Consider the following 115,343-nt stretch of genomic DNA (forward strand, 5'->3'; position numbering starts at 1 on the left):
GGTATTACATCGTCTATTGCATCGGCCGGTACATCGCCAGATTCTGCAATTGTGAAGGGGAATGGTGAGGAAAAGTTTTCGGGTGGAATTGTGAGGTAGTAATCCAGGAATACTAAGCAATGATAGGCGTTATAAAAAAACTTTTTGCTGGAATTCCATTGCTCATCCGGCCATAGTAGTATCGCATTTTTAAGCATGTCGATACTTGCTCCGAATTGTTTCCACAAACTTTCTTTTAAGTCATTAATCATATTGTTAAATTATGGGTTGGAATTTATGTTCTTTGCATACTTAATGAATATTTAATGTGGTTAAGAAAGTAACCTACACCATCACAATTCGAAACCTTCAATTAAAATTATCTTTTCCACCGAATTATTTTTCATTTCGATAAAATCCAGGCGTTTAGGATCATTTTTATAACCCTCAAAATCAGCTTTGCTGCCAAAAGTTACTAAATGGATCTCGTAGGGCAATTCGCGGCTGCTTTCAATAAATGCGCTTTTACCAGGTCTGACGCGATAAACAAGGTCTCCGTTATGCCCTTTCAACAGGGGTAAAACTTTTTCCTCGAAAGCATGGAATTCCTGCTCGCATCCGGGCTTGATAAAAATAAGTTGCGTGTAATAGATCATTTTGATGATAATAAAGTGGGTTGAATAGTAATTAACTTATATGCAATTGTTTAGGGTGTAATATTAAAAAGAAAATGAGCGCTTTTATTGAAGTGGTCAAACTACAACAATTGCATCGGGCTTCAGGAACGAACACAAATTTATTGAAAATCTTAGCAAGATTGGATGATTTATATAAAGAATTCAGCCCCACCCGGTTAAGCGTCAAAGCTTAACCGCAAAATAATTGCGAGTGTTCAAACTAGAGTAAAAGCCGGGGGCGAGAAACAAAAAAGCCTCAAATCTTTCCATTCAAGGCTTTCAAATTTAATGCGTTATCAGTTTTTTTGACTAGCCGGTGCCGATGCCGGCGGGATAAATTTAGCAGTTCCGTTTATAAATGGCGACTTAGCATCACAGATGGCCAATTCGCCAACATAGCCGTCCTTCTTTATTTTTTCGCTAACAACCGGGCGGTACTTGTTTTCAGCCACACAAAATAATACGGCTATACTATGCTTGCCCGCATTGTCATTAATGGCAGACTTATAAGATTGTAAGGCGCTTACTGCAGCCTCATCAAAACCATTGCCTGCGCTTTGTGCAACAATTATATCGCTTATCATCCCGTTATTATCCAGGTTAAAGTTCAAAACAACAGCACCGCCGCTAAGTGCTCTTTGGGCTTGTTTGGGAAACTCGGTGTTATTAAGCATATAGTTATAAAATTGATCGGCATACGGTGCATCTAAATAGGATGTGACATCAAAAATATAGGCCAAACGCTTGTTTTTGACATCTTTTGGATGCATGAATTGTATGATAGAGGAGGCTCCTGACGGGAAGGTATATCCGTATTTGTCTTGCAGGAGTTTCAGATCGTCCGGTGTACATTTATTTTTATAATACCAGTTGGCTTCACCGTTTTTATCATAAATTAAAACTTTAGCATGGGCCATGTTATTATTGTCGCCCGGAAAACCCACGCCACTCTCATCATACTCGTATCCTTTACTTGTACGGTTTACAGGATATTTATAATTAGTTATGATCAGTTCTCCAGCAAATTCAGGATCATTGCCGAGCGAATCGGTTTTAAATATGGAATAATCATCGGTGAAAAAGTAGACGCCTATTTTGTAATTTTTACCCGGAGCATCGGTAACAATTCCTTTATAGGCGTTAAACCCGTTTAGCGCCAGGGCATCCAGTTTGGCGCCCCCGCTTTTAACAATTCTGGCATTGGTAATCCGGCGGTCCTTATCCAGCGCGAAGCCTACTTCTACCAGTCCGCCCTTATCGCCTTTGGCAGTGGTGTAAAGTACATTATTATGTAAAAAATGATCCATGAGGTAATAACCGTCAACATTGATAACCGGTAAAATTAATCGCCCGTCTTTGGTTGTAAACCGGGTGCTGTCCACAACCACCTCAACCTTAATATTGTGGTTTTTGAGTAATAACAAGCTGTCGGCCCTGGTAATTGTTGCTGCGGTATAAGCTACTTTTTTGTTTTGCTGGTCAAGGGAAAGCTGGTTGGCTATGGTGGTTACTCCGTTTTCGGTAATTTTTAAAAGCTTGCGCTTTTGGGTAAGTTTTGCATTCAGCATGGCATATTTGCCGGGCGATTTTACGCCGGCAGGGGCAAGGTCGACCCAGCCATAGGTTTTACTGAACAAAAGGGTAGAGGTGCATAATAACGCCACGCAGATTGGAATAGTCACCAGGTACTTTAGCTTAGCCAAATTACCCGAGCGCTGTTGATTTAACATAACAATTCTCTTTTTTAACAGGTTATAATTGAAAAATGAATGCGTAATTGATGAACCGCCAACGCCGTAAGCGTTGTTTAATAAAAACGAAGCGTAGGTTAGGGCATCACTTTCGTGAGCTGCGGTTTGCTCGTCGGCAATATATTCATGTATGGTTCGTAAACTGTTTTGTACCAGGTACACAAAAGGATTAAACCAGTTGATGATCTTTAACAGTTCAAGCAATATAATATCGGCTGAGTGTTTTTGCCTGATGTGCACCAGCTCATGCCTGATAATGGTGTTGGCTCCGGCTGCGTTGTCGCCAATGAAAAGATAGTTAAAAAACGAAAAGACTACATCTGTTTCGTTTAAATAAATCACCCTGTATTTACCTTCATTAACCGTTTGTTCATTACGTGTCATTTTAAATAAGGCATACAGCTTAATAAAAAGTATGACAAGCAGAACCGTTGCACCAATAAGGTAGGCATACAACAAAGCATCCTGCCATGTAAAATGCCGTTCAATTACCGCAGGGGCTGCATGTACAACAGGCGACTGATGCCGTTCAGCAACTTTAACCATTGGGCGTATAACAGGTGTAACACCACCAACTGTGCTAACCGGTTCAGCGGGCTTTATCGGCCTTAACGTGTACACAGGTTCGGCTGCCTTAACAGGCCGTAGCGCGCTTACCTGCACAAACGGTAGTATAAAGGCAACTATACAGCTAAATATCAGGTAGGCACGGCTTAGCTGGTAATGGGTATTGCGGTTTAAAAATAAGCAGTAGGCTAAATAAAATACACCGAGGTATAAATTAGCTTCTGCAAGGTAATACAGCCCATTCATTTCTTTTTGCGTTTAAGGTCATCAATCAGTTGGGTTAATTCATCCAGTTGCTGTATGTCCAGCTTTTTTTCGTTAGCGATAAAGGATACTAAACTTTGGTAAGAGTTGCTGAAGTAGCCACTCATCATCTTGTCGAATGTAAATTTCTTATACTGCGCCTCACTGATTAACGGAAAATACATATGTGAACTTCCGTAAGGCTTATGGTCGATAAAACCTTTACTTTCTAAAACCCGCACAACGGTTGATACCGTGTTATAAGCCGGCTTGGGTTCGGGCATCTGCTCTATAATGTCTTTTACCATGGCTTCTTTTAATTGCCATAATAGCTGCATTACGGTTTCTTCTGCTTTGGTGAGTTCTTTGATAGGCATAGTAACTATTTTTATAGTTAACCAAATGTAAAAACTAATTTTATAGTTTACAACTATTTTTATAGTTTTTTTGAGAAAAGTGGGCAGGAGCAGATTATGAGTTTTTATCATTAAACGGTAATGGTTTTCAATTGGAATTTAAAAAGCCTTGAATCGCCCAATTCAAAACCTGTAATATCCAAAAAAAGGTATATACCGAACATTTTTATAGAAAGTTCGGAGTTAACCGCTACGCGGGGAACTGTATCCCTTATTAATATAAACTATAAACCGGTGGTTTTGCCGTATTCCTTTTAATCAGCTTCCGGGCTTCCAGGTCTAATTTTACCGTTTCGCCATACCAATGTGCATTACCCGAAAAATAGGTGTTTACGCTATCATGAATAGTTTGCATAAGTTCGGTATGGGTAAGGCTGTTTTTTTGCAAAATTTCTAATATTGCCGATTTTATGATTTCATATTTTTCCAGTGAAATAACTTTATTTTGCTTGCCACTTTCAGGATGCAGCGTTTGAATTTTGATTTCTTTCATTGGGATCTTGTGGATATGCGTTGAAGTGTCTATCCCCTCTATATGGATGAGATAATTAAATAGCTAATTTACAAAAACAGCCAATAATTTAGCTTATTCTTTGTTAGCGGGCAAATTATCCAAATCAAATTCTTTCTGTCGCTTATAGGCGATCAGTTTGATCTTTATGGTAGCTGTAACAGGAGCAGGGCTAAATTCAAACCATTTATTGATGATTTAAAGTGGTTAACTGCTATAATTAGTTGAAAAACAATGGGTGGAAAATTACTTGCGATAGCATAAGTTTTGCATTGTTATTGCTGTATATTTGAAATAGCTCCCTGGTAATGCAGGAAGCGCTATATTAAACATGTACGAAGTTATCACTAAATCATTACGTAAGCTGGTTGATTTTACGGACGAAGAGCTTTTTTTGTTTATGCAGAGACTTAAGCCGCAAAGCTTAAAAAAATATGGTTTTTATTTGAAAGAAGGCCAGGTTTGTAAAGGCATGGCCCTGGTATATAAAGGCGGCTTAAGGTATTTTTCGCGGGGCGAAAAGGGTGATTATACTATCGGGTTTGCTTTTGAGGGCGAATGGATCGGTGATTATGAGAGCTTCCTGTTACAGGTACCATCGCCTGATTTTATAGAAGCTCTTGAAGATTGCGAGCTCTTTACCCTAAGTTATCCTGATATGCAGGAGCTGTACCAGCACAGTCAGCGTTTTGAAAAATTCGGCCGCCTTATTGCCGAAAGACTTTTTATTGATGCCGTCAAAAGCAAACGCAATTTGATGACTCAATCAGCCGAAGAGAGGTACCTCGAATTACTGAGCAACCAGCCTCATATCTTTGAAAGATTGCCCCAGCATTTGATCGCATCCTACCTGGGCATCCAGCCCCAAAGCCTGAGCCGTATCCGGGCTAAGATCTCAAACACCAAATTAACTTAGGTTAATAAAACACTATCCGTTTTTAACCTGGTATCATTTTTTGGCGCTGCCAATTACCCCAGTTTTGTGCTGCGCATTTACACGCGCCATAAAACAAAAAATGATATGAATCCGGCACAGCTATTTTCTGTTGTTAGCGCTATCGCTGCTTTGCAATGGTTATTGTTAATTATATTGCCTAAATGGAAGGTAACACAATGGCTTATCAACTATCCGATTGTTCCTTTACTGCTTTCGGGGATTTACTGCGTATACATCACGGGCTTTTTTGGCTTTCAGGGTGGCGGGTTTAATTCGATCCGGGAGGTCCGCAAGTTGTTTACCGATGACCGGCTGTTACTGGCGGGTTGGGTGCATTACCTGGCTTTCGATCTGCTCATAGGTTTCTCGATCATTAAATCTGCGCAAGTGAAAGCCATTTCACACTGGTTGGTTATTCCTTGCCTGGCGCTAACCTTTATGTTTGGCCCCTGTGGTTTCCTGCTTTATCAAATCATCCAAAAAATCAAAGCCAATATATGAAAACCTTATTCACCCGCATCAGGGCTATCAGCCCGTCCTTGTATTATTGCGGCCTGGCGCACCTGGCCCTATTCGCGCTAATGACCATTATAGCGCAGTTCGATCACCGGCAACTGATGGGAATTAACCTTTGGACAAAACCCATTAAATTTGCCATATCCATAGCTATATATTGCTTAACCTGGCCGTTGCTGTTGCAATACCTCCCATTTGAGCGGCTAAAACAACGGTTTGTAAATTTTACCGTTTTTGCCATGGCTTTCGAAATGCTGGCCATTGCCTCACAGGCAGCAAGGGGGCAACTATCACATTATAATACTTTAGGCGCTTACAATGCGCTTGTTTTCAGTTCGATGGGTATTGTGATTGTTTCTCAAACCTTGTTTGCATTGTATATAGGCATCCGGTTTTTTAAAGTGAGAGCAGTGCAAATAACGTCGGCTTTATTGTGGGCCATCCGGCTGGGGATAATTATGGCCGGCTTTTTTGCTATGGAAGGTGGCATAATGGCCTCCCGCCTGGCACATACCGTTGGCGCCGCTGATGGTGGCCCGGGCCTCCCATTCTTTAACTGGAGCCGCATTGCCGGCGATTTACGCATAGCGCATTTTATGGGCATGCACGCTCTGCAAATAGTACCCTTGTTTGTGATCTTCTCCGGCGTTAAAACCGCAAGACCGGCCATTATTTTTGCATCGGCTTATTTTGTGATGATATCCCTGTTGTTTGCTAACGCGATGTTGGGCAGGCCGCTATTTTAAAATGATAGGTTAAAGATTAGCGTTTGCAGTAATTAAGGTTTTATTTTCAAGATCCTGTTTGTCCGGATGTTTCAACCAGGACTAAATAGCAGCAGATTTGCAATCTATAGCGTAAGTAGCGATACTGTTACAGTTTGGTTTGCAAGCAGTTGCCGTGAATTATTATATTTGAATAAAACCTTTAAAATGAGCCAGATCAACAAAGAAGACATTAAACAGGAAGTGTTTGACCTGTATGATGACTATGCACACAACCGGCTTGACCGGCGTGCATTTGTGCAAAAGCTATCTCTTTACGCAGTTGGCGGGTTAACTGTACCCGCACTCATGAGTTTCCTGATGCCCGATTACAAGGGGAACGTGCAGATCAGGCCGGATGATCCCCGCTTAAAATCGGAATATATCAACTATTCCTCACCAAAAGGCGGTGGAACCATCAAAGGATTGCTCTCAAAACCTATAGATGCTAAAACGAAACTTGGAGGCATAGTTGTAGTTCATGAAAACCGGGGCTTGAACCCTTATATTGAAGATGTGGCCAGGAGAGCCGCACTTGCAGGATTTATTTCGCTTGCGCCCGATGCCCTTACACCCCTGGGCGGTTACCCGGGCAATGATGACGCAGGACGTGACCTGCAAAGTAAACGGGACAAAGGCGAAATGGAGGAAGATTTTATAGATGCATTCAATTACCTTAAAAACCACCCGGACTGTAATGGCAAGGTAGGCGTTGTGGGTTTTTGTTTTGGCGGTGGCATAGCCAACATGATGGCCGTCCGCATACCGGAGCTGGCTGCAGCCGTACCTTTTTATGGCGCTCAGCCAGCTGCCAGCGACGTGCCTAAAATTAAAGCTCCCTTAATGCTGCACTATGCATCGCTTGATACCAGGATCACCGGTGGCTGGCCGGCCTACGAAGCGGCTTTAAAAGAGAATGGCAAAAAATACCAGGCGTTTATTTACGAAAACGTAAACCATGGCTTCCACAACGATACAACACCCCGTTATGACAAGGCCGCCGCAGAACTTGCCTGGAAACGCACTATTGATTTTTTTAAGGAGAATTTGAAATAGGGTGCTCACATACAGTCTACTACGGTTCTGGTTGCAAAATAAAGTTCGTCGGTTCCTGTCCCCGCAGGGTCTCGCATCGCGGACCCTGCGAGGACGGAAGGGACAGGCGGGAGTGATGGCTGGTCATTGGACGGCGAGTTATTACACACTATTGGCGCGATACATCGCAGGGTCCGCGATGCGAGACCCTGCGGGGACGGTAATGTTAACATTAAACTATGTTAACCATATAAACCCACTTTTTTTGTTATTTGTTTCACAAATATCCCATCTTCCTGAGGTATGCCACCCAAATATCATAAGCCGGTGGTTTAATATGCAGCCCTTCGTAGGTGTATTCGCTGTTCAGCCGACCGTCAGTATCGGCAAACAGGTGAAAGATGTCTATATAAGTATAGTTGCCTGCTGCTGCATTGGCCTGCAGCAACTTATTGAGGGCCAGTACATGTTCTTCCTTATCATAATGCTGCGGGAAGTTTTTTATGGTTGAATTAACAGGCAGTACGCTTTGGACATAAATATGAGTTTGCGGGCATTTGGCATGTATTTCCTTTACTATTTTGAGATCATTGTCCGCGATCACTGCATCCGGGATGTCCTTGCCAATGTCGTTAATACCAATCAGCAGGAAAACCTTTGAGGGCTGTCGGTCGGTAATATCCTTAAGGCGTTTTAAAACCCCGTAAGTAATGTCGCCCCCTATGCCCCGGTTGATAACGGTTGTGTCGCCTGTGGCCTTTTTCCAGTCGCCCATTTCGGTAATGCTGTTGCCCAGAAAAATGATCCTGCCCGTTACTATCGGCTCTTTTGCAAATTGGGCCAAACGCTGCGGGGTGTGTTCGGGGATAAAGGGTATGGTGTCATACACCCGTTGATTGGTAACAATTTGCGCCTGTACAGCCAGCGGGAACAACAGGACAAAGAGGAGGTACTTCATAATTTTAATTTAATAAATAAATATAGCGAGCCTGGCATAAAAATGACGGCGAATAATAAAATAATTGTACTGCTAGATCTAGACCCGAACCGCTTAATGCATAACTTGCAAATATTCGCTAACATTTATGAGTTGGTTCAACCGGCGAGTTGGCTGCCATTTTGTGAAAATGTTATGTTTACTTTATCACCTCACTCACCAAAATGACAGGACTGATATTGGTATAATTTGAAAAATCCGCACGAATGGCGTCTCTATTCGGTCCGATAGCCGTTTGATAGTCGCTTAGGCTTTTTACATAAAATGTGCCAATGGCCATAAAAGGCAGTGGTTGGTTAGGAATACCACTGGCAAGCCCTTTTTCAATGGTGTATTTAATCAAATTTGATCCTAAAAACGCTGCTACCATAGGCATGTGCTTACTTTCATAATACTCCATATTAAAGGTTTTACCTTCGGCATAAGGGTACATGATGGATACTTTAATTAAGCCTTTTTCAACAACAGCCATGTTCTGCTTTTCTTGACTAAACGCGGTAAAACAAGCAGATAAAAGTAAAAACGATACAATTAGTTTAAATTTCATAATTAAGTTTTTTAACTGATAAAATGTTCAATTTGAGTATTATTACGCAAATATTAAAATATTGCCTTTATTCGCAAAACGTTATTTTCTATGAAAACAATCGAAAAAACCGATTTAGAAATATGGAATTAAGACAACTCAAATATTTTTTGAAAGCCAAAGAGCTATTAAATTTTACGGAAGCTGCAAGAGCTTTGAATATCAGCCAAAGTACTTTATCACAGCAAATTAAGCAACTGGAAGATGAATTAAATGTTCCCGCTGTCCGAAGTTTCTAACTTCAGACCACTATGTCTGTAACTCTGACTACCTCAAACGCAAAAAAGCCTCTAACTTTCGTTAAAGGCTTTCTTTTCTCTTTGTAGCGGGAGCAGGACTCGAACCTACGACCTTCGGGTTATGAGCCCGACGAGCTACCAACTGCTCCATCCCGCACTATTTTTTGTTGGGGCTGCAAATGTATGATAAGTTTTGGCATGTGTTGCCTAAAAAGAAAACCTGGTTATTGCTTTAATAATAATTAATATCCGCTATAGCTTTCTCCATATAATGCTTGATGAACCATTTAAGCGCTGGATTTTGGTTTGCTTGTTTATAAGCCAATACCACTTCGGTGTTAACTGGTATATTTTCTAATTCTATAAATGATACATTTAAGTAACTATATTGTTGCCTGAGCGAATAAGGCAAAATAGATACACCTAGGCCGGCTTCAATCAATTGTAGTATCGAATGCACATTGTTAGCTTCGTGTACAATCTCGGGGTTAAAACCCATCCTTCCGCATATTTCAACGAGTTTGTCGTTATAATGAGGTGCGAAATCCTTGCTAAAAAATATAAACGGACTATTTTTAATATAGGCGGCGAGTTCTTCCTGCTGCTTAAACCTGGTTTTAACTAAAGGGATAACCACCATGAAAGGATCAAAGAAAAGTGTTTGCACTTTTAATTGGGTTGAATGTACAGGTGCACGCAGGATCCCCACATCTAGGCTGCCCTGTTCAAGCGCTTTTATCTGCATCAGCGTCGGGATCTCAAACAAATTTGTTTTAATATAGGGAAACACATCGCGCATAGCTATTAAAACATCGGCAAGGTGCGATTGATATACAGAACTAATGTAGCCGATCTTTAATTCGCTGCTTTCGCTTTTATGAATTTGTTTAACAATGCTTTTACTTTCTTCAAGGCGCGCAAAAATGGCATCCACTTCGGCTGCAAAATATTTGCCTGCGTCGGTAAGGTTTACCCGCTTATTTTTTCGTGTAAATAACAGTACGCCCAATTCATTCTCCAGCTCTTTTATTTGCCGGCTTAAGGGCGGTTGAGAAATAAAAAGCTTTAATGCGGCGTTTCGGAAATGTAATTGCTCGGCAACTGTTTTAAAGTATAAAAGATGTCTTAGTTCCATACCTATAAAGTATCAATAGTTGATAAAATTGATATTTTTCAAATATGAATAAACCAGGTAACTTCGACAAATCAAAATTTAAGTATGACAACGGATTATTCAAAAAAGGCAACAAATCAACAGATCAGGGAGAGATTTGACAACGACACTGAACGGTTTTCCAACCTCGAAACCGGCCAGCAAACCACTATTGATGCGCCGTTAACCATGGAGTTATGCACTGAAGCTGCAAAGTATACTAACCCGTATGCCACGCAGCTGCTTGACATAGGCTGCGGCGCAGGTAATTACACCTTGAAAATGTTGAGTAAGATTCCGAACCTAAACTGCGTTCTGAATGATTTGAGCATGCCGATGTTGCAAAAAGCCCAGGAAAGGATTGTGCCACAAACAGAGGGTACTATAACTTTAATTCAGGACGATATGCGAAACTTGAACTTGGCTGACAATCATTTTGATATTATTCTTGCTGCAGCCACCCTGCATCATTTGCGCGATGACGACGACTGGGAATTAATGTTTAATAAAATTTATAAAGCGCTAAAACCGGGAGGAAGCTTTTGGGTGTCAGACCTTATATCACATGACTCTGAAATGATCAAAAGGCTATTTGAAGATAAATACGGTAATTATTTAGAGAGTCTCGGGGGCCGCGAATATCGTCAGAAAGTATTTGACTATGTAAATTATGAGGACACCCCACGCTCACTCAATTACCAGCTTGAGTTGCTTGCAAAAGTTGGATTTAGGAGCATAGAGGTATTACATAAAAACTCGTGCTTTGCTGCATTTGGAGCAATAAAATAGAGCGCCAGCCCCGGTTTATAATCCAGGACTACTGCAGATTTTCAATGCGGCCTTTATTTTCTTGAAATAAAGGCCGCTATAACAGCACATCTTAATCTATATGCCTATGGGCTTGAGCCTAAAATTCCCCGAAAAAACAAGACAGTTTTCAACCAGGGTATCGTTAATTCTTTATCAATTTTCCTGATTAATGTCTCGTTATCAGTTTCCCTTGTTCTCTTTTACCTGGTGGAAAGGATTGACTTATTTTTTATTTCGATCCATGCAAGTTTGTGTATCGTCTGATATAGTTATTTCACATGAATACGCTTTATTGAACGGCATCTTTATTGTATTTGCTTCTGTACTCCAGGGGTGAAATGCCCGTGATTTTGCGGAAAACCTCGCGGAATGCCTTTACATCAGAATAACCTACCTCATACATTACTTCGTTAACGGTTTTGCGGCTGGTCTCTAATGCTTTTTTTGCAGATTCAATTTTTACCCTTTGCGCATATTCAATAGGGGTATTGCCGGTAGCTTTAATAAACCTCCTGTCAAAATTCCGCCTGCCGATGGAAAATTTAGCAGACAACTCATCCACTGATATTTTTTCGTTTAACTGGCTTTCTATATAAATCTGTGCCTGCTCTACCATTGTATCCCCATGGAGTTTTTGCCCGGTGAAAATGGCAAATGCGGACTGCCTGTTCCTGTCCAACTCAATCTGGAAAATTTTGGAGCAATAGATGGCCGTTTGCCGGTCGTAATATTTCTCCACTAAAAAAACCATCAGATTGAGAAAGGAATAAGCCCCGCCGTTAGTATAAATACCTTTTTCGTCGGTAATCAGTTGGTCCTCTTTTAAATTCACCTTCGGGAACTGCTGCCGGAAAGCATCCGCATGGGCCCAATGGGTGGAACAGTTGCGGCCATCCAGTAAACCCGAGGAAGCCAGCATAAATGCACCGGAACAGATACTGGCTACTTCCGCACCGTCTTTGTATTGTTTTTTGATCCAATCAATCAACACTGCGTTTTCCTGTCCGGCTTTTTGATAAAAAGGAACTGACGAAGGAATAACAATGAGGTCGGTTTTCGCTATCGACGAAATATCAACCTGGGGTTTCACGGTGAACATGCCGCCATACATTTCTTTTTTTTCAACGCTTCCGGCTAGTTGAACCGTGAACAGGTCTTTTTTACCGGTGCTGCGGCGGTAACTATTAGCGGCTGCAATTATTTCAAAGGTACCGGCTATACAGGCCACCGTGCTGAAGTTACTTTGTTCACCCGGGAATATAATCGTGAGATGCTTCATCTGGTTTAATTTTATCAAAGATAGTAGTTATCGGTGTCCAAATCAACCCACTATAAAGTCTATTTAGCACCCTTACAAAAACGATTTTAGACAATACTTTTGATAATATGAAGCGACTAGAAAATAAAGTTGCCGTTGTTTATGGAGACGGCGCGATAGGAGGGGCTATCGCGAAGGCCTTTGCCCGGGAAGGTGCACAGGTTTTTTTAACGGGGCGTACCGCTTCTAAGCGTGATGCCATAGCTGATGAAATTAGAAATCTTGGAGGGGTTGTTACCACAACTCAACTCGACGCATTGGATGAGGAGGCAGTAAATGCACACATGGTAATGTTGATGAAGCAAGCCGGCAAAATCGATATTTCGTTCAACGCAATAGGGATACCGCAAAAAGGTATTCAAGGTATCCCGCTGACAGAGCTTGTTACCGATGCTTTTTTTCTTCCCATCAGCATTTACACACGGTCTCATTTTATAACAGCGAAGGCTGCGGCCCGTGTAATGAGTAAGCAGGGTAATGGTGTAATACTTATGCATACGCCAAATGCCAGCCGGATCAGCCCACCCTTTGTGGGCGGGATGGTGCCCGCCTGGTCGGCATTAGAAGCACTTTGCCGGTCACTCTCTGTAGAATGCGGACCTCAAGGAGTTAGAGCAGCCTGCATGCAGACAACAGGCATTCCCGAAACGCCATTAATCGGTGAGGTATGGGAAATACAAGGGAAATCACACGGGATAACTTACGAGCAATTCCACAGTGTTATGGAGGGCATGACCCATCGCGGGCGTTTGACTTCCCTGGCAGAACTTACCAACGCTGCTGTGTTTGTAGCTTCGGACGAAGGAAGCGCAATGACCGGTACAATTGTCAACTTAACGGCGGGAATGATCATATGAAACTTTTAATCATTTGTCTAACTACGATAGTAAACCTATCAAATTTAAAAACTATGTCAAAGCAAGATTACACCACTACATTCCAGGTAGACCAGAGCCCGGAGCAAGTATTTGAAGCCATCAACAATGTTAGGGGCTGGTGGTCGGAGCAAATAGAGGGCCCGACTGATAAGTTGAACGCCGAGTTCAATTATCACTATAAAGATGTGCACCGCTGCAAATTGAAAATTATCGAATTTATTCCCGGCAAGAAGGTTGTTTGGCTGGTTTTGGAGAATAAATTTGATTTTACCAAAGACAAAGCAGAGTGGACGGGCACAAAAATTAGTTTCGATATCTCTCAAAAGGACGGCAGAACGCAATTAGTGTTTACACATATCGGTTTAGTGCCTGCTTATGAATGTTATCAGATATGCTCAGATGCCTGGGGCAACTATATTACCGGCAGCCTGAAAAGCCTTATTGAAACCGGCAAAGGCCAACCGAACCCTTATATCCCAGCCATCAATAGTGCAGAAGCATTGAAAGGAGGGCAGCATGAATAAGCAGGATTTCACAACCGGCTTCCTGGTTGATCAAACCCCAAAAGAAGTTTTTGAAGCGATTAACGACGTTCGCGGCTGGTGGACGGAAGGTGTAGAAGGCAACACCGAAAAGCTGAACGACGAATTTTTTGTACAGTTCTGGAATGTGCACTATAGTAAACAAAGGCTCATTGAAGTGGTGCCCTACAGCAAAATCGTTTGGCTAATCACAGAGAGTAAGCTCACTTTTATTGATGACGAAAGTGAATGGACCGGCACGCAGATAGTTTTCGATATCACTAAAAAAGGCGAGCAGACAGAGGTGCGTTTTACGCACATAGGCTTAGTGCCGCAAGGCGAGTGTTATAACGATTGTTCCAATGCCTGGACCGGTTATATCAATAACAGCCTGAAAAACCTGATAACCACAGGAAAAGGAAATCCGACAACCAAAGAAGAATTAACTAAATAAATCATGAACATTACAAATAAAACGATATTAATCACCGGCACAAACCGTGGTATTGGCCAGGCACTGGTAACAGAAGCCCTTAACAGGGGCGCAAAACGAGTATATGCCGGAACGCGGGTTCTGCTAAAGCATCCGGATGCCCGGGTTATACCATTAATGCTGGATATCACCAACCCGGAGCAGATTCGACAAGCTGTTCAAGAGATTGCTTCACTGGATATGCTGATTAATAATGCAGGTATCGCATCGTTTGACAATCTCAGCGACCGAGAAGCGATTACGAAACATTTGGACGTTAACCTTTTCGGAACGTATGACCTGACGCAGGCATTTTTACCTTTGCTGATCGGCTCAGGCGGGGCCATTGTCAACATATTATCTATAGTGTCTCTTGCCCCTTTACCGCCAATTGCTTCTTACTCCATCTCCAAGGCGGCTTTGTTCTCCATGACCCAATCCCTGCGCGCTTATATGAGCGGGAAAGGCGTAAATGTACATGCCGTTTTAACAGGACCTGTTGATACCGATATGAACCGCGGGTTTGATATTCCAAAGGCTTCGCGCGAATCGGCTGCGGAGGCCATTTTTGATGGTGTGGAACGGGGAGAAGAGGAAATCTTTCCTGAACCGATGTCGGCATCTATGGCGGAGAGCTGGCGCAATGGCTCGGTAAAAGCGATGGAACGCCAGAATGCCGCCTTTGTACATGGATAAAAAAAAGAACACCTAAATAGTAGTATTTTCTTAGGTAAACCGCATTATTCCAACCCAAGTTTGCCAGTCGGGGATATGATTCAACCTTCTATAAACAAAAAAGCCTCAAATCTTTCGACTTGAGGCTTTTGATTTGCTTTGTAGACGGAACGGGACAAATCTCGAACTTTTTGAAGGATTTAAAACTAATTGATGACCTGGCTATCAATGTAGACACAGTCTACAAGCATAGTCATACGAAGTTGCAAACGGACAGCTGGCGTGGAAATTAGTTATTAAAAGTTAATTGCTTGTTTCGGGAATGTGGTAGTTCAACTGGTTAGAATACATGTCTGTCACGCATGGGGGTCAAGGGTGTCGAGTCGCGTCCATTCCGCTAATGAAATCTGAAGGTTCTGTAAATGAGGATTTTACAAGGTTTTTTTGTTTTCAAGGGACAGATAATCCTTTTTCTTAAGAATTTATTTTGAATACTTAAGATATTTCCTGAAATAGACTGACCGTTTCAGTAATCCTGATCGATAAATTGTTAAGCAGGCGTAGCAACACCGGTCATCAAATCAACTATGTAGGCCGCTCCTGGGATAAAGGTAACCTTTGCCTTGTGATTGCCTAAATATTGGATAGTGCCATAATAGGTTGTAACCTGGTACGGAACCCTTGCTTGCGCGACATACACCGTTGTAGTAGTTTTAAAACTTGTGGTACCGGCAGTAATATCAGCCGGGCCTGAAGCAAAGTTTACTCTAAGGCCAACTAAATAATAAATAGATGCGGTTGAATTAAAAGAGGGCGCTTCACCGTTCGCACTTTTTACCAGCGAGCTTAGTGAGCCGTCCATAGAAACATACTTATAGGTTTGATCAAGCGCCTTAACAGCATAATTTTGCGTGATTGCGTAGGTGTCAGTAATCAACACACCACCATGGATTGCCACATTTACCAGGCTGTCGCGAACGAGATAACCGTTAACCTGACCAGCATCGCAGGTGTAGGTAAAATGGAAGTTCTCAAAATGCGTTTTAATGGTATCTATGGGGTTTGTTCCGGTTATCGTATTATACGTTGTGTCGATAACGGTACCACATAAAGAAACTACGCTGTTAAGTGAAAACTTTTTGTTCGCGGCAAAAGCAGCTTCATGAGGTGAGGTTATGCCTTTGTTTACATCTGTTCCACCGTATCGTCCGGTAATTGACTTGTAAAATTGCGTACCAATCTGGCTGCTTAGCGTCTTGAAATCAACAGCTTTTGTAGTGTTACTTACTGAAGGAACATTTGCCTTTTTACACGACGCATAGAAGAACACGACGGCTAACAGTACAAACAACAGGTGCGTAAAATTTAGTTTCATATTAAGCGTTTTACGGGGTTCGTTTCAATATAGATACAATAGTAGCTCATTTATAGGACATTAAAGCATACTAAGACGGAAAAATGGAAAGAGCCCGCGAAAAATTATAGCAGGTCTGGATGCAACGATTGAAAGCCCCGCTGTCCGAAGTTTAAAAACTCGGATGGCTATGCCGGTAGTCTGAAGACTAAACCAAATGAAAAAAGTCCTCAGACTTGCGACTAAAGACTTTTAACTTACCTTGTAGCGGGAGCAGGACTCGAACCTACGACCTTCGGGTTATGAGCCCGACGAGCTACCAACTGCTCCATCCCGCACTGTTTTTATTGGTTACGATCCGCTTCATTACTTCGAAAAGGGCCTCTTTTATTTGATTTACGTCCGGTGTTGCCTCACCGCATTATTACTGTTATTAAATAAAAAACCTTTAGTAAATTTACTAAAGGTTTTTCGGTAGCGGGAGCAGGACTCGAACCTACGACCTTCGGGTTATGAGCCCGACGAGCTACCAACTGCTCCATCCCGCACTGTATTTTATATGTTGCGATCCGATCATAACTTCGGAAAGTTGCTTCCAATTAGCTAAAAATGCATTTTGCACTCCGTTTTAATTGGACTGCAAAGATATAATTCGTTTCTTTGCAGTCCAAATATTATTTTAATTATTTTTCTATGGCGCATAAGGCAGGTTTCGTGAGTATAATTGGTAAGCCCAACGCAGGCAAATCAACCCTTATGAATGCCCTTGTTGGTGAAAAAATGTCAATCATCACCCCCAAGGCACAAACAACAAGGCATCGTATATTGGGTATTGTCAATGATGAGGACTACCAGATTGTATTTTCAGACACCCCCGGTGTTATTAAACCACACTATGCCCTGCACGAAAGTATGATGCACCAGGTAGACGGCTCCATAGTTGATGCCGACCTGATTTTGCTGGTAACCGATATTTATGAGGAATATGATGAGGCCGATGTGCTGAAAAAACTGGAGGGCACACAGGCGCCGGTTGCTGTGTTGATTAATAAAGTTGACCAGAGTGACGAGGAAACTGTAAAAGCCAAGGTTGAATTTTGGGAAGAGAAGCTGAAGCCTAAAGCAATTTTTGCCATATCAGCTTTAAAGGATTATAATGTGCTTGCTGTTATGAACTTTGTAATTGAGCACCTGCCCGAGCATGCCGCCTATTACGAAAAGGATGCGCTGACTGACCGTAACGACCGGTTTTTTGCATCGGAAATGATAAGGGCGCAGATCTTTAAACAGTACAAAAAAGAGATCCCTTATAGTACCGAGGTTATAGTTACTGCTTTTGTTGAAGGTGAAAAGCTGCACCGCATCAGCGCTGAAATTATAGTAGAGCGCGATTCGCAGAAAAATATAATTATAGGCAAAGGCGGCGAAATGCTTAAAATAGTGGGTACCTATGCCCGCAGGGATATGGAAGATTTTTTCCAGAAAAAGGTCTTTTTAGAGATGTTTGTAAAAGTTATCCCCGATTGGCGCAGCAAGAAAAATTACCTGAAAAAATTTGGGTACGAATAAGAGAGAGTCAGGAATCAAGAGAACAAGAATCAAGATTTAAGACTGGTAAGAAAGAGTCGGGAATCAAGAGAACAAGAATCTGGATTTAAGACAAAAATTTAATAAATACATATTAGGGTTAAGTAAAAAGTGCAGGAAAGCTAATTGCAGCTATCTTTATTCTTGTTTTCTTGACTCTTGAATCTAATAATAAAATGAGCAATATAGTAGCCATAGTGGGCAGGCCCAACGTAGGCAAATCAACTTTATATAACCGTTTAACCGAAACCCGCAAGGCTATTGTTGATGACTTTAGCGGCGTAACCCGCGACAGGCATTATGGTGTTTCTGAGTGGATCGGTCGCCAGTTTACCGTAATTGATACGGGTGGTTATGTTGCCAATTCTGTTGATGTGTTTGAAGCCGCGATCCGCGAGCAGGTAATAATTGCCATTGAAGAGGCAACCGTAATTTTATTTATGGTTGATGTAACTACCGGCATTACCGACCTTGATGATGAAATAGCCAACATACTTCGCAAAGGCAAAAAGCCTGTGTTTGTAGTGGTAAACAAGCTGGATAACAACCAGCAGCTGGCTGATTCAATGGTATTTTACAGCCTGGGACTTGGTGAGCTTTACAATATTTCATCAATGACCGGTTCTGGTACTGGCGAATTACTGGATGAGGTAGTTAAGCATTTTGATGATGAGCCGCTTGAAGAAAATCAACTGCCTAAATATGCCATTATAGGCCGGCCTAATGTAGGTAAATCATCTATCATTAATTCACTGATAGGGACTGACCGTAATATTGTTACACCCATTGCAGGTACCACCCGCGATTCTATCCACATCCATTACAACCAGTATGGGCATGATTTTATGCTGATCGATACTGCCGGGATGCGGAAAAAAACAAAAGTTAAAGAGAACATCGAATTTTACTCGGTAATGCGTACCATAAAGGCGCTGGAAGAAGCTGATGTAGTGATATTAATGATTGATGCTGTTGAAGGGATCGAATCGCAAGATATCAATATCTTCCACCTTGCCGAGAAGAATAAAAAGGGTGTGGTGATAGTAGTGAACAAGTGGGACCTTATTGAAAAAAACAACAAAACCATTAAAGTTTTTGAAGAGCAGATAAAAGATAAAATAGCACCGTTTACCGATGTGCCTATTGTATTTACATCTGTTACTGAAAAGCAAAGGGTTTTAAAAGTAATTGAAACAGCAAACACCGTTTATCAAAACAAGATCAGGAAGATCCCAACCTCTAAGCTTAACGAAATTATGCTTCCTATTATTGAAGCTTATCCACCGCCATCAATAAAAGGTAAATACGTTAAGATAAAATACATTACACAAATAGCAGGTACATCACCCATGTTTGCGTTCTTCTGTAATTTACCTCAATACGTAAAAGAGCCTTATTACCGCTTTATAGAAAATAAGATCAGGGAAAACTTTGATTTTAACGGCGCGCCGGTACAGGTGTGGTTTAGGCAGAAGTAGGGGGGGATTTCGGATGTGCAAATGTGCGGATGATGTTAAGATGCTTTAGTGATGGGAGTTATTTTACATCCTGATTTAAATCCGTTAGGTATTAATTCTTTCATCCGCACATCCGAAATTTGCACATCTGACTTCATTCGCACATCTGCACATCCGAAATCCGCACATCTACTTCACCGCTTCAATCGCTTTCACCAGCGTATTATCATCACTGTTGATAGCTTCAAAATAAGCATTGTCGCCCCATTTAAAGCGGGCAGCGCTGGCCTTAAGCATTGATTTTATGGTTGGTTTAGAGATTAGCAGTTCCTGCGAATTTATTTCCTTAATGGTTTGAGAGGCATACATGATAAATTTATCAAGATCATCATCGTTAACACTATATTGTTTTATAAAAGCTTCAGCCGAATTAAATTTGTTTAGTTGCGGTTGCAGCTTATCAATGGTATATGCTGTAAATAACTGCTGATCGCTCAATTGCTGCAAAAGGTAAGTGTTCTGGGTGGTATCAGCCGGTACAAAAATATCGGGCATTATGCCACCGCCGCTAAAAACTTTGCGACCGCTTAAGGTATGATAGGGCGATGGCTTTTTAAAAATGCTGTCGTTAAGGTTGCTTTGGGCTGAGAATAGTTCCCCTTTTCGCATCCTTTCGGTAATTTCATTGTGATAGCTGTCGATCCCTGCTTTGTACGATTTCTGGATAGACCGGCCCGAAGGTGTATAATACCTCGCAATGGTTAAGTTAACGGCCGACCCATCGTTAAAAGCAAATTGCTGCTGAACCAGGCCCTTGCCAAATGAGCGGCGGCCAACAATAACAGCCCTGTCAAGATCCTGCAGGGCGCCTGCCAGGATCTCGCTGGCGGATGCGGAATACTCATCAATTAGCACCGCTAGTTTACCATCCTGGAAAGTACCGGAATCAGTAGCAAAATAATCCCGGCGTTCTTCATGAATACCCTGGGTATAAACAATAAGCTTACCTTTTTTCAAAAATTCGTCTGCAAGCGCTGTTGCTGTATTCAGGTAGCCACCGCCATTTTCGCGCAGGTCAAGCACCAGTTTTTGCATGCCCTTTGTTTTGAGTTTACTTAAAGCTTCACGAAAATCAGCATCAGTAGTTAAAGCAAATTTGCTGATCTTAATATAACCAACATCCGGCGCAGCCATGTACGATGCATCAAGGCTGCTTGTACTAACATAGCCTCTTTTTAAGGTGTATTGCTTTATGGTTGCTGAATTTGGATTGAGAACGGCAACAAGTAATGCCGAATTTTTTTCGCCCCTTAAAGTTTTGTTTACGCGCTGAACCGTAAGATGAGTGCCCGAAAACCTTTTATTGTTTACATTAATGATCTTATCGCCGGTAATTAAACCTGCGTTTGCAGCTGGTCCGCCGGGATAAATTTGGGTGATCACAAGTGTATCACGGAGTAACTGGTATTCCAGGCCTATCCCTGTAAAGCCACCGGCAAGGCCTTCATTTATGGTTGTTGCCTTTTGTTCAGGCAAATAAAGGGAATGCGGATCAAGGTTTTGCAGCATAGTATTAACGGTAGCACCTTCAACACTGTCGACATTTACAGAATCGACATAATTTTGCTTTACAAGAGAAAGAACCTTGGAGATCTTATCGTTTTCTTCTAATGAAAAACCTAAACTTTGGTTCATCAGGCTGCGGTTACTGATAAATATGCCGATAGTTATACCCAGCAACACCAATACCATCGTCCTGAAAATTATACCAGCAGCTCTCTTCATACCTTTCTTAATTATTGCAAAGTTAGTTAAATACAAGGAGATATGAGACTTGGGATATGAGATTTGAGACTATAGTTTTATTTTTTTATCTCACATCTCACATCTTAAATCTCACATCTTTACCTCACATCTTTCAATATTTTTCCCCAATTTTGTTAAATGGAAACCACAACCGAAAAGGAGTCGCGTTATAATAACCTGGAGCAAATGCCGGTATTGGAGATCCTTGAAAATATAAACAAGGAAGATCAAACTGTTCCGTTGGCTGTGGCAAAGGCCTTACCACAAATTGAAAAGCTGGCTACAATAACGGCCACTAAAATGAAGGAAGGTGGCCGGTTGTTCTACATAGGCGCCGGAACAAGCGGCAGGTTAGGGGTAGTTGATGCTTCGGAATGTCCGCCTACATTTGGTGTGCCGTTTGATGAAGTAGTAGGAATAATAGCGGGAGGGGACTTCGCCATTCGCAAAGCTGTTGAATATGCCGAGGATGATGCCGAACAGGCATGGGTTGACCTGGCAACATATAACATTAATGAAAAAGATGTGCTGGTAGGCATAGCGGCATCAGGCACTACACCTTATGTTATTGGCGGCTTAAAAAAGGCAAATGAACATAATATTGTTACAGGCTGTATTGTTTGTAATGCGGGCAGCCCGGTTGCAGCTGAAGCAAAATACCCTGTTGAAGTAGTTACCGGCCCTGAATTTTTAACAGGATCAACCCGGATGAAGGCAGGGACAGCACAGAAGCTGGTTTTAAATATGTTAAGCACCTGCGTAATGATCAGGATTGGCAAAGTAAAGGGCAATAAAATGGTTGATATGCAATTAACCAATAATAAGCTTGTTGACCGCGGCACCAGGATGGTGATGAACGAAACGGGTTTAGACGAAAAAACAGCAGGCGATCTGCTGAAAAAATACGGAAGCGTTAGGAAAGCTGTGGAGAGCATTAAGAATTGATGTGCGGATGCGTGAATATGCAGATGTGCGGATTAAAAAAGATGTGCAGATGTGCGAATATGCAAATGTGCGGATGATTAATTTGACTGCTTAAAATAGAGAATGATTGTTTATGGATAGGGATAAGCAAATGTTGCCGGATGCGAAGCTGAATTCGCACATCCGCACATCTGCACATTGGAAATTAGAAAGAACATGCACGAGATAGAACCATATTATAAATGGCGGGATGATTATGTTGCAGCAGAGGATGAATATTCTCCTTTTTATGCAACGCAGTATAATGAGTTTGAGTTTGATAAACAGATCTATAATTACCTGTTACACCCGCAATGGGACTCATTCGGCTCAAATACTTTATACATGAAGGTGTTATTTGCCGACTATGAAAAAGGGTATTCCATTATTGAATTTATAGGCGAGTGGAATGATGCCATCAACAATGATATTATGCTGATGAAGCGCGAGATCATTGAGCTGATGATAGACAACGGTATTAACCATTTTATTTTGATAGGCGAGAATGTGCTGAACTTTCACTCATCTGACGACTGCTATTATGAAGAATGGTTCCAGGATGTAGAGGATGGCTGGATAGCCGGAATAAATTTCAGGGATCATGTGATAGAGGAATTTAAACGGAATAACATTGACTACTATATCAACTTCGGCGGCGCCTTGGATGACCTTGGCTGGCGATCATTAAAACCTATCCAGGTGTTTAAAAAAGTTGAAGAACAACTGACGAAGAGGCTGAGTTGAGAAAAGTCGGGAAAGTCCGGAAGTCAGTAAAGTCCGAAAGAAGGAAAATAGGAAGCTAGACTTACGAAGTTTTCAAAACTTCGTAAGTCTCTTGCCATAACTAAAATTTCTGTGCTTTAGCCGCATTTTCAATCTCCGGGAGGTCCTTTTTATAAGCCTCAACATCCCAGGCCAGGTTGAACAATTTAGCATAATCGGCAATGGGTTGCAGGCCCATGGTTTTGCGCCTTTCATCTACGTGGTCGGGGTCAGCAATAGGGTAGAAGCACATTTTTCCGGTTGATTTATTTCTGAATACCTGGCTGCCGTAGATTTGATTTTTGCCTTCGCGCATATTTACACGGTCTTCCAACAATGCCAAATTGCTTGACAAGGTTTTGCCATCTTTTACCGCTGTTCTTATCATTGGCAAATATTTTTGCTGAGTGGCAAGGTTGGCATGCTGGATCACTAAAAACAATGCCTGGCTACCGTTCATGCCCACATCCTGCGGTCCAAGCCAGCCATATTTGTCAATAATTTGCGTTACTTTAATTATATTCAGGCTATCAGCAATATGGGCTGCTTTTATAGCTGAATCAACCTTGGCTGCTGTGGCTTTGGCTTTTGAAAGGTCCTGTGCCCTATACCTGCTGCCCTGGTCAGCTTTGTAAATAGTATCAAGTACGAGCATTAAAGGGTTATTTAATTTGCTGCTGTCAATCGTGAAAGTATTTACCTGTGCAAATGCTGTTGTGGCTAAAAATGTCAGGGAAAGCGCTAAAAAGGTGTGTCTCATTAGTGTTTAGGATGATTTATTTGTTTTAGATCAAATAAAACGATTGATGTTACCGTTAATTGTTAAACTAAACTATTTCTTAAAATACTCGTCTAAATCCCGAATCTATATTTAAATTTGAATAATAAATTTTTTAATAAAAAAATGGAAAATAACAATCCTGACTACGTTTATAAAAACGTAATACAATTAAATGAAACCGATGCATCACGTAAATATTTAGCTAAAGTATTTGCATGGATGTTTGCTGCCCTTGGCATATCTGCTTTTGTTGCCTTTGAGTTTTTTGGTAACCAGGGTTTAATGAGCCTTATAATCAATCCTGTAGCAGGTGGGTTTACAGGCTTGGGTTATGCCGCAGTATTTGCACCGCTTGCCTTCTCAATGGCTTTAAGCTTTGGTTTTAACCGCATGTCGTATCCTGTTACGTTGGTGCTGTTTATTACTTATGCAGCAACAATGGGAATAAGCTTAAGCGTTTTGGGTCTTATTTATACCGCAAGCTCAATGTTTGGCGTGTTTTTAAGTGCATCTGCTGTTTTTGCTATTATGGCAATTGCAGGTTATACCACGCAAATGGACCTGTCAAAATTTGGTTCAATATTAATGATAATATTTTTTGGGGTATTTGCAGTAAGCATCATAAACTTCTTTTTGGGCAGCTCGCAGATTCAATATATCGTGAGCTTTGCATTTATGGTGATCATGATTGGCCTTACAGCATATTATATCCAAATGCTTAAACGCATTGGGGCAGGTATTGAATACGGCACCGCCGAATCAAAAAAACTGGTTATTATGGGTGCTTTTATGCTTTACACAACCTTTATTAACCTGTTTATGTCAATGCTGCGCATCTTTGGTGGTAGAAGGTAAGAAAAATAAGTGCTATTAACGTGCCGGTGAAAAGTTGTATCAATTTAGCTTTCAACTTTTTACCGGCATTTTTATTTGCTTTCAGTGTTAAAGCTTCCGTTCCCCGGATCGATACCAGCCGCACCAGGCAAAAAGCCAAACAGGCCTTAACATTTTGCCGGCAAAAAGGTTACGATACCCAATATTGTATTTTGATTGACATGAGCCTGCCTTCGGGCGTTAAACGGTTTATGGTATGGGATTTTGGTAAAAACGATATTTTGGTTTCCGGCCTTGTGAGCCATGGTTGTGGTAAAATGCCTTGGTCTGGTGTTTGGTCAAAAGACAAGCCTGTGTTTAGCAATGCCGATGGCAGTCATTGTACCCCGCTTGGCAAATACAAAATAAATAACCGGGCCTACAGCGCCTGGGGGATCCACGTAAAATATTATTTAGACGGACTGGAAAGCACTAACAGTAATGCTTTGGCAAGGCAAATTGTATTTCACTCCTGGGAAGAGGTGGCAGAAAACGAAATCTATCCATTCGGAACACCCGAAGGCTGGGGTTGCCCTGCCATTTCAAACAATACCATGAAAACGGTGGACGCATTATTACGCAAGCAAAAAAAGCATTGGCTGATGTGGATCTATAATTGAATTAGCTGGTCTTTTTAATTATTGCCCTGTTTTAATGTATTTCATAATCTCGTTTTTAAAGCTTAAGCCAATAGGAATATTCCTGTAATCTGTTTCAATCAAATTTCCATTAATGGCATTAATGGTAGCTAAAGGTACAATGTATGAGCGATGCACCCTTAAAAAGCGGTTCGCCGGCAACAGATCTTCCAATGCCTTCATTGTGTACGTTGCAACTATTACTTTATTTTTCAGGTGTAGCTTAACATAATTCTGCATTCCTTCTATCAGTAATACTTCGGTAAGTACTATCCTAACTAATTTATTTTCAACCTTAATAAAAAGGTGATCGATGGCATCATGTGCAGCTTCTTTGGCAGGCTTTTGCAATCTGTCCTGTACTTTTTCCAAGGCCTGCAATAACCTTGGGAGGGCAATGGGTTTTAATAAATAATCTATCACGTTCAACTCGTAACCTTCAATGGCATATTTGTTATAGGCGGTAGTAAAAACTACCATAGGCGGATTTTTAAGCGAACGAAGAAAGTCGGTACCTGAAACGACCGGCATTTTTATATCAAGAAACACAAGGTCTATTTTTGAAATATGTAGTGCCTCATAAGCTTCCATTGCATTAGCACAAAGCTTAACCAGGTTATAATTGCTTAGGCCCGTCATGTAAGCCTGCAACAGCTTCCGGGCCTGGGGTTCATCGTCTACGATCAGGTAGTTAACGGTTTGCATATTTCAAGTATTACACTGTAAAAATCGCCGGTTTTATCAATGTTTAAAGTAAAATTTTCCGGGAAATAATACACCAGTCTCTTTTTAATATTTTGCAGCCCTATACCTCCTTTGCTGTGGTCGTTATGATAGCTGTTCTTTGTTTTTAAAGTTATCTTTTCAGTCGTGTTCTGCAGGCTGATCTCAATAAATATTTGGTCTGTTGCCAGGGAGCCGCCATGCTTAAATGCATTTTCAACAAAGGGCAAAAAAATAAAAGGCGGGATTTTATAATCAGGGTCCTTATCAGTTAATTGTATACTGATGTTTGCCTGTTCATCAAACCTTATCCGTTCAATAGCTATGTAATTATTTAATAAGGTAATTTCCTGCATCATGCTGATCTGCTCGGCTTCGCAGTCATAAAGTGACGAGCGCATAAAGTCTGCCAGGCGGTTTAAGAGGTCGACAGATTTTTCTTTCTCATTTTGGACGATGAATGATTGCAGATTGTTTAGTGTATTAAAAAAGAAATGTGGATTGATTTGCGCTTTTAATGTTGAGAGCTGCAATTGTGTATTTTCTTTTGCCAGCCATGCCTGTTTTATATTAAATTGATAGGCATATCGTATAAATTTGATAGCCAAAGGAATGTAAATAACTTCAAACAAGCTGGTAATACTGCTAAAAAAGACCTTTGATAAGCCTATGGGACTAAAATGAGCGCCATACACCCGTTTCCAAAAATCGTTACCCACTACCCAGGTTTGTTTGAGATTATACCAGTTAACAATAAGAGTAACTTCATAGGTGCGCAAAACGATTGCTATAACGTAATAGATTAAAAAAAGTAAGAATGCATACAGCCATTCGTGTTTTTGCAGCAATGGAACAATCACATATACAAAGGGGTAAAATAAAAATAGCGAATACCCTATACCTACTAAAGTAACGGAGTAATGCTGTTGTAAGGTGATGCGAAGTGTTACGCTCTCCTCCATCCAGAAAAAGAATAGAAAAAACCAAAACCCTGCGTGTAGTAGCACACGGTAACGCCAATCGGTAAATGATCTGTCCCAAAAAGTTTTCAGCAGGTTCATTTTTTGAATCTATATAATTCCTGCCATATTGTATAATTTTAATGACTAATCCATAAATTCTGCTGATCAACAATGGTTTTATCCATATAAATTAAATCATCTGACTGACAAAATTCATTTACATCTTTTTAAAGCATATTCAATGTGTGATACCGGACGCTGGTCAATTATATTTTAATCTGATCATCGCCATCATTTTCTTTAATCAAAATTTTAAAGAAATGAAAAGATCTATGTTTATAAGCGCTGCATTGTTTTTTAGCATTTTGGCAGCATCGGCCCAGGTTAGTACAATCAGGCCTGAAAAACCATCTGCAACTGATACCATCAGTTTAACCTACAATTGTTCAGACACTGCGGCTGAACTGAATGGTAAGGAAACCATATATGCCCGTATAACTACCTTTTTGCGTGATGGCTCAATCGAAAAGTTTCATCTGGCAATGACCGGTGCAGGAAATAAGCTTACACAGCAATTTAAATTACCGGAGAATGCCGCATCATTTAAAGTTGAGTTTTATACCTTAAATAAGGATGATGATAAGGCTGGCTTTAACCGGTTAGTATATGATGCAGGTCATCAAAAGGAAGTAGAAGGCGCTTATTTGGGTGCGATGTTTGATGACAATCCCGACAGTGTATTTCAAAAGGAAATGGCAAACTATCCGGATAATTACTTAGCCTATGCTAAATTCATTAACATAGTTTCGATGATAAAAGAGCATGATGCGGCTCAAATCCAAATCAATGGATTGTTAAAGAAGCTGGATGCTTCAGCAAAATTAATTAATGAACCAGGTGCGGGGCTCCTCGCTGCTTTGTGTATAGGTAACGCTAAAACTGGAAATTTGATTGAAGGGAAGAAATATTTGCATGAGCTTTTTAACAGATTTCCTATAAATGAGGAAACATCATTTGCCTTTAGCATTTATAATTATGAATACTATAAGCTGAGCAGGAAAGATGTAGAAGATGATGTAAGGGCAAAGCTAAAGGAGCTTTTTATTGCATATCCAACAGCGCCCGTTTCACAGGATGCCAATGTTTTTCAGTTTATTAAGGATGATAAAAGCATCTCTGTTGGTGTGTTTGAAAAGGTTTTAAAACCCTTGTATAATAATGATAAAGTTGGTTATCACGCATTAACCAACTTACCCGAATTGTATATTGAGCGCAATCAAAAGCTTGATTCAGCCAAAATAATACTTGATAAAGCTATCGGACTTTTCCAGGATGGCGCTATTAATCATCAATACAGGCTTAATAACAATCATTACCAGCAGTATGTACCAATTATGTACCTTGATTTGGCAAAGCTTAATATGCTGCGGAAAAATTACCAGGCAGCAATCACAAACAGTTCTGCTGCTATAAACATACTATCCGGCGGAGGCGCCGAAGGGAATTTTATGCCATTATTATTACAGTTGCGGGCCAATGCTTACAGGAATGCAGGGAACCTGAACCTGGCAATGGAAGACTATAAAAAGCTGTATAAAACTGGTGATACTACTGCTCTTGATTCAATGAAAACGCTTTTCCCTATGTGTAACCTAAAACAGAAAATTTTTGCGGAATTCGTAGCTTCGTTAAAATCAAGCGGTGCTAAGTCGGCCCCTAATGCTGATCTGGCGCCTGATTTTGCGGCAACTGATCTGAAAGGAAACACAGTGCACATGTCAGATTTTAAAGGCAAGCTGGTGGTTATGAATATATGGGGAATTGGGTGCGGGCCTTGTATTGCGGAAATGCCGGAACTGAATAAGCTGGTTAAGCAATATACTAATCATCCTAACGTGGTATTTATAGCCTTATCTGCGGATAAAACAGAAAGCCTGCTTAAGTTTTTTAAAAGCAGGCAATTTGAATACAGGGTTTTGAATAATGCAAATAATATAGGCGACAAATTTAATACCAATGCGTTGCCTGTACACATAGTGATCGGTAAAAATGGAGAGATCATCAGCCGGTCGATAGGAGCAAGGGCGAACATAAAAGATTATTTGCAGCAGGTAATAAACGCCAATCTTTAGTTTTAAAATTCCCGGGGTTCATTTCAAAAACCTTTAGCTTAAACAGCTAAAGGTTTTTTATTTGTCATAAAAATCAAAACCTCATTCAAAGACGTGATCCTGGCGATAACTCTCTTGCAAATTAATTGTTTATTATGCATCTTTGTGGCGCTTATGGAGAAAGACGGAGGGATTAGACCCTGCGATGTCTTAGCAACCTGTACTTACAAGGTGCTACATTCTACTCGGCAGCCAAACGGCCCCGGGAAAGATAAGCGAAAGTCAACATTATACCCGACTTTTCGATATAAGCAATTTTTTAGTTTACAGTTTTCACTTGGCAGTTTGCAGTTATTTTTTCTGTGAAGTTTTTCTGCAAATTTTAAACTGCTTACTGCAAACTGGCAACTGCCAACCGGATTAATATGGATATTAGAAAAGAATTAGAGAAACGCATCCTGGTAATTGACGGGGCTATGGGTACCATGATACAGCGGTACCAGCTTACCGAAGCTGATTTCCGTGGAGAACGTTTCCGTGAGCATGCAAGCGACCTGCAGGGGAACAATGACCTGCTGAATATAACGCGCCCTGATATTATTAAGACCATTCATGCCGAATACCTTGATGCCGGGGCAGATATTATTGAAACCAATACATTCAGTACACAACGGATCTCATTGGCAGATTATAACCTGGAAGAACTTGCTTACGAGCTAAGTTATGAAGGTGCCCGCATTGCCCGTGAAGTTGCTGACGAATACAATGAAAAAACACCCGGTAAACCCCGCTTTGTGGCTGGTGCAATTGGTCCAACTAACCGCACGGCCTCACTTTCGCCGGATGTTAATGATCCCGGTTACCGTGCCGTAACATTTGATGACCTTGCCGAAGCTTATTATGACCAGGTTAGGGGTTTGGTTGATGGGGGATCGGACTTGTTAATTGTTGAAACTATTTTTGATACCCTAAACGCCAAGGCAGCTTTGTTTGCTATAGACAGGTACAAAAAGGAATGTGCTATAGCTGGCAAAGATTACCCGCCCTTTAGGGGGTTGGGGGGCCTTATGATCTCGGGAACTATTACCGATGCATCCGGCCGTACTTTATCAGGGCAAACGGTTGAGGCCTTTTGGGATTCTGTTAGCCATGCAAACCTGCTTTCGGTAGGTTTAAATTGTGCCCTGGGAGCAAAGGAAATGCGCCCGCATCTTGCTGAGTTATCTGAAAAGGCTAACGTATATATTTCAGCCTATCCAAACGCCGGTTTACCAAACGAGTTTGGCCAGTATGACGAAACAGCCCACGAAACAGCCCATCAAATTGATGACTTTATAAAGAACGGACTGGTTAATATTGTGGGTGGCTGTTGCGGCACAACACCTGAGCATATTAAATGCATTGCCGAAAAAGCAGCAAAATACCAGCCGCGCCATATCCCGCAGATTGAACCTTACATGAGGCTTAGCGGATTGGAAGCGGTTACCATAACGCCCGAAAGCATTTTTGTGAATGTGGGTGAGCGTACAAATATTACCGGTTCGCCAAAGTTTTCGAAGCTTATTTTGGCCGAAGATTATGAAGCGGCTTTAACGGTTGCCCGTCAGCAGGTGGAAGGTGGCGCCCAGGTTATTGATATTAACATGGACGAGGGCATGATTGACTCGGAAGCGGTGATGGTTAAATTTTTGAACCTCGTAGCTTCTGAACCTGATATTGCCAAACTACCGATCATGATCGATTCATCAAAATGGACGGTTATTGAAGCGGGTTTAAAATGCATCCAGGGTAAGGGAATAGTTAACTCTATCTCCCTAAAAGAAGGCGAAGAGAAATTTAAGGAACAGGCTCATAAGATCTTGAGTTATGGCGCTGCCACTGTTGTAATGGCGTTTGATGAAAGCGGCCAGGCAGACTCCTTACAGCGCAGGATAGAAATCTGTAAACGCTCATATGATATTTTGGTTAATGAAGTTGGTTTCCCACCTGAGGATATCATCTTCGACCCTAATATTTTAACTGTTGCTACGGGCCTTGAAGAGCATAACAACTACGCGGTTGATTTTATTGATGCTACGCGCTGGATAAAACAAAACCTGCCGTATGCAAAAGTAAGTGGTGGGGTAAGTAATATTTCGTTCTCGTTCCGCGGTAATAATACCGTGCGTGAGGCCATGCACTCTGCTTTCCTTTATCATGCTATAAAAGCAGGTATGGATATGGGCATTGTAAATGCCGGGATGCTGGAAGTTTATGAAGAGATCCCTAAAAACCTATTGGAACTGGTAGAAGACGTATTACTTAACCGCAGGCCTGATGCTACCGAACGCCTGGTTGAATTTGCCGATACCATAAAAAGTAAGGGAAAAGAAATTGTAAGAGACGAGGAATGGCGCAAGGATCCGGTTGCTAAACGCTTGTCGCATGCACTTGTAAAGGGTATTATTGAGTACCTTGATGATGATGTGGAAGAAGCAAGGCAGCAATATGCCAAACCGTTGGAAGTAATTGAAGGCCCGTTAATGGACGGCATGAATATAGTTGGCGACCTTTTCGGCGCAGGTAAAATGTTTTTGCCACAGGTTGTAAAATCTGCCCGTGTAATGAAAAAGGCGGTTGCTTACCTGCTGCCATTCATCGAACTTGAAAAACAAAGAGTTATTGACGCAGGTGAAGACAGTAGCGGGAGCAGGGCTAATGCAGGTAAGATCTTAATGGCTACTGTGAAAGGCGATGTGCACGATATTGGTAAAAATATTGTGGGCGTAGTTTTAGCCTGTAACAACTTTGAGGTGATTGACCTTGGGGTGATGGTGCCTGCCCAAAGAATTATTGAAGAAGCTAAAAAACAAAATGTAGATATCATTGGCCTTAGCGGATTAATTACCCCATCGCTTGATGAAATGGTGCATTTTGCGAAGGAGATGGAACGCGAAGGCTTTACTATTCCGCTGATAATTGGCGGGGCAACAACCTCACGCATTCACGCTGCTGTGAAAGTAGCGCCTAACTATTCGGGAGCTGCTATCCACGTGCTTGACGCTTCGAGAAGTGTAACGGTTTGCAGCAGTTTGATGAGCAAGGATAACCGGGATGCTTATATCCAGGGGATAAAAGATGAATATGAAAAAGCGCGCGAGGCGCATTTAAACAAAAAGTCTGATAAGCGTTTTGTAAGCATTGATGAGGCCAGGACGTCAAAATTCCAAATCAGCCTGGATGGTGATGTGGCTCCAAAACCAACATTTACAGGTACTAAAGTATTTGAAAATTACCCGCTGGAAGAATTGGTGCCTTATATAGACTGGACCCCATTTTTTCATACCTGGGAGCTGCGTGGCAGCTATCCGAAGATCTTTGCCGACAAGTTTGTGGGCGATGAAGCCAAAAAGCTTTATGATGACGCACAGGCATTGTTAAAAAAGATAGTAGACGAAAAGTTGTTACAGGCCAATGGCGTAATTGGCTTTTGGCCGGCAAATAGCGTTGGTGATGATATTGAGCTGTATGCTGATGAAAGCCGCAAAACCCTGCTAACCCGTATTCACACTTTACGCCAGCAGGCGGAGAAGGTTAAAGGTGATCCGTATTACGCGCTATCAGATTTTATCGCCACAAAAGAAAGCGGCGTACCTGATTATTTTGGAGGCTTTGCAGTAACAACCGGTTTAGGTTGCGATGAACTGGTAGCCAAATTTGAAAAGGATTATGACGATTACAACAGCATAATGGCCAAAGCGCTTGCTGATCGTTTGGCGGAAGCCTTTGCCGAAAAAATGCATGAGCTGGTACGTAAAGAATACTGGGGCTATTCAAAAGGCGAGCAGTTGAGCACTGATGACCTGATAAAAGAAGAGTACCAGGGCATCCGCCCGGCGCCGGGTTATCCTGCATGTCCGGATCATACGGAGAAAACTACTTTGTTTGAACTGCTAAAAGCAGAAGACAACGCCCATATGCACCTTACCGAAAGCCTGGCAATGACACCGGCGGCATCAGTAAGTGGGTTTTACTTTGCACATCCGCAGGCCAGGTATTTTGGTTTAGGAAAAATTAGCAAAGATCAGGTAGAGGATTACGCGGTGCGAAAAGGTATGGATTTGGAAGATGTTGAACGCTGGTTAGGGCCCAACATAAATTATTAAAAGATTTGTCATTGCGAGGAACGAAGCAACCTCGTAGCTATGCATAAACGCCCTGTATAGTTCGCGATTGCTTCGTTCCTCGCAATGACAAGATTATAAATGCTACTAAATATTTGACCCGAATAGGATCACAATGAAAATAACTGAACACATACAAAACGCAAAAGGCAAAACGCTTTTTTCTTTCGAATTAATACCGCCTTTAAAGGGACATAGTATCCAGGGGATCTATGATGCCATTGACCCTTTGATGGAATTTAAACCGCCATTTATTGATGTAACATCGTTGCGCGAGGATTTTATATACAAGCAGCATGAAAATGGTTTGCTGGAGAAATTAAGCTACCGCAAACGCCCGGGCACTATAGCCATCTGTGCAGCTATAATGAATAAGTATAAGGTGGATACTGTGCCGCATTTATTATGTGGTGGATTTACTAAAGACGAAACTGAAAATGGCCTTATTGATTTGCAGTTTTTAGGCATTGAGAACGTTTTGGTTTTGCGTGGTGATGCCCGTTTAGGTGATGCATCATTTGTACCAAACCCCAACGGACATTGTTATGCTACTGACCTGCTGAAACAGGTGGTGAACATGAACAATGGCGTTTACCTGCATGAAAACCTGGGTGAGAACCTGAAGACTGATTTCTGCATCGGCGTTGCAGGTTATCCCGAAAAGCATTTCGAAGCGCCAAACCTAAAATCGGACTTTAAATACCTGAAACAAAAAGTTGACATGGGCGCTGGGTTTATTGTTACCCAGATGTTTTTTGATAATCAGAAATATTTCGACTTTGTGAACAACTGCCGGGCCAATGGGATAAATGTGCCTATCATCCCCGGGCTAAAACCCATCACCACATCAAAACAACTGGTTAACCTGTCAAAAACTTTTCATATTGATATGCCTGATGATCTCTGCGACCTGATCCATGGCTGCAAATCAGAAAAAGATGTAAAAGAAGCAGGCATTGAGTGGATGATCAATCAGTGTAAGGAACTAATGGCTTTTGGCGTTCCGGTACTGCATTTCTACACAATGAGCAACGCCGGGCCAACAAAGAAGATTGCGGAAGCGATATTTTAGGGAAGTCCGAAAGTCCGAAAGTCCGAAAGTCCGAAAGTCCGAAAGTCCGAAAGTCCGAAAGTCCGAAAGTCCGAAAGTCCGAAAGTCCGAAAGTCCGAAAGTCCGAAACACATTATGTTAAGTCCGGACAAATAATTATCGAAAGATTTACGAAGTTTTAGAAACTTCGTAAATCTAATCCTTTCCCCGTGGCTGTGCCCCCACAGCCACTATCAGAATGTTATTGTGAGGACAACGCTAACTGCTAAGCATCCTAAAATCTTTCATCCCATAAATCATAGTTCAAACCATAAGCACTAACCGGCTGTGAGGACACAGCCGGCGGGGTGGGTGTAACAAAAAAGCTCGCTTTTCAGCAGGCTTCATCTATGGTCTATCGTCCATGGACAATGGACTCAAAAAACTACCAAACCTTCGTTCTATCCTCCGGTTTCTTATACATTTTGTCACCGGGCTTCACACCGAAAGCTTTATACCATGCATCTATGTTTGTTAGAGGTGCGTCGGTACGGTATTGCTCAGGCGAGTGCGGATCGGTTAAGATCCGTTGTGCCGCAGCTTCAGGACGCTGCGAACTCCTCCACACCTGCGCCCATGAAAGGAAGAAACGCTGATCAGGTGTAAACCCGTCAATTTTTGTGTTGGATTTGCCTTCTTTAGTTTTCTTAAAAGCTGCATATGCTACATTTAATCCGCCCAAATCTGCAAGGTTTTCACCAAGGGTGAGTTTGCCATTCACGTGGATGGTATCAACAACCGTGAATTGGTTGTACTGGTTTACCACTTGGTCGGCACGGAGTTTAAATTTATCGGCATCATCCTTTGTCCACCAGTCGCGTAATGTTCCATCCGCATCATACTGGCGGCCCTGATCGTCAAAACCGTGGGTCATTTCATGGCCAATCACAGCGCCAATACCGCCATAGTTAACCGCGTCATCGGCTCCAAAATCAAAGAACGGAAATTGCAGGATCCCGGCAGGGAAAACAATCTCATTATTGGTTGGGCTGTAATAAGCGTTAACAGTTGGCGGGCTCATGCCCCAACGGGTTTTGTCAACAGGCTTGCCCAACTGGCTTACGTTATAATTATATCTCCATTGAGCTATCCTGCGCAGGTTACCGGCATAATCACCCCGTTCTATCTCTAAACCAGCATATTGCTGCCATTTATCGGGATAGCCAATTTTAACAGTAAATGCAGCTAGTTTTTTCAAAGCACGTGCCTTTGTTACGGCGCTCATCCATGTTAAGTTTTGAATGCGTTCCCCAAGGGTAACTTTAAGGTTATTCACCAGGTTTGCCATATATTGCTTGGCCGCAGGCGTAAAATATTTTTCTACATATATTTGTCCCAGTAATTCACCAAGACTGCCGTCAACCAATCCTGAAATACGCTCAGTGCGTGGCGCCTCTACTTTTTGCCCGCTCAGTGCGCTGCTAAAATCGAAGCTTGCTTTTACAAACGGAGAGCTCATTGCCGATGCAGAACCTTTTAAAATGTTCCATTGCAAGTAAACCCTCCAGTCGGTAATCGGGGTTGCAGCTAACTGCGCGTCCAATGCTTTATAATAGTCGGGAGCGGAAACAATAACAGTGTCCTGTCCATTAATTTTCATCAGCGGCATCAGCTGTGCCCAGTTAAGATGAGGCGTGATCTTACTAAAATCAGTTACAGCCAATTTATTATAGGTTTTATTAGGGTCGCGCATGGCAACGCGGCTTAACTGTGCTTTGGCAATGGCAGTTTCAATAGTAAATATTGTTTCTGCATTTTTTGCCGCCTCCGCATCGCTTGTACCGGTAAGTTTAAATAATGTGATAATATACTGTTTATAAGCAGCCTGGATCTTTTTGGTACGCGCATCATCTTTTAAATAGTTATCGCGGTCTGGCAGGCTGGTGCCGCCTTGTCCAAAGCTTAATATATTTACAGTTGGGTGTTTTGAGTCCTGGCCAACGCCAAAACCAAATAACGGACTGCCCACGCCATTTGTACGTTCATAAACAGCTTCTTTTATTACACCATCCAGGTCAGTTACTTTCGCAACACGCTCCAGGTCGGGTTTTATTGGGTCGTATCCACGTTTTTCAACGGCAACGCTATCCATTCCGCTCGCATATAAATCGCCAACACGTTGTTTCAGGCTGCCTTTTGGCTGTCCCTGAGTTTTACTTACATCGTTTAATATTCCCAGCAGCCTGTCTGTGTTTTCCTGGTGAAGGATGCTGAAACTGCCCCAGCGGGTTTCTTTCGCCGGTATGGCATTATTTTTTACCCAATTGCCATCGGCATATTCAAAAAAATCGTCGCCCGGTTTAACCGATTGGTCCATATTAGCCGGATCAATATATTTTTTGAGATCTAAGGAGATAGCCGGTGATCTTGGCTTATCCTTTGTTTTTACGCCATCCTGGGCGAAGGCATTTACCGACAGGCATAATAATCCCATCAGCATAAAATTCTTTACGTTTTGTTTCATACAGTCAGTTACTTGAAAAATAAAGTTAAGAAATTAAGGATGAAGGCCGCAAACAGGCTGGGCCGGATCTTAGCGGTTAAACCACTTTACCAGGAAAGAGGACTTTGCTTTTTTTAGCATTTCGAGTAAAAAGCGGTGCAGCGGCAATGTTTTCATAGCCATTGAGGATGTTTTTAGATTAAACTTTTTAATTGTAAAAATATTGTGATGAAGAGGTTCATAGTTGATGGTTTATAGTTCATAGTAAAAAAGTGGCAGTAGTAGTGGTGAGTAGCAGTGATGTTGGAGGTTAGGCGAAATAATATCACTACCCCCCCCCATAAACCTAACTTCGGCCATGAACCATGAACTGTCAACTATGAACCAATGACAAAGCAGCCAAAAAAACCATGAACCATGAACTATGAACCATGAACTATTATTAAATTTGCGCCTTATGAGTATTTCTAAAACATACCTGCCCCAAGAAGCCGAAGAAAAATGGTACAGTTACTGGTTAAAGCACGATTTTTTTAAATCGGTGCCTGATGAACGCGAGCCATATACGATTGTAATTCCGCCGCCAAACGTCACCGGTGTGCTGCACATGGGGCATATGTTGAACAATACCATACAGGATGTGCTGATCCGCCGTGCGCGGATGAAAGGAAAAAATGCCTGCTGGGTACCCGGTACCGATCATGCAAGTATTGCAACAGAAGCAAAAGTTGTTGCTATGCTTAAAGAACGCGGCATCAGCAAAAAAGACCTTACCCGTGCCGAGTTTTTAGCTTACGCTTTGGAATGGAAGGAAAAATATGGAGGTATTATTCTCGACCAGCTAAAAAAATTGGGTGCGTCCTGCGATTGGGACCGTACGCGGTTTACTATGGAGGATGATTTATCAGAAGCCGTAATTGATACCTTTATCCACTTTTATAAAAAAGGCCTTATATATCGCGGTGTACGCATGGTAAACTGGGATCCGCAGGGAAAAACTGCGGTGTCTGACGAGGAGGTTATCCGTAAAGAAGTAAATCAGAAACTTTATTATATACGCTACGCTGTTAAGTCCGAAAGTAAGAGCAATGAAGAAAATAATCCTTCGGACTTTCTTACTATAGCAACAACCCGCCCGGAAACTATCATGGCTGATGCAGCTATTTGTATCAATCCAAATGATGAGCGGTATTTGCATTTGCACGGTAAAAGAGTATTGATTCCGCTTATTAACAGGGAGATCCCGGTTATATTGGATGAGTACGTAACCATGGATTTTGGTACCGGCTGTTTGAAGGTAACGCCTGCGCATGATTTGAATGACTATGAGCTTGGCCAGAAACATAACTTGCCAGTTATTGATATTTTAAATGATGACGGAACGCTTAACGAAAAGGCGGAGATCCTGGTGGGTGAAGATCGTTTTATCGCCCGTAAAAAAATAGCTGCATTGCTGGAAGCTGACGGATCACTGGATAAGGTTGAAGATTATAAATCGCAGATAGGTTTTTCAGAACGTACTGACGCAGTTATTGAGCCAAAGCTATCTATGCAATGGTTTTGCAAGATGGAAGAAATGGCGAAACCTGCACTTGATTATGTATTGAAGGGCGAGATAAAATTGATCCCCGATAAATTCATAAACACGTACCGCCACTGGATGGAGAACGTACGTGATTGGAATATCAGCCGCCAGTTATGGTGGGGACAACAGATCCCTGCATGGTATTTGCCAAACGGCCAGTTTGTTATTGCAAAAACCCGTGAAGAGGCGTTTAAAGAAGCAATTAAGCTGAAAGGCGAAAGCTTAAAGCTTAAAGCTGAAGACTTAGTACAGGATGAGGATGTACTTGATACCTGGTTTTCTTCATGGCTTTGGCCTATTTCTGTATTTGACGGATTTAAAGATCCAAACAATGCAGACATAAACTATTATTACCCGACAAATGATTTGGTTACAGCGCCCGAGATCTTGTTCTTTTGGGTTGCCAGGATGATAATGGCCGGGCATGAGTTTAGGGGCGAGGCGCCGTTTAAAAACGTTTACCTAACCGGGATAGTTAGGGACAAGCTTGGTCGTAAAATGTCAAAATCATTAGGCAACTCGCCTGATCCGCTTAGCCTGATTGAAAAGTTTGGCGCTGATGGCGTTAGGGTAGGGATGCTGTTGTGCTCGCCTGCCGGTAACGATTTAATGTTTGACGAGAGCTACTGTGAGCAGGGCCGTAACTTTGCCAACAAGATCTGGAATGCCTTTAAGCTGATCAAGGGCTGGGAAGTTGACGAAAGTTTAAAAAATGATAACCAGGTAGCTATTGATTGGTTTGAGAGCAGGTTTAACCAGGCCTTAACAGAAATTGAAAGCAACTTTGAGCAATTCCGCCTTTCAGAAGCTTTAATGACCACTTATAAACTGGTATGGGACGACTTTTGCGCCTGGTACCTGGAAATGATCAAGCCGGTTTACCAGCACCCTATTGACAGGGAAACCTATGATAAAACAATTGCATTTTTCGAAGATATTTTAAAGATCCTGCATCCGTTTATGCCATTTATTACGGAAGAGCTGTGGCATGATGAACTGTTTGGCGAGCGATCAGAACTGGATTGTTGCATCGTTGCCCAATTACCGAAATATGGGCAAATTAATACACGTCTGCTTGACGATGTTGAAATTGTAAAACAAATTATAACACAGGTTAGAAATATCCGCAACGCAAAACAAATATCACCAAAAGAAAAACTGGAACTTTCGGTTAAAGCAAATTCGGGTGTTGCCTATAAAAATTACGAATTAATTATTACCAAACTTGGCAATATCAGCGCGTTTGATTTTGTGGCTGATAAAGTGCCTCAGGCTGCGGGCTTTATGGTTTCAACCGATGAGTTTTACGTGCCTTTAAATGAAAGTATAGACCCTGTTGCCGAGTGTGCAAAACTGCAAAAAGAGAAGGAATATTTAATTGGGTTTTTAAAAGGAGTTAACTCAAAGTTAGGGAACGAACGATTTATGAGTAACGCAAAACCCGATATTATTGAGGTTGAGTTAAAGAAAAAGGCCGATGCTGAAGCTAAACTGAAAATACTGGAGGAGAACTTATCGGCTTTGGCTTGTTAATTGCATATATGCTTGCGATAAATTATTGAGAGCAGGGGGTTCTAAATTTTCTTCCCCCTTGATATTATTGATTTTTATAATCAACTTTAACAGTTAAGTGCCTACATTTAATGAGCAAGGACGCAGGTTTTTTTAATTTTTCCATCAACAAAATAATTTCAAACGACCAGTCCATTCTTGATCAGGCGCGTATTCGATTGTTATACTATGGCTTCTATATAGTATTTGTTGCGGTTGCAGGATTATTTCTTAGTGTTTACCTTCAGCACCTTCCTTTGCTTACAGCAATGGCAGGCATTGTACTGCTGTGTGTGGTTGTTTTATTTAAATACCTTACCTATAAACCACAGTGGCGCCATATCTCGCACGCTTTGCTTGCTATAGCTACCCTTATTAATTTAAGTAATGTTTTTGTGGTTATACAAAAGGTTGATATTATAACCATACAGGTGATACTGCTGGTAGTAATATTTAGTTATTATATGCTGGGGAATGGCTGGGGGCTATTTTATTCGCTGTTAAATATTCTGCCTGTGATGGTGTTTTATGTGCTGGAGTATAATGAAAGTTATTTTATCCCGCTAAGGCCCGAAAGTATTGATCAGTCAACAATTATCATTAGCATGTTTGCTAATTTTATAATTATTGTTTTTATCCATAGTCATTTTTACGGCGCATTTTTTAAAAATATAAACCAGCTTGAAGAAACAAGCAGGGAGCAGGCTGTCCTTAACAATAAATTGGAGCTTGCAATTGACAAAGCCGAGAAATCGTCGCAAATAAAATCGGAGTTTTTGGCAACGATGTCGCACGAGATCCGCACGCCTTTGAATGCCATAGTGGGGATGAGTAATTTGATGATAATGGCTAACCCAAGGCCCGACCAAAATGAAAATCTTAACGTATTAAAATCCTCTGCAAATAACCTGCAATCAATAGTAAATGATGTGCTTGATTTTAATAAGATAGAAGCAGGCAAAGTAATATTTGAACACTCAAAATTTAGCATAGTTGACCTGTTACAAAATATTTGCGGGGCCCAACAGCTAAAAGCTGAAGAAAAAGGGCTTGCTTTTACACTTAAAATAGACCCAACGCTTAATAACAGGGTGCTTTTAGGCGATTCGACCCGGTTAACCCAAATATTGTTTAACCTGGTAAGCAATGCTATAAAATTTACCAGGGAAGGTAATATTTATGTTAAGGCTTTTTGTTATGAAGACAGGGATAATAAAGTACGTGTAACCTTTACCGTTAAAGATACAGGCATTGGTATTGATAAAGACAACCTGCAAAGTATTTTTGAGCCTTTTACCCAGGAATCAATAACTACTACGCGGCAATATGGCGGTACCGGCATGGGGCTTGCTATAGTAAAACGTTTGCTTGAATTGCAGGGTTTACAAATGCATGTTTCCAGTAAGCTGGGTGAAGGCTCTGAGTTTTCATTTAATATGGAGTTTGCCGTATCATCGGCAAGTATAAATGAGGTTGGTGAAAAACACCCGTTATTACAAAATCCGGGAGTTTTAAGCAACCTTAAAATGCTTATTGCCGAGGATAACCCGGTGAATGTACTCCTGATGAAAAAGTTGCTTTCAAAATGGAAAATAATACCTACCATAGCTGAAAATGGAAAGGTGGCAATTGATATTTTTAAAACAGGTAACTTCGATATTATTTTGATGGACCTGCAAATGCCTGTAATGAACGGCTTTGACGCTGCCATGGAAATAAGAAAATTACCTATCGCCAAAAAAGCAAATGTCCCTATTATTGCCTTAACCGCAGCTGCTTTGTTAGACATTGAAGAACAAGTTTTAAACGCTGGTATGAATGATTATGTATCTAAACCGTTTAAACCCGAAGAACTGATGGAAAAGATCCAAAACCTGGTTTTTGCTGTTTCCGCTCACAACTCATTATAAAAAGGCAATTCCTCAATAAACTTATAATCCTGTTTATCAAAATCAATGCGGCAGTAGTAATGTTGTAACCCGTTGGTAACCACAAGCAGCTTTACTTTATGAACCATGTTATACCTGGCTATTTGGTCGAAGGTTTTTTGATCTATGGTTACTGAAGGCGCTTTACATTCAACCAATAATATTTTCTCGCCTAACGAATTGTAAACCACAATATCAGTCCGTTTGGCCATTCCATGCAGTTTGTGGCCACCCTCAAGTTTTATCAATGTTTTCGGATATTTTTTTTGATTGATGAGGTATTGTACAAAGTGCTGTCGCACCCACTCTTCAGGGGTAATTATAATATTCCTTTTCCTGATAATATCAAACAGCGTTAACTGGCCGTTAACATCATTTATTTTAAAAGGATACGGTGGAAGGTTGAGCGGCAGCAGCAGATCCATATTGCGAAAATGGAAATTTTATAAGGGGAATCCTAATGATGTTGATACAATTCAGGAGTTATGGCGCAGGTAGCAGCTATACAGCAATTGATATTTGTTATTCACCAATGACAAATGACCACTGCCCACTGACTAAAATTCCTTATTTTGCACACTGAAATGACGGCGACCGATATTATAAAAGATCTGAAGAATAAAAAGTATAAACCCCTGTATTTACTGCATGGGGAGGAACCTTATTTTATTGATTTGGTGAGTGAATATGTAGAGCGTAAGCTGTTGCCTGAAGCTGAAAAAGGATTTAACCAAACCGTTTTATACGGTAAGGATACCGATATAATGACCGTGCTAAATGCTTCCAAACGCTACCCCATGATGGCCGATTACCAGGTAGTTTTGGTAAAAGAGGCGCAGGATATGAAATGGGGAAGTGACGATGCCGATAAAAAAGGAATAAACCCCTTATTAAGTTACCTGGAGAACCCGCTGCCAAGCACCATTCTTGTTTTTTGCTACAAGTACGGCAAGTTTGATAAACGTAAAAAGACTTATAAGGCCATAGAAAAAAACGGACTCATTTTTGAATCAGCTGCTTTATATGATAGTAAGATCCCTGCGTGGATTGAAGGCTTTATAGCCGAAAAGGGTTATAAGATCAATCAGCAGGCCTCCCTTATGCTGGCTGAATATTTGGGTAACGATCTTTCAAAGATCAGTAATGAGCTTGAAAAGCTGATGCTGAATGTACAGGCCGGGCAGGAGATCACCCTGAAGCATATTCACGATAATATAGGCATCAGCAAAGAATATAATGTATTTGAGCTGCAGGCCGCGCTTGGTAAAAAAGATGCATTAAAGGCTAACCAGATCATTAATTATTTTGAGGCCAACCCCAAAGCTAACCCAATAGTATTGGTTTTAGGTAATCTGAATAACTTTTTCAGCAAGGTGCTAACTTATCATTATGTAAAGGATAAGTCGCCGCAAAACCTGGCGCGGGAGCTGGGCATCAGTCCGTATTTTATAAAAGATTATGAGCAGGCCGCCCGCAGCTATAACTATGGCAAAACCATGCAGATCATCAGCTACCTGCGCGAGTATGATTTGAAAAGCAAAGGCGTTGATTCAAACACCGATAATGGCGGGCTGATGAAGGAATTGGTGTTTAAGATTTTGCATTAGGATTTAAATCATTTTTTTCTTGAATTGGCCCGTAGAGACGCGATGCTTCGCGTCTCCCGCCTGCTAATTATACTTAAGAAATTTGAAATGCAAAATTCGGGATGCAAAGTTTCAGACGCGAAGCATCGCGTCTCTACGAATTTTCATTACAGCATCTTTTTAAGGTTGATAAATTTTGCCGATGTTCTATTCAGCCTTATCATAAAGTTCAAACCCTTTCTTTATCATATCCTTCACATCACCAATCAGGCTATCATCCGGTTTCTTAAAGTTGAAGCACGATTTTCCTTTTAGTAGCTTTGGCTAATAAAAAGATCACACATTCCATGGAAAACTTAGCAAAACAGGTTAAAATATTAAAGATCTACGCTATTGTATTAACGCTGGTTGTGCTGGCATTAATAGTGTATACTTTAAATTTAAATACCGGCCACTACAAAGAAATAACAGCCGAACGCATAAACATTGTCGAAAAAACAGGCAAACTAAGGATGGTAATCAGCAACAAGGAAAGGCAGCATCCCGGCAGGATGGACGATAAAGATCTGCCTACCCGTGAGCGTCCTGCCGGCATGATCTTTTTTAATGATGAAGGTGATGAGGATGGCGGCCTGGTTTATGACGGTGATAAAAACAGCGCCAGCATGACCTATTCATTTGATCAGTATAAAAACGACCAGATAATGCAGCTGCAATATGAGCAGGATAAAGATCACGGCAATATTGTAAGAAGCTACGGGCTAAACATGTGGGACAGGAAAGATGAGTTTACCCTAGCCAAACAGCTGGCTTATTACGATTCATTAAAAAAACTAAATGATACCAGTGCAATGAATAACGGTATTAAAAAGCTTAAAGCAGCGGGGAATACCCGGCAAAGGCTTTTTGTAGGTAAAAACACAAAAGGGGAGGTCGGCTTGTTTTTAAATGATGCAAACGGAAAGCCACGTCTAAACATCTATGTAAACAAACAAAACCAACCCGTTATTGAAACTTTGAATGAAAAGGGAGAGGTGATTGGTACAAAGTAAATATCCAAATTGTCATTGCAGAAAATAACGCGCAGCAAACTCACCGCTATGCAGGTCAATGAGCTTGTGGTGTTACACCTGCAATGACAAGATGTTTAATTAAGCTTTTTCGGCAAACTTATCCGGAGTTATTCTTACTCTGTCGTCAAGCGCCTCGTCCATTTGAAACAATAAGGTAACTTTTCCATCTTTGCCTTCAATAGTAAGGGTAACCGGCATGTCTTTGCCATCGCGTTGCGCAACACCATGGATAACGGTTTTCCCATCTTTAAAAGGTACTTTCCAGTTACAGGTATTTGATTTTATAATGGCTTTTATTTTGGGATCACCATTAACAAGAACGTTAACTTCTGTTTTGTTAATTTCAATAGACACAGCTTCATCTTCCGATCGCAGCAAAGTACCGGCGGCATCTATATGGTTGGTTTTTGATGAAGTAAGCACAACAGTTTTATCGCATTGTGCAAAGCAGGCAACGCTTAAGGCTGCCAGTAAGGTGATGGTTAATAATATTTTTTTCATTGTATTTTATGGTAAATCTATTTTGTTATTTGCTTATTAAACTAAGACTTACGAAGTTTTAAAAACTTCGTAAGTCTGAAAATAGCAAGGAAATTTAGGTTTATGCCTTCTCAACAAACTTGTCAATTCCAACGCGTACCCTGTCGCCTCCCTCGCCTTCCATTTCAAATAAAAGGGTAACCTTACCATCTTTACCTTCAATGGTTATGGTTACTTTTTTCTCTTCGCCATTATCATTACTCATTTTTACATGGATCACGCTTTTTCCTTCTTTAAAAGGCACTGTCCAGTTACAGGTATTATCGGTAATGGTGCCATTCATTTTATGATCATCATTTACGCTGATGTCGACCGTAGTTTTGGTGATGTCAATCTCGGCTGTTTCATCATTTGTGCGGGTTACAGCGCCAGCTGCATCCAAATGATCTGTTTTTGATGATGTAAGCACAAGCTTTTTATCGCATTGTGCAAAGCTTACCGCGCTTATACCTATCAGCAGGGAAAGGGTTAGGATGATTTTTTTCATGGGGGATATAATTAATGATTTAGTGAATTAGTGATTTAATGAATTATTACATGTACTTGAGCATTTTCTCTTTCGGACTTTCCCGACTTTCGGACCTTTTTCCCAACTAATCTCTAACCTCTGGTCTCTAATCTCTATCCTACTTTCCTTTCAAAACGTTGCTAATCCCATCGCACATTTTCTTAATGCGGAAGTATGATGCGGTTGAGTTTTTCTTTTTATTTATTTCTATTTTCAGGTTGCCAGGAGATTCCTTTACATAAAAACCTGTCCCGTCTTTAAGGGTGGTAGTAACATCAAAATAGTCGTGTGTTGATCTGAAAAGGCCATTGGGCTTAATACTATGGTTAATATATCCCTGTACCTTGTCTGTATAATCTTCATCAAATGATGCGATATAAGTGTAAGCCTCATCGGTATCAGATACAGAGATAGCTACATCGCCATTGTTTTTTTGAAGTTTTACCCAGCCTATGAAAATGCTCAAAGACACGAGACATAAAGCGGCTATAAAAAAGCTTGTTTTCATTTTATTGTTGTTTAGGGTTAATGATCCTGTTTGTTGGTTTAGAGGTTTTATTTCTTATAAGACTACTTAATTTGCTAATATGTTACAAAGATATATGTTTAATACAGTAATATGCAATACATAGTTCTATCTATTTTTTATAAATTGATTTAACGTATTGAAAATGAGATAGATAAATTTAGTAAAAAAATCAGGCCTTGTTAAATAATGGAATGAACAAGCTTTGAAAGGTTGATTTTGGAGATGTATTAAGGAGAGAAGGAATGGGCTTTTATCGTATTTTTTCCAAAATAAGCCCAGGCATAAAAAAACCGCTCACATTAATATGGAGCGGTTTTTTTATGTAAATTAAAGATTGACGATTATTTCACGTCCCAAAATATTTTGGTAGTACGGGTATCTTTTGCTTGTACAGCACTATAATGGCTATTGTAAGCAGTTTCAATACTTGGGTACACTAAACGTGTTGGCGGCAACTGATAGCCATTTTGAGTTTGGGTAACAAATGTAAGCTGTGGAAACTTGGTTCTGCGGTATTCAGACCATGCTTCATCTGATTGCAATACACCAAAATGTACCCATTTTTGCAACCATATTTTAGCAAGTTTCTGATCTGTAGTACCAGCATAAGCTACATTGGTGTTATTTAAAAATGCTGCCAATGTTGGTGCGTCAGGAGCAGCAACTTTACCGCCACCTAAGTTATTTAAGTAGTAATAAAACGCTACTGATTGGCTTACTGCTGTATTATAAGCTGTTTCTGCCGCACTTGAACTACCCCAACGCTCTAAAGCTTCGGCTTTTAAAAAGTTAACCTCAGAGGCAGTAATAACAACCCCGGGAAGTTTTAGATTATTTAAAAACGTAGCCGAATCTATAGTAGAATAGCTGGTATAGTTGTTTGATTGCTGATCTGACGTAAAAGTTATAGGCATGGCTTTGTAGGTAGCATTCGGAACAAAAACACCATTTACAGTTTTTCCGAATTTATCAAACACTACTGGAATCCTTGGGTCATTTGCAGGTAACATCGCTGTATTGAGCATATAGTCAGGTGCATAAAAACTGCTGCCTTCTGTAAATGCATTCAATAGTGTATTTTGATTGGTAGTAAGCGGCTGTAAAAGCACGTCAGACGAGGCCGGGCTGTAATTAGCAACACTGCCACCATCAATAAGCGGGTAGGCTGCGGTATTTGACAACATTGCATTTACTGCTGTTTTAGCTGTAGCCTCATCTAAAAACGACATACGCATCAGCATCCGCAAACGGATAGAGTTTGCATACCTGCGCCACATATCCAAACTGCCCTGTAACAAAATGTCCTGTTTTTTAAAGCCGGCTGTAGATGCAGTTGTTGAAGCGCCGAAAAATGTTGCAGCCTCATCAAGTCCGCTTATACAAGTAGTGTATATTGATTTTGCATCATCAAAAGCAGCATCTTTAATTGCACTATTTGTTTCCAGGTTTCCTGCCTGGCTAAAAGGTATATCACCCCATGCATCAACCATTTTCGAAGTCTGGTCATATAATACAACTTTCGCAGCTTCTAAAAACACCTTTTGTGTAGCCTGATCGGCTGCTGAAAGGCCATTGTATGTTTTTTCAATAGAGCGGTATAAAGCCATTACTCCGCTGCCATTACCGCTGGCGTAGTAAAAATCGGTCCAGTAATTACCGGTATACCCATCATTTTGCTGATACACACCACTCGCGTTATCAAAAGCGGCTGTTTGTGAATATACTCCTGGTTGCAACAATAAATAAGTACGAAGATTCCAGTAGGCTGGCCTTACCCTGTCATTATTAAGCATTGCAGTAAAAAAGTTGGGAATACTGGGCTTGGTTGAAAGCTCCGGGTTATTAAATTCATCAGCCAGTTTCTTTTTGCATGAACTGAATGTTATAACCAGCGAAAGCAAAAGGCTGATATTTATAAATATTTTTTTCATCATCAGATTGTTAAATGTTTAAAATTTAGAAGCTTGCATTTAATGATAAACCAAAGCTGCGGGTGGCCGGCATTGAACCATTATCAACACCCTGGTTATACCACTGGCTTCCAATTGCTGTTTCAGGATCAAGATTTTTCAATGTGCGGTAGAAATACAACAGGTTTCTGCCAAACACTGAAAACCTCAGGTTATACAAATGAAGTCTTTCTGTTAACTTATTGGGAAGTTTGTATCCCAAAGTAACTTCACGTAATTTAACATAGCTGTTGTTATAAACAGCACCATCCAGATTGTCGGCATTGTTACCCCATTGGAAAGTGTTAAAATAGTAGGTGGCCGCCTGTATTATAGTTGAATTAGGTTGCCCATTGGCAGTTGCTCCAGGCAATATAACACCGTCATGATAAACCTTTTCTCCTGCTGGGCCTGCGGCGGCATTTGAAGGTAACTGCACATAAGTACCGGCAGTATTAACATAATAAGTTAAACCACCATGTGCTGCATCACGGTATTTTAAAGTGCTCTTATACATACCTGCGCCTAAAGCATATTTCTGAGGGGTTGAAACCATCTGCCCTCCTAAACGGTAATCAACCAAAACATCTAATGAGAAGTTTTTGTAGTTGAAAGTATTAGCAATACCGCCAGATACTTTTGGAAGTATATTACCGGCTTTAACATACCTGGTATTGTCAATTATGTATAAACCTGTAGCATCAACTTGTTTATTGCCTTTGGCATCGGTTGCTATTGGGTTAACATAAATATTGCCCAGATCTTCACCTGGTTTTGCAGAAATCACAATTGCATTTTGTTCGCTTTGTGAAAAAATCAGCTGAGGAACGTTAGATGGTAAGCTGTATAATTTTGAACGGTTAAATGCAAAATTCAGCCTGGTTTGCCATTTGAAATCACCACTGATAACAGGTGTTGCATTTAACGCAACTTCCCATCCATGGCTTCCAATTTCGCCGGCATTAACTAATTGGCTACCGCCGCCATTACTTGGTGCTATCTGTAATTGTATGATCTGATTTTTTACCCTGTTGGTGTAGTAGGTAACATCTAAGCCTAATCTGTCATTAAAAAACTTGGTTTCCAAACCAATTTCTTTTTCATATTTCTTTTCAGGCATCAGGTTTAAGTTTCCATAGCTGCCAGGTAAGCTTAACGAAGTTACTGAACCATTAATAGTTTGTAATGAGGTTTGAGCGTACAATACATTTGATTTATATATCGGAGCTGGGTTACCAACCACGCCATAAGAGGCCCTTAACTTGCCATAGCTTAAAAACGACGGCATTGAACTCTTAAATGCATCGGTAAAAACAAAACCACCGTTTACCGATGGGTAAAAATAGGTGTTGTTTTGAGGCGGCAATGTTGAAGATGACTCCTGGCGCATAGTTCCTTCAAGGAACAGGTAGTTTTTATAAGCGAAGTTTAATAAACCGAAATATCCGTATTTAATAAGCGCCTGCCTGTTTGATGAAGTTGATAATATACCATAAGAGTTGTTTAAAGAAAAGAAGTTTTCTGCAACCAAACCATTTGAAGTACCTGAAGACTGGTCTCTGTAATGTTCAGTTCTATAAGTAAAACCACCACTTGCCGAATAGGTGAAATCTTTACCTATGTTATTTGAATAGGCTAATAATCCATCTCCATAAACAATAGAGTAAATACCGTTTGAAACCTGGTAACCACCTGTACTTGAGTTATCCGGGTTAAACGCTACCGCATATTGATTGTACTGTTTATCCTCTTCGCTATGTGAAGTAAAATCGTTACCGATCCTTCCCCTAAATTTAAGGTGTTTCATAACATCCCAATTTAAGGTTGCGCTTGTGTATAAACGGTTGTCGTTTTCGTCAGCTGTATTCTTTAATGTATTCCAGAAATAATTATAAAGGTTAGGCCTTACGTTAAACACAAACGCCTCAGAAGGGTTACGCTGTGTTTGGTTGTAAGGTACCCAGGCATATCCCTGTGAGGTTTGGAATTTCTGTAAAACAAGGTTCATATCCTCTTCGCGTCCGAAAAAGCCATCATATGATGCTGCAAGCTGATTGGTTTGATAAGGCCTGTTATGGGTAAGGGTATTAACATAGTTAGCAATCAGGTCAACACTTACACTTTTGCTTAGCTTAACACCGCTGTTTAAGCTGAAAGTGTTTTTTTGCTGGCCTGATTCACGTTGAATACCATTATAATCCAACCTGGAAGCAGATAGGCGATAGTTGTAATTATCAGTTTGGTTAGATATAGAAACGTTGGCAGATGAACTGTAGCCTGTTCTGAAAATATCTTTATAGTTATTAGGTTGCGGAGAGTATGAACGGATTGAACCATCCCACCATCTTACTTTTTGTCCTTCCATTTTAGGTCCAAACTCAGCATAGGGCCTAAAGTTAGGGCGAAAACCGCCTGGTGATTTTGAATCGGCTATCCAGCCATCTTCATTGGCGCCTACAGCCAGGTTTGTAGCACGGTCATATCCCTGTCCGTATACATTTTGAAACTGAGGCAAAAATGCAGCCTGCTCAACTGATCCGTAATAGTTAAGATCAACAGTTGGGCCTTTGCCTTTTGCGCCTTTTTTGGTTGTTATAATAATCACACCAGAGCCTGCATCTGAGCCATAAAGCGCGGTTGCACTTGCGCCTTTCAATACACTCAGGCTTTCAATATCCTGCGGGTTGATATCTAATATACCATTACCGCGGATCCGCTGATCATCATAATAGCCACCATTATTACGGCCATTTGCTCCGTACTGGCCCTCGTTGCGAAGAATTACGCCGTCCACAACATACAATGGCTGTCCGTTAAAATTAAGGGAATTGATACCGCGGATCTGTACGTTTACCGCACTGCTTGAACCACCCGGGGCAGTACTGATCTGTACACCGGCAGCTTTACCATACATTGCCGAAGCAAAATTGGTGTTACCTGCCTCTGTTAGTTCTTTTGCAGTTACGGTATTAGTTGAATATCCCAGTGACCTTTCCTGTCTTTTAATACCAAAAGAGGTAACTACAACATCCTTTAATTCATTACTACTTTGAACAAGCTGAACGTTCAATACGGTTTGGCTGGTAATGCTAATTTCTTTTGTAGCATAACCCATTAGCGAGAATTTTACAACATCGCCATTTTTTACTTTAAGCGAGAATTTACCGGCAACATCGGTTTGGGTTCCTGTGCTGGTGCCTTTAATTGTTACACTTACGCCTGGCAATGGGCCGATTTCGTCAGTAACTTTTCCTGTTACTGTAGTTTGAGCAAAAGCACTGTGCGATAGGATAATCAACAGCAGTACCAATGATCTTTTACAAACTTCGTAGAGTTTTTGCATAAAAATTTAGTGATTTGATGTATTTGTTTATTTGTTGGTGAATTTGGAATTGAACTTTAGAAAGTGATACTTTCAATGTTTTCTATAACTAAGGCGGCACTTCCTATAAGCTGGGCGTTACTTCCGAGGGTGGATAGTACTACTTCGCTATCATTTAATAATACGGGTATGCATAGCTCATTAAGAGCCTGCTGTATTGGGGCAAGCCATAATTTGCCGGCTTCGCTGCCTTTGCCACTCAGAACAATGGTTTGGGGGTTCATAATATGTATTAATACTGCCAAAGCCCGGCCAATCTGATATCCTGCATTTGATATCAATTTTATGGCCAGTTCGTCGCCATTTTTTGCTTCGGTTATAACTGAATTGATGGATGTATGGCCTTTTCTATCAGGGATTATAGTCGTTGACTGGCCGTTTTTAATCGCCTCATCGGCCTGTTGTTCTATAAGAATAAGAGATGCCTCTGTTTCAAGACAGCCTCTTTTACCACAATTGCATATTTTTTCGTTTTTAAAAAGAGGGATATGGCTAAACTCACCTGCAAATCCGCTAAAGCCCCTGAAAATTTCTCCTTTTACTATCATGCCCAGGCCAATTCCCCAGCCAATATTAAGCACCATTATTTCTTTCTTTGTTCTGCCGATCCCAAACTTAAGTTCAGCAAGCGCTATTGCGCTCGAGTCATTATCCATAAAGGTAGGGTACCCGGTGTTTTCGGCTATGTAATCGCGTAAGCTTTTGCCGGTATCTTTCAGAAAGTTTTTGTTTATTCCCTTTTCAACATCTACAAAACCCGGAACGGATACTCCTATAGCGCAAATTTTAGTGGTATCGATAGTCAATTTGGTAATAAAACCATTTATCTTTCTGATCAGGCTATCGGTAGTTGCAGCTTTATCATACAGGTTAAATTTAAAGTGTTCAACCTCGCCAATAAATTCGTTATCCAGGTTAACCAGGCCAATTTTTGTAATAAATTGATCGACAGCTACTGATAGGATATAAAATTTACCAGGTACCAGGGCATAAAGTATAGGCTTACGGCCCCCTTTTGATGATGCAAGGCCTTTTTCAATTACAATTCCTTCTTCTATAAGTTCGGTTAAGTTTTTTTGAGCATTGGGAATACTGAACCCTGTGATTTTACTGACCTCAGAACAACCGATCGATCCGTTAAAATACAATGCCTTAATTACAGATAAGTGATTTGAATTATCCAATAACAATTTGATGTTAAATTTATGTGAGGCAAATATAAATTTTTATTTAACTTTTTAAAATATTTAATAAGTTTTTAATTTTAATAAAAAGACTGTAACTCAATGAGAAATTTCAGTTACAAGCCATTTACTTAACTTTAATTTTTATACCGGCGTTAACAACAACGCCATCTAAAGGCGCGTACAGATCTCTGAAAACAGGATTGGTTATTGTGCCGGTATAAATGCTTCCCCATCGGGTTTGCCGTTGATCGGTAAGATTTTCGGCATTGATAAATACGTCAAAGTGTTTCCACATTTTTTGAACAAGCAGTCCGAATGTATAAAACCCACGGCCGGTTGTTCCGTCGCTTAATAATTGTTTACTGTTATAAAATCCTTCAATTCCAACCCTTAAACTGTTTTCAATTTCATAGGTAACATCTGCGCTGATCCTGTTTTTTGGCGTAAGCGGCTGCGTAGATGTTATGCCGTTAAAATGTTGTTTGGTATCGGTGTAGGTATAGCCTAAATAAATCCCTAAATCATCTATAAATATTTTAATGTTAGTTTCTGAACCTTTGCTTGCCAGGTTTCCTGGTGCATTAGCATAAATGTTGTCTTGCAATAATAGCGGCTGGTTTACCCTGGTATAAAAAAACAGCTGATTAATATTTACAACCGCATCGCCAATAGTATTGCGATAATTAACATCACCGTTTAAGCCGTATGATTGCTCGGCTTTTAAATTAGTAATTGATACCGGCTGAATATCTTTATATCCCTGTTCTTCTGTTTGATCGCTAAATATAGTGGGCATTTTATAGCCCAGGCCGCCACCTAATCTGCTGGTTAAATGTTTATCCGGCTTAAACAAAGCGTTTATCCGCGGCAATATAAAAACACCATTGGCCTTATTTGCAGGTGCTGGTGTATTATAATCAGCCCTTAAGCCGGTTTCCAACGAAAACCAGTTGGTTGCTTTATAGGTATTTTGAACAAACCCGCCCCAGGTATTAATGCTGTAATTTAAATAGGCCATAGGGTAGGGTACCAGCAGCTTATCGGTCCATAAGTTACCGCCCAATACCCAGTTGAATTTTTTATTGTGGTACACATAATTTATTTCGCTGTATGACGATGTTTGCTTGCCTGCGAAGCGGTATCCCGGCTCAGATAATGTGCGGTTAAAATAACCGGTAGTATTCTTAAAATTAAGTTGACTTGCCGTATCAATTTGATGTGTAAATGAGAGTTGGGCAGAAAACCGGTACGATTTATTTTGTTCATAGTATTGATGCACATTGTCAGGCTTACCATTAACCACCTGTACATCCCCGCCAAGCCTGTTTTCATAGGTGCCGTTTAACCCTATCCAGCCGGAATCCGTATCATTTGGATAAAAAAACAACTTAGGATTTAGGGTGAATCTGTTTGTTTTTGGGATGGCGGTAAAGTCGGTACCACCAGGGGCGTAAGCGTCGTTATGGTTATAAGATCCAAATAGGGTTGTGCCGATATGCTTCCATTTTTGCGAGTAATAGCCGTTAGCGTCGGTACCTTTGGCGGTAGTGCCGTTTAATAAAAAAGTTAGCTCCGGCTTATCCTGTGGGGTTTTACTGATCAAATTCACCAATCCGGCTATTGCGCCGCCACCATACAAAGTTGAGGCCGATCCTTTTATAAATTCAACCTGTTTTAAATCCAGCGGAGATACCTGTAATAAACTTAATCCCCCTGAAAAACCCTGGTAAAGCGGCATCCCATCCTTTAGCAATTGTGTGTACCTGCTGCTAAGTCCCTGGATCCTGAAGTTAGCCGTGCTGCTAACCGCAGATGTTTGCTGAACCTGGATGCCTGTTGTTTCGCCTAAAAGCATTTTAATATCGCCGGGGCGCATGGTGCCCTTTTCGTCAAGTTCTTCCTGTGGCAGGGCTTCAATCCGGGTGGGAATATCTTTCAGGTTCTGGTTAGTCCTGGTGGTTTGGATAGTTACTTCTGCCAGCTCACCTGCTAAGGGTTCAAGGTAAATTTCTAATACTTCGCCGCTGTTTTTTGCAGGCAGGGTTAAGGTTTTGTCCTGTGAGATGTAACCTACAAAGCTGAATGTAATTACTACTTTCCCATCCGGGATCTGCTCAATAATGAGCATTCCGGCGGTATCAGCAGTTCCGCCTTTTTTTAAAGCGGAAATGGTAGCTGTGGCCCCTGGTAATGGTTGTTTTGTTTTATCGTCCCTGATTACGGCCTTAATTATATTTTGAGCAGATACAGCGCTGCAAGCCAACAGCGCCACAAGGGTAAAAAGTTTTTTCATGAAATAACAGGTAAGTACGCCGTTAAAAAAACGACTATAAAAGCGTTTAGCCTCTTTATAAAAGAAGCCGGTATTTAATAAAAAGCAGGAGAAAGGTTATGCTAATGGGGGACGGAACAATTCTGAATAAAACGCTGTTACTTCGGTTGGGTTTTTTAAAGGGGTATGAAGTATTTTAAAATCCTTAATAAAAAGGTAGGGCAATTTAAGATCGCAATAAAAGAAGCTTGAAACAGTAGGTGAATGCTGAAATTGAACCGATAGGGCTGAACTTTCGGGTTTGTCGCTTTTATTATGACCTAACAGGGTTTTACCGGCAAACAGGTAATCTCCAATAAAATCAACAATGCCATTTTCTTCAGGCGTTGCCAGTTTTTGGTATGAATGGTACATTTTTGGGATATCATTCATCAAAGAAAAATCGCAAAGCGGTAAGAAAGCACTCCCTAACAAAAAGAGGCACGCAAAAAAATAAGCGGTGATTTTTCTTAGCATTGAGTACAAAAATAGGGATTTATTTGGGAGGAGGTGGAATTTGGCTCATTACTTTTCTTTAATGTCGAAATGGGCAATTATTTCGTTCAAAGTAAAGCTTTCTGTTTCGCCAGCTTCGTATTGCCTGTCCCGTTCTAATACTTCCAATTGCTGTTCTTTTGATAGAACGGAATCTTCGTCACGTGCATATTCGTATTTCCTACGATCAAGAAAGGCCAATAGTGCCAGTTCTTCCTGTTTATTATGCGGATTAACTACGATACTCATGTAACAAATTCACAAAAAATTTAATTGTTAAAAATAAGAAGGCAATTGAAATAAATTGCAACTGATTTGTTTTCCATTTTTGCAATGCTAATCTATCCTTTGATTTACGTGTGTTCAAATAGCTTTAAGTCTGGAAGTATGAACAGGCGGAAAACGATCATCTGTATGCAGAGACGCCATACTTTGCGTCTTTGCATACAGATGATTACGAATCTCCCCTATATTTCACTTCAAATAATTTATTTGGCTTTAAATAAATGTAATCATTTTTAAGATCGAGGATCATATTGAAGCGCTTCAGGGCGCCGTTGCCGAAGAAGTTGAGCGTATTTTCTACGCGGATTTTGCTGCTTAACACAATGGTTGGGATATTGGTGAGCGCGAAGCCATTGAGTTTTAGCACCGGGGCAATAACCGTATTGGTTTCGTATTTATGGCCGTCAGCATCACGAATGGAGGCGGTTTTGATCACTTTTAAATTGGTGGGGAAGTTTTGTTTGGCGGCCCATTCGCCGTTTAAAATAACGGCTTCAGCTGAGCCGTTGTCCATGATGAAGCCGCCGGTGTATTGTTTGCCTGCTATCTCGAAGGTGGCATTAATGTAGGGGTCGTACCGGGTGAAGCCTAATTTTGCTTTGGTGTAGCCTTTTAAATCCTTTGGCAATTTAGAGTGAATGATCATCAGGCTTTTGTCGTAATCAAGCTCAATAATTTTATTATTGAACACCGTCCAGCCGATGCGGCCGTCCATATCGTCGGCGGCTAAGCTGGTGGCCGAAACAGGGGGATCATTCCAGGTCATATTGCCTACCTGCAGCTTAAATACCTTTGCCAGCTTGCTGTAGTTTGGTTCAGCCTTGCCTGCCAAAGCATCGGGCTGGTTAGCCAGCAACTTTTTTTTAAGGATGGCGGCCTTCGTGATATGAAAATCGAAGGAACTGATATCAAAATGCATGTTCAGCGTATCGGTATTGTTGATAACGGCCTTTACATGGATGGCGTTAGCCGCAGTAAGCGTAAAGGGGATGGTGTCGTTGGTAACCAGGTTTCTTTTAAGCGGATCTTCCGGTGGGAAGGAGCTGGCAATTTGTGTATAGCAGGAATCCTTGCCGTTCAGCAGGATCACGAAATCAAACCGCGTGCCTGGCTTTACCTTTACTTTGATGGAATCGAGATCGGTATAAAAGGTTACCCATTTTGTTTTGCGGGTCCTGCCGGCGGTGTAAACATCCGGCCTGGCAGTTGGTGAAAGCGACCATGCATTTTTATCCAGGATGCCACCATCGTTAATGGCTACCTTTTTGGAGGTTGCTTTGATAACCGGCAGGCTTGTTTGGGCGAAAATGGGTTGGGTTAGGAGCAGGGGGAAGAGGAGGTGGAGGTATTTCATGGGTGTTTGTTGCGTGGTTTGTTGGCTTTGAAGATACGGAAGAAAAATTATTAGGCAAATCCTGCATGTTCAAACGTCAGATATTTTGATAGACTGAGCAAATTCAGCATTTCAATTAGAGGCGGAAAGTATCGTCAACCCAAACCAGGAACCCATATAAATTATAAATACTATAAAATCTGTTGAGCTCACTTTTTTATTGTCAAATAAATCCGGACCTCCGCCTTTGGGCGGAGCAACAAATTCGCGCCCCTGCATTTTTAAACTTAAATATCTCAATAATTGAAAAAGAGCTAGCAGCACAATTGTATTGGCCAATCCAAACGCTGGATTTCCACGGCGCATTTGCAATGTTGAATCGTCCTTAAAAATCAGGAAAAGCATAACGTGTATAACGCCAAAGCCAAACCATATTAAATATGATTTGAAATTTCTTAATGATGTATACAAACCAAAGTATAGTGACAGCTGGGATAATAAGGCATACATTACTACAATAACTTGCTTATTGTGAGGATTGCCCAAAATGGCTAATAGAATGACTCCAATAGTAACAAAAGCATAGATTATCATGGAAACTATTTCCCATGATTTAAGGTTTTCATAATAAATAAATGGTTTTTTATCTTTGATTTTTTTCATTGTGATAATTGGTGCGATTACAAATCTATTAATTGAGTAAACAATCCTGTTAAATATTATTACTCAAATTAATTACCCTGCCCGTATCCATGCTTGAACAGGCAGGATTCTAGATTCAGTTTAAAATGTCTTCAATTGACACGAAAATACAACGTGTTTAAATTATAAAATACGGATGTAGCATATTTTCAGTCCCCGCAGGGTCTCGCATCGCGGACCCTGCGCTGGTTTGCAATCATTCATGCGCATGGATAATGCCAGCCGCATACTGAGCACGCGGGCGCAGGGGCCCTTTCAGGAGACCCTGCGAAAACAAAAAATTGGCATGCCTGATTATCAATATGTTAGCTGGTATTTACCATTGCTTAAAAGTAAAATAGCTGATAATCAGTATGTTCCGCTACGTTCCGGGTGTTCCGCGTGTAAAAATGGAACGCTGGAACACTTGCAGTCCTTCAGTATCGAATGCTTTTAACTCAAAACCGCAAGCCTCGATGCCCGCTTTCGTTTCAGTCAATAACAAATCATCCCCCCTACATCTCCACCCAAAATCCTCAAACTCGCTCTCCATTTTCCCTAAATTAATTACATTTGGCAAAAACCTTAATATGCAATATTGGCTTGTAAAATCGGAACCGGTAAAATACAGTTGGGAAAAGTTTAATAAAGAGGGTCGTACCTTTTGGGATGGCGTTCGCAATTACCAGGCACGTAACAATTTACGCGAAATGAAAGAAGGCGACCTGGTGCTGTTTTACCACAGCAACGATGGTAAAGAAGTAGTAGGCATTGCCAAAGTTGCCAAAGAATTTTACCAGGACCCCACCACCAGCGACCCGAACTGGGTGGTGATAGACCTTGTGCCTGTTGAATCTTTAAAAACCCCGGTAACACTGGAAGAAATAAAGGCTGATGAACGGCTGAAAGAGGTAGGCCTGGTACGCCAGGGGCGCTTGTCTGTAATGGGCCTTAAACGCGAGGAGTTTGACCGTATTGTTGAACTTGGCAGCCGGTAAGCAGATGAAAAAAGGATCACAGGTTTGTTATTCGAAAATAATTATTGCTGCGCTTGTTCTTTTTAGCACAACAGCAGCTACGGCACAACAGCAATTTAAAGGGCTGGAGAATTTATTTACCACCCCCAAAAGTTACGTTGCAGGCTATACAAAAAATGCCCCGTTAATTGATGGTGATATAAACGATGCTGCATGGCAGCAGGCAAAATGGAGCGATGATTTTGTAGATATTGAGGGCAACCTTAAACCCAATCCGCCGCTGAAAACAAACATCAAAATGCTTTGGGACGATACCTGCCTGTACATGGCGGTAAAGGTTATGGATCCGAATGTGTGGGCCACCCTGAAAAAACGTGATGACATCATTTTTATGGATAATGATGTGGAGGTTTTTATCGACCCGGGCAACACAACCCACGAGTATTTTGAAATAGAATGGAACGCTATAAACAGCATTTTCGATTTGTTTTTGAACAAACCTTACCGCAACCAGGGCAGGCCCATAAGCAGCTGGGACGTTAAAGGGATGCGGTCGGCTGTTAAGATCCAGGGTACGTTGAATGACCCTTCGGATACGGATAAAGGGTGGACGGTTGAAATAGCAATCCCTTTTAAAGCCCTGAGCCTTGGTAACAGAAGGTCGGCACCCGGAGAAGGTACTTTTTGGCGCTTTAACTTTTCGAGGGTGGAGTGGGACACCAAAGTAGTTAACGGTAAATATGAAAAGCTAAAAGATAATAACGGTCGCAACCTGCCTGAACATAATTGGGTATGGAGCCCGCAGGGTGTTATAAACATGCATTTCCCCGAACGCTTTGGCTACCTGCAGTTCACAAAAAAGGATAATGCCCCCGCATTTGTTTTGCCCTATTCCGAACTGCAGAAGCAGTACTTATGGCTGGTTTATTACCGGCAAACTGCATGGTTTAGGGAACATGGCGTTTATGCACAATCGTTAAAGGAACTTGACGTTGATGATAAGGTGACCATAAACGGAAATGTGAGCGATTTGAAACTGGAAGCCACCCCGCACCAGTTTATGGCGCTGATCACCGATAAAAAAGACAATATTACCTGGAGGATAAACCAGGAAGGTTTAGTTGGTAAATTAAGTAATAATCCCAATGAATAAACGCGAGTTTTTAAAAGCCAGCCTGGTAGTTGGTGCAGCATCTGCTTTGCCCTATAAAGGCTCGGCAACTATAATTACTTCCGCTAAAAAGCAAAAAAAGCTTAAAAACTGGGTGTGGACCAACCCCAACCAAAAAGATACTGACGATGAGCTTAATACCCGTTACTCTGCTTTTAAGGCCGGTGGCATAACCGGGATCTTCTTTGAAGCAGATAGCGAAAGGCATTTCCGTGCGGCTAAGGCTCATGGCCTTGAAGCGCATCGCTGGATCTGGACGTTTAACCGTGCCGAGCTGGTAAGTATCCACCCTGACTGGTACAGCAAAAACCGCAATGGAGACTCTTGTGCCGATAAGCCACCCTATGTAAATTATTACCGCTGGCTTTGCCCGTCGCGCCCGGAAGTGCAGCAATATTTGGAGCAGCAGGTTACCGATATTTTAGCTAAAGATTATGTTGATGGCATCCACCTGGATTATGTGCGGTACTGCGATGTGGTATTACCCGTGAACCTGTGGGATAAATACAAAATTGAACAAACCAAAGAGCTGCCCGAATATGATTACTGCTATTGCGAAGTCTGCCGTGCGAAATTTAAAGAGCAATACGGAACTGATCTGTCTGACATTCAATTCCCTGAAGCAAGCTTATCATGGCGGTTATTCAGGTACAATAACATCATCAGGGTCGTAAATAGCATCTCTGCTATTGCGCATCAGCATAAAAAATTAATTACAGCCGCTGTGTTCCCAACGCCCGAAGTTGCTCGTCGTAACGTAAGACAGGATTGGACCAACTTTAAGCTGGATGGTGTTTGTCCGATGATCTATCACGGTTTTTATAAAGAAAAGGTAGGCTGGATAGGTGATGCCGTTGCCGAAGGGATCCACTTTTTAGCAGGCGCGTTCCCGCTTTATGCAGGTTTATATTTATCCGATTTTAATAATGATGATGAAGTAAGGCAGGGGATCCAGGTAGCATTAAAAAACGGTGCATCAGGTGTATCGTTTTTTGGGAATGTAACACCACAGGTACTGGATATTTTGAAGAGTGAGCTTGGGGTAGTGCATACGTAATTATCCGTTTGTCATTGCGAGGAACGAAGCAACCGCGAACTATACAGAGCGAATAGAAAGGTGTAGAACTTGCATAGCCGCTTAGCATGCGTGCGGTTGCCACGCTGCGCTCGCAATGACAAATTTCTTATTTCTCCTCCTCCCCAAAAAACAAAGCCTTCAGCTCAGTAGCCTCGTCGGGTTTCATTTTGCCGGCAAGGATAAGGCGCAATTGCCTGCGGCGAAGTGCGCCTTCAAATAACACCATATCTTCAATAGTTTCGGGGATCAGTTCAGGTACAGGGATGGTGCGGTTGTTTTGATCAAGGGCCACAAAGGTGTAATAGGCCTCGTTGCTTTTAACCCGGGTGCCCGATGGGATATTTTCGGCCCATACGTCAAGTCTTACTTCAACCGAGCTATTGAATGCTCTGGAAACCTTGGCTTCAATGGTTACCACATCGCCCAGCTTAATAGAATGCTTAAAGGAAACATTATCAACCGAAGCGGTTACCACTATGCGGTTGCAATGTTTTTGACCGGCAATAGCCGCCGCGATATCCATCCAGTGTAATAAACGCCCGCCCATTAAATTATTCAGAGTATTGGTGTCATTGGGCAGTACCAGCTCATTCATTATGGTGTGCGATTCTTTGGGCGTTTTTCCTTTCATAGCGCAAAGATAGTTATTGAAGGAGAGATTAGAGGTCAGAGACTAGAGATTAGGAGGGAAAACGTTTGAAAATTAGTTAGAATTAATCAAGACCTAACCTCTGATCTCTAATCTCTGGCCTCTATTGCCAAATTCCCCCAATTCAATTAGCTTTAGCCATTTGAAAAAATCAATTCCATTTTTATGAAATATACATCTCTGCCTGTTCATTTAATTTGCTTGCTAGCATTGTGCTGCCTGCTGCCTTTTGGGGTTATGGCGCAAACTAAACCGGGTTACAGCAGTTTGGAAGATGCTTTACAATCTGCAGGTAAGCTGTATGGTAACCCTGGTCCGCAAAGTGTAAACTGGACGGACGGCGGCAATAAATATTCATTTATCAATAATGATGAGATCCGCTCAATGGATGCTAAAACGCAAAAAGACGAGCTGGTATTTACAAATAAGGGACTAAAATTTCCGGGCACGGACAGCACCTTCAATTACGAATCGTTCCAGTGGTCGCATGATTCAAAGCACCTGGTGTTTAAAACAAACTTCAGGCCCATTTATCGCCGCTCCGGCATCTCAGATTATTATATTTATGATTTGGCCGGTAAGCAATTAAAGCAGGCTGCTAAGGACGCGCGGTCTGCTGAGCTTTCCCCTGATGGTTCAAAGGTGGGCATTGAACGAGGCGGTAATATGTATGTTTACAACTTCGCGACAGCAAAAGAAACGCAGCTAACTAACGACCAAACCGATGAGCACGGCACCTTTAACGGCCATTATGATTGGGTTTATGAAGAGGAATTTGGCCAGGCACAGGCATGGAACTGGTCGCCGGATAATAAGTATATGGCCTTTTGGCAGTTTGACGAGCGCAAGGTGCCCGATTTCCAGATGACCAACTTTGAAGGAAATCACCCTGATCACATCCATATTTCTATCCCGCAGGTTGGCGATGCCAATCCATCGGTTAAAATTGGTGTAGTTGATGTGGAATCGGGAAAGAAGGTTTGGCTTACTCCGGATGAAACAGGCGATTTTTATATCCCCCGTATTTACTGGACAAGCACCCCCGATGTTATTGCCCTGATGACCTTGAATCGTGCACAAAACCACATGAAACTATACTTCTTCAACGTAAAGACAGGCGAACACCATGTAGTGCTGGAAGAGCAGAACAAAACCTGGGTGGCCATATTTAACTTTTACACCAATGTGAATGATATGATCTACTTCCCTGAGAAATCGAAAGAGTTTTTCTGGGTGTCTGACCGTTCAGGATATTATCATATTTACCGCTATGGGTATGATGGTAAACTGTTAAACCAGGTAACCAAAGGTAATTGGGATATGATAAAGGTAGCTGGCATTGATGCGGATGCTAAGAAGATCTGGTACTTGTCGGCAGAAGATTCCGGCCTCGACCAGCAATTTTATACTATTAAATTTGATGGAAGCGGCAAAACCAAATTGTCCACAGTGACGGGTTTTCATGACATCAACATGTCGCCCAATACCAAATATTATCTTGATTCCTACAGCAATGTAAACACGCCATTGCATGTTACGCTGAATGATGATAAGGGCAGGGTTTTAAAAACATTGGAAGATAACCAGGCCGTGAGTGAGTACACAAAAGCACATGCTTACTCGGCACCGGAATTTTTTAAGTTTAAAACAGCAGATGGCGCTACGCTAGATGGCTATTATATCAAGCCTTTCAATTTCGATCCTAATAAAAAATATCCGCTGGTAATGACCGTTTATGGTGGACCAGAATCGCACGACATATTTAATAATTTCTCGTCGGATGCGTGGCAGCAATGGCTGGCGCAAAACGGTTATGTTGTGGCAAATGTAAACAATCACGGAGTAGCCAATTATGGCAGCGCCTTTATGAAATCGGTTTATAAGCAATTGGGTAAGCTGGAAAGCAGCGACTTTGCGGAAACTGCCCAATACCTGGCAAAATTGCCTTTTGTTGATGGCAGCAACATGGCAATAATGGGTACCAGCTATGGCGGTTTCAGTACTACCTACACTTTATTAACCCATCCGGGCGTATTTAAAGTGGGGATAGCTAACTCCCCGGTTACCGACTGGCGTTTGTATGATGATATTTATACGGAGCGTTACATGGCGCCTTTGCCTGAAAATGAAGAAGGCTATAAATCCAGCTCAAACATGCCATATGCTAAAAACCTGAAAGATCATTTATTGCTCATCCACTCAATGAGTGACGATAACGTGCATCCGGCTAATACTATGCAGCTGCTAACTGCCTTAACCAATGCAGGTAAAGATGCAGAACTGCGCATTTACCCACCCGGAGCGCATGGTGCAGCTTACAATTGGGAAAGTTACCGGCTGATCCAGAATGTAAGCTTCCAGTTTTTGGAGAAGAATTTGAAAGGAAAGAGTGATTTGGTGAATTTGAATAATAAATAATTAACCACTTATGTCATTGCGAGGTACGAAGCAATCGCGAACTATGCATTTCCGGCTTTTCAGGTTTTATACCGTTCTTGCTGCTCTGTAAAGTTCGCGATTGCTTCGTACCTCGCAATGACAAATTGTTAATATTTAAACTCGGTGTTAAGAAAAAAATAGGTTCATCATCTATCATCACCCCTCCAAAATTCTTTAACTTTGGTATCTTCATTAAAGGAACAGAATAGACGATGCCCGATTTTTCACACTTACACGTTCATACCCAATTTTCACTGCTTGACGGTGCTGCCGATATCTCCAAATTATACAAAAAAGCAGCTGCCGATGGCATGAAAGCCCTGGCTATTACCGATCATGGTAACATGTTTGGCGTGTTTAAGTTTGTGGCCGAAGCGGGTAAGCATAACGTGAAACCTATTGTAGGCTGCGAGTTTTATGTGGTTGATGACCGGCATAAAAAGCAGTTCACCAAAGAGAAAAAAGATAAAAGGTACCACCAGCTGATGCTGGCTAAAAATCCCGAAGGTTATAAAAACCTGGTTAAACTTTGCTCATTAGGCTACATGGAAGGCCTTTACAGCAAATGGCCCCGGATTGATAAAGAACTTATACTAAAACATCATAAAGGCTTAATAGCAACTACCTGTTGCCTGGGCGCATCAGTACCCCAGGCTATTTTAAGGGGTACAGAAGAAGAAGCCGAGATCGAGTTTAAATGGTGGCTCGACCTTTTTGGGGAAGATTACTACATTGAGATGCAGCGCCATGACATCCCTGAGCAAAATACGGTGAACGCAGTACTGGCAAAATTTGCTAAGAAATATAATGTTAAGGTAATCTGCTCCAATGATTCTCACTATGTAGATCAGCAGGACTCAAATGCGCATGATATTTTGCTTTGCGTAAACACCGGCGATATGCAGAGTACGCCTATAGCCACGGATGAAGAAGGTGGCAAGGGCTATCGATTCGGTTTCCCTAACGACCAGTTTTACTTTAAAACGCAGGCCGAAATGGGCAAGCTGTTTAATGATATCCCTGAATCGTTGGATAACACCAACGAGATTGTCGACAAGGTAGAGGTGCTCAAATTAAAAAGAGACATTCTACTTCCAAACTATGTCATCCCGCCTGAATTTAAGATCCACAGTGACAGCACGCCCGACTTTGATACCCTGAACCAATGGGAATACCTGAAGCATTTAACATTTACGGGCGCAAAAGAGCGTTACATAGACATTTCGCCGGAGGTTGAAGAACGGATCAATTTTGAGCTGTTCACTATCCGTACTATGGGCTTTGCCGGATACTTCCTGATTGTTGCCGACTTTATAAGAGCCGGGCGTGATATGGGCGTGTTTATCGGTCCGGGTCGTGGTTCGGCTGCCGGTTCGGTGGTTGCTTATTGTACCGGGATCACCAATATCGACCCGATGAAGTACAACCTCCTGTTCGAGAGGTTCCTTAACCCGGATCGTAAATCGATGCCCGATATTGATACGGACTTTGATGATGCCGGCCGCCAAAAAGTAATTGACTATGTAGTTGATAAATATGGCAAGAACCAGGTGGCGCAGATCATTACTTATGGTTCCATGGCTGCCCGTACCAGCATTCAGGATGTGGGCCGTGTGTTGGATATGCCGCTGTCTGAAATGAACGCTATCAAAAAGCTGGTTCCTGATACTTTGGGCATCACCCTGAAAGAGGCTATTGAACAGGTACCCGAGCTTAAAGAGATCTTAAAAGGAAACGACCTGCGTGCACAAGTACTGCGCGAAGCTGAAAAGTTGGAAGGCTCGGTACGTAATACCGGTGTACACGCTGCGGGGATCATCATTGCACCTTATGATTTAACAGATATTGTTCCTGTAGCGGTAGCAAAAGACTCCGACCTGCTGGTTACTCAGTATGATGGTCGTGTTATTGAAGATGCCGGCGTAATTAAGATGGACTTTTTGGGTTTAAAAACCCTTACCATTTTAAAGGATGCGTTAAGGCTGATCAAACAAAATCATGGGGTATCCATCGATATAGATTATATCCCACTTGACGATAAGGAAACTTTTGAACTTTACCAGCGTGGCGATACCAACGGTACGTTCCAGTTTGAAAGTGACGGGATGCAGATGTACCTGCGCGAGCTTAAGCCGGATAAGTTTGAGGATTTGATAGCCATGAACGCGCTATACCGTCCGGGCCCGATAGAGTATATCCCCAACTTTATCAGTCGTAAGCATGGCCGTGAACCTATCACCTTTGACGTTCCGGATATGGAGGAATACCTGGGCGAAACCTACGGGATCACCGTGTACCAGGAACAGGTGATGCTTTTATCGCAAAAGCTGGCTGGCTTTAGTAAAGGCGATGCCGACGTTTTGCGTAAGGCGATGGGTAAAAAACAGATTGAGATTTTGAACAAGATGGAGGCCCAGTTTATGGATGGCGCAGCAGCTAAAGGTCATCCTAAAGATAAGCTTACAAAGATCTGGAACGACTGGAAAGCATTTGCACAGTACGCCTTCAACAAATCACACTCTACCTGCTATGCATTTGTGGCTTATCAAACGGCCTATCTGAAAGCACATTACCCATCTGAATACATGGCAGCGGTTTTAAACAACCAGAACAACATGGAAAAGATCACCTTTTTTATGGAGGAATGCCGGAGAATGGGTGTACAGGTTTTAGGGCCGGATATTAATGAAAGTGATATGGCTTTTGCAGTTAACAGCAAAGGCCAGGTACGTTTTGGGCTTACCGGGGTTAAAGGTGTGGGCGATAAAGCCGTTGAAAGTATTATTGAAGAGCGGTTGGAACGTGGTCCTTATAAATCGGTTTATGATTTTGCACAGCGGAGCAACACCCGGAGTGTAAATCGTAAATCGTACGAGAACCTGGTTTATGGCGGCGCTTTTGATGAGTTTGGATTGAACCGTGCGCAGTTTTTCGCTAAAACAGAAAACGGGGTACTAACAGGGGTGGAGCGGCTGATAAAATATGCCAACGATTACCAGAATACGCAGAATAGCTCGCAATCGTCGCTGTTTGGTGGGTCGGTAGCATCATATATTCCTGAGCCCGCTATGCCGGAAGCTGAAGAGTTTCCACTGATTGAAAAATTGAAATACGAAAAGGATGTGATCGGGATCTATCTTACCGGGCACCCTTTGGATAACTATAAAGTTGAGCTGGAAAGGTTTTGCAATAGCAATATCAGCGATTTAAAGATGATGCAAAAAGCCCGCTCAGGCGAGGGGGGCGAAGATATAATGACAGCATTTGCCAACCTGCGTAAAAAAGGCGAGATCTGCATAGGCGGCCTGGTAGGCAACGTACAGCATAAAATGACCAAAACGGGTAAGCCATTCGGCACGTTTGTATTGGAGGATTATAATGAATCGTACGAGTTTGCTTTGTTTGGTGATGATTACGTGAAATTCCGGAACATGATGATGGATGGTTATTTTCTGCACCTGCGGGGGATCATTGAAGAGAAATTCCGTCAGAAAGATAATTGGGATATGAAGATAACGGTAATGAGCCTGCTCTCTGAAATGCGGGATAAGCTTACCAAATCATTAACCGTATGCCTGGAACTGAATGCCCTGAACAGCCGCCTGTTGGAAGACCTGCAAGGGTTGATCACCACCAATAATCAGAAATACCCGGTTAAAAACTGTACCCTTAAGTTTATGATAAAAGACAGGGATGATAATATGCTGGTTGAGCTGCCCTCAAAAAACTTTAAAGTAAACCCAAGCGATGACCTGATGGCTGACATTTTTAATTTGACGAATGTGCAGCCGGTGTTGAATTAGACTCTTTCTTGTCATTGCGAGGTACGAAGCAATCGCGGACTATACAGAGCGAAAAGAAAGGCGTAGATTTGCATAGCGGTTGTGCACGGCGTGCGGTTGCCACGCTGCGCTCGCAATGACATAGTTTTAGAATCTGTGAGATAGAATGCTCTATTTCAACCTAAAAACGACAGTATCCTTTTCACGCCTTTGTTGGTGTTGTCACCAACAAAACGCAAGGCTATGGTGTGGCATCTGCTGTACTTAGCATGCTGCTTATTCCTAAATGCAAAAGCTTTATCCAACTTGTTGGTGACAACACCAACAAGTGCATCAAAAATCAAATATGTAATATCACACGCCCTCCTTGCAATTGCAAAATTCTCCCATTTTAGTTAATTTCATTTTTTGAAATTTGTTTCATATTGTAAAATATCGCCTTATATTTGATTAATGGTAATCCTTATCAAAAAAACGCTTTCAGCATTTGCCGAAAAACATCCTGTGTGTGCTGCTCCATTAAACAATTGGTATAACATTACAAAGGCAGCGGATTGGACTAAATTATCAGACATAAAGAAAGTGTTTAATAATGTAGATTATGTAGGGAATGACAGGTATGAGTTTAACATTAAAGGAAATGATTTCAGGCTTGTAGCCATGATATTTTTTGACAGGCGTACTTTATTTATACGCTTTATTGGTACACACAGCGAATATGACAAAATTGATTGTTCAACTATTTAAGATAAACAGATGATTGACAAAATAAGGAATGAAGTACAGTACAACCAGGTAATGGCTTTGATAGAAAAGTTTATAGAAAAAGCAACAGAAAAAGGCGGCTTTAGTTTTTTATCGGGGCCTGAACAAGAAGAGTTAAGCCATCTTAGTGTTTTAGCAGAGCAATATGAAGATAATGTTTTAAAGATAACGCCTTTGCCGGTAACCATCAGTTCTGTTGTTCAGCATAAAATTAAGGAGATGAATCTTACACAAGCCAAGCTTGCCGTCCTTTTAGGATTGGGTACTTCCAAACTCTCCCAGATATTAAGCGGCAAACGCGAGCCGGATGTTATGTTTCTTAAAGCAGTACACAGCAAACTGGGTATTAGCGGCGATTTTTTGTTGGAGAATGTTTAGGTTCATTTTGTTAATTTTCAATTCAATTCAACCTGCACAGAGTCTTTTTTTGAATCGATAAACAATTCTCCCCCCTTCAATCCATCCTTCAAAAACTTCTTATAACAATCCTTAATATAAAGCTCCATCTCATAATCGGTGACTTTATGGGCGAATGTATAGGTAGGTCTGTATTGCATCATAAATGCCGATAGCGTATCGCCTTTTAGCCTGGTTATTTTTGATACTATGCCGTGGTTAAACTTCTGGTTTACATATTCAACCTGCTCATCGCGCAGCAATAATTTATTGAACTTATACTCGCGGGTGCTTTTTTTAGTTAGCGCTCTTATTAATGTGCCTACGTCAATACTGATCAGCTCACCCGGGTTTTTGATCGGATTACCTATAAAAGCATCCATAACTGTCGGGCCTTTATAATTAAACTGTTTGGCATAAAGCAGGCGGTTCTCTGCTGAATCTTTTTTAAATTCCCGTTCCCGGTTTGAGTGGACTATAACTTCATTTAACACTATTTTGGCAGGTTCCAGCTCAACGTGAATAGGAGCCATCACATTACTGATTACCGTTCTATAGGTATTATAACCAAACCGCGCTATCTTAAGGCTATCATTACCCGATGCCGCAATACTGAATTCGCCAAAGGAATTGGTGAATACCTGCTTTTTTCCCATACTTACTATAGCGCTGTTAATAGGTAGTTTGGTGTCTTTATCAAACACACTGCCTTTTATTTGCTGTGCGTAACAACAGGATGCCAGGATAAGAAATACAAATAGCAGCAGGTATCTCATCAGGCAATAAAATTGGTGGGCAGGTTTATCATCTACCCAAAAATAACCAACAGGAAATGGTTAAGTAATTGTTTAACATCATTTAACAGATGGGTGTTCGTTTGTTTTTTTAACCTTGGTCCAGTGGACGGACGGACACCTATACAAGTATCAGCCTAAGCATTTCTTCTGATAAAAACAGCAGTATCAATATCCCGTTTCCGCAGGGTCTCTCGCAGAGGACCCTGCGTTGGATTAGCTAATAAGTAGGAATTAGCCGCCTGCCGATTTCATAGCAATTACTTTTTACAATCCACAAACATTGCGCAGGGTCCTCTATGAGAGACCCTGCGGGGACAAAAAGGAAATGGTTAACTAATTGTTTAACATCATTTAACAGATGGGTGTCCGTTCGTTTTTTTACCCCCGGTCCCCCGAACGGACGGACGCTTTATCCCGGTTGTCAGCCTAAGCTTTCTCTCTGAGAAAAACAGCAGTACCAATATTGATAAGAATAATAAGTTACCAGGTAAAAATGTGCAAATCAATAACAACTTCTGCTTTTCAACTGGAAATTTTATACTGATAATTAATATAAGTATCCGTTTGCTCTGCAAATCTGCACCAACTCCAGCTATTCTTTTTTCACTGGAACTCTTCTACTGATAATTAATATAAATATTAATTAAAATACCTTCCCCTTACCCAATTACCAGTAAGATAAAGGATGGCTGTGCATTAAAAGGAAAAGAGGGGGGAGGATGTTACTTACTAACAAATTTAGCAAAATTATTCCAGTTATGCAAATAATATATTGTCTTTTTTTATGCTTATTTAAGGGGTGTCCGTCCGTTCGCCGGGCCCTTACTAACAAAACGAACGGACGCTTTTTAGTACCTCTGGATAAAATCTGTAACCTATTGTCTTTTTTTGATGCTTATTTAAGGGGTGTCCGTCCGTTCGCCAGGCCCCTACTAACAAAACGAACGGACGCTTTTTAGCGCCTCGGGATAAAATCTGTAACTCTTTTTCCTCTTTCGGACTTTATTGACTTCCGGATTTCCCCAAAATCCTCAATCAAAAAAAATCCGAAATCGAAATTCCGACATCCGAAATCAAAACATATCTTTGCGCTATTATGAGCAAATCAACCGACGAACTTTTTAAAAACGTTATATCGCACGCTAAAGAATATGGCTTTGTTTTCCAATCCAGTGAAATTTATGATGGCCTGAGCGCTGTTTATGATTACGGGCAATTTGGCTCGGAGTTAAAGAACAACATCAAAACCTATTGGTGGAAAGCCATGGTACAAATGCACGAGAACATTGTCGGGATTGATTCTGCCATATTTATGCACCCGAAGATCTGGGAAGCAAGCGGGCATGTTGCAGGTTTCAGCGACCCGATGATTGATAATAAGGATTCCAACAAGCGCTACCGTGCCGATCAACTATTAGAAGATAAGATTGAACGTTATAAAAAAGACGGTAAAACTGATAAAGCTGAATTGCTGCAGGAAGAGTTGGATGAAGCTTTAAAAATGGAAAACCTGGTCGGCTTAAAGGATTTAATTTTAGCACACGAAATAGCCGACCCGGTAAGCGGTACCCGCAACTGGACGGATGTGCGCCAGTTTAACCTGATGTTTAGTACCCAAATGGGCGCCGTGGCTGATGATGCCGACGTGGTATATCTTCGCCCGGAAACTGCACAGGGGATTTTTGTAAACTATTTGAACGTGCAAAAATCAGGCAGGATGAAAATTCCTTTCGGGATAGCACAAATTGGTAAGGCATTCCGTAACGAGGTAATCGCCCGCCAGTTCATCATCCGGATGCGCGAGTTTGAGCAGATGGAGATGCAGTTCTTCGTTCGCCCTGGCACACAAAAGGAGTGGTTTGAAAAATGGAAAAAAACACGTTTGGAATGGCACCTGGCTTTAGGCACTGCTCCTAAGAAATACCGTTACCACGAGCACACCAAACTTGCTCACTATGCCGATGCTGCTTATGATATCGAGTTTGATTTCCCTTTTGGCTTTAAAGAAGTTGAAGGCATCCATAGCCGTACCGATTTTGATTTAAGCCAGCACCAGAAGTTCAGCAACAAAAAGATGCAGTACTTTGACCCGGAGATTGACCCGGCTACAGAGAAGCCTTACGGTAACTACATTCCATACGTTATTGAAACCTCTATAGGTTTAGACCGCATGTTTTTATTAACGATGATAAACGCCTTTGAAGAAGAGGACCTGAGCACCGAAGAAAAGCAAGACAGCCGTACCGTATTGCGCCTGCACCCTTGCTTAGCGCCGGTTAAAGCTGCCATTTTCCCGTTAATAAAAAAAGACGGTTTGCCTGAAAAGGCCCGCGAAATAATGGATAAGCTAAAGCTTGACTTTAACCTGCAATACGAAGAGAAAGATGCCATAGGTAAACGTTACAGGAGGCAGGATGCCATAGGTACACCAATTTGTATCACTGTAGATCATCAGACATTGGAAGATAACACCGTAACCATCCGCTACCGCGATACCATGAAGCAGGAACGTGTTGATGCGCGCGAGCTTGAAAAGATCTTAGGGGATATGGTGAGCTGGAAGAATTTGTTGGCGTAGGTTTTGAACCATGATTAAAGGATTAAATGATTTCCCTGATTTATTAAAGGCGGACAGCATCCTTTAATCTATAAATCAGGCGAATCATGGTTCAGACAAAAAAATCGTAAATTACAACCGTGAATACTTACGACACCAAGATCGGTATAAAAGCATGGGCGGAGGAAGATCGCCCACGTGAAAAGCTGGGCACACAGGGCAGGCGTGCCTTAACCGATGCCGAGCTGATAGCTATACTGATAGGATCTGGTAGTCGTAATGAAACTGCGGTGGAGCTGAGCAAGCGCATCCTTCACCATTATGGTAATGATCTGAACAAGCTGGGCAAAGCCTCCATTGCCGAACTCTCCAACTTTAAGGGCATCGGCGAAGCCAAAGCAATTTCTATAATAGCTGCGCTTGAAATTGGCAGGCGCAGAAGCGATACAGAAAGTAAGCTTCCTGAACACATCGGCACCAGCAGGGATACCTACAACATAATGAAACGTCATCTCATGGACCTTAATCATGAGGAGTTTTGGATAGTGCTTACAAGCCGTTCATCAAAGTTAATTGCCAAAGAGCTGATCAGCAAAGGCGGCTTATCGGCCACAATTGTTGATCCTAAGATCATTTTCGGTTTGGCATTACAGCACAAGGCCAGCCATATCTTCCTGGTACATAACCACCCATCGGGCAATTTAAGTCCAAGTCACGAGGATCTTCATTTAACCAAAAAATTAGTGGATGCAGGGCAGATGCTGGATATTAAGATACTTGACCACCTGATCATCACCAATGAGGGTTTTTATAGTTTTGCTGATCATGGGTTGTTTTGAAGAAGTCCGAAAGTCCGGAAGTCGGGAAGTCCGAAAGTGAGAAAGTAGTGAGGGAGATCGAAACATCTACCGAAAGATGATTTTTAAAGTACATCAGGTGGAAACAACATACCAACTATAGCGTTATCTTTAAACAATTAAACTAACAGCCATGATAATTCCAGATAATCAAATCCCGATTGACGATGCAGACAATAATGAGTCTGACGACCAGCAAAGCCAGAAAGATGTACATTCAAATGGCTTAGATGATTTACCAGAATCAGGCGATACCGTTGATTATGCAGATCAGGATAAGCTAAAGCGCGCTTACGATGCCTCAGAAGCCTCATATACCCTTAACCTGGGTGATGATGGCGATGCGGATACAGGCGATGACGATTAAGGTTAAAGGTAAAAGGCGAAAGGTAAAAGGTTTTTGAATATCGAATAATGAATATTGAATTTTAAATAAAGAAGTACCAATATTCCGCAATCGGCATTCCGAATTCCGCATTAACTTTCGCCTTCACCATTTTTAAAAGCCTTTCGCCCTTAACCTTTTACCTTTCTGCTTTTCCCCCCTTCCATCTTTTTCTCACTTTCGGACTTTCCGACTTCCGGTCTTTCGGACTAAATCCTATCTTTGCCGATTATCATTTCGCTATAATGAAGATATCGTATAATTGGCTTAAAGAATTTATTGATACAGATAAAACTCCCGAAGAGATCTCGACCATTTTAACCGGTACGGGTTTGGAGGTGGAAAGCCTTGAAAAAGTGCAGCCTATCCCCGGCGGGCTTGAAGGTTTGGTGATCGGCTACGTAAAGGAGCGTGCCCAGCATCCCAATGCCGACAGGCTGAGCATTACCAAAGTTGATGTAGGTACAGGTGAAGACCTGCAAATTGTTTGCGGAGCACATAACGTAGCCGCAGGGCAAAAGGTAGTGGTTGCCACCGTTGGCACTACCGTTTACCCGACTGTTGGCGAGCCGTTTAAAATAAATAAATCAAAAATAAGGGGCGAGGCATCCGAAGGGATGATCTGTGCTGAGGATGAAATAGGCCTGGGAACCGATCACGCAGGTATTATGGTGCTTGATGCTGATGCCGAAATTGGCGCATTAGCTAAAGACTATTTTAAATTAAACGACGATTACCTTTACGAGATTGGATTAACCCCCAACCGTGCCGATGCAACATCGCATTTAGGTACGGCAAGGGATATTGCCGCATTTTTAAAAATAGCAACCAAGAGGCCTGATGTTTCGGCATTTAAGGTGGAGAACACCAGCAGGACTATTAAAGTTGTGGTGGAGAATGAGGCTGCAAGTCCAAGATACTCCGGTGTAACCATTTCGGGTGTTGAAGTTAAAGATTCACCAAAATGGCTAAAGGAAAGGCTGGCGGTTATAGGCATCCGCGCTATCAATAACATTGTTGATGCTACCAATTATGTGCTGCATGACCTTGGTCAGCCGCTGCATGCTTTTGATGCGGATGCTATTAAAGGCGATACGGTGATTGTTAAAAATTATCCCGAAGGAACGCTATTCAAAACTTTGGACGATGTGGAGCGCAAACTGAGTGCCGATGATTTAATGATTGGCAATGCCGAAGTACCAATGTGTATAGCAGGTGTTTTTGGCGGAGCAGATTCTGGCGTTAAATCAACAACAAAAAACATCTTTTTAGAAAGTGCTTATTTCAACGCAGTATCGGTTCGTAAAACATCAAAACGCCATGGCTTAAAAACGGATGCCTCGTTCAGATTTGAGCGCGGTACCGATCCGGATATGACGGTGTTTGCCCTTAAACGTGCTGCATTGCTGATAAAGGAAGTAGCTGGAGGAAGTATCTCGTCCGAAATTTCTGATCATTACCCAAATCCTGTTGCGCCATTTGCAATAGAGGTTACTTATAAAAATATCCACAGGCTCATAGGCAAAGAAATTCCTCATGGCGAAATTAAAGGCATCCTTACCGCATTGGATATTGCCATAGTTGGCGAAACAGGTGAGGGGCTTTCTTTAAAAGTGCCTCCTTACCGCGTGGATATTACCCGCGAGGTGGACATTGTAGAAGAGATCTTGCGCATTTATGGTTATAACAACATCGAAATCCCAACGCAGATCAGGGCATCATTAAATACATCCATCAGGCCTGAGAAAGACACAGTTCAGAATTTGATCTCTGATATGTTGAGTGCTAATGGCTTTAACGAGATTATGTCGAACTCGCTAACCAAATCGGCCTATTCATCAAATTTAGATAAAGCGGTTAAGATCCTGAACCCGCTAAGCAGCGACCTGGATGTAATGCGCCAAACACTGGTTTATTCTGGCCTGGAAGCCATCGCTTATAACACTAATCGCAGAAATGCCGATTTGAAGCTATACGAGTTTGGCAAGGTGTACGAGGTTAACGAAGATAAATACACCGAAACGCAACGGTTTGCGCTATTTATATCTGGCATTGATAAACCTGAGCAGTGGAACCAAAAAGCAAAGCCTGTATCGTTTTATAACCTGAAAGCTATTGTTGATGGCATCATTACCAAACTAAATATCACCGGCCTTACTTTGGAGGAATCAACCTGTAAAAAGCTAAGCTGGGGCATGCAATACAATCGCAATGGCAAGCAACTGGTTAAGTTTGGCAAGGTATCGGCAGAAGCGCTGAAAAAGGTTGATGTGGATAAGGAAGTTTTTTGTGCCGATTTTAACTTCGATATGATATTGGCTGCGGTGCGTAAAAACAAGATTGTGTTCCAGGACGTATCGAAGTTCCCGGCAGTAAGGCGCGACCTTTCTATGCTGATCGATAAATCGGTAACGTTCGGACAGTTGAAGCAGATAGCCGAACGAACAGAACGCAAGCTATTGCAGGATGTTAGCGTATTTGACGTTTACGAAGGCGATAAGCTGCCGGCTGGTAAAAAATCATATGCGTTAAGCTTCATCATCCAGGACAGTGAAAAAACTCTTACTGATAAAGCGATTGACAGCATTATGCAAAAGCTAATTTACAACCTGGGAAAAGAAGCAGGAGCGGAAATTAGAAAGTAGTTGATTAGGTTGGATTAAGTTGAATGGGTTGATTGAGTTTTTAAATATTAATTAATATATTCACCCTTTAAAACATTAACCAACTTAATCTAACTTAGTCAACTTAATCCAACTCAATCAACTAAAAAACAATGGCCCTAGCAGAGCAATTAAATACAATTGTAGAAAGAACGGAGCGCTTAATTGAGCTTTGTGCTGCTTTGCAGGAGGAAAATGACTTATTGAAACTGGAGAGCGAGGCGCTTTCAGTAGCCCTTGATGCCAGTAAAAATAAGACAAAAGAGCTTGATGAAAAGCTCCGAGCATTGAAGATGGCGAAGTCATTTTCAGAAACAAATGAAAAAAGTCTTGACATAAAGCAAAAAATTAACGAATTTGTGCAAGAAATAGATAAGTGTATTGTATTATTGAAGAAATAATACAAAAAGTGAAGCTCAAATGGGAGAAATCTCAATAAAAATAAACATTGCTGACAGAGTTTACCCCTTAAAGGTGAACATGGAAGAGGAAGAAATAATACGTAGGGCAGCCAAACTGATTAATGACCGGATAAAAGAATATCAGGAAAATTACGCAGTGCGGGATAAACAGGATTTGCTTTCGATGTGCGTGTTGCATTATGCAACATCATCGTTAAAGGCAGATATGAAGGTTACCGTAGAGGATACAGAAGTAACGGATAAGGTTTACCAGTTGGATTATTTGTTATCAGAATTTTTTTCAAAGCAATAACGTTCTTTACATATAAACAGAGCAATTAAGATTTAACCGCAGTTAAATTTTAAGTTTCACTATTAAAAACTTAACGCTTCTATATGGGTGGATCTAAGTGGCATACGTTAACCGTTTTGGTTTGCGGTACCCGGGATTCCGTATCCGAAATGAAGTTTTTAAATACATGATCCTTAAATATTAGTTGCGGTTTTTTTATTTATACCAATTATAGACATGAGTACAACCATATTATACCTTATCATCGGAGTGTTGATAGGGGGCCTTCCGGGATTTATCCTCGGACGCTTTTTGCTGAAGAAACTGTTCAAAGACCAGGAAGTCGCAGCCCAGCATAAAGTAAAGAAGATCTTGAAAGATGCTGAAAATGATGCCGAGATCCTGAAAAAGAACAGGCTGCTTGAAGCGAAAGAGAAGTTTTTACAGATGAAAGCCGAGCATGAGCAGGAAATAAATGCTAAGAACAATAACATTAACCAACGCGAGAACGGCATTAAACAAAAGGAGCAGTCCTTAAATCAACGCCTGGAGAACCAGAACCGCAAGGATACAGAACTGGATAATCTTCGCAAAAACCTTGAAAAGCAAACCGAGCTTGTTGTTAAAAAACAGGAAGATGTTGAAGTGCTGAAAAACTCGCACGTTCAGCAACTGGAAACTATCGCAGGCTTGTCTGCCGAGGATGCCAAAAACCAGCTGATTGATAACCTGCGTGAAGAAGCCCGAAGCAAGGCTATGGCGCAAATAAAAGACATTGTTGACGAAGCCAAGCTTACTGCAACCAAAGAAGCTAAAAAGATAGTTATCCAAACTATTCAGCGTACAGCTACTGAGGCAGCTATTGAAAATACAGTTTCTATTTTCAATATTGAGAATGATGAGATAAAGGGCCGCATTATTGGCCGTGAAGGTAGAAATATCCGGGCACTGGAAGCAGCTACCGGTATTGAGATCATTGTTGATGATACACCGGAAGCTATTATACTTTCGGGCTTCGATCCTGTCCGCAGGGAGATTGCCCGTTTGGCCATGCACCGCCTGGTAACGGACGGACGCATCCACCCGGCACGTATTGAAGAGGTGGTTGCCAAAACTAAAAAGCAGATTGAAGAAGAAATAGTTGAAATAGGCGAGCGTACCGTAATTGATCTTGGGATCAATGGTCTGCACCCCGAGCTGATCCGTATGGTAGGCAGGATGCGTTACCGTTCATCATACGGGCAAAACCTGTTACAGCACTCGCGCGAGGTAGCTAACTTCTGCGCTACTATGGCAGCCGAGCTTGGTTTAAATGTTAAACTAGCCAAACGTGCCGGTTTACTGCATGATATTGGTAAAGTACCTGATGATAACCCTGAATTGCCACATGCTATTTTAGGGATGCAGCTTGCTGAAAAATATAAGGAACACCCTGAAGTTTGCAACGCTATAGGCGCTCACCATGACGAGGTGGAAATGACTTCTATGCTATCGCCAATAATCCAGGTTTGTGACGCTATATCAGGCGCAAGGCCGGGCGCACGCCGCGAGGTGGTTGAAAGCTACATCAAACGTTTAAAAGAGCTTGAAGAGCTCGCATTGTCATATCCTGGTGTCGAAAAAACATTCGCTATCCAGGCTGGTCGAGAATTACGTGTAGTGGTTGAAAGCGAAAAGATAAGTGATGCGCAATCAGAAATATTAGCCGCTGATATTTCAAACCGCATCCAAACAGAAATGACCTATCCAGGCCAGATCAAAGTTACCGTGATAAGGGAAACAAGGTCTGTAGCATTTGCAAAATAAATTAACTACAAACCCTCTCCTTACAAGGCGGGGGTTTTTATTTATAAGCTGTGGCAACTAATAACTCGGGTAAAGGCACAAAAGTTTACGCTGGTAGTTCTGCATTAGCGGATAAACGGCCGGTTGATATTTATTTTGATAAATATGCCGAAAGTCATCAAAACAAAACCAATAAACTCATTCATTGGATCTGTGTCCCGCTTATCGTTTTTAGCTTGCTCGGCCTTGTTTGGGCAATCCCATTCCCTTATATTAAATTTTTAGGCAAGTATAATCTCTTCTTAAACTGGGCATCTTTTTTAATAGCTTTCAGTATTTATTACTATTACAAGCTTTCGCCGGTGCTTTCATACCTGATGCTGCTTATATTATTTGGCTTTAGCTACGGAATTATGGAACTGGATACCTGGCAAAAAGCAGGTGGTCCGGCTATATGGCAGGTATGCCTGGCTATTTTTGTACTTTCATGGGTGGGGCAATTCATAGGCCATAAAATAGAGGGTAAAAAACCTTCGTTTTTAGACGATCTTAAATTTCTGCTGATCGGGCCAATATGGCTGCTTCATTTTATACTGAAGAAGTTTTCCATGCGGTATTAATTCTCCTGGGGCAGGTTACTTATAAATTTATCAACATTTAATTTAAGGTTTTGTAGCACAAGTATCATGCTCATCGTAATATGAGTATGAAAAATATAGCAATAATACTTTTCCTCGGTGTTTTCCTGCTTGGCTGTAGCAAAAGCAAAGACAATAATATATCGCTTAGCGGCACCCTGACAGATTGCCCCGCAAATACAGTTTGTACCTATAATTATTTTGACAATGCCGATATTTCAGGAACCAACCAGCTGGCAGCTGGTGGCAGCAGGGTGTTTTGGTATAAAAATATCAACAATAGTTCATGTGATATTACGAGCCAGCTCAATTTTAAAGCCTCATTAAGTAGTAATAGTTTTGTTATAAATTCAAGTCAGATAGCAGCAGGCCTTGCAACCTATAATCAGAGTTGCGTGTGCTGCGATCTTATATTTCTAAAAACAATTGGAGGCGAGATAAAAGGAAAAAGAACCGATATGAATCACTGGTTAATAAATGCCACTATAATACGGGCCGACATCAATAATAAACCATTTGATACCCTGAAAGTAAATCAATACTTTACACTTAAAGCACTGTAAAATTAAAACGGTCTTTTATTTACCAAGCTTCTCCAACATATCGTGTGGCACTTTTTCAAGATCGAGCACTAAGAAACCATCAAGACAATCGGCAAATTTAGGGTCGATATTAAAGCAGATAATTTTAGCATTCATAGCTATATACTGCCGCAGAAGTACCGGTACTTTCATGTTTCGGCTTTCAACTTCGCCAATCAAATTATCAAGTCCTTTAAAGTTGTCTTCACCAGCCATTAGCAGGTCTGTATCAATGCTTTCGAGGTTGACTTTGAATTTTTTGCGTGGTTTTACAAATTGTGCCATTTCATGATCAAAATGGTTCCGATTAATATAATCAACGATAAGTGATTTGGAGAAATTTGAAAAAGCATTACTAATACTTACAGGGCCAATAAGATAACGATAGCGTGGGTTATCCATTAAATATTTTATAATTCCTTTCCACAGCAAAAATAATGGCAATGGTTTTAGCTGGTATTCTTTACGGATCCATGAGCGGCCTAGCTCAATGCTCTTCTTTAATATCGGTGTAAACTGTGTCTTGATTTTAAATAATTCGGATATATAAAATCCTTTTTTTCCAATGCTGTAAAATATTTCATCGCCAAGGCCAAGGCGGTATGCGCCGACAATCATTTTAGTCTCAGTATCCCATATAAAAAGATGATGGTAATAAATATCAAACTCATCCAGGTCTGAAGGTTTATTAGTGCCTTCGCCTACTTCTCTGAAAGTTATTTCCCTTAAACGGCCAATTTCACGAATAACATTCGGGATCACTGATGTTGGCGTTATAAATATCTCATAATTCTTCTCTACCCAGATCCTGTAATTTTCGCGTAAAGGTTCTATCTCTTTTTCAAGTATTGCGGTATCAATTGCTGGCACAATAGCCTCAGGTAATTTTTTTATTTTAAATAAATTACGGGGATTGAAGATCTTTTTTTCATTCTCAAGTCCTGTTCCCAGTGCATAGGTCCGTGCCCGTAAGTAGTTAAGCAGTTTGGTGCTGTTGGTATAATCAGGAATATCCACCACGTTTATAGGCTTACCAATCCGCAATTTTATAGTATGGCCATGTTTGTTAAATAATTCTGACGGTAGTTTGGCGGTACGCAGCGCAGGGTGGATCAAACTAAGCAAGTTGAAAAGTAAACCATTGTTGCCGTGGAAATATATCGGCACAACAGGCACCTTTGCTTTGGCTATTATTTTACCAACAACCGGGTGCCACATCCTATCGGTAACTTCTTGTTTATCTACCTTGTAGGTTGATACCTCACCTGCCGGGAATATGCCAATTGGCGTTCCGTTAGCCAATAGCTCCAGCGTGTTTTTTAAACCGCTTATGCTTGATGAATGATCAACGTTTTCAAAAGGGTTTACCGCAATAAAATAATCGGCTAAATTGGGGATCTTTTTAAGCAGGAAGTTTGCCATCAGTTTGGCATCGGGCCTAACCATGCACAGCATCTTTAATAATACCATGCCCTCAATACCTCCGTAAGGGTGATTGGCAATGGCAATAAAGCTGCCTGTTTTTGGGATGTGCCTTAAATCCCGTTCATCAAACTCAACATCAATTCCGCAACCTTCCAAAATAGCATCAACAAATTCTGGTCCTACTTTGGGCTGTGCCTGGGCAAACAGTTCGTTCACCTGGTTAATTTTCATTAATTCCATCAATAAAGCTGCAAGGCCGGGCATCTTCAACTTATCCAGTTTTGTGGCTTTGGCAAACTCCTCTGTGGTAATTACTTTCATACTTATAAAATAAACCCTATTGCAAGGGAGATAAATATCCTGAAAAATTATTTAATTTAACCCTGATAAACCATTTAATGAAAACGCGGATAAAAAACTACCTGTCAATAACCAAAAAAGAATGGAACGGTATGGTAGTTCTTGTTGTTTTAATTGCATTGGTACTGGCTGCGCCCTATGGTTATCAGTTAATCCGCAAAGATAATACAATAAATTTTAAAGATTTTGATAAAGCAGTTGCGCAGCTAAACAAGGCCGGGAATAAAGCAGGCTATACGGCTGACAATGAAAATGCTGAACCAGATAAAAAGATCTCACAACCGGTTATGTTTCCTTTTAATCCCAATAACCTTACCATAATGCAATGGGAACAGCTTGGCCTCAGTGCCCGGCAAGCCGGTGTTATAAAGCATTATGAAGATAAAGGTGGCAGATTTTATACAAAGGAGGATTTAAAAAAGATCTATGCCATTACAACCGCCGATTACCAACGACTGGAACCTTATATCAAGATCCCCGAAGCAGTATACATTTCTAAAAAAGCTAAACCGGGTGAAATTATCGAGCTTAATACTGCCGATTCTGCTAAACTTACAGAATTAAAAGGGATAGGCCCGGGTTTCGCTGTGCAGATAATCAGGTACAGGGGCAGGCTTGGCGGCTTTTATCATAAAGAGCAGTTAAAGGAAGTTTATGGGATTGATTCTTTAAAATATGATGAGATCAGAAACCAGGTATCAGTAAATGCTCAAAGGATCAAAAAAGTAGATCTAAACACCATCTCTTTCAACCAGTTGCGGATTTTTCCCTATCTCAGCTATAAACAGGTGAATGCAATTATTGAGTATCGCAAACAGCATGGTAATTATACTTCCATGAATGATCTGAAAAACATTGTGCTGCTTGATGAAGGAATTTTACGTAAAATTGAACCATATTTAAGTTTTAAATGATAGCGCAGCAAATAAAATCGGCCATTCGTGATATACCTGATTTCCCAAAACCGGGGATCATCTTCAAAGATATTACCCCCATATTAAAAGATCCGAAACTGTGCGAAAACATAGTTAATGCCTTTGTGGAGCAATTGCAGGGGATCCGCATTGATGCAATTGCCGGGATAGAAAGTCGTGGGTTTTTATTTGGTTTAACCCTTGCCACAAAATTAGGTGTTCCGTTTATCCCGGTGCGCAAAGCCGGCAAGCTGCCCTTTACCATTAAACAAAAGGCTTACAAGCTAGAGTATGGCACCGCAACAATAGAACTGCATACCGATGCTTTTGAACCTGGGCAGCATATTTTAATTCATGATGATTTATTAGCAACCGGAGGTACAGCCCTTGCAGCCAGTGAATTGATTCAGGAAATGGGGGGCATAGTTGCCGGGTTTTCTTTTGTTGTAGGATTGGGGTTTTTGAATGGATTGGAGAGAATAACGCCCGTTTGTGATAAGGTGGTGGTGCTGGCGGAGTATTGAAGTGACAGAATTATTTAAAGATAAATACAGAATCCCACCGGCACGATTACAGACCTGGAATTATGCTGATAATGGCATGTATTTCATAACCATTTGTACTGCAAATCGGGAATGTTATTTTGGAGAAATCGTAGAGACGCGATGCTTCGCGTCTTTAACCGACATGCCTGAATATGAAATGCAATTAAATGATCTTGGAAGAACTGTGGAGGCCGAATGGCTGAAAACGGCAAAATTAAGGTCGGATATGAATTTGGAACTGGCTGAATACATTGTAATGCCCAATCATTTTCATGGAATTGCAATAATTGGAGAGAATAAATATAATACATCGGTGTATAATACTGATCGTGAATTAGAACCATCATATTTAGGCCTGGCGCAGTTAGACGCGAAGCATCGCGTCTCTACGGATCTAAATATTAATGATAATTCAAAAAATAAATTCGGTAGCCAATCTAAAAATTTAGCATCCATCCTTCGGGGTTTTAAATCGGCGGTAACAACTTACGCAAGGATAAACGATATCCCATTTAATTGGCAGCCTCGCTTTCATGATCATATTATTACCACAAATGCAGAATACCTTCGTATTGCAGATTATATTATAAATAACCCCAATAATTGGCAAAAGGATAAATTTTACAGGTAATATCGTAGAGACGCGATGCTTCGCGTCTAAAACCATTAAAGTAGCCATCATAATTAAAAGAAAATTTGTTTGGCTTGTGAAACATGTTGACAGCCTGTCCGCATTCAGACGCGAAGCATCGCGTCTCTACGCGATATTAAAAAAAATATTTTTTCATAAATGTTCTGTGCTAAAACACCCCTGTAATAACTAAACCTACTATTCATACCATATACCAAATCGTTCTCTTTTCGCGCAGTTTTTTAATGGAACTAATACATGATTTATTGTGTTACTTTGCTGTAAACCAATAATAAATACATGGATTCTTTATTAACTGACACATCTGCAGGATACGATTTTTCTATCAACGATAATCAAAAAATGATAGGCCAGATGGCCAAAGATTTTGCCGAAAAACACATCAAACCACACGTAATGGAATGGGACGAGGCGCAACATTTCCCGGTTGAGCTTTTTAAACAATTGGGCGAGCTGGGGATGATGAGCGTATTTGTGCCGGAAGAATACGGCGGCTCGGGATTTGGGTATTTTGAATATGTAACGGTTATTGTTGAAATTGCTAAGGTGTGCGGATCTATCGGTTTATCAGTAGCGGCACATAATTCTTTATGTACAGGCCACATCCTTGCATTTGGTAACGAGGAACAAAAGCACCGCTGGCTGCCAAAGCTGGCAACTGCCGAATGGATAGGGGCATGGGGGTTAACCGAAGCAAATACCGGTTCAGACGCGATGGGGATGAACACCACCGCTGTTTTAGATGGTGATCATTATATTGTAAATGGGTCAAAAAACTGGATCACACACGGTAAATCTGGTAACGTGGCGGTAGTGATGGTTCGTACAGGAAAAAAAGGCGATTCAAAAGGAATCTCGGCCCTGGTTATTGAAAAAGGAACCAAAGGGTTTACACATGGTAAAAAAGAAAACAAACTGGGCATGCGTGCATCAGAAACTACCGAACTGATATTTGATAACTGCCGGGTGCCAAAAGAAAATCTTTTAGGTAATGAAGGCGACGGCTTTAAACAGGCAATGAAGGTGCTGGATGGCGGCAGGATCTCTATTGCTGCTTTATCATTAGGCATTGCCAAAGGCGCTTTTGAAGCAGCATTAGCTTATTCAAAGGAAAGAAAGCAATTTGGACAGTCAATAAGTAATTTCCAGGGCATAGCCTTTAAACTGGCAGATATGGCTACAGAAATAGAAGCTGCGGAGCTATTAATTATGCAAGCTGCCGATCTAAAGAACAGGCATTTGCCGGTAACAAAACAATCGGCTATGGCGAAATACTATGCATCAGAAGTTGCCGTGCGTACAGCAACAGAAGCCGTACAGATCTTCGGCGGCTATGGCTATACCAAGGATTTTCCGGTTGAAAAGTACTATCGTGATGCAAAACTGTGTACAATAGGAGAGGGAACTTCAGAGATCCAAAAGATTGTTATCAGTAGGGAGATATTGAAGTAGATGAATGAGCTGAATAAGATTAATTAGGTTTAAGTTATCGAATGAAGATTTGCTTTAATTATAAAATCCTTAACTTTAGGTGTACGACTTAATACCCAACAACCGATCAATTAGTTATCCCACCATGAAAGAAACTCAACACAACCCAAGCCAACGCCGTGGTTTTCTAAAACAATTTTTAACCGGAGCAGCTGCATTAGGCGCCGGCATGTTGGCAAAACCGGCCGTTGTCGCTGCCGCTGAAAGATTAGCTTCTCCAGATATATCAGAGGCAGACGAATGGTTTAAACGCGTAAAGGGTAAGCACAAAATAATGTTCGACGTAACGGAGCCTCATGCCATATTTCCGTTTGCCTGGCCGCGTATATTTTTAATAACCAATGGCAAAACCGGCACGCCGCCCGAAGAATGTGGCGTTGTAGTGGTCTTACGTCATAGCGCCGCGGCCTATGCAATGGGAGACAAACTTTGGGAAAAGTATAAGTTTGGAGAGTTTTTTAAGATAAACGATGCGGATGGTAAAGCGCCTGCCACACATAATCCTTTCTGGCAACCCAAGCCCGGCACATATAAAGCCCCTGGGATCGGCGAAATTCAGATTGGTATTAACGAATTACAGGCAAGCGGTGTTATGTTCTGCGTTTGCGATGCAGCCCTGACAAGCCTTAGCGCAACTATCGCAGAAAAAACAAACCAGGATGCCGCGATTGTAAAAAAAGAATGGCTGGACGGACTTCTGCCGGGCGTTCAACTTGTACCATCAGGTGTTTGGGCAGTTGGGCGCGCACAGGAACGTGGATGTGCTTATTGTTTTGCCAGTTGAGATTGGTATATGGTTCTGAGAAACATACTTATTGTAGCTGCAATTTTAATTGCATGCCAGGCAGCTAATGCGTAGCAACTGCTTGCTGTAAACTCATTTCGGAGAGGGAGGATGGTTGACAAACCGGGTTGTTGTTTAAGCGTAAATCAAGACGATGTCAAATGGAGTGACAGTGAAGATATTATCTGGAGTAAAGCGGTAACGGTACGGTAATCAACAAGGCGAATCCTATTAACTTAATCAACTCAATCTAACCCAATCAACTATTTCAACAATCCCCTTTCATATTCAAAACTAAATGCTTACCTTTGCCCTCCCACGAAAGGAGGTATTTCAGGAATTATGATCATTATTAACGTAAAAGACGGCGAATCATTAGATAAAGCATTAAAACGCTTTAAGAAGAAATTTGAGAAGACAGGAGTTTTAAGAGAACTTCGTAGTCGCCAGGCATTTGAAAAGAAATCTGTGACCCGCCGTCACGTGGTTAAACATGCCATCTACAAGCAAAATATGAACTTAGAAGCAACCGTTTAATTCTTGAAAAAGAATTTTCGATTTTTCTAATCAATATAAAAAACTATTTGTACATTCATCATTCGGATGTACAAGTAGTTTTTATGTTTATAGCCCGTTTTATCCGTTATATTGAATTCGAAAAGCGGTATTCTCCGCATACGGTATCGGCCTATCAATCAGACCTTGACCAGTTTATTGCCTTTTTAAATAATCCCGATAAACTCATTCCGGCCCCGGCTCCCGAAATAACACATCCTTCACAAATTACGCATTATCATATCCGTAACTGGATGGTTGAGCTGATGAACCATCAAATTATAGCACGTTCCATCAACCGTAAAATTGCTACGCTCCGCAAATACTTTAAATTTTTGCTGCAGGAGGGTGTTATTGAAATTAACCCTTCGTCGAAAATAAATACACCCAAAGTCCCTAAAAACTTACCGGTTATAGTTGAGGATGTCAAACTAACGCAGATGCTTGATGAAAATGAGGTATTCAGTCATGATTTTAAGGGCCTGCGCGATAAGTTGGTGATCGAGATGCTGTTTGGTACTGGTATGCGGCTTTCGGAGCTTCTGGGCGTTAAGGACAGCGATATAAATACTTACGAGGGAACAATAAAAGTTTTAGGGAAGCGCAACAAGGAGCGTATTATCCCGGTAAATAATGAATTGAAATTATTAATAGCTGAATACCAGCAGTTAAAGAAAAAACAGGATTTTTCCGGTAACAATTCCTTAACCTTAGTCGTTACAGATAAAGGAGCAAATGCTTATTCAAAGCTCATTTATTTAATAGTGCAGAAATATCTATCATATATATCAACTCAAAATAAAAAGAGCCCGCATGTGTTGCGTCACACTTTTGCAACCAGCCTGTTAAACCGCGGTGCCGATTTAAATGCAATTAAAGAACTTTTGGGTCATGCCAATTTGAGTGCTACTCAAATATACACGCATAACTCAGTTGAACGGTTAAAGTCTATTTACAAACAAGCCCATCCAAAGGCGTAAAAAGGAGGAATCATGAAAATTACAGTGCAATCTATTCGTTTCAATGCAGACAAAAAATTATTGGATTTTATCCAGAAGAAGGCTGATAAGCTTGATACCTTTTATGATCACATTATTAGCGGTGAAGTTTATTTAAAGCTGGAGAATGTAGAAGACGAAGCCAATAAGATAACGGAGATTAAACTGATGCTGCCGGGAAGCCAAATGTTTGCCAAGGAGCAGTGCAAAACATTTGAAGAGGCCACAGATCTGGCGATCGAGAGCCTTAGAAAACAGATTGAAAAGCACAAACAGAAAAAAATTGCTACTGCCGAAGCTGCAAAAAAAGCAGTTTTACTGACGGTAACAGACGAATTTTGAACTTAATAAAGGTTATTTTTAAACGTAAATCGGTGGGTTTCAGCCTGCCGATTTTTTTTTAGAAAATAAATTTTGTTCAGCACTAAAAATGTGTAAATTTGCAATCCCTTTCGGAGAGGTATGTAAATGTTCTCTCGCTGTTGAAAGGGTTGGTTCTTTAAAATAAAAAATACAGCCTTATTAATTAGCCGGTACAATCCCGTAGATCAATAACGATCGGCGGAGGTAAGAAGGGTAATGATTTAAGCCTCCTTAGCTCAGCTGGTAGAGCGACTGACTTGTAATCAGTAGGTCATTGGTTCGATCCCGATAGGAGGCTCTGTTAATTTCGGATGAAGAATGTTTAGCTTCAACTTTGGACATTATGAGTCCGGAATCAACAAATGGGGGGATACCAGAGCGGTCAAATGGGGCGGACTGTAAATCCGCTGCTTCGGCTACGAAGGTTCGAATCCTTCTCCCCCCACTTTTTTAAGTTGGCAGTTTATAGTTGGCAGTTGACAGTAAGTTGATTGAAGACCATAGGCTGCTAACTTGATTAAAAAGGTTTTCGGAAAAGCAAATCAGGCTGGCACACTGCCAACTGAAAACTGCCAACCGCAAACTGAATTAAGCGGAAGTAGCTCAGTTGGTAGAGCGATAGCCTTCCAAGCTATAGGTCGCGAGTTCGAACCTCGTCTTCCGCTCAGCTGGTTTATTGGTTAGTTAGTTTATTTGTTCATTAGTAACTAAGCGGACAATACCAATGAACTACTGAACAAATGAACCAATGAGCTAAAACAATAGCCGACGTAGCTCAGGGGTAGAGCACTTCCTTGGTAAGGAAGAGGTCATGGGTTCAAATCCCATTGTTGGCTCAATATTATAGTGAATAAATAATAGAATACAATTTTAAGTATAAAATTAACCTACAAATAATTAAATATAATCATGGCAAAAGAAAAGTTTGACCGCAGTAAACCGCACTTAAACATCGGTACAATCGGTCACGTTGACCACGGTAAAACAACCCTTACCGCAGCTATTACTAAAGTATTGGCTGATAAAGGTTTCTCAGAAGCCCGTTCATTCGATTCAATCGACTCGGCTCCTGAAGAAAAAGAGCGTGGTATTACTATTAATACAGCGCACGTTGAGTATTCAACTGCAACCCGTCACTATGCTCACGTTGACTGTCCTGGTCACGCTGACTATGTGAAGAACATGGTTACAGGTGCGGCTCAAATGGACGGTGCTATCATCGTTGTTGCTGCTACTGATGGTCCAATGCCTCAAACTCGTGAGCACATCTTGTTAGCCCGCCAGGTTGGTGTGCCTTCATTAGTTGTGTTTATGAACAAAGTTGACATGGTTGATGATCCTGAATTATTAGAGTTAGTTGAAATGGAAATCCGTGAATTATTATCATTCTACGAATATCCTGGAGACGATATCCCAGTAATCCAAGGTTCAGCTCTTGGTGGCTTAAACGCTGATCCAAAATGGGTTGACAAAATTATGGAATTAATGGATGCAGTTGATGCACACATTCCAATTCCTCCGCGTTTAACTGATCTTCCATTCTTAATGCCTGTTGAAGACGTGTTCTCGATCACTGGTCGTGGTACTGTTGCAACTGGTCGTATTGAGCGTGGTGTTATCAACTCAGGTGAGCAGGTTGACATCCTTGGTATGGGTGCTGAAAACTTGAAATCAACTGTAACTGGTGTTGAGATGTTCCGCAAGATACTTGACAGAGGTGAAGCTGGTGACAACGTTGGTTTATTGTTACGTGGTATTGAAAAAACTGATATCCGTCGTGGTATGGTTATTTGCAAACCAGGTTCAGTAACTCCGCACACTGATTTCAAAGCAGAAGTTTACGTATTATCAAAAGCAGAAGGTGGCCGTCACACTCCATTCTTCAATAAATACCGTCCGCAATTCTATTTCCGTACAACAGACGTTACAGGTGAAATCACCTTAGCTGAAGGTGTAGAAATGGTTATGCCAGGTGATAACGTTACCATCACTGTAAAGCTGATCAACGCTATCGCAATGGAAAAAGGCTTACGTTTCGCTATCCGTGAAGGTGGCAGAACAGTAGGAGCTGGTCAGGTAACTGAAATTTTGAAATAATAAATTTCAAAAAGGTTAATTGGAAACATAAGTCTGCTACGCAAAATGCGGACTTATGTTTTCTTAGTTATAACATACGGGAATAGTTCAATGGTAGAATAGAGGTCTCCAAAACCTTTGATCAGGGTTCGAATCCTTGTTCCCGTGCATAACACAGAAAAGAAATGTCTAACGTATCTGAGTATATTAAAGAGTCCTACGTAGAGCTAACGGAAAAAGTAACCTGGCCAACCTGGAGAGAACTGCAAAGCAGCTCGATCTTAGTATTGATAGCAGCGCTTATTATTGCGTTAATTATATTATTTATGGATCAGAGCATACACTTTTTGCTTACACAGTTTTATTCTTCACTAACCTAATTTATATTATAAACAGATGAGTGATCAGTTAAAATGGTATGTGGTACGGGCTATAAGCGGTAAAGAGAAAAAGGTAAAAACATATATTGATGCCGAGATCAATCGTTTAGGTATTACGCACCTGGTTCCGCAGGTATTGATCCCAACAGAAAAATACTACCAGATGCGCGACGGAAAGAAAATTGCAAAAGAGCGCAATTTTTTCCCGGGTTATGTGTTAATTGAAGCTCAGCTTGATGCCGAAATAGAGCACATAATAAAAAATATAAATAGTGTTATAGGATTTTTGGGCGATAAAGCCGGAACTGCTATCCCTTTACGCCAGGCTGAAGTTAACCGTATTTTAGGTAAGGTTGATGAAATGAGCGCACAGGGCGAAACAATGAACGTACCTTATTATATAGGCGAGGGTGTAAAAGTGATGGACGGACCTTTCAACGGATTTAGCGGGGTGATTGAAGAGGTTAACGAGGAAAAGAAAAAATTAAAAGTAATGGTAAAGATTTTCGGGCGCCGTACGCCGCTTGAATTGAATTACATGCAGGTAGAGAAAGAATAAAGGAATTTCGGATTTCGGAATTGCGATTTCGGATTTGGAAATTAAAAATATACGATTTTGTTTTGAAGGTGTTAAATCCGAAATGGAACACCCGAAATCCGAAATCATCAAAATCTTAAATGTTACTTAGCTTCCACTTACTAACATTGAGTTATAATTTAAATAAATAAAAATGGCAAAAGAAGTCGGTGCGATGGTGAAGCTGCAGGTAAAGGGCGGCGCTGCAAATCCATCACCTCCAATTGGCCCAGCATTGGGTGCAAAAGGGGTGAACATTATGGAATTTTGCAAGCAGTTCAATGCGCGTACCCAGGATAAACCTGGTAAAGTGCTACCGGTAGTTATTACTGTCTATGTTGACAAATCTTTCGAATTTATTATCAAAACTCCTCCCGTTGCAATCCAGTTATTGGAAGCAACAGGTTTAAAGAGTGGTTCGGCAGAACCCAACCGTAAAAAGGTAGCCAGTGTAAACTGGGGCCAGGTTGAGACAATTGCCAAAGATAAAATGACTGATTTGAATGCATTCACAGTAGAATCAGCCATGAAAATGGTGGCAGGAACTGCCCGCAGTATGGGGATAACCGTATCAGGTACGGCACCCTGGAATTAATTAATTTATACAAATCAGTTTAAGACAGTGGCTAGATTAACAAAAAATCAAAAAGTGGCACTCTCCAAAATTGAGGTGAACAAAGCGTATTCTTTACAGGATGCATCATCTTTGGTAAAAGATATAACTATTGCCAAGTTTGATTCATCAGTTGATATTGATGTTCGTTTAGGTGTTGACCCGCGTAAAGCCAATCAAATGGTGCGTGGTATAGCAACATTACCTCATGGAACCGGTAAAACTGTACGTGTATTAGTTCTTTGTACTCCTGATAAGGAACAAGAAGCTAAAGACGCAGGTGCAGATTACGTAGGTTTGGATGATTATATTGCCAAAATTGAAGGTGGATGGACTGATGTTGATATCATTATCACTATGCCAAGCGTTATGGCGAAGGTAGGTCGTTTAGGTCGTATATTAGGCCCGCGTAACCTTATGCCAAACCCTAAATCAGGTACGGTAACTCCCGAAGTTGGGAAAGCTGTAACTGAGGTTAAAGGTGGTAAGATCGACTTCAAGGTTGATAAAACCGGTATTATCCATGCCTCAATAGGAAAAGTATCTTTCCCTGCTGATAAAATTTATGAAAATGCTTTGGAAGTATTGCAAACCATTTCAAAATTAAAACCTTCAGCAGCAAAAGGAACATATTTTAAGAGTATTCATATCTCTTCAACCATGTCGCCTGGAATTGAAATTGAAACTAAAACAGTAGCGGGGATCTAAATCATGACTAAAGAAGAAAAACACGAATTAGTAATCGCCCTTACTGAGCAAATGAAAGAGTATGGTAATTTTTATATTACCGATACTTCAAATTTGACAGTTGCAAAAATCAATAACATCCGTCGTAAATGTTTCGAAAGCGACATTGAGATGAAAGTAGCAAAAAACAGCCTGATTAAAAAGGCTATGGAAGCTGCCGGCGGCGATTTTACTCCAATGTATGACATATTAAAAGGGTCATCATCTATTCTTTTCTCAAAATCAGCAACTGCTCCGGCAAAGTTGATCAAACAGTTAAGAAAACAAGGTGATAAACCGGTTTTAAAAGCTGCCTACATTGATTCAGCAATATTTGTTGGAGATAATCAGATTGATACTTTGATTGCATTGAAATCAAAAGAACAACTGATAGGAGAGATCATCGGATTATTGCAATCACCAGCGAAGAACGTTATTTCGGCACTGCAATCAGGCGGAAATATACTTGCAGGCGTTGTAAAAACATTACAGGAAAGAGGTTAACCGGACGCCTTAAAGTTCGATATTAAAAAACAAAAAGCATTAAAAGTAAAATTTAAAATAAAATGGCGGATTTAAAAGCGTTTGCTGAACAGTTGGTAAACTTAACAGTAAAAGAAGTAAACGAATTAGCTCAGATCTTAAAAGATGAGTATGGTATTGAGCCTGCTGCTGCAGCTGTTGCTGTTGCTGCTGCTCCTGCTGGTGGCGATGATGCCCCTGCTGCTGAAGCTGTTCAAACAGCATTTGACGTTATCCTGAAAGAAGCAGGCGGCGCTAAATTAGCAGTTGTGAAATTAGTAAAAGACTTAACCGGCCTTGGTTTGAAAGAAGCTAAAGACTTAGTTGATGGTGCACCTAAAGAAGTAAAAACTGGTGTTACTAAAGAAGAAGCTGAATCTCTGAAAAAACAATTAGAAGAAGCCGGAGCAGTAGTTGAGGTTAAATAAGTTAACCCAATACAATATAGCATCAGACTCCGACCTTTTTGGTCGGGGTCTATTGCTGTTTATAATGATGAGATTTTAAGATGTGAGATATGAGATTTGAGATGTTTGCTTTGCCAGTCAGGTAAAATGCTTATTATCAGTTTTATACATCTCAAATCTCATGTCTCAAATCTCACATCTACCAACAAAACATCTACATCAGTTTATTAATAAACTAAAATTTTATTCCCTTGGCAAACAAAATCAATCAAAGAGTAAATTTTGCAACCAGCAGGAAAGTATTGGATTATCCAGATTTTCTTGATGTTCAGTTGCAATCTTTCCAGGAATTTTTTCAATTGGAAACTACCTCAGACAACCGTTATAAAGAAGGTTTGTTTAAAGTGTTTGCTGAAAATTTTCCTATCTCCGATTCAAGAAACATCTTCGTTTTAGAGTTTCTTGATTACTTTATTGATCCGCCACGTTATGATATACAGGAATGTATTGAACGCGGATTAACTTACAGTGTGCCTTTAAAAGCCAAGCTTCGCCTGTCATGTAATGATGAGGAGCACGAAGACTTTGAAACTATTGTACAGGATGTGTACCTGGGAACTATTCCCTACATGACACCTAAAGGTACCTTTGTTATCAACGGTGCTGAGCGTGTAATTGTATCTCAGCTGCACCGTTCACCAGGTGTGTTTTTTGGACAAAGCCGCCATACTAACGGTACTAAATTATACTCGGCCCGTGTAATTCCTTTTAAAGGATCATGGATTGAGTTTGCTACTGACGTTAATAACGTGATGTATGCATATATCGACCGTAAAAAGAAATTCCCGGTTACTACTTTATTGCGTGCAATTGGTTATGATTCTGATAAAGATATATTAGAGTTATTTGAATTGGCTGATGAGGTTAAAGTAAGCAAAAGTGGCTTAAAGAAATTTATCGGCCGCAAGCTTGCTGCAAGGGTATTGAAAAAATGGGTTGAAGACTTTGTGGATGAAGATACCGGCGAAGTTGTTTCTATTGACCGTAATGAGATCATCCTGGAGCGTGAAACTGTATTGGAAGACGATCACATCGATCAGATCATTGATGCAGGCGTAAAAACCATCATCCTTAACAAGGAAGATGCGGCTACCAGCGGTGACTATACTATTATATATAATACGTTACAAAAAGATACTTCAAACTCAGAAAAAGAAGCGGTTGAGCATATCTACCGTCAATTACGTAACGCTGAACCACCTGATGAGGAAACTGCACGTGGTATCATCGATCGTTTGTTCTTTTCTGATAAAAGATATGACCTGGGCGATGTGGGCCGTTACCGCATCAACCGTAAATTAAAACTGTCAACCTCTGATGAGACTAAGGTTTTAACCAAACAGGATATTATCGCGATTGTGAAATACCTGATCAAATTAATCAACTCAAAAGCTGAGGTGGATGATATTGATCACTTGTCAAACCGTCGTGTTCGTACTGTTGGTGAGCAGTTATATGCACAATTTGGTGTTGGTTTAGCACGTATGGCACGTACTATCCGTGAGCGTATGAACATTCGTGACAACGAGGTGTTCACACCAACCGACCTGATCAACGCACGTACACTATCATCGGTAATTAACTCGTTCTTCGGAACAAACCAGCTTTCACAGTTCATGGACCAAACCAACCCACTGGCAGAGATCACGCACAAGCGTCGTCTGTCAGCCCTGGGGCCCGGTGGTCTGTCACGTGAGCGTGCAGGTTTCGAGGTTCGTGACGTACACTATACCCACTACGGTAGGTTGTGTACCATTGAAACTCCGGAAGGACCGAACATTGGTTTGATCTCTTCACTTTGCGTACATGCCAAAATCAATAACTTAGGCTTTATTGAAACACCATACAAACGTGTGGTTGACGGTAAAGTACAGGTTCAGGAAGATGTTATCTATTTATCTGCAGAAGATGAAGACGGTAAAACTATCGGCCAGGCAAACGCGCATTATGATGATAAAGGTGTTTTTGCATTACCTAAGGTTAAAGCACGTTTCGAAGGTGACTTCCCGATCATTGATCCGGAAAAACTTGATTTAATGGATATTGCTCCAAACCAGATCACATCTATCGCGGCTTCATTAATTCCGTTTTTGGAACATGATGATGCTAACCGTGCATTGATGGGATCGAACATGCAGCGCCAGGCAGTGCCTTTATTGCGCCCTGAAGCGCCGATTGTTGGTACAGGTTTGGAAGGCCGTGTGGCAAAAGATTCACGTACGCTTATCAATGCTGAAGGCAACGGTGTTGTTGAATATGTTGATGCAACCGAAATAAGGATCCGTTATGACCGTAATGACCTTGATCGTTTGATCTCTTTTGATGGCGATACCAGGAGCTACCGTTTAACTAAGTTCAAGAAAACTAACCAGAGCACTACCATGAACCTTAAGCCTATTGTTAGAAAAGGCCAGAGGGTTGAAAAAGGAGAAGTGCTTTGCGAAGGATATGCAACACAGGCTGGGGAATTGGCATTAGGCCGTAACCTTAAGGTAGCGTTCATGCCTTGGCAGGGATATAACTTTGAGGATGCGATTGTTATCTCTGAACGTGTTGTATCACAGGATATATTCACTTCACTTCACGTTGAAGAATTTGAGCTTGAAGTGCGTGATACTAAACGTGGTGAGGAAGAATTAACCCCGGATATCCCTAACGTTTCAGAAGAAGCTACCAAAGACCTTGACGAAGACGGAATTATCCGTGTAGGCGCCGAGGTTAAAGAAGGCGATATCCTGATAGGTAAGATCACTCCAAAAGGTGAATCTGATCCTTCACCGGAAGAAAAACTGTTGCGTGCTATATTTGGTGATAAAGCAGGTGATGTTAAAGATGCATCGTTGAAAACGCCACCATCTATCGCAGGTGTTGTAATTGATACTAAATTATTCTCCCGTGCTAAAAAGACTTCAAAAGCTGAAGAAAAAGCACAATTGGAGAAATTAGATACCAAACATGACAAAGCAGTAAAAGATCTTAAAAATACTTTGATCGAGAAGTTATTTGAGATAGTGAACGGAAAAACATCACAAGGTGTTTACAACGTTTACAAAGAACTGCATGTACCTAAAGGTGTTAAATTTACTCAGAAAATTTTAGTTGAGCTTAGCTACGAAAATATCAACCCAACTAAATGGACAACTGATGATGATAAAAACGATCAGATAAAAACCTTGCTTCATAATTACAACATTAAAGTTAATGAAGAGCTGGGTGCTTACCGTCGTGATAAATTTGCTATCAGTGTGGGTGATGAGTTGCCATCAGGTATAGTTCAAATGGCTAAAGTTTACATCGCTAAAAAGCGTAAGCTTAAAGTGGGTGATAAAATGGCGGGCCGTCACGGTAATAAGGGTATTGTTGCGCGTATTGTACGTGACGAGGACATGCCTTTCCTTGAAGACGGAACACCGGTTGATATTGTGTTGAACCCGCTGGGTGTACCTTCACGTATGAACTTAGGCCAGATCTATGAAACTGTATTAGGCTGGGCCGGTAAAGAGCTTGGAATTAAATTTGCTACTCCTATTTTCGATGGTGCAAGCCATGAAGAAGTGGAAGAATGGGTTAAAAAGGCAAACTTACCTGAATCAGGCCGTACCTATTTATACAATGGTTTAACAGGTGACCGTTTCGACCAGCAAACAACTGTAGGTATAATCTACATGCTGAAACTGGGCCACATGGTTGATGACAAGATGCACGCACGTTCAATTGGGCCATATTCATTAATTACACAACAGCCATTGGGTGGTAAAGCCCAGTTTGGTGGTCAGCGTTTTGGTGAGATGGAGGTTTGGGCACTGGAAGCATTTGGTGCATCAAACATTCTGCAGGAAATATTGACTGTAAAATCTGATGATGTTATTGGCCGTGCCAAAACATACGAAGCTATTGTTAAAGGCGAAAACCTGCCAACACCATCGGTTCCTGAATCATTCAACGTATTGGTTCATGAATTAAGAGGTTTAGGTTTGGATATCACATTAGAATAAGGTAAAAGGATAAAGGTAAAAGGTGAAAGGCAGAAATGTCAATACCTTTTACCTTTCACCTTTCGCCCTTCACCTTCAAAAAAAAGAAAGAATTTATGTCTTACAAAAAGGATAATAAAATCAAGAGTAATTTCACCACTATTACCATCAGTTTAGCTTCTCCGGAATCTATCCTGGAGCGTTCGAGCGGTGAAGTTTTAAAACCTGAAACCATTAACTACAGGACCTACAAGCCTGAGCGTGATGGTTTGTTCTGCGAGCGTATTTTTGGTCCGGTTAAAGATTATGAGTGCCATTGCGGTAAATACAAACGTATCCGTTACAAGGGTATAGTTTGTGATCGTTGCGGTGTTGAAGTAACTGAGAAAAAAGTACGTCGTGAGCGTATGGGGCACATCAATTTGGTGGTTCCTGTTGCGCACATCTGGTATTTCCGTTCGTTACCAAATAAAATTGGTTACTTATTGGGCCTACCAACAAAAAGATTGGATCTGATCATTTACTACGAACGTTATGTAGTAATCCAACCTGGTATTAAAGAAGCTGACGGAATCAACAAAATGGATTTCCTTACAGAAGAAGAATACCTTGACGTATTGGATACCCTTCCAAAAGAAAACCAATACCTGGACGATAAAGATCCGCAAAAATTTGTGGCTAAAATGGGCGCCGAGGCATTAGAGGAGTTATTAAAACGCCTTGACCTTGACGAATTATCATTTAGCTTACGTCACCAGGCTGCCAATGAAACCTCACAACAACGTAAAAACGAAGCTTTAAAACGTTTACAGGTTGTTGAAGCTTTCCGCGATGCAAAAACCAGAATTGAGAATAACCCTGAGTGGATGATCGTTAAGATCGTTCCGGTTATCCCGCCTGAATTGCGTCCGTTAGTACCATTGGAAGGTGGCCGTTTTGCAACCTCAGATTTAAATGACCTTTACCGTCGTGTAATTATCCGTAACAATCGTTTAAAGCGTTTGATCGAGATAAAAGCGCCGGAAGTTATATTACGTAACGAAAAACGTATGTTACAGGAAGCTGTTGACTCGTTGTTCGATAACTCACGTAAAGTAAACGCGGTTAAAACCGAAGGTAACCGTGCATTGAAATCACTTTCAGACATCCTGAAAGGTAAGCAAGGCCGTTTCCGTCAAAACTTATTAGGTAAACGTGTTGATTATTCAGCCCGTTCTGTAATTGTTGTAGGTCCAAACCTTAAATTACACGAGTGCGGTTTACCAAAAGATATGGCTGCCGAGTTGTTTAAACCATTTATCATCCGCAAAATGATTGAGCGTGGTGTGGTTAAAACAGTAAAATCTGCCAAAAAGATTGTTGACCGTAAAGACCCATTAGTTTGGGACATTTTGGAAAACGTATTAAAAGGCCACCCTGTATTATTAAACCGTGCGCCTACGCTGCACCGTTTAGGGATCCAGGCATTTCAGCCAAAACTGGTTGAAGGTAAGGCTATCCAATTGCACCCGTTAACCTGTACCGCCTTTAACGCGGATTTTGACGGTGACCAGATGGCTGTGCACGTACCACTAGGTAACGCAGCAATTTTGGAAGCCCAGGTTTTAATGCTTGCATCACACAACATCCTTAACCCTGCCAACGGAACACCTATTACAGTTCCATCGCAGGACATGGTGCTTGGTTTGTACTACATAACCAAAGGCCGTAAAACTGATGCTGAACGTGTTGTAAAAGGTGAAGGTTTAACTTTCTATTCTTCTGAAGAAGTAATTATAGCTTACAACGAACGTAAGATTGACCTGCATGCCTTTATTAAGGTTAAAGGAATGATCAAAGAACGTGACGGACATATTGTAAGCAAAATTATTGATACAACTGTTGGCCGTGTGTTATTTAATGAGCATGTTCCGGTTGAGGTAGGTTATATTAATGAGCTGCTTACCAAAAAATCATTACGTGATATTATTGGCGAGGTAGTAAAAATTACCGGTATGGCGCGCGCTGCCCAGTTCCTTGATGATATTAAGGAATTAGGTTTCAGAATGGCATTCCAGGGTGGTTTATCATTTAACCTGAAGGATATTAACATCCCTGATGAAAAAGTTACGCTGATAGCACAGGCTTCAAAACAAGTTGAAGAGGTGATGGGTAACTACAACATGGGCTTTATTACCAATAACGAACGTTATAACCAGATCATCGATATTTGGACCCGTATCAACAACCGCTTAACTGCGAATGTGATGGAAATCCTGTCGTCTGATAATCAAGGTTTCAACTCGGTTTATATGATGCTTGATTCAGGAGCCCGTGGTTCTAAAGAGCAGATCCGTCAGCTTGCAGGTATGCGTGGTTTGATGGCTAAGCCTCAAAAATCAGGTTCAGGTGGTGAGATCATTGAAAACCCGATCCTTTCAAACTTTAAGGAAGGTTTGTCAGTATTGGAGTACTTTATCTCAACTCACGGTGCACGTAAAGGTTTGGCAGATACGGCGTTAAAAACAGCTGATGCTGGTTACTTAACCCGTAGGTTGCATGACGTTGCCCAGGATATGATTGTTGGTACAGTTGATTGCGGTACTCTAAGAGGGATCTATACTACAGCCCTTAAAGATAACGAGGATATTGTTGAACCATTATACGATCGTATTTTAGGCCGTACCTCTTTACATGATGTGCTAGACCCTATTACTAATACCTTATTAGTATCAGCAGGCCAGGACATTACAGAAGAGATTGGTAAAAATATAGAAAATTCTCCGTTAGAAGGTATCGAGATTCGTTCGGTATTAACCTGCGAAAGCAAACGCGGTGTATGTGCATTATGTTACGGACGTAACCTTGCAAGCGGTAAACGCGTGCAAAAAGGTGAAGCTGTTGGTGTAATTGCTGCACAGTCTATCGGTGAGCCGGGTACACAGTTAACATTACGTACATTCCACGTGGGTGGTACTGCATCAAACATTGCAGCTGAATCACAGATCAACGCAAGGTTTGAAGGTATCATTGAATTTGAAAACGTTCGTACAGTTGAATACAAAACCGAAGACGGTTTGGTAGAGGTTGTATTAGGTCGTTCAGGCGAATTCAGGATAGTTGAAGAGGGAACCAATAAAGTTATTGTTACCAACAACATTCCTTACGGTGCATACTTGTATGTGAAGGATGGCAGCAAGATAGCCAAAGGCGATCGGATCTGTTCATGGGATCCATACAATGCGGTAATTATATCTGAATTTGCGGGTGTTGCCAAGTTTGAAGCTGTTTTGGAAGGTATTACTTTCCGTGAAGAATCAGACGAGCAAACAGGTCACCGTGAAAAGGTAATCATCGATACAAGAGATAAAACAAAGAACCCGGTTATCCAGGTTGCTGATAATAAAGGAAACATCATTAAAGGATATAACATCCCGGTAGGTGCCCACATTGCAGTTGACGAAAACGAAAAACTACAAACAGGGCAGGTTATTGCTAAAATACCTCGTTCAACAGGTAAAACCCGTGATATTACAGGTGGTTTACCACGTGTAACCGAGTTGTTTGAAGCACGTAACCCATCAAACCCTGCTGTAGTAACTGAAATTGATGGTGTGGTAACTTTAGGTGGTGTTAAACGTGGTAACCGCGAGATCACCATTGAATCAAAAGACGGCCAGGTTAAAAAATACCTTGTTCCATTGTCAAAACACATCCTTGTACAGGATAATGACTTTGTGAAAGCTGGTATGCCATTGTCTGACGGTTCAATTTCACCTGCTGATATACTTGCAATTAAGGGCCCTGCTGCAGTGCAGGAATACCTGGTAAATGGTATTCAGGAAGTTTACCGTTTGCAGGGTGTGAAGATCAACGATAAGCACTTTGAAGTGATCGTTCACCAGATGATGCAGAAGGTAGCTATTGAAGATGCCGGCGATACCCGTTTCCTTGAAAGAGAAGCTGTTGACAGTTGGGATTTTATGCTTGAGAATGATGACATCTTTGATAAAAAGGTTGTTACAGAACCAGGCGACTCAACAAGTTTAAAATCTGGCCAGATTGTTTCAGTAAGAAGGCTGCGTGACGAAAACTCAATTTTAAAACGTAAAGATTTAAAATTAGTTGAAGTGCGTGATGCTATTGCTGCAACGTCAAGCCCTATGTTACAGGGTATAACCAGGGCTTCGTTAGGTACTAAGTCGTTTATCTCGGCAGCATCGTTCCAGGAAACTACAAAAGTTCTGAACGAAGCAGCAATAGCGGGTAAAAAAGATTTAATGCTTGGTTTGAAAGAGAATGTTATAGTAGGTCACCTAATTCCATCAGGAACCGGTTTACGCGAATACGAAAATATCCGTGTAGGTTCACAAGAAGAATTTGACCGCTTAATGGCTTCAAAAGCTGAAGAAGTAGAAGCATAAGCAAATAAACTTTATAATTATAAAGCCTTCCTTTTAAAGGAAGGCTTTTTTTATTATAGAACAAGTTAAAAACCAATACTGGTACAATCATCCGTCAAATTTGGTTATGACAAAAAGTTTATATAAAATCAAAGTCCGTATCTTTATATTTCTCAATATTTTTGTTACTTTAAATTTACCATGGGGAAAATATCATTAATACTGCTAATTATTATCGCTTTCAATCCAATTATTGGCATTGGCTCTGAAAAAGTTTCCCCTGTTTCTTTACGTAAGCATTCTATTACGATAAATGGCGTTATTTCTGATACATCAAAATATGAAACCCAAATTCCTACGATTGCATGGATAGGTGTGCCTCAAAATCAATCAAGCCTTATTCGTTATCAAGAATTAAAAGCTTCAGGTATCACACAAAGCTTCTATCCGTTTACAGACGCCAATGCGGTTCAAACAGCAATCGATCTGGCTCAAAAGGCAGGAGTTAAATTATTTATTTCCTGCCCGGAACTTGCTACCGATCCAGAAAAAATTGTAAAACGTTTTATGAATCATCCCGCCATAGCAGGATACTACCTTGTGGATGAACCTGGAAGGGCTGCCTTTCCAACCCTGGCATTATTAGTAAAAAGAATAAGAGCTATTGATGATAAACATATGTGTTATATAAATCTTTTACCCAATGATGCTAGTATTACTCAGCTTGGCGTTAAATCTTACCAGGAATACTTAGATACGTATATAAAGGAGGTTCCGGTTCAGGCATTGTCTTTTGATCATTATCCTATTATGAGTACCACAGAACCGCTTCTACATGCTTTATGGTATAAAAATTTAGAGATGGTTTCCGAAGCGGCTAAAAAATCTCATAAACCATTCTGGGCATTTGCTCTTACTGTTGCTTTTACACCATATCCCGTTCCAACTTTGGGTTCAATAAGGCTGCAGGTTTACAGTGACTTAGCCTATGGTGCTCAGGCAATAGAGTATTTTACTTATTGGACCGTTTCTGATGGGGTAATACACAATTTCCATAATGCTTCTATTGCTATTGATGGAACAAAAACTGATGTATATGGAAAAATACAACAGATGAATAAAGAAATTAAGGGATTATCCGGTGTTTTTTTTGGGGCAAAAGTGATTTCTATAGCTCACACGGGAAATAGTATTCCTGACGGCACCAAACGCCTTAATCAACTTCCCAAACCTATTACAATGCTTAAAACTGATGGACTGGGAGCTGTAGTTTCTGTTTTAAAGAAAAATAGAGATTTATTTTTAGTTATAGTTAATCGTGATTATATAAATCCGATGATTTTGACAATAAAGTGTGCAAGAGGAGTTAGCAAAATTTTAAAAGACGGATCTTTAATCCCACAAGGTCCAGGGGGTAATAAAATTAAAATAGAGCCGGGTGACATTGCCATTTATAGATGGTCTGATAGGAAAAATTAGGATATATGATGTTTTAAAAAATACCATAATGGCTTCAAAAACTTTCTCATGTATAAATATGAATAAACTTATTTTTAAATGGCAGCTTTACTAATTTAGCAACATGGAAGAACAAAACGAAAATCAACTAAATATTGAGCTTTCTGAGGAAATTGCAGAAGGTATTTACTCTAACCTGGCAATTATAACGCATTCAAGCTCAGAGTTTGTGCTCGATTTTATCCGTGTTATGCCTGGCGTACCCAAAGCCAAAGTAAAATCAAGGATAATATTAACACCTGAACACGCTAAAAGATTATTAACGGCTTTGGAAGATAATGTTGAAAAATTTGAAGATGCTAACGGCCGGATTAAAATTCAGCAGGACCCATCCGGCTTTCCGATGAATTTTGGCGGTACAATGGGGCAGGCTTAATAACATCTGTTTAATATTATAAAATACTTTTAAAGAATTTAGCAAAACTTATGAAAAAAACAGCACTTATAACTGGAATAACCGGGCAGGACGGAGCATATTTAACCGAGCTTTTACTATCAAAAGGATATGAAGTTCATGGGATTAAACGCAGGAGTTCGTTGTTTAATACTGATAGAATAGACCATTTATACCAGGACCCGCACGAAGAAAACAAAAACCTGATCCTGCATTATGGCGATTTGAGCGACAGCACCAATTTAATACGTATTATTCAACAGGTTCAACCTGATGAAATTTATAATTTGGGTGCAATGTCACATGTTAAAGTAAGTTTTGACACCCCTGAGTATACAGCCAACGCTGATGGTATTGGAACTTTAAGAATACTGGAAGCAATAAGAATATTAGGATTAAGCAAGAAAACCAGGATTTATCAGGCATCAACTTCTGAACTTTATGGTTTAGTCCAGGCGGTTCCGCAATCAGAAACCACACCTTTTTATCCGCGTTCGCCTTATGCGGTTGCAAAACTTTACGCTTATTGGATAACTGTTAATTATCGTGAGGCCTATGATATTTTTGCTTGTAACGGAATTTTGTTTAATCATGAAAGCCCACTCCGCGGCGAAACCTTTGTAACACGAAAAATAACCCGTGCTGTAGCTAAAATTGCAATGAATTTGCAGGATAAGTTATTTCTTGGAAATTTGGATGCTCAAAGAGATTGGGGGCATGCAAAAGATTATGTGGAGGCCATGTATCTTATATTACAGCAGGAAATAGCCGAAGATTATGTAATAGCTACAGGCGTAACTACGCGTGTGCGTGAATTTGTTAGAATGGCTTTTAAAGAAGTTGGAATAGAAGTTGATTTTAAAGGTGAGGGAGCGAACGAAAAGGGATATGTTGTAAGTTGTAATAATCCTGACTTTTTGATTGAAATTGGTAAAGAAGTAGTAGTAGTGGATGAAAAATATTTTCGTCCTACAGAAGTAGAATTGTTAATTGGCGATCCTACAAAATCTAAAACAAAATTAGGTTGGGAGCCAAAATATGACCTGCAAGGTTTGGTTAGCGAAATGGTTGCTGCGGATGTTGATTTATTTAGAAGAGAAAAACTGTTAAAAGATTCGGGTTACGTTATTAAAAACCAGTTTGAATAAGAACTTATGGAAATAGGAGCAAAAATATATATAGCAGGGCATCGGGGCATGGTAGGTTCTGCAATCCATAGGAAATTAGTTAAAGAAGGGTACACCAATTTTATTACGCGCACATCAGACACGCTCGATCTCCGTAACCAGCAGCAGGTAGCCGATTTTTTTGATCAGGAAAAACCCGATTATGTTTTTTTAGCAGCTGCTAAAGTTGGCGGAATTGTAGCTAATAACACCTATAGGGCCGAGTTTTTGTATGATAACCTGCAGATTCAAAACAATGTTATCCATAACTCATACCTGAACGAAATAAAAAAGTTGATGTTTTTAGGATCAAGCTGTATTTACCCCAAGCTGGCTCCGCAACCATTAAAGGAAGAGTATTTACTTACTGGTTTATTGGAGCCTACGAATGAGCCTTATGCAATTGCTAAAATTGCAGGCATCAAAATGTGTGATGCTTATCGCGCACAATACGGGTGCAATTTTATATCTGTAATGCCTACTAACTTATATGGCTATAATGATAATTATCATCCGCAAAACTCACATGTATTGCCTGCTTTGATCCGCAGGTTTCATGAGGCGAAAGAGCATAGCTTGCCCGAGGTAACTATTTGGGGAACCGGTTCACCTAAAAGAGAGTTTTTATTTGCTGATGACCTGGCCTCCGCTTGCTATTATTTAATGCAGAACTACAATGAAGAGGGATTGGTTAATATAGGCACCGGCGAAGATATTTCAATTAAAGACCTGGCTTTATTAATTAAAGGAATTGTTGGCTATAATGGTCAAATACAGTTTGATACCACTAAGCCCGATGGTACCCCCCGGAAATTGATGGACGTTAGCAAACTTCAAAGTAAAGGCTGGAAACATACCGTTGAGCTGGAAGAGGGTATAAAAATGGCATACCAGGATTTTTTAAATAAACAAAAAAATAGTAGCGTTTAGGTATAAATAAACGTATTGTAGTTAAATTAAACGTTGCTATTAATACGTATGAAAGCGTAACAGGGCCCATTTATGTGTTTGTGTTTTTACCCCCTTGCTATTTAATACTGTTTCATTTATAACACAAAATAATTTTATTTGCTTATTTTCGCAGCAAATTAGTTAGTAACCTGCCTCGGTTTAGTATAAAACTTTATAGCTGGGATTTATATAAAATAATGAACAATTTTAAGATCTGCCTATTTTTACTCACTATCTTTTTTTGCCTTTTGGTTGTTAAACCAGCATCTGCTCAAACTATTCCACAAAACGCATCAAGCATTAATGTTGATGATCTTACCGATCAGCAAATAACACAGTTAATACTACAGGCTCAAAAGGCAGGGTTAACGGATGATCAGTTACTGCAACAAGCGCAGAGCAAGGGTATGTCAGGCATCCAGGTACAAAAATTGCAAAGCAGAATTAAAGACATCCGCAATAAAAACAAAAATGTTAAAGGGTCTTCATCAGATACCAGTGCAAATAATTTAAATATTTTAAATAAACGTAAATCAAATTACAAAGACACATTAGCAGATAGTACCATTAATAAACAGGATTTTTTTATAGATCTAAGGCCTAAAATATTTGGCGCCGACCTGTTTAGAAATAGCAAAGCCAATACTTTTGAACCTAATTTAAATTTAGCAACACCACTAAATTATATTGTTGGTCCGCAGGATCAATTGCGTATAAATGTATTCGGTAACTCTTTAGCTAACTGGAACCTTGATGTTTCGCCCGAAGGAAATATAAATATTCCGGGTGTTGGTATATTAAATGTTGCCGGCAAAACTATAGAACAGGCAACTGCAGCCATAAAAGGCAGACTGGCAGCAAATAATTACGCAATTGGCCGGGGGACGAGTGTGCAGGTTAGTTTAGGAAACATACGTAGTATTAAAGTAATCATACAAGGACAGGTAGTTAAGCCTGGAACCTACACGATGTCGTCATTGGCAACCGTATTTATTGCTTTGTATGCAGCTGGAGGCCCTAACGACGTTGGTTCATTCCGGCAAGTTGAAGTTATCCGGAATAATCGTATAGTTACACACCTGGATCTTTATGATTTTCTGATAAAAGGCAGTCAGAAAGATAATATCTCATTACAAGATCAGGACGTAATACGTGTGCCAACATATCGTATACGTGTTGAATTAAAGGGAGAAGTAAAAATCCCCGCGCTATTTGAAACATTACCTGGTGAAACAGTACAGGACGTGCTAAACTTTGCCGGCGGCTTTACTGATCAGGCTTATACAGCGCGTATTAAGGTTGACCAGGTTAGTGATCAGCAACGTAAGATTACCGATGTTTTTGAAAATGACTATAAAAACTATATTCCTTTACGTGGCGACAAATATACAGTTGCGAAAATCCTTGATCGTTATGAGAATCGCGTAACTATAAAAGGGGCGGTTTTCAGGCCAGGAGAATTTGAGCTGCAAAAAGGACTAACACTATCAAAATTAATAAATAATGCCGGTGGTTTAAAAGAGGATGCATTTGCCGGACGCGGAAGTATTATACGGCTTAACTCCGATAATACCACGCAACAATTATCTTTTAATGTTGCAGATGTATTGAATAAACCATCAGCCGATATCCTTTTACAAAGGGAAGATAGCGTTACAATATCTTCTGTTTTTGACCTTCGCTCCAAATATAATGTAACTATTAAAGGGGAGGTAAGAAAGCCAGGAGAGTTTTTGTATGCAGACAGTATGAAAGTTACCGATTTGATTATTAAAGCCGGTGGATTTTCAGAAGGAGCAAGCCCTAAGCGTATTGAAGTATCCCGCAGGACATTTAACAGCGATCCACATGTGCGGAATAGTGTGGTAGCACAAGTTTTCAGTGTAGACGTTAATTCAACGTTAAATGATGAGATCAGCTTTACACTTAAGCCTTTTGATATTGTATCGGTATATAGTTTACCTGGATATGAAACTCAAAAAACTGTTAAAGTTGAAGGCGAAGTGATCTATCCTGGTTACTATACCATTCAAAAGAAAAACGAAAAGATTTCGGATATAATTACCAGGGCAGGGGGATTAACTGCGTCTGCAGATATAGAAGGCAGTAGCTTAAAACGGGATAATGAGGCGGTACTCGGCGTTGATAAAACCAAAATAGATACGGCAGAATTAAACAAAGAACGAGCTTACCGTTCAAAACGACTGCAACGTGCTTTTAAAGACTCTTTGAATACCGATACTACCCAGTACCGGAATAATTATGTAGGTATTGACCTGAGGCAAATTTTGCAAAAGCCAGGTACCGGGGAAGATCTTATTTTAGAAAATGGTGATGTTTTAAGAGTGCCAAAGCAACAGCAAATTGTTAGAGTAAATGGCGAGGTGCTTTATCCAAGTGCTGTAGTTTATAGCAGTGGAAAGTCTTTCAAGGGATATGTATTAAATGCCGGAGGATTTTCGCCAAGGGCATTAAAACGTAGCGCTTATGTTGTATATCCTAATGGGACTGTTAAAGCAACAACTAAGTTCCTGTTTTTTAATGTTCACCCCCGGGTAAAGCCTGGAAGTGAAATTTATGTACCTAAAAAACCTATATCTAATAATAATACTGCCCAGGTGATATTAGGCTTCACCACAGGTTTAGCTTCACTAGGAGCTATTATATTAGGTATAATTAGCCTTCACAAGTAACTAAATAATAGATGTATAGACTATTATGAATAAAACAGATCAGGATAAGGCTTTAAATAATTCAGACGAGATTTCTTTGAAAGAACTTATCCTGAAAATACAGCGGTTGTGGCATTTTCTTTTATCTAAATGGATAATTATTTTAATTGCAGGTATAATCGGCGGAGCTATAGGATTAACCTATGCATTTTTTAAAAAACCGATTTATAAAGCCGAATTAAGTTTTGCACTGGAAGATGATAAATCATCCAGTTCGGGTGGCCTGGGAGCGGCTATGGGATTAGCTAATCAGTTTGGAATTGATTTAGGTGGAAATAGTGGGGGCGGAGCTTTCTCAGGTGATAATTTGCTGGAGTTAATGAAATCCAGATCAATGGTAGTAAATACCTTACTCATGCCATTGGATATCAAAGGAAGAAAACAAACACTTGCCGATTTGTATATTTCCTTCAATAATTATCGTGAAAAGTGGGGTAGAAACAATGTGTTGAAAAATATTCAATTTCTGCCAGATGCAGATCTCTCCAAATTTACTTTGCAGCAGGACAGTATTTTAGGTGTTTTCTACAAGGATTTAATTAAAGGTAATTTATCGGTAGATAAAGTTGATAAAAAGTTAAGCATTATTACTGTTAAGGTAACATCGGAAAACGAGTTGTTTTCAAAATACTTTGCCGAAATACTTACAAAAACTGTTTCAGACTTCTATATAAATACTAAAATTCGGAAGTCAGTTAATAATGTAAATATATTGCAACATCAAACTGATTCTGTTAGACGGGAATTAAATGCGGCCTTAACAGGAGTAGCCTCGTCAGCTGATGTTAACCCAAATGCAAATCCCTCCTTGCAAATATTACGAGTTCCTTCGCAGCGTCGCCAGGTAGATGTACAGGCTAATCAGGCAATATTAACCCAATTAGTAGCTAATCTCGAAATTTCGAAAGTATCATTACGAAAGGAAATACCTTTAATACAAGTAATTGACAAACCGATTTTGCCTTTGGAGAAAATTAGCTCGGGGAAGGTAATATTAATGGTAACATGCGGTATAATAAGCGTGTTTTTAGTTTCGCTACTTTTAATTTTCCATAAGACTATTAAGGCAATAATAGCATAAGTTAATAAACATAAATAATGAGTGAAATGAAGGTTTCGGCAATGGTGGTCGGAAGAAATGAAGGTGCTAAATTAGAAACATGCCTTAAGTCTTTATTTTTTTGTGATGAAATTTTGTATGGGGATTTAGATTCGGGTGATGATTCCGTTGAGATAGCTAAAAAATATAATTGTAAAATATATAAGTTTAAAACTTTTGGGCCGGCTGGCGAATATACTCAAGCAAAATTAATAGAATATGTTAAAAATGATTGGGTAATAACTATTGATCCAGATGAAGTCCTATCTGATATACTAATTACTGAAATAAAGCAGACTTTAATTACAATTGATTCAAATCCTAAAATTGGATCAATATCTGTACCCTGGCAATTTTATTTTGGAAAAAAAAAGCTAAAAGGTACTGTTTGGGGATATGCGAAGTGGAAAGAGATATTAGTTAATAAACACAGATTCGATTTTTTACCTGTAACTCACTATGGAAGGAAGCTTAAGCTTGGGTTTGAAGGCTTTTTTATACCTAATACTGGAAATAATGTTTTACATCATTATTGGATGGATAACCTTAAAAGCTTTATCGGAAAACACAGAAAATATCTGAAAGATGAAGGCCGTGACCGATATAATTTAGGACAGCGAACATCGCTTTTGCACATTACGGGTAGCTTTTTTTACCAATTTATTTATTGCTTTATTAATAAAAGAGGTTATAAAGACGGACTTGTTGGTTTCTTTCTCAGTCTATTTTGGACCTGGTACTGCACCTGTTCAAACATTTCTTTGTATTTAATAACTTTAAAATCTAATAGAGATAAAAATACTGCCTAATGAAATATCCGATATTTATTATTGGTACAATGTTAGTTTTAAATTAATTTATCTCCTTGAAATTATTAAATGTCAAAATTAAGTTGATTAATATGCATTATTGATGGGTACGATTAGAAAAAATTTTTTTTACAATTTAATTTTAACAATAAGTAATATAGTTTTTCCAGCTATTACATTTCCCTATGCATCTCGAATACTTGGGCCCGAGGGAATTGGAAAAGTACAGTTTGTAAATAGTTTTGTACAATACTTTATTTTTTTAGCGGCGTTAGGCATACCTGTTTATGGGATAAGAGAAGTAGCTAAGGTTAAAGATGACCCTATAAAACTGAAAGCTTTATTTACCACCTTGTTAATACTGAATTTTAGTACTGCTATTATAATTAGTATAATTTATTGTATAGCTGTTTTACTGGTACCAATGTTATTCGCTGACCGTGAATTTTACGCTGTAGCAATTTTAATGTTAAGCTTAAGTTTTTGCAATATAGATTGGTTTTTTTCAGGTTTAGAGCGTTTTAAGTTTATTGCTGCACGTTCCCTTTTTGCAAAGGTTATATTTTTAATATTATTATTTTTTTTAGTTAAGGGGAAATCTGACGCAATTTATTATCTTTTAGTTACTGTGGGAGGAGCTATCTTAAATAATTTATGGAATATTTATTCTGCAAGATCTTATATAGATTTCAAGTTATATAACTGGAGTGATACCAAAAAGCATTTAAAACCTTTATTATATATATTTAGTACTGTCGTAGCAGCAAGTATATACGCTTCATTGGATACTATTATTTTAGGTTTTTTAAAAGGATTTAAGGCTGTTGGATATTATGCATCAGCGTCTAGAATTAATAAAATTACTATCCCGTTTTTAACCTCATTAAGCACAGTTTTAATGCCTCAGATAGCCCATGCTTTTAAAAATAAGGAATTGGATAAGGTTCGATTTTTGCTGGATAAGAGTTTTGATTTTGTGATTATATTAGGTATCCCAATGACAATAGGGTTAATAGTATTAGCTCCTGAATTGGTTGTTTTGTTTTCTGGTCCTGAATTTTCTCCGGCTGTGTCTGCAATGCAAATAATGGCACCTGTTGTGCTTATCATTGGCTTGAGTACGGTATGGGCGGTGCAAATTTTAACCCCTACAGCCAGGGATAAGGAGAATTCTATTGCAGTTATTTGTGGGTTAATAGTTAGTGTTGCACTGAATTTTATACTGATACCTCGTTTTTCCTATTTGGGTGCTACTATTGCTAATTTATTTGCCGAATTATTTGTGATGTGCGGTTTCGCTTTTTTTGCTTCGAAAGTCATTAAACTTCGCTTTAACTTACGGCTTATAATCCAAACTTTACTATGTTCATTATTATTTATTCCTGTTCTTAAAATATTGAGATTTTATTTAAAAAATCAAAATATTAAGGTATGCATATTGGGGATGTGTTGCTGTAGTTTAGTTTATTTTTTCTTTCAGGTATTCATTTTTAAAAATGAATACCTGAAAGAGCAAACTAAAAGAATAGCTCAAAATTTTTACTTTTTATGATAGAAGAATTTCCTTTGGTTTCAATTATTACTGTATGTTATAACTCTGCAAAAACTATAGAACAAACTATTCAAAGTGTATTGCAGCAAACTTATAGAAATATAGAATACATTTTGATTGACGGAGTTTCCAATGATGGGACCTTAGACATAATTAAAAAATACGAACCTGTTTTTATTAAAGAAAAAAAAACATATAAATATATTTCAGAGCCCGATAAAGGAATATATGATGCAATGAACAAAGGCGTTACCTTAGCTCATGGTAAATGGATAGGCATAATTAATAGTGATGATTTTTACGAACAACGAACTATTGAGCTCGTAAACGATTGTTTTATCTCTAATCCTGATATTGACATAGTGCATGGAAACTTAAATTTTATTGATGAGGCTGGTAGATGTAAAATAGAAACGCCCAAAGAAGATATAAGTTTTTTAAGAACTACCATGATTGTGTTTCACCCCACCATTTTTATAAAGAAGGCCTTATATGAAAAATATGGATTATTTGATTTAAAATATAAACTGATAGCGGACTGGGAGTTGTTATTAAGGTTTTATGACAACAAAGCATTGTTTTTTCATTTAAATGAAACTTTATCAAATTTCAGAGGAGGGGGAGCTGGTTCTGGATTTAAGTTAACACATTTAAAAGAAAGATATAAGATTAGACATAAATACAATAAAAAAGTTTCTTTTTGGCTGGATTTTAAGGATGTTCTTATTTATATATATTTTAGGATATATTTTAAAAAGTCTTCTATGTAGTTTAAACTTTCTTAATAACTGAAAAAACTAAGCCAAATTAAAATCATTTGATACGTATGATTTTTTGATAAAGCTTTACCTATAAAATTGAATGATCTATTTCATTATATTTTTTTTTATTGCTTTTCTAAGCTTATTTACTCAAGCTAAATTACCCGGAAATTTATCTTTTCTCGTATTTTTTTTGGTGTCTTTAATCTTAATCTGCTTTGCGGGGTTTCGCGGTGATATTGAAGGTGATTATGAGAGTTATAAGGATATATTTCAGCAATCTATTAATCGTTACTCTGTAGATGCAAACATTGAACCAGCGTATTTTTATTTTAATAAACTGGTGCTATATATAGGGTTACCTTTTCAGGTAATTGTATTTTTAATGGCTGTTTTTTCTCTTCTGCCGAAGTTTTATTTTTTTAAAAAGCATTCAACTAATTTCGCCCTTTCTGTATTAATATATTATTCCACGGCTTATTTCATTTTTGATTTTATACAGATAAGGCAAGCTGTAAGTATTGCAATTTTTATATTCGCTCTTAAGTTTGTATATAAACGAAAATTTTGGCCTTATTTTTTCTGCATGATTGCTGCAGCTCAAATTCATGTTTCTGCTTTGCTAATTATCCCATGCTATTTTTTTGTCAATTTTAAATATTCTAAAACTGTTTTATATATCATTGTTGGTATATGTGCATTTATAAATATCTTTCAAATAACAGTTCCACTGGTTTCATTTCTTTTAAGTTTTATTCCAATTCCGGGGTTTGCTGATGCAAAACTGGCCTTTTATCAGTCGTCTACAGACTTTTCTATAGTTTCAATTAAACAATTAGTATTAGCAGTATTGTTTATTTTTATTAGAGGAAAAATTGATTCTGATGATAAATTGAATAATATTTTAGTTAATCTTTTTGTTACAGGCGTACTATTAACTACGTGTTTTAATGGAATGTCAGAATTGGCATTTAGGATTAAGTGGTATTTTTTTTGGACCGAGGCAATATTAATGATTAATGTAATTCAATTCATATCCAGGCATAGCTTAACATTCATTTACTTATCATATATCTGCCTGTTTATATTTTATGCGGTGAGTGTTAGTTCCATGTTAAATGAGTTTGCTTCCAGGGGACCGTATATATTTCCTTATAAATTATTTTTCCAGTAAAATTAATGAAGCGAGTAGTTTTTTTTGTAAATAGCATGCAGCCTTCAGGAGGTATCGAAAGAGTTATTGCTACTCTGGCTAACAAATTATCGGTAAAATTCGAAATCACCATTTTAGTTAAAGATGACGCCAAGTCATTTTATTCATTAAATAAGTCAATTAAGATCGATAGCATAAATAACATTTTGCACTTAAATATGCATAATAAGCTAAGTAGGATTTTTAATGTACTGAAGACAATATTTTCAACAAGTAAATCTTTACAGAATTATTTTGAGAAAAATAATTTTGATTATTACTACGTTACTCATCCATTAAGTGTACTGGAGTTTTATGTTGCTAAAATTAATCCTCAAAAAGTTATTATTTCAGAACATGCGTCAAAAGAACATTACAATATTATATATAGGGTAATAAAAAAATTATTATATAAACGTTGCCATGTCTACGTTGTTCCAACAATTGCTGATACCTTATCTTATAAAGAAGATGGAATTCCTGCAGTTACAATTCCGCACTTTAGGTCTGAATTACCTTATGTTAATGCCAATAAAAAAAATAGAATTGTATTAAATATTGGCAGATTCACAAGTGATAAACAACAACGGGTGCTCTTAAATGTCTGGAAAAAAATCATTTCAAATAAGGAATATTCAGAATGGAAGCTTTTTATAATTGGCTCAGGAGAACTGGAGGCTGAACTATATACTTTTGTAAGCGAAAATAATTTACAAGACACCGTGAAATTCTTCCCCCCTACATCTAATATTGAGGAGTATTATTTAAAAGCATCAATCTTTGCTTTAACATCCAGAAGTGAAGGCTATGGAATGGTGTTATTAGAAGCTATTTCATTTGGATTACCATGTGTTAGTTTTGACTGTCCATCAGGACCCAAAGACATTATACAGGACAAATTTAATGGATATTTAGTAAGTTTGGGCCGTGAAAAAGAATTTGAGCTACGGTTAACGGAACTCATGTATGATGGAAGGTTACAACAGGAAATTGGTCTTAATGCTTATAATAGTTCTCAGGCCTGGTCTGAAGAGATCATATTTAATAAATGGCTTGAAATTTTAAATTAATATGGATATATCTGTTATAATTCCCCTTTATAATTCTGAAAAAAGCATTGTAGAAGCTGTTGATTCAGTTGCTAAGCAAACTTACATCGCTGAAATTGAAATAATTGTAGTTAATGACGGCTCAACAGATAATTCGCTGCAAGCGCTTAATGATTACATTGAAAAGTATAACATTAAGAATGTCACTATTATTAACCAATTAAATGGAGGCGCCCAAAAAGCCAGGAATGCCGGACTAAGAATTGCAAAAGGGAATTGGATTGCGCTTTTAGATGCTGATGATTATTGGCATCCTACTAAGATGGAATTGCAAATGAAGATATTAAATAATAACCCGGAAATTGATTTTTTAGGTTGTAATAGAAACAATGAAAAAATAAAAGTTTTGTTTAGCCCAAAGG

The 115,343-nt window shown here is 40.3% G+C and carries 98 protein-coding genes, 8 tRNA genes and 1 riboswitch (2 of these 107 only partly in view); of the genes, 73 read left to right on the forward strand and 33 right to left on the reverse strand.

Annotated elements, in window-relative coordinates; translation table 11 throughout:
* The 5 genes from BUE31_RS18695 to BUE31_RS18715 all read right to left on the reverse strand — a co-directional run.
* Positions 1–251: the 5' end (the start) of a DinB family protein gene (locus BUE31_RS18695; protein ID WP_073405348.1), read on the reverse strand. Its footprint begins 265 nt before the window's first position; only the first 251 of its 516 coding nucleotides appear in the window; the start codon lies at positions 249–251; its stop codon lies beyond the left edge, outside the window.
* Between the two features lie 81 nt (positions 252–332).
* Entirely contained in the window at positions 333–635 is a 303-nt protein-coding gene (locus tag BUE31_RS18700) for a DUF1330 domain-containing protein (protein ID WP_073405349.1), read from the reverse strand.
* Positions 636–952: 317 nt separating this feature from the next.
* Complete coding sequence (locus tag BUE31_RS18705; RefSeq protein WP_073405350.1) at positions 953–3,220, reverse strand: TonB family protein; 2,268 nt, start codon at positions 3,218–3,220, stop codon at positions 953–955.
* Positions 3,217–3,594 (reverse strand): BlaI/MecI/CopY family transcriptional regulator, encoded by a 378-nt coding sequence (locus BUE31_RS18710; protein ID WP_073405563.1) that lies wholly within the window; start codon positions 3,592–3,594, stop codon positions 3,217–3,219. The genes BUE31_RS18705 and BUE31_RS18710 overlap by 4 nt, the downstream gene beginning before the upstream one ends.
* Positions 3,595–3,847: 253 nt before the next feature.
* On the reverse strand, positions 3,848–4,126 hold the full coding sequence (locus BUE31_RS18715) for a DUF6958 family protein (protein WP_073405351.1): 279 nt from the start codon (positions 4,124–4,126) through the stop codon (positions 3,848–3,850).
* Positions 4,127–4,475: 349 nt separating this feature from the next.
* Between BUE31_RS18715 and BUE31_RS18720 the strand changes: the two genes are divergently transcribed.
* From BUE31_RS18720 to BUE31_RS18735, 4 genes are all read left to right on the forward strand, one after another.
* Complete coding sequence (locus tag BUE31_RS18720) at positions 4,476–5,060, forward strand: Crp/Fnr family transcriptional regulator (protein WP_073405352.1); 585 nt, start codon at positions 4,476–4,478, stop codon at positions 5,058–5,060.
* A gap of 105 nt (positions 5,061–5,165) precedes the next feature.
* Complete coding sequence (locus BUE31_RS18725) at positions 5,166–5,582, forward strand: ABA4-like family protein (RefSeq protein WP_073405564.1); 417 nt, start codon at positions 5,166–5,168, stop codon at positions 5,580–5,582.
* A complete protein-coding gene (locus BUE31_RS18730; protein WP_073405353.1) occupies positions 5,579–6,343 on the forward strand; it encodes a hypothetical protein in 765 nt (254 codons plus the stop codon). Before BUE31_RS18725 ends, BUE31_RS18730 begins: the two co-directional genes overlap by 4 nt.
* Positions 6,344–6,529: 186 nt before the next feature.
* A complete protein-coding gene (locus tag BUE31_RS18735) occupies positions 6,530–7,417 on the forward strand; it encodes a dienelactone hydrolase family protein (RefSeq protein ID WP_073405565.1) in 888 nt (295 codons plus the stop codon).
* Between the two features lie 256 nt (positions 7,418–7,673).
* Here BUE31_RS18735 and BUE31_RS18740 read toward each other — a convergent pair whose 3' ends face one another.
* Together BUE31_RS18740 and BUE31_RS18745 are read right to left on the reverse strand one after the other, a co-directional pair.
* On the reverse strand, positions 7,674–8,354 hold the full coding sequence (locus BUE31_RS18740; protein ID WP_073405354.1) for a GDSL-type esterase/lipase family protein: 681 nt from the start codon (positions 8,352–8,354) through the stop codon (positions 7,674–7,676).
* Positions 8,355–8,532: 178 nt separating this feature from the next.
* Positions 8,533–8,940, reverse strand: coding sequence for an EthD family reductase (locus BUE31_RS18745; RefSeq protein WP_073405355.1), 408 nt, complete (start codon positions 8,938–8,940; stop codon positions 8,533–8,535).
* Between the two features lie 122 nt (positions 8,941–9,062).
* Between BUE31_RS18745 and BUE31_RS18750 the strand changes: the two genes are divergently transcribed.
* A complete protein-coding gene (locus tag BUE31_RS18750) occupies positions 9,063–9,218 on the forward strand; it encodes a LysR family transcriptional regulator (RefSeq protein ID WP_200801952.1) in 156 nt (51 codons plus the stop codon).
* A gap of 84 nt (positions 9,219–9,302) precedes the next feature.
* Here BUE31_RS18750 and BUE31_RS18755 read toward each other — a convergent pair.
* Together BUE31_RS18755 and BUE31_RS18760 are read right to left on the reverse strand one after the other, a co-directional pair.
* Positions 9,303–9,375: transfer RNA gene (locus tag BUE31_RS18755), tRNA-Met, on the reverse strand.
* A gap of 75 nt (positions 9,376–9,450) precedes the next feature.
* Positions 9,451–10,353 (reverse strand): LysR family transcriptional regulator, encoded by a 903-nt coding sequence (locus BUE31_RS18760; protein WP_073405356.1) that lies wholly within the window; start codon positions 10,351–10,353, stop codon positions 9,451–9,453.
* Positions 10,354–10,437: 84 nt separating this feature from the next.
* Here BUE31_RS18760 and BUE31_RS18765 point away from each other — a divergent pair, with 84 nt between their 5' ends.
* Positions 10,438–11,160 carry a BCDIN3 domain-containing RNA methyltransferase gene (locus BUE31_RS18765; RefSeq protein WP_073405357.1) on the forward strand — a complete coding sequence of 241 codons (723 nt, stop codon included), beginning with the start codon at positions 10,438–10,440 and terminating at the stop codon, positions 11,158–11,160.
* Between the two features lie 310 nt (positions 11,161–11,470).
* On the opposite strand, the gene BUE31_RS18770 is transcribed toward BUE31_RS18765, so the two are convergent.
* Positions 11,471–12,460: a GlxA family transcriptional regulator gene (locus tag BUE31_RS18770; RefSeq protein ID WP_073405358.1), complete on the reverse strand. Its 990-nt coding sequence runs from the start codon at positions 12,458–12,460 to the stop codon at positions 11,471–11,473.
* Positions 12,461–12,567: 107 nt separating this feature from the next.
* Between BUE31_RS18770 and BUE31_RS18775 the strand changes: the two genes are divergently transcribed.
* From BUE31_RS18775 to BUE31_RS18790, 4 genes are read left to right on the forward strand one after another with little or no spacing between them, the layout of a single operon-like run.
* On the forward strand, positions 12,568–13,356 hold the full coding sequence (locus tag BUE31_RS18775) for an SDR family NAD(P)-dependent oxidoreductase (RefSeq protein ID WP_073405359.1): 789 nt from the start codon (positions 12,568–12,570) through the stop codon (positions 13,354–13,356).
* A 53-nt stretch (positions 13,357–13,409) separates the two neighbouring features.
* A complete protein-coding gene (locus BUE31_RS18780; protein ID WP_073405360.1) occupies positions 13,410–13,901 on the forward strand; it encodes an SRPBCC family protein in 492 nt (163 codons plus the stop codon).
* A complete protein-coding gene (locus tag BUE31_RS18785) occupies positions 13,894–14,352 on the forward strand; it encodes an SRPBCC family protein (RefSeq protein ID WP_073405361.1) in 459 nt (152 codons plus the stop codon). The genes BUE31_RS18780 and BUE31_RS18785 overlap by 8 nt, the downstream gene beginning before the upstream one ends.
* 3 nt (positions 14,353–14,355) lie before the next feature.
* Positions 14,356–15,066 (forward strand): SDR family NAD(P)-dependent oxidoreductase, encoded by a 711-nt coding sequence (locus BUE31_RS18790; RefSeq protein ID WP_073405362.1) that lies wholly within the window; start codon positions 14,356–14,358, stop codon positions 15,064–15,066.
* 529 nt (positions 15,067–15,595) lie between these two features.
* Here the strand turns inward: BUE31_RS18790 and BUE31_RS18800 are convergent.
* From BUE31_RS18800 to BUE31_RS18810, 3 genes are all read right to left on the reverse strand, one after another.
* Positions 15,596–16,420: a hypothetical protein gene (locus BUE31_RS18800; RefSeq protein WP_073405363.1), complete on the reverse strand. Its 825-nt coding sequence runs from the start codon at positions 16,418–16,420 to the stop codon at positions 15,596–15,598.
* 244 nt (positions 16,421–16,664) lie between these two features.
* Positions 16,665–16,737, reverse strand: a tRNA-Met gene (locus BUE31_RS18805).
* A 137-nt stretch (positions 16,738–16,874) separates the two neighbouring features.
* Positions 16,875–16,947: transfer RNA gene (locus BUE31_RS18810), tRNA-Met, on the reverse strand.
* A 145-nt stretch (positions 16,948–17,092) separates the two neighbouring features.
* Between BUE31_RS18810 and era the strand changes: the two genes are divergently transcribed.
* The gene (gene era / locus BUE31_RS18815; protein WP_073405364.1) at positions 17,093–17,968 is read left to right on the forward strand and encodes a GTPase Era; all 876 of its coding nucleotides are present in this window, start codon (positions 17,093–17,095) and stop codon (positions 17,966–17,968) included.
* A 194-nt stretch (positions 17,969–18,162) separates the two neighbouring features.
* A complete protein-coding gene (gene der / locus BUE31_RS18820) occupies positions 18,163–19,464 on the forward strand; it encodes a ribosome biogenesis GTPase Der (protein ID WP_073405365.1) in 1,302 nt (433 codons plus the stop codon).
* Between the two features lie 168 nt (positions 19,465–19,632).
* On the opposite strand, the gene BUE31_RS18825 is transcribed toward der, so the two are convergent.
* Positions 19,633–21,228: a S41 family peptidase gene (locus BUE31_RS18825; RefSeq protein WP_073405366.1), complete on the reverse strand. Its 1,596-nt coding sequence runs from the start codon at positions 21,226–21,228 to the stop codon at positions 19,633–19,635.
* Positions 21,229–21,387: 159 nt separating this feature from the next.
* Here BUE31_RS18825 and murQ point away from each other — a divergent pair, with 159 nt between their 5' ends.
* Positions 21,388–22,194 carry an N-acetylmuramic acid 6-phosphate etherase gene (gene murQ / locus BUE31_RS18830; RefSeq protein WP_073405367.1) on the forward strand — a complete coding sequence of 269 codons (807 nt, stop codon included), beginning with the start codon at positions 21,388–21,390 and terminating at the stop codon, positions 22,192–22,194.
* Between the two features lie 195 nt (positions 22,195–22,389).
* A complete protein-coding gene (locus BUE31_RS18835) occupies positions 22,390–22,956 on the forward strand; it encodes a hypothetical protein (protein WP_073405368.1) in 567 nt (188 codons plus the stop codon).
* Between the two features lie 100 nt (positions 22,957–23,056).
* Here the strand turns inward: BUE31_RS18835 and BUE31_RS18840 are convergent, their stop codons facing one another.
* Positions 23,057–23,734 carry a DUF6624 domain-containing protein gene (locus tag BUE31_RS18840; RefSeq protein ID WP_073405369.1) on the reverse strand — a complete coding sequence of 226 codons (678 nt, stop codon included), beginning with the start codon at positions 23,732–23,734 and terminating at the stop codon, positions 23,057–23,059.
* A 144-nt stretch (positions 23,735–23,878) separates the two neighbouring features.
* Between BUE31_RS18840 and BUE31_RS18845 the strand changes: the two genes are divergently transcribed.
* Together BUE31_RS18845 and BUE31_RS18850 are read left to right on the forward strand one after the other, a co-directional pair.
* Complete coding sequence (locus BUE31_RS18845; RefSeq protein WP_073405566.1) at positions 23,879–24,610, forward strand: Bax inhibitor-1/YccA family protein; 732 nt, start codon at positions 23,879–23,881, stop codon at positions 24,608–24,610.
* Positions 24,611–24,636: 26 nt separating this feature from the next.
* Positions 24,637–25,248 (forward strand): murein L,D-transpeptidase catalytic domain-containing protein, encoded by a 612-nt coding sequence (locus tag BUE31_RS18850; protein WP_234997862.1) that lies wholly within the window; start codon positions 24,637–24,639, stop codon positions 25,246–25,248.
* A gap of 18 nt (positions 25,249–25,266) precedes the next feature.
* Here BUE31_RS18850 and BUE31_RS18855 read toward each other — a convergent pair whose 3' ends face one another.
* Positions 25,267–25,971, reverse strand: coding sequence for a LytR/AlgR family response regulator transcription factor (locus tag BUE31_RS18855; RefSeq protein WP_073405370.1), 705 nt, complete (start codon positions 25,969–25,971; stop codon positions 25,267–25,269).
* Entirely contained in the window at positions 25,950–27,050 is a 1,101-nt protein-coding gene (locus BUE31_RS18860) for a sensor histidine kinase (RefSeq protein ID WP_073405371.1), read from the reverse strand. The genes BUE31_RS18855 and BUE31_RS18860 overlap by 22 nt, the downstream gene beginning before the upstream one ends.
* 221 nt (positions 27,051–27,271) lie before the next feature.
* On the opposite strand from BUE31_RS18860, the gene BUE31_RS18865 reads away from it, so the two are divergent.
* The 3 genes from BUE31_RS18865 (at position 27,272) to metF (ending at position 34,297) form a co-directional block, all read left to right on the forward strand.
* Entirely contained in the window at positions 27,272–29,083 is a 1,812-nt protein-coding gene (locus tag BUE31_RS18865) for a TlpA family protein disulfide reductase (protein ID WP_143167177.1), read from the forward strand.
* Positions 29,084–29,231: 148 nt separating this feature from the next.
* Positions 29,232–29,340: riboswitch (SAM riboswitch) on the forward strand.
* A 147-nt stretch (positions 29,341–29,487) separates the two neighbouring features.
* Entirely contained in the window at positions 29,488–33,207 is a 3,720-nt protein-coding gene (gene metH / locus BUE31_RS18870) for a methionine synthase (protein ID WP_073405373.1), read from the forward strand.
* A gap of 133 nt (positions 33,208–33,340) precedes the next feature.
* Positions 33,341–34,297 (forward strand): methylenetetrahydrofolate reductase [NAD(P)H], encoded by a 957-nt coding sequence (metF, locus tag BUE31_RS18875; RefSeq protein ID WP_073405374.1) that lies wholly within the window; start codon positions 33,341–33,343, stop codon positions 34,295–34,297.
* Between the two features lie 403 nt (positions 34,298–34,700).
* On the opposite strand, the gene BUE31_RS18880 is transcribed toward metF, so the two are convergent.
* Positions 34,701–36,779 (reverse strand): M13 family metallopeptidase, encoded by a 2,079-nt coding sequence (locus tag BUE31_RS18880; RefSeq protein WP_073405375.1) that lies wholly within the window; start codon positions 36,777–36,779, stop codon positions 34,701–34,703.
* Positions 36,780–37,215: 436 nt separating this feature from the next.
* Between BUE31_RS18880 and BUE31_RS18885 the strand changes: the two genes are divergently transcribed.
* Both BUE31_RS18885 and BUE31_RS18890 read left to right on the forward strand, forming a co-directional pair.
* Positions 37,216–39,876, forward strand: coding sequence for a valine--tRNA ligase (locus BUE31_RS18885; RefSeq protein ID WP_073405376.1), 2,661 nt, complete (start codon positions 37,216–37,218; stop codon positions 39,874–39,876).
* 110 nt (positions 39,877–39,986) lie between these two features.
* Entirely contained in the window at positions 39,987–41,804 is a 1,818-nt protein-coding gene (locus BUE31_RS18890; RefSeq protein ID WP_073405377.1) for an ATP-binding protein, read from the forward strand.
* Here the strand turns inward: BUE31_RS18890 and BUE31_RS18895 are convergent.
* Positions 41,789–42,247 carry a type I restriction enzyme HsdR N-terminal domain-containing protein gene (locus tag BUE31_RS18895; protein WP_073405378.1) on the reverse strand — a complete coding sequence of 153 codons (459 nt, stop codon included), beginning with the start codon at positions 42,245–42,247 and terminating at the stop codon, positions 41,789–41,791. The genes BUE31_RS18890 and BUE31_RS18895 overlap by 16 nt on opposite strands.
* Positions 42,248–42,406: 159 nt before the next feature.
* On the opposite strand from BUE31_RS18895, the gene holA reads away from it, so the two are divergent.
* Both holA and BUE31_RS18905 read left to right on the forward strand, forming a co-directional pair.
* Positions 42,407–43,429 carry a DNA polymerase III subunit delta gene (gene holA, locus BUE31_RS18900; protein ID WP_073405379.1) on the forward strand — a complete coding sequence of 341 codons (1,023 nt, stop codon included), beginning with the start codon at positions 42,407–42,409 and terminating at the stop codon, positions 43,427–43,429.
* Positions 43,430–43,755: 326 nt separating this feature from the next.
* Positions 43,756–44,460 carry a hypothetical protein gene (locus BUE31_RS18905; RefSeq protein WP_073405380.1) on the forward strand — a complete coding sequence of 235 codons (705 nt, stop codon included), beginning with the start codon at positions 43,756–43,758 and terminating at the stop codon, positions 44,458–44,460.
* A 99-nt stretch (positions 44,461–44,559) separates the two neighbouring features.
* Here BUE31_RS18905 and BUE31_RS18910 read toward each other — a convergent pair whose 3' ends face one another.
* From BUE31_RS18910 to BUE31_RS18960, 11 genes are all read right to left on the reverse strand, one after another.
* Entirely contained in the window at positions 44,560–44,982 is a 423-nt protein-coding gene (locus BUE31_RS18910; RefSeq protein WP_073405381.1) for a hypothetical protein, read from the reverse strand.
* 100 nt (positions 44,983–45,082) lie between these two features.
* Positions 45,083–45,508 (reverse strand): hypothetical protein, encoded by a 426-nt coding sequence (locus BUE31_RS18915; RefSeq protein WP_073405382.1) that lies wholly within the window; start codon positions 45,506–45,508, stop codon positions 45,083–45,085.
* A 139-nt stretch (positions 45,509–45,647) separates the two neighbouring features.
* Positions 45,648–46,037 carry a hypothetical protein gene (locus tag BUE31_RS18920; RefSeq protein WP_143167178.1) on the reverse strand — a complete coding sequence of 130 codons (390 nt, stop codon included), beginning with the start codon at positions 46,035–46,037 and terminating at the stop codon, positions 45,648–45,650.
* Between the two features lie 362 nt (positions 46,038–46,399).
* A complete protein-coding gene (locus BUE31_RS18925; protein ID WP_234997863.1) occupies positions 46,400–47,992 on the reverse strand; it encodes a SusD/RagB family nutrient-binding outer membrane lipoprotein in 1,593 nt (530 codons plus the stop codon).
* Positions 47,993–48,014: 22 nt separating this feature from the next.
* Positions 48,015–51,350 (reverse strand): SusC/RagA family TonB-linked outer membrane protein, encoded by a 3,336-nt coding sequence (locus BUE31_RS18930; RefSeq protein ID WP_073405385.1) that lies wholly within the window; start codon positions 51,348–51,350, stop codon positions 48,015–48,017.
* A gap of 56 nt (positions 51,351–51,406) precedes the next feature.
* The gene (locus tag BUE31_RS18935; protein ID WP_159440711.1) at positions 51,407–52,573 is read right to left on the reverse strand and encodes an ROK family transcriptional regulator; all 1,167 of its coding nucleotides are present in this window, start codon (positions 52,571–52,573) and stop codon (positions 51,407–51,409) included.
* A gap of 127 nt (positions 52,574–52,700) precedes the next feature.
* Positions 52,701–54,869, reverse strand: a complete 2,169-nt coding sequence (locus tag BUE31_RS18940) for a TonB-dependent receptor (protein ID WP_073405387.1) — start codon at positions 54,867–54,869, stop codon at positions 52,701–52,703.
* Between the two features lie 96 nt (positions 54,870–54,965).
* Complete coding sequence (locus BUE31_RS18945; RefSeq protein ID WP_073405388.1) at positions 54,966–55,280, reverse strand: hypothetical protein; 315 nt, start codon at positions 55,278–55,280, stop codon at positions 54,966–54,968.
* 132 nt (positions 55,281–55,412) lie between these two features.
* On the reverse strand, positions 55,413–55,631 hold the full coding sequence (locus tag BUE31_RS18950) for a hypothetical protein (protein ID WP_073405389.1): 219 nt from the start codon (positions 55,629–55,631) through the stop codon (positions 55,413–55,415).
* A gap of 205 nt (positions 55,632–55,836) precedes the next feature.
* Entirely contained in the window at positions 55,837–57,021 is a 1,185-nt protein-coding gene (locus tag BUE31_RS18955) for a hypothetical protein (RefSeq protein ID WP_073405390.1), read from the reverse strand.
* Between the two features lie 111 nt (positions 57,022–57,132).
* A complete protein-coding gene (locus BUE31_RS18960) occupies positions 57,133–57,663 on the reverse strand; it encodes a hypothetical protein (protein WP_073405391.1) in 531 nt (176 codons plus the stop codon).
* Between the two features lie 608 nt (positions 57,664–58,271).
* Between BUE31_RS18960 and BUE31_RS18965 the strand changes: the two genes are divergently transcribed.
* From BUE31_RS18965 to BUE31_RS18975, 3 genes are read left to right on the forward strand one after another with little or no spacing between them, the layout of a single operon-like run.
* Positions 58,272–58,679, forward strand: a complete 408-nt coding sequence (locus BUE31_RS18965; protein WP_073405392.1) for an EVE domain-containing protein — start codon at positions 58,272–58,274, stop codon at positions 58,677–58,679.
* 4 nt (positions 58,680–58,683) lie between these two features.
* The gene (locus BUE31_RS18970) at positions 58,684–59,811 is read left to right on the forward strand and encodes a carbohydrate-binding family 9-like protein (RefSeq protein ID WP_083620106.1); all 1,128 of its coding nucleotides are present in this window, start codon (positions 58,684–58,686) and stop codon (positions 59,809–59,811) included.
* Positions 59,804–60,886, forward strand: coding sequence for a family 10 glycosylhydrolase (locus BUE31_RS18975; RefSeq protein ID WP_073405393.1), 1,083 nt, complete (start codon positions 59,804–59,806; stop codon positions 60,884–60,886). The genes BUE31_RS18970 and BUE31_RS18975 overlap by 8 nt, the downstream gene beginning before the upstream one ends.
* A 127-nt stretch (positions 60,887–61,013) precedes the next feature.
* Here the strand turns inward: BUE31_RS18975 and BUE31_RS18980 are convergent, their stop codons facing one another.
* A complete protein-coding gene (locus tag BUE31_RS18980) occupies positions 61,014–61,538 on the reverse strand; it encodes an acyl-CoA thioesterase (RefSeq protein ID WP_073405394.1) in 525 nt (174 codons plus the stop codon).
* Between the two features lie 183 nt (positions 61,539–61,721).
* Here BUE31_RS18980 and BUE31_RS18985 point away from each other — a divergent pair, with 183 nt between their 5' ends.
* The 4 genes from BUE31_RS18985 to BUE31_RS19000 all read left to right on the forward strand — a co-directional run bounded on the left by BUE31_RS18985 (position 61,722) and on the right by BUE31_RS19000 (position 68,920).
* Positions 61,722–63,974, forward strand: a complete 2,253-nt coding sequence (locus tag BUE31_RS18985; protein ID WP_073405395.1) for a S9 family peptidase — start codon at positions 61,722–61,724, stop codon at positions 63,972–63,974.
* A gap of 233 nt (positions 63,975–64,207) precedes the next feature.
* Positions 64,208–67,798, forward strand: a complete 3,591-nt coding sequence (gene dnaE, locus BUE31_RS18990; protein ID WP_073405396.1) for a DNA polymerase III subunit alpha — start codon at positions 64,208–64,210, stop codon at positions 67,796–67,798.
* Positions 67,799–68,230: 432 nt separating this feature from the next.
* A complete protein-coding gene (locus tag BUE31_RS18995) occupies positions 68,231–68,524 on the forward strand; it encodes a type II toxin-antitoxin system HigB family toxin (RefSeq protein ID WP_073405397.1) in 294 nt (97 codons plus the stop codon).
* Between the two features lie 9 nt (positions 68,525–68,533).
* Positions 68,534–68,920, forward strand: coding sequence for a helix-turn-helix domain-containing protein (locus tag BUE31_RS19000; RefSeq protein WP_073405398.1), 387 nt, complete (start codon positions 68,534–68,536; stop codon positions 68,918–68,920).
* Between the two features lie 17 nt (positions 68,921–68,937).
* Here the strand turns inward: BUE31_RS19000 and BUE31_RS19005 are convergent, their stop codons facing one another.
* On the reverse strand, positions 68,938–69,714 hold the full coding sequence (locus BUE31_RS19005; RefSeq protein ID WP_073405399.1) for a carboxypeptidase-like regulatory domain-containing protein: 777 nt from the start codon (positions 69,712–69,714) through the stop codon (positions 68,938–68,940).
* Positions 69,715–70,831: 1,117 nt separating this feature from the next.
* Here BUE31_RS19005 and BUE31_RS19010 point away from each other — a divergent pair.
* The 9 genes from BUE31_RS19010 to BUE31_RS19050 all read left to right on the forward strand — a co-directional run bounded on the left by BUE31_RS19010 (position 70,832) and on the right by BUE31_RS19050 (position 79,876).
* Positions 70,832–72,313: a glycine--tRNA ligase gene (locus BUE31_RS19010; RefSeq protein WP_073405400.1), complete on the forward strand. Its 1,482-nt coding sequence runs from the start codon at positions 70,832–70,834 to the stop codon at positions 72,311–72,313.
* Between the two features lie 119 nt (positions 72,314–72,432).
* Entirely contained in the window at positions 72,433–73,131 is a 699-nt protein-coding gene (gene radC, locus BUE31_RS19015) for a RadC family protein (RefSeq protein WP_073405401.1), read from the forward strand.
* Positions 73,132–73,282: 151 nt separating this feature from the next.
* Positions 73,283–73,516 (forward strand): hypothetical protein, encoded by a 234-nt coding sequence (locus BUE31_RS19020; RefSeq protein WP_073405402.1) that lies wholly within the window; start codon positions 73,283–73,285, stop codon positions 73,514–73,516.
* A gap of 263 nt (positions 73,517–73,779) precedes the next feature.
* Entirely contained in the window at positions 73,780–76,179 is a 2,400-nt protein-coding gene (gene pheT / locus BUE31_RS19025) for a phenylalanine--tRNA ligase subunit beta (RefSeq protein ID WP_073405403.1), read from the forward strand.
* A gap of 131 nt (positions 76,180–76,310) precedes the next feature.
* Positions 76,311–76,598, forward strand: a complete 288-nt coding sequence (locus tag BUE31_RS19030) for a hypothetical protein (RefSeq protein ID WP_073405404.1) — start codon at positions 76,311–76,313, stop codon at positions 76,596–76,598.
* A 19-nt stretch (positions 76,599–76,617) separates the two neighbouring features.
* Positions 76,618–76,911 (forward strand): cell division protein ZapA, encoded by a 294-nt coding sequence (locus BUE31_RS19035; RefSeq protein ID WP_073405405.1) that lies wholly within the window; start codon positions 76,618–76,620, stop codon positions 76,909–76,911.
* Between the two features lie 216 nt (positions 76,912–77,127).
* On the forward strand, positions 77,128–78,696 hold the full coding sequence (gene rny / locus BUE31_RS19040; protein ID WP_073405406.1) for a ribonuclease Y: 1,569 nt from the start codon (positions 77,128–77,130) through the stop codon (positions 78,694–78,696).
* A 128-nt stretch (positions 78,697–78,824) separates the two neighbouring features.
* The gene (locus tag BUE31_RS19045; RefSeq protein WP_073405569.1) at positions 78,825–79,295 is read left to right on the forward strand and encodes an Mpo1 family 2-hydroxy fatty acid dioxygenase; all 471 of its coding nucleotides are present in this window, start codon (positions 78,825–78,827) and stop codon (positions 79,293–79,295) included.
* Between the two features lie 86 nt (positions 79,296–79,381).
* Positions 79,382–79,876 carry a hypothetical protein gene (locus BUE31_RS19050; RefSeq protein WP_073405407.1) on the forward strand — a complete coding sequence of 165 codons (495 nt, stop codon included), beginning with the start codon at positions 79,382–79,384 and terminating at the stop codon, positions 79,874–79,876.
* Between the two features lie 15 nt (positions 79,877–79,891).
* On the opposite strand, the gene BUE31_RS19055 is transcribed toward BUE31_RS19050, so the two are convergent.
* Positions 79,892–81,640, reverse strand: a complete 1,749-nt coding sequence (locus BUE31_RS19055; RefSeq protein WP_073405408.1) for a lysophospholipid acyltransferase family protein — start codon at positions 81,638–81,640, stop codon at positions 79,892–79,894.
* Positions 81,641–81,717: 77 nt separating this feature from the next.
* On the opposite strand from BUE31_RS19055, the gene BUE31_RS19060 reads away from it, so the two are divergent.
* The 34 genes from BUE31_RS19060 to BUE31_RS19225 all read left to right on the forward strand — a co-directional run.
* Positions 81,718–82,593: a ComEA family DNA-binding protein gene (locus tag BUE31_RS19060; protein ID WP_073405409.1), complete on the forward strand. Its 876-nt coding sequence runs from the start codon at positions 81,718–81,720 to the stop codon at positions 82,591–82,593.
* Positions 82,590–83,117 (forward strand): adenine phosphoribosyltransferase, encoded by a 528-nt coding sequence (locus tag BUE31_RS19065; protein ID WP_073405410.1) that lies wholly within the window; start codon positions 82,590–82,592, stop codon positions 83,115–83,117. Before BUE31_RS19060 ends, BUE31_RS19065 begins: the two co-directional genes overlap by 4 nt.
* 163 nt (positions 83,118–83,280) lie before the next feature.
* Positions 83,281–83,769, forward strand: coding sequence for a transposase (locus BUE31_RS19070; RefSeq protein ID WP_200801953.1), 489 nt, complete (start codon positions 83,281–83,283; stop codon positions 83,767–83,769).
* Positions 83,770–84,069: 300 nt separating this feature from the next.
* On the forward strand, positions 84,070–85,242 hold the full coding sequence (locus BUE31_RS19075; protein ID WP_073405412.1) for an acyl-CoA dehydrogenase: 1,173 nt from the start codon (positions 84,070–84,072) through the stop codon (positions 85,240–85,242).
* Between the two features lie 124 nt (positions 85,243–85,366).
* Complete coding sequence (locus BUE31_RS19080) at positions 85,367–86,065, forward strand: hypothetical protein (protein ID WP_073405413.1); 699 nt, start codon at positions 85,367–85,369, stop codon at positions 86,063–86,065.
* Positions 86,066–86,407: 342 nt separating this feature from the next.
* Positions 86,408–86,602: a 30S ribosomal protein S21 gene (gene rpsU, locus BUE31_RS19085; protein WP_073405414.1), complete on the forward strand. Its 195-nt coding sequence runs from the start codon at positions 86,408–86,410 to the stop codon at positions 86,600–86,602.
* Positions 86,603–86,685: 83 nt separating this feature from the next.
* On the forward strand, positions 86,686–87,600 hold the full coding sequence (locus tag BUE31_RS19090; protein WP_073405415.1) for a tyrosine-type recombinase/integrase: 915 nt from the start codon (positions 86,686–86,688) through the stop codon (positions 87,598–87,600).
* 12 nt (positions 87,601–87,612) lie between these two features.
* Positions 87,613–87,960 (forward strand): ribosome hibernation-promoting factor, HPF/YfiA family, encoded by a 348-nt coding sequence (gene hpf, locus BUE31_RS19095; protein ID WP_073405416.1) that lies wholly within the window; start codon positions 87,613–87,615, stop codon positions 87,958–87,960.
* A 246-nt stretch (positions 87,961–88,206) separates the two neighbouring features.
* Positions 88,207–88,279: transfer RNA gene (locus tag BUE31_RS19100), tRNA-Thr, on the forward strand.
* A 66-nt stretch (positions 88,280–88,345) separates the two neighbouring features.
* Positions 88,346–88,426: transfer RNA gene (locus tag BUE31_RS19105), tRNA-Tyr, on the forward strand.
* 147 nt (positions 88,427–88,573) lie between these two features.
* Positions 88,574–88,646 (forward strand) — tRNA-Gly (locus BUE31_RS19110).
* 99 nt (positions 88,647–88,745) lie between these two features.
* A tRNA-Thr gene (locus BUE31_RS19115) sits at positions 88,746–88,817 on the forward strand.
* 73 nt (positions 88,818–88,890) lie between these two features.
* The gene (gene tuf / locus BUE31_RS19120) at positions 88,891–90,078 is read left to right on the forward strand and encodes an elongation factor Tu (protein ID WP_073405417.1); all 1,188 of its coding nucleotides are present in this window, start codon (positions 88,891–88,893) and stop codon (positions 90,076–90,078) included.
* 76 nt (positions 90,079–90,154) lie between these two features.
* A tRNA-Trp gene (locus BUE31_RS19125) sits at positions 90,155–90,225 on the forward strand.
* A 17-nt stretch (positions 90,226–90,242) separates the two neighbouring features.
* Positions 90,243–90,437, forward strand: a complete 195-nt coding sequence (gene secE, locus BUE31_RS19130) for a preprotein translocase subunit SecE (RefSeq protein WP_073405418.1) — start codon at positions 90,243–90,245, stop codon at positions 90,435–90,437.
* A 16-nt stretch (positions 90,438–90,453) separates the two neighbouring features.
* Positions 90,454–90,996, forward strand: coding sequence for a transcription termination/antitermination protein NusG (gene nusG / locus BUE31_RS19135; RefSeq protein ID WP_073405419.1), 543 nt, complete (start codon positions 90,454–90,456; stop codon positions 90,994–90,996).
* A 172-nt stretch (positions 90,997–91,168) separates the two neighbouring features.
* A complete protein-coding gene (gene rplK / locus BUE31_RS19140; protein WP_073405420.1) occupies positions 91,169–91,609 on the forward strand; it encodes a 50S ribosomal protein L11 in 441 nt (146 codons plus the stop codon).
* 27 nt (positions 91,610–91,636) lie between these two features.
* On the forward strand, positions 91,637–92,335 hold the full coding sequence (gene rplA / locus BUE31_RS19145; RefSeq protein ID WP_073405421.1) for a 50S ribosomal protein L1: 699 nt from the start codon (positions 91,637–91,639) through the stop codon (positions 92,333–92,335).
* Positions 92,336–92,338: 3 nt separating this feature from the next.
* Entirely contained in the window at positions 92,339–92,857 is a 519-nt protein-coding gene (rplJ, locus tag BUE31_RS19150; protein WP_073405422.1) for a 50S ribosomal protein L10, read from the forward strand.
* A gap of 62 nt (positions 92,858–92,919) precedes the next feature.
* Positions 92,920–93,303, forward strand: coding sequence for a 50S ribosomal protein L7/L12 (gene rplL, locus BUE31_RS19155; protein ID WP_073405423.1), 384 nt, complete (start codon positions 92,920–92,922; stop codon positions 93,301–93,303).
* Positions 93,304–93,533: 230 nt separating this feature from the next.
* Positions 93,534–97,337 carry a DNA-directed RNA polymerase subunit beta gene (gene rpoB, locus BUE31_RS19160; protein WP_073405424.1) on the forward strand — a complete coding sequence of 1,268 codons (3,804 nt, stop codon included), beginning with the start codon at positions 93,534–93,536 and terminating at the stop codon, positions 97,335–97,337.
* Positions 97,338–97,432: 95 nt separating this feature from the next.
* Positions 97,433–101,719: a DNA-directed RNA polymerase subunit beta' gene (gene rpoC, locus BUE31_RS19165; protein WP_073405425.1), complete on the forward strand. Its 4,287-nt coding sequence runs from the start codon at positions 97,433–97,435 to the stop codon at positions 101,717–101,719.
* A 180-nt stretch (positions 101,720–101,899) separates the two neighbouring features.
* Positions 101,900–103,177, forward strand: coding sequence for a beta-galactosidase (locus tag BUE31_RS19170; RefSeq protein ID WP_143167180.1), 1,278 nt, complete (start codon positions 101,900–101,902; stop codon positions 103,175–103,177).
* Between the two features lie 103 nt (positions 103,178–103,280).
* Positions 103,281–103,592, forward strand: coding sequence for a DUF3467 domain-containing protein (locus BUE31_RS19175; RefSeq protein ID WP_073405426.1), 312 nt, complete (start codon positions 103,281–103,283; stop codon positions 103,590–103,592).
* 50 nt (positions 103,593–103,642) lie between these two features.
* Positions 103,643–104,758, forward strand: a complete 1,116-nt coding sequence (gene gmd, locus BUE31_RS19180) for a GDP-mannose 4,6-dehydratase (protein ID WP_073405427.1) — start codon at positions 103,643–103,645, stop codon at positions 104,756–104,758.
* A gap of 6 nt (positions 104,759–104,764) precedes the next feature.
* Positions 104,765–105,706 (forward strand): GDP-L-fucose synthase, encoded by a 942-nt coding sequence (locus tag BUE31_RS19185; protein WP_073405428.1) that lies wholly within the window; start codon positions 104,765–104,767, stop codon positions 105,704–105,706.
* 218 nt (positions 105,707–105,924) lie between these two features.
* The gene (locus BUE31_RS19190; RefSeq protein WP_073405429.1) at positions 105,925–108,420 is read left to right on the forward strand and encodes an SLBB domain-containing protein; all 2,496 of its coding nucleotides are present in this window, start codon (positions 105,925–105,927) and stop codon (positions 108,418–108,420) included.
* A 25-nt stretch (positions 108,421–108,445) separates the two neighbouring features.
* Positions 108,446–109,540: a Wzz/FepE/Etk N-terminal domain-containing protein gene (locus tag BUE31_RS19195; protein ID WP_073405430.1), complete on the forward strand. Its 1,095-nt coding sequence runs from the start codon at positions 108,446–108,448 to the stop codon at positions 109,538–109,540.
* A 17-nt stretch (positions 109,541–109,557) separates the two neighbouring features.
* Positions 109,558–110,367, forward strand: coding sequence for a glycosyltransferase (locus BUE31_RS19200; RefSeq protein WP_073405431.1), 810 nt, complete (start codon positions 109,558–109,560; stop codon positions 110,365–110,367).
* 103 nt (positions 110,368–110,470) lie between these two features.
* A complete protein-coding gene (locus BUE31_RS19205) occupies positions 110,471–111,919 on the forward strand; it encodes a flippase (RefSeq protein ID WP_073405432.1) in 1,449 nt (482 codons plus the stop codon).
* A complete protein-coding gene (locus tag BUE31_RS19210) occupies positions 111,916–112,689 on the forward strand; it encodes a glycosyltransferase family 2 protein (protein ID WP_073405433.1) in 774 nt (257 codons plus the stop codon). Before BUE31_RS19205 ends, BUE31_RS19210 begins: the two co-directional genes overlap by 4 nt.
* Positions 112,690–112,780: 91 nt before the next feature.
* Entirely contained in the window at positions 112,781–113,854 is a 1,074-nt protein-coding gene (locus BUE31_RS19215) for an EpsG family protein (RefSeq protein ID WP_073405434.1), read from the forward strand.
* A 5-nt stretch (positions 113,855–113,859) separates the two neighbouring features.
* A complete protein-coding gene (locus BUE31_RS19220) occupies positions 113,860–114,942 on the forward strand; it encodes a glycosyltransferase family 4 protein (protein WP_073405435.1) in 1,083 nt (360 codons plus the stop codon).
* A 1-nt stretch (position 114,943) separates the two neighbouring features.
* Positions 114,944–115,343: the 5' portion of a glycosyltransferase family 2 protein gene (locus BUE31_RS19225; protein WP_073405436.1), read on the forward strand. It continues 389 nt past the right edge of the window; only the first 400 of its 789 coding nucleotides appear in the window; the start codon lies at positions 114,944–114,946; its stop codon lies off the right edge, out of view.

Origin of the sequence: Mucilaginibacter sp. OK098, from assembly GCF_900142915.1 — a bacterium.
Lineage (GTDB): Bacteria > Bacteroidota > Bacteroidia > Sphingobacteriales > Sphingobacteriaceae > Mucilaginibacter.

Excerpts from the sequence above, each read along its gene's own strand:
- BUE31_RS18700 (WP_073405349.1), bottom strand. The coding sequence starts at position 635 with ATGATCTATTACACGCAACTTATTTTTATCAAGCCCGGATGCGAGCAG.
- BUE31_RS18705 (WP_073405350.1), bottom strand. The coding sequence starts at position 3,220 with ATGAATGGGCTGTATTACCTTGCAGAAGCTAATTTATACCTCGGTGTA.
- BUE31_RS18710 (WP_073405563.1), bottom strand. The coding sequence starts at position 3,594 with ATGCCTATCAAAGAACTCACCAAAGCAGAAGAAACCGTAATGCAGCTA.
- BUE31_RS18715 (WP_073405351.1), bottom strand. The coding sequence starts at position 4,126 with ATGAAAGAAATCAAAATTCAAACGCTGCATCCTGAAAGTGGCAAGCAA.
- BUE31_RS18720 (WP_073405352.1), top strand. The coding sequence starts at position 4,476 with ATGTACGAAGTTATCACTAAATCATTACGTAAGCTGGTTGATTTTACG.
- BUE31_RS18725 (WP_073405564.1), top strand. The coding sequence starts at position 5,166 with ATGAATCCGGCACAGCTATTTTCTGTTGTTAGCGCTATCGCTGCTTTG.
- BUE31_RS18730 (WP_073405353.1), top strand. The coding sequence starts at position 5,579 with ATGAAAACCTTATTCACCCGCATCAGGGCTATCAGCCCGTCCTTGTAT.
- BUE31_RS18735 (WP_073405565.1), top strand. The coding sequence starts at position 6,530 with ATGAGCCAGATCAACAAAGAAGACATTAAACAGGAAGTGTTTGACCTG.
- BUE31_RS18740 (WP_073405354.1), bottom strand. The coding sequence starts at position 8,354 with ATGAAGTACCTCCTCTTTGTCCTGTTGTTCCCGCTGGCTGTACAGGCG.
- BUE31_RS18745 (WP_073405355.1), bottom strand. The coding sequence starts at position 8,940 with ATGAAATTTAAACTAATTGTATCGTTTTTACTTTTATCTGCTTGTTTT.
- BUE31_RS18750 (WP_200801952.1), top strand. The coding sequence starts at position 9,063 with ATGGAATTAAGACAACTCAAATATTTTTTGAAAGCCAAAGAGCTATTA.
- BUE31_RS18760 (WP_073405356.1), bottom strand. The coding sequence starts at position 10,353 with ATGGAACTAAGACATCTTTTATACTTTAAAACAGTTGCCGAGCAATTA.
- BUE31_RS18765 (WP_073405357.1), top strand. The coding sequence starts at position 10,438 with ATGACAACGGATTATTCAAAAAAGGCAACAAATCAACAGATCAGGGAG.
- BUE31_RS18770 (WP_073405358.1), bottom strand. The coding sequence starts at position 12,460 with ATGAAGCATCTCACGATTATATTCCCGGGTGAACAAAGTAACTTCAGC.
- BUE31_RS18775 (WP_073405359.1), top strand. The coding sequence starts at position 12,568 with ATGAAGCGACTAGAAAATAAAGTTGCCGTTGTTTATGGAGACGGCGCG.
- BUE31_RS18780 (WP_073405360.1), top strand. The coding sequence starts at position 13,410 with ATGTCAAAGCAAGATTACACCACTACATTCCAGGTAGACCAGAGCCCG.
- BUE31_RS18785 (WP_073405361.1), top strand. The coding sequence starts at position 13,894 with ATGAATAAGCAGGATTTCACAACCGGCTTCCTGGTTGATCAAACCCCA.
- BUE31_RS18790 (WP_073405362.1), top strand. The coding sequence starts at position 14,356 with ATGAACATTACAAATAAAACGATATTAATCACCGGCACAAACCGTGGT.
- BUE31_RS18800 (WP_073405363.1), bottom strand. The coding sequence starts at position 16,420 with ATGAAACTAAATTTTACGCACCTGTTGTTTGTACTGTTAGCCGTCGTG.
- era (WP_073405364.1), top strand. The coding sequence starts at position 17,093 with ATGGCGCATAAGGCAGGTTTCGTGAGTATAATTGGTAAGCCCAACGCA.
- der (WP_073405365.1), top strand. The coding sequence starts at position 18,163 with ATGAGCAATATAGTAGCCATAGTGGGCAGGCCCAACGTAGGCAAATCA.
- BUE31_RS18825 (WP_073405366.1), bottom strand. The coding sequence starts at position 21,228 with ATGAAGAGAGCTGCTGGTATAATTTTCAGGACGATGGTATTGGTGTTG.
- murQ (WP_073405367.1), top strand. The coding sequence starts at position 21,388 with ATGGAAACCACAACCGAAAAGGAGTCGCGTTATAATAACCTGGAGCAA.
- BUE31_RS18835 (WP_073405368.1), top strand. The coding sequence starts at position 22,390 with ATGCACGAGATAGAACCATATTATAAATGGCGGGATGATTATGTTGCA.
- BUE31_RS18840 (WP_073405369.1), bottom strand. The coding sequence starts at position 23,734 with ATGAGACACACCTTTTTAGCGCTTTCCCTGACATTTTTAGCCACAACA.
- BUE31_RS18845 (WP_073405566.1), top strand. The coding sequence starts at position 23,879 with ATGGAAAATAACAATCCTGACTACGTTTATAAAAACGTAATACAATTA.
- BUE31_RS18855 (WP_073405370.1), bottom strand. The coding sequence starts at position 25,971 with ATGCAAACCGTTAACTACCTGATCGTAGACGATGAACCCCAGGCCCGG.
- BUE31_RS18860 (WP_073405371.1), bottom strand. The coding sequence starts at position 27,050 with ATGAACCTGCTGAAAACTTTTTGGGACAGATCATTTACCGATTGGCGT.
- BUE31_RS18865 (WP_143167177.1), top strand. The coding sequence starts at position 27,272 with ATGAAAAGATCTATGTTTATAAGCGCTGCATTGTTTTTTAGCATTTTG.
- metH (WP_073405373.1), top strand. The coding sequence starts at position 29,488 with ATGGATATTAGAAAAGAATTAGAGAAACGCATCCTGGTAATTGACGGG.
- metF (WP_073405374.1), top strand. The coding sequence starts at position 33,341 with ATGAAAATAACTGAACACATACAAAACGCAAAAGGCAAAACGCTTTTT.
- BUE31_RS18880 (WP_073405375.1), bottom strand. The coding sequence starts at position 36,779 with ATGAAACAAAACGTAAAGAATTTTATGCTGATGGGATTATTATGCCTG.
- BUE31_RS18885 (WP_073405376.1), top strand. The coding sequence starts at position 37,216 with ATGAGTATTTCTAAAACATACCTGCCCCAAGAAGCCGAAGAAAAATGG.
- BUE31_RS18890 (WP_073405377.1), top strand. The coding sequence starts at position 39,987 with ATGAGCAAGGACGCAGGTTTTTTTAATTTTTCCATCAACAAAATAATT.
- BUE31_RS18895 (WP_073405378.1), bottom strand. The coding sequence starts at position 42,247 with ATGGATCTGCTGCTGCCGCTCAACCTTCCACCGTATCCTTTTAAAATA.
- holA (WP_073405379.1), top strand. The coding sequence starts at position 42,407 with ATGACGGCGACCGATATTATAAAAGATCTGAAGAATAAAAAGTATAAA.
- BUE31_RS18905 (WP_073405380.1), top strand. The coding sequence starts at position 43,756 with ATGGAAAACTTAGCAAAACAGGTTAAAATATTAAAGATCTACGCTATT.
- BUE31_RS18910 (WP_073405381.1), bottom strand. The coding sequence starts at position 44,982 with ATGAAAAAAATATTATTAACCATCACCTTACTGGCAGCCTTAAGCGTT.
- BUE31_RS18915 (WP_073405382.1), bottom strand. The coding sequence starts at position 45,508 with ATGAAAAAAATCATCCTAACCCTTTCCCTGCTGATAGGTATAAGCGCG.
- BUE31_RS18920 (WP_143167178.1), bottom strand. The coding sequence starts at position 46,037 with ATGAAAACAAGCTTTTTTATAGCCGCTTTATGTCTCGTGTCTTTGAGC.
- BUE31_RS18925 (WP_234997863.1), bottom strand. The coding sequence starts at position 47,992 with ATGATGAAAAAAATATTTATAAATATCAGCCTTTTGCTTTCGCTGGTT.
- BUE31_RS18930 (WP_073405385.1), bottom strand. The coding sequence starts at position 51,350 with ATGCAAAAACTCTACGAAGTTTGTAAAAGATCATTGGTACTGCTGTTG.
- BUE31_RS18940 (WP_073405387.1), bottom strand. The coding sequence starts at position 54,869 with ATGAAAAAACTTTTTACCCTTGTGGCGCTGTTGGCTTGCAGCGCTGTA.
- BUE31_RS18945 (WP_073405388.1), bottom strand. The coding sequence starts at position 55,280 with ATGAATGATATCCCAAAAATGTACCATTCATACCAAAAACTGGCAACG.
- BUE31_RS18950 (WP_073405389.1), bottom strand. The coding sequence starts at position 55,631 with ATGAGTATCGTAGTTAATCCGCATAATAAACAGGAAGAACTGGCACTA.
- BUE31_RS18955 (WP_073405390.1), bottom strand. The coding sequence starts at position 57,021 with ATGAAATACCTCCACCTCCTCTTCCCCCTGCTCCTAACCCAACCCATT.
- BUE31_RS18960 (WP_073405391.1), bottom strand. The coding sequence starts at position 57,663 with ATGAAAAAAATCAAAGATAAAAAACCATTTATTTATTATGAAAACCTT.
- BUE31_RS18965 (WP_073405392.1), top strand. The coding sequence starts at position 58,272 with ATGCAATATTGGCTTGTAAAATCGGAACCGGTAAAATACAGTTGGGAA.
- BUE31_RS18970 (WP_083620106.1), top strand. The coding sequence starts at position 58,684 with ATGAAAAAAGGATCACAGGTTTGTTATTCGAAAATAATTATTGCTGCG.
- BUE31_RS18975 (WP_073405393.1), top strand. The coding sequence starts at position 59,804 with ATGAATAAACGCGAGTTTTTAAAAGCCAGCCTGGTAGTTGGTGCAGCA.
- BUE31_RS18980 (WP_073405394.1), bottom strand. The coding sequence starts at position 61,538 with ATGAAAGGAAAAACGCCCAAAGAATCGCACACCATAATGAATGAGCTG.
- BUE31_RS18985 (WP_073405395.1), top strand. The coding sequence starts at position 61,722 with ATGAAATATACATCTCTGCCTGTTCATTTAATTTGCTTGCTAGCATTG.
- dnaE (WP_073405396.1), top strand. The coding sequence starts at position 64,208 with ATGCCCGATTTTTCACACTTACACGTTCATACCCAATTTTCACTGCTT.
- BUE31_RS18995 (WP_073405397.1), top strand. The coding sequence starts at position 68,231 with ATGGTAATCCTTATCAAAAAAACGCTTTCAGCATTTGCCGAAAAACAT.
- BUE31_RS19000 (WP_073405398.1), top strand. The coding sequence starts at position 68,534 with ATGATTGACAAAATAAGGAATGAAGTACAGTACAACCAGGTAATGGCT.
- BUE31_RS19005 (WP_073405399.1), bottom strand. The coding sequence starts at position 69,714 with ATGAGATACCTGCTGCTATTTGTATTTCTTATCCTGGCATCCTGTTGT.
- BUE31_RS19010 (WP_073405400.1), top strand. The coding sequence starts at position 70,832 with ATGAGCAAATCAACCGACGAACTTTTTAAAAACGTTATATCGCACGCT.
- BUE31_RS19020 (WP_073405402.1), top strand. The coding sequence starts at position 73,283 with ATGATAATTCCAGATAATCAAATCCCGATTGACGATGCAGACAATAAT.
- pheT (WP_073405403.1), top strand. The coding sequence starts at position 73,780 with ATGAAGATATCGTATAATTGGCTTAAAGAATTTATTGATACAGATAAA.
- BUE31_RS19030 (WP_073405404.1), top strand. The coding sequence starts at position 76,311 with ATGGCCCTAGCAGAGCAATTAAATACAATTGTAGAAAGAACGGAGCGC.
- BUE31_RS19035 (WP_073405405.1), top strand. The coding sequence starts at position 76,618 with ATGGGAGAAATCTCAATAAAAATAAACATTGCTGACAGAGTTTACCCC.
- rny (WP_073405406.1), top strand. The coding sequence starts at position 77,128 with ATGAGTACAACCATATTATACCTTATCATCGGAGTGTTGATAGGGGGC.
- BUE31_RS19050 (WP_073405407.1), top strand. The coding sequence starts at position 79,382 with ATGAAAAATATAGCAATAATACTTTTCCTCGGTGTTTTCCTGCTTGGC.
- BUE31_RS19055 (WP_073405408.1), bottom strand. The coding sequence starts at position 81,640 with ATGAAAGTAATTACCACAGAGGAGTTTGCCAAAGCCACAAAACTGGAT.
- BUE31_RS19060 (WP_073405409.1), top strand. The coding sequence starts at position 81,718 with ATGAAAACGCGGATAAAAAACTACCTGTCAATAACCAAAAAAGAATGG.
- BUE31_RS19065 (WP_073405410.1), top strand. The coding sequence starts at position 82,590 with ATGATAGCGCAGCAAATAAAATCGGCCATTCGTGATATACCTGATTTC.
- BUE31_RS19070 (WP_200801953.1), top strand. The coding sequence starts at position 83,281 with ATGCCTGAATATGAAATGCAATTAAATGATCTTGGAAGAACTGTGGAG.
- BUE31_RS19075 (WP_073405412.1), top strand. The coding sequence starts at position 84,070 with ATGGATTCTTTATTAACTGACACATCTGCAGGATACGATTTTTCTATC.
- BUE31_RS19080 (WP_073405413.1), top strand. The coding sequence starts at position 85,367 with ATGAAAGAAACTCAACACAACCCAAGCCAACGCCGTGGTTTTCTAAAA.
- rpsU (WP_073405414.1), top strand. The coding sequence starts at position 86,408 with ATGATCATTATTAACGTAAAAGACGGCGAATCATTAGATAAAGCATTA.
- BUE31_RS19090 (WP_073405415.1), top strand. The coding sequence starts at position 86,686 with ATGTTTATAGCCCGTTTTATCCGTTATATTGAATTCGAAAAGCGGTAT.
- hpf (WP_073405416.1), top strand. The coding sequence starts at position 87,613 with ATGAAAATTACAGTGCAATCTATTCGTTTCAATGCAGACAAAAAATTA.
- tuf (WP_073405417.1), top strand. The coding sequence starts at position 88,891 with ATGGCAAAAGAAAAGTTTGACCGCAGTAAACCGCACTTAAACATCGGT.
- secE (WP_073405418.1), top strand. The coding sequence starts at position 90,243 with ATGTCTAACGTATCTGAGTATATTAAAGAGTCCTACGTAGAGCTAACG.
- nusG (WP_073405419.1), top strand. The coding sequence starts at position 90,454 with ATGAGTGATCAGTTAAAATGGTATGTGGTACGGGCTATAAGCGGTAAA.
- rplK (WP_073405420.1), top strand. The coding sequence starts at position 91,169 with ATGGCAAAAGAAGTCGGTGCGATGGTGAAGCTGCAGGTAAAGGGCGGC.
- rplJ (WP_073405422.1), top strand. The coding sequence starts at position 92,339 with ATGACTAAAGAAGAAAAACACGAATTAGTAATCGCCCTTACTGAGCAA.
- rplL (WP_073405423.1), top strand. The coding sequence starts at position 92,920 with ATGGCGGATTTAAAAGCGTTTGCTGAACAGTTGGTAAACTTAACAGTA.
- rpoC (WP_073405425.1), top strand. The coding sequence starts at position 97,433 with ATGTCTTACAAAAAGGATAATAAAATCAAGAGTAATTTCACCACTATT.
- BUE31_RS19170 (WP_143167180.1), top strand. The coding sequence starts at position 101,900 with ATGGGGAAAATATCATTAATACTGCTAATTATTATCGCTTTCAATCCA.
- BUE31_RS19175 (WP_073405426.1), top strand. The coding sequence starts at position 103,281 with ATGGAAGAACAAAACGAAAATCAACTAAATATTGAGCTTTCTGAGGAA.
- gmd (WP_073405427.1), top strand. The coding sequence starts at position 103,643 with ATGAAAAAAACAGCACTTATAACTGGAATAACCGGGCAGGACGGAGCA.
- BUE31_RS19185 (WP_073405428.1), top strand. The coding sequence starts at position 104,765 with ATGGAAATAGGAGCAAAAATATATATAGCAGGGCATCGGGGCATGGTA.
- BUE31_RS19190 (WP_073405429.1), top strand. The coding sequence starts at position 105,925 with ATGAACAATTTTAAGATCTGCCTATTTTTACTCACTATCTTTTTTTGC.
- BUE31_RS19195 (WP_073405430.1), top strand. The coding sequence starts at position 108,446 with ATGAATAAAACAGATCAGGATAAGGCTTTAAATAATTCAGACGAGATT.
- BUE31_RS19200 (WP_073405431.1), top strand. The coding sequence starts at position 109,558 with ATGAGTGAAATGAAGGTTTCGGCAATGGTGGTCGGAAGAAATGAAGGT.
- BUE31_RS19205 (WP_073405432.1), top strand. The coding sequence starts at position 110,471 with ATGGGTACGATTAGAAAAAATTTTTTTTACAATTTAATTTTAACAATA.
- BUE31_RS19210 (WP_073405433.1), top strand. The coding sequence starts at position 111,916 with ATGATAGAAGAATTTCCTTTGGTTTCAATTATTACTGTATGTTATAAC.
- BUE31_RS19215 (WP_073405434.1), top strand. The coding sequence starts at position 112,781 with ATGATCTATTTCATTATATTTTTTTTTATTGCTTTTCTAAGCTTATTT.
- BUE31_RS19220 (WP_073405435.1), top strand. The coding sequence starts at position 113,860 with ATGAAGCGAGTAGTTTTTTTTGTAAATAGCATGCAGCCTTCAGGAGGT.